At 68.0% G+C, this 82,320-nt stretch carries 64 protein-coding genes, 1 other RNA gene and 1 pseudogene (1 of these 66 running past the window's edge); 22 read left to right on the top strand and 44 right to left on the bottom strand.

Annotated features, from left to right (window positions below; translation table 11 throughout):
* Positions 1 to 103: 103 nt before the first annotated feature.
* The 18 genes from AC0IZJ_RS22140 to gspG form a co-directional block, all read right to left on the bottom strand.
* Positions 104 to 517 carry an ExbD/TolR family protein gene (locus tag AC0IZJ_RS22140; RefSeq protein WP_471853726.1) on the bottom strand — a complete coding sequence of 138 codons (414 nt, stop codon included), beginning with the start codon at positions 515 to 517 and terminating at the stop codon, positions 104 to 106.
* Positions 518 to 520: 3 nt separating this feature from the next.
* On the bottom strand, positions 521 to 2,209 hold the full coding sequence (locus AC0IZJ_RS22135; RefSeq protein WP_471853725.1) for a DUF2341 domain-containing protein: 1,689 nt from the start codon (positions 2,207 to 2,209) through the stop codon (positions 521 to 523).
* An 18-nt stretch (positions 2,210 to 2,227) separates the two neighbouring features.
* Positions 2,228 to 14,056 (bottom strand): filamentous haemagglutinin family protein, encoded by an 11,829-nt coding sequence (locus AC0IZJ_RS22130; RefSeq protein ID WP_471853724.1) that lies wholly within the window; start codon positions 14,054 to 14,056, stop codon positions 2,228 to 2,230.
* Positions 14,057 to 14,064: 8 nt separating this feature from the next.
* Complete coding sequence (locus AC0IZJ_RS22125; protein WP_471853723.1) at positions 14,065 to 15,726, bottom strand: ShlB/FhaC/HecB family hemolysin secretion/activation protein; 1,662 nt, start codon at positions 15,724 to 15,726, stop codon at positions 14,065 to 14,067.
* Between the two features lie 63 nt (positions 15,727 to 15,789).
* Positions 15,790 to 16,875 carry a PEP-CTERM sorting domain-containing protein gene (locus AC0IZJ_RS22120; protein ID WP_471853722.1) on the bottom strand — a complete coding sequence of 362 codons (1,086 nt, stop codon included), beginning with the start codon at positions 16,873 to 16,875 and terminating at the stop codon, positions 15,790 to 15,792.
* Between the two features lie 178 nt (positions 16,876 to 17,053).
* Positions 17,054 to 18,547, bottom strand: coding sequence for a hypothetical protein (locus AC0IZJ_RS22115; RefSeq protein ID WP_471853721.1), 1,494 nt, complete (start codon positions 18,545 to 18,547; stop codon positions 17,054 to 17,056).
* Positions 18,548 to 18,642: 95 nt separating this feature from the next.
* On the bottom strand, positions 18,643 to 19,425 hold the full coding sequence (locus AC0IZJ_RS22110) for a PEP-CTERM sorting domain-containing protein (RefSeq protein ID WP_471853720.1): 783 nt from the start codon (positions 19,423 to 19,425) through the stop codon (positions 18,643 to 18,645).
* A gap of 275 nt (positions 19,426 to 19,700) precedes the next feature.
* Positions 19,701 to 20,543: a helix-turn-helix transcriptional regulator gene (locus tag AC0IZJ_RS22105; protein WP_471853719.1), complete on the bottom strand. Its 843-nt coding sequence runs from the start codon at positions 20,541 to 20,543 to the stop codon at positions 19,701 to 19,703.
* Positions 20,544 to 20,673: 130 nt separating this feature from the next.
* A complete protein-coding gene (locus AC0IZJ_RS22100; RefSeq protein ID WP_471853718.1) occupies positions 20,674 to 21,189 on the bottom strand; it encodes a type II secretion system protein in 516 nt (171 codons plus the stop codon).
* The gene (locus AC0IZJ_RS22095; RefSeq protein WP_471853717.1) at positions 21,176 to 21,553 is read right to left on the bottom strand and encodes a type II secretion system protein; all 378 of its coding nucleotides are present in this window, start codon (positions 21,551 to 21,553) and stop codon (positions 21,176 to 21,178) included. The genes AC0IZJ_RS22100 and AC0IZJ_RS22095 overlap by 14 nt, the downstream gene beginning before the upstream one ends.
* Complete coding sequence (locus AC0IZJ_RS22090) at positions 21,553 to 22,032, bottom strand: type II secretion system protein (RefSeq protein WP_471853716.1); 480 nt, start codon at positions 22,030 to 22,032, stop codon at positions 21,553 to 21,555. Before AC0IZJ_RS22090 ends, AC0IZJ_RS22095 begins: the two co-directional genes overlap by 1 nt.
* A complete protein-coding gene (locus AC0IZJ_RS22085; RefSeq protein ID WP_471853715.1) occupies positions 22,016 to 24,163 on the bottom strand; it encodes a secretin and TonB N-terminal domain-containing protein in 2,148 nt (715 codons plus the stop codon). Before AC0IZJ_RS22085 ends, AC0IZJ_RS22090 begins: the two co-directional genes overlap by 17 nt.
* Entirely contained in the window at positions 24,160 to 24,687 is a 528-nt protein-coding gene (locus AC0IZJ_RS22080) for a hypothetical protein (protein ID WP_471853714.1), read from the bottom strand. The genes AC0IZJ_RS22085 and AC0IZJ_RS22080 overlap by 4 nt, the downstream gene beginning before the upstream one ends.
* Positions 24,684 to 25,199 carry a hypothetical protein gene (locus AC0IZJ_RS22075; RefSeq protein ID WP_471853713.1) on the bottom strand — a complete coding sequence of 172 codons (516 nt, stop codon included), beginning with the start codon at positions 25,197 to 25,199 and terminating at the stop codon, positions 24,684 to 24,686. Before AC0IZJ_RS22075 ends, AC0IZJ_RS22080 begins: the two co-directional genes overlap by 4 nt.
* A complete protein-coding gene (locus AC0IZJ_RS22070) occupies positions 25,196 to 26,263 on the bottom strand; it encodes a PilN domain-containing protein (RefSeq protein WP_471853712.1) in 1,068 nt (355 codons plus the stop codon). Before AC0IZJ_RS22070 ends, AC0IZJ_RS22075 begins: the two co-directional genes overlap by 4 nt.
* Positions 26,244 to 27,782, bottom strand: a complete 1,539-nt coding sequence (locus AC0IZJ_RS22065) for a GspE/PulE family protein (RefSeq protein ID WP_471853711.1) — start codon at positions 27,780 to 27,782, stop codon at positions 26,244 to 26,246. The genes AC0IZJ_RS22070 and AC0IZJ_RS22065 overlap by 20 nt, the downstream gene beginning before the upstream one ends.
* Positions 27,779 to 28,963, bottom strand: a complete 1,185-nt coding sequence (locus AC0IZJ_RS22060) for a type II secretion system F family protein (RefSeq protein ID WP_471853710.1) — start codon at positions 28,961 to 28,963, stop codon at positions 27,779 to 27,781. Before AC0IZJ_RS22060 ends, AC0IZJ_RS22065 begins: the two co-directional genes overlap by 4 nt.
* An 8-nt stretch (positions 28,964 to 28,971) precedes the next feature.
* On the bottom strand, positions 28,972 to 29,397 hold the full coding sequence (gspG, locus tag AC0IZJ_RS22055) for a type II secretion system major pseudopilin GspG (protein WP_471853709.1): 426 nt from the start codon (positions 29,395 to 29,397) through the stop codon (positions 28,972 to 28,974).
* A 122-nt stretch (positions 29,398 to 29,519) separates the two neighbouring features.
* Here gspG and AC0IZJ_RS22050 point away from each other — a divergent pair, with 122 nt between their 5' ends.
* On the top strand, positions 29,520 to 31,427 hold the full coding sequence (locus AC0IZJ_RS22050) for a S8 family serine peptidase (RefSeq protein ID WP_471853708.1): 1,908 nt from the start codon (positions 29,520 to 29,522) through the stop codon (positions 31,425 to 31,427).
* A gap of 83 nt (positions 31,428 to 31,510) precedes the next feature.
* Complete coding sequence (locus tag AC0IZJ_RS22045) at positions 31,511 to 31,993, top strand: hypothetical protein (RefSeq protein ID WP_471853707.1); 483 nt, start codon at positions 31,511 to 31,513, stop codon at positions 31,991 to 31,993.
* A 30-nt stretch (positions 31,994 to 32,023) separates the two neighbouring features.
* Here the strand turns inward: AC0IZJ_RS22045 and AC0IZJ_RS22040 are convergent, their stop codons facing one another.
* From AC0IZJ_RS22040 to AC0IZJ_RS22030, 3 genes are read right to left on the bottom strand one after another with little or no spacing between them, the layout of a single operon-like run.
* Positions 32,024 to 32,257, bottom strand: a complete 234-nt coding sequence (locus AC0IZJ_RS22040; RefSeq protein ID WP_471853706.1) for a hypothetical protein — start codon at positions 32,255 to 32,257, stop codon at positions 32,024 to 32,026.
* A gap of 11 nt (positions 32,258 to 32,268) precedes the next feature.
* The gene (locus AC0IZJ_RS22035; protein ID WP_471853704.1) at positions 32,269 to 32,895 is read right to left on the bottom strand and encodes an integron integrase; all 627 of its coding nucleotides are present in this window, start codon (positions 32,893 to 32,895) and stop codon (positions 32,269 to 32,271) included.
* Complete coding sequence (locus tag AC0IZJ_RS22030; RefSeq protein WP_471853730.1) at positions 32,784 to 33,113, bottom strand: phage integrase N-terminal SAM-like domain-containing protein; 330 nt, start codon at positions 33,111 to 33,113, stop codon at positions 32,784 to 32,786. Before AC0IZJ_RS22030 ends, AC0IZJ_RS22035 begins: the two co-directional genes overlap by 112 nt.
* A 259-nt stretch (positions 33,114 to 33,372) precedes the next feature.
* Here AC0IZJ_RS22030 and AC0IZJ_RS22025 point away from each other — a divergent pair, with 259 nt between their 5' ends.
* Positions 33,373 to 33,969 (top strand): DMP19 family protein, encoded by a 597-nt coding sequence (locus AC0IZJ_RS22025; RefSeq protein ID WP_471853703.1) that lies wholly within the window; start codon positions 33,373 to 33,375, stop codon positions 33,967 to 33,969.
* A 541-nt stretch (positions 33,970 to 34,510) separates the two neighbouring features.
* On the top strand, positions 34,511 to 34,750 hold the full coding sequence (locus tag AC0IZJ_RS22020) for a hypothetical protein (RefSeq protein WP_471853702.1): 240 nt from the start codon (positions 34,511 to 34,513) through the stop codon (positions 34,748 to 34,750).
* A gap of 133 nt (positions 34,751 to 34,883) precedes the next feature.
* On the opposite strand, the gene AC0IZJ_RS22015 is transcribed toward AC0IZJ_RS22020, so the two are convergent.
* Positions 34,884 to 35,048, bottom strand: a complete 165-nt coding sequence (locus tag AC0IZJ_RS22015; RefSeq protein WP_471853701.1) for a hypothetical protein — start codon at positions 35,046 to 35,048, stop codon at positions 34,884 to 34,886.
* 105 nt (positions 35,049 to 35,153) lie between these two features.
* On the opposite strand from AC0IZJ_RS22015, the pseudogene AC0IZJ_RS22010 reads away from it, so the two are divergent.
* Positions 35,154 to 35,345, top strand: a pseudogene (locus AC0IZJ_RS22010) (DnaB-like helicase C-terminal domain-containing protein); the annotation flags it as partial.
* Positions 35,346 to 35,357: 12 nt separating this feature from the next.
* Here the strand turns inward: AC0IZJ_RS22010 and AC0IZJ_RS22005 are convergent.
* The gene (locus AC0IZJ_RS22005; protein WP_471853700.1) at positions 35,358 to 35,729 is read right to left on the bottom strand and encodes a response regulator; all 372 of its coding nucleotides are present in this window, start codon (positions 35,727 to 35,729) and stop codon (positions 35,358 to 35,360) included.
* Positions 35,730 to 35,885: 156 nt separating this feature from the next.
* Between AC0IZJ_RS22005 and AC0IZJ_RS22000 the strand changes: the two genes are divergently transcribed.
* Entirely contained in the window at positions 35,886 to 37,010 is a 1,125-nt protein-coding gene (locus AC0IZJ_RS22000) for a PA0069 family radical SAM protein (protein ID WP_471853698.1), read from the top strand.
* Between the two features lie 112 nt (positions 37,011 to 37,122).
* Here the strand turns inward: AC0IZJ_RS22000 and AC0IZJ_RS21995 are convergent, their stop codons facing one another.
* From AC0IZJ_RS21995 to argA, 14 genes are all read right to left on the bottom strand, one after another.
* Complete coding sequence (locus tag AC0IZJ_RS21995; protein WP_471853697.1) at positions 37,123 to 38,787, bottom strand: phosphoethanolamine transferase; 1,665 nt, start codon at positions 38,785 to 38,787, stop codon at positions 37,123 to 37,125.
* A gap of 82 nt (positions 38,788 to 38,869) precedes the next feature.
* Complete coding sequence (locus tag AC0IZJ_RS21990) at positions 38,870 to 40,513, bottom strand: response regulator (protein WP_471853696.1); 1,644 nt, start codon at positions 40,511 to 40,513, stop codon at positions 38,870 to 38,872.
* A gap of 255 nt (positions 40,514 to 40,768) precedes the next feature.
* A complete protein-coding gene (dnaJ, locus tag AC0IZJ_RS21985) occupies positions 40,769 to 41,929 on the bottom strand; it encodes a molecular chaperone DnaJ (protein ID WP_471853695.1) in 1,161 nt (386 codons plus the stop codon).
* A 64-nt stretch (positions 41,930 to 41,993) separates the two neighbouring features.
* Positions 41,994 to 43,955: a molecular chaperone DnaK gene (gene dnaK, locus AC0IZJ_RS21980; RefSeq protein WP_471853693.1), complete on the bottom strand. Its 1,962-nt coding sequence runs from the start codon at positions 43,953 to 43,955 to the stop codon at positions 41,994 to 41,996.
* A 77-nt stretch (positions 43,956 to 44,032) separates the two neighbouring features.
* Complete coding sequence (grpE, locus tag AC0IZJ_RS21975) at positions 44,033 to 44,557, bottom strand: nucleotide exchange factor GrpE (protein ID WP_471853692.1); 525 nt, start codon at positions 44,555 to 44,557, stop codon at positions 44,033 to 44,035.
* Between the two features lie 81 nt (positions 44,558 to 44,638).
* Positions 44,639 to 45,073, bottom strand: coding sequence for an RNA-binding S4 domain-containing protein (locus tag AC0IZJ_RS21970; protein ID WP_471853691.1), 435 nt, complete (start codon positions 45,071 to 45,073; stop codon positions 44,639 to 44,641).
* On the bottom strand, positions 45,070 to 46,167 hold the full coding sequence (gene hemH / locus AC0IZJ_RS21965; RefSeq protein WP_471853690.1) for a ferrochelatase: 1,098 nt from the start codon (positions 46,165 to 46,167) through the stop codon (positions 45,070 to 45,072). Before hemH ends, AC0IZJ_RS21970 begins: the two co-directional genes overlap by 4 nt.
* Positions 46,167 to 47,135 (bottom strand): adenylate/guanylate cyclase domain-containing protein, encoded by a 969-nt coding sequence (locus AC0IZJ_RS21960; protein ID WP_471853689.1) that lies wholly within the window; start codon positions 47,133 to 47,135, stop codon positions 46,167 to 46,169. Before AC0IZJ_RS21960 ends, hemH begins: the two co-directional genes overlap by 1 nt.
* 146 nt (positions 47,136 to 47,281) lie before the next feature.
* Positions 47,282 to 49,537, bottom strand: a complete 2,256-nt coding sequence (gene rpoD, locus AC0IZJ_RS21955) for an RNA polymerase sigma factor RpoD (protein WP_471853688.1) — start codon at positions 49,535 to 49,537, stop codon at positions 47,282 to 47,284.
* Between the two features lie 335 nt (positions 49,538 to 49,872).
* Positions 49,873 to 51,750 carry a DNA primase gene (gene dnaG / locus AC0IZJ_RS21950; RefSeq protein WP_471853687.1) on the bottom strand — a complete coding sequence of 626 codons (1,878 nt, stop codon included), beginning with the start codon at positions 51,748 to 51,750 and terminating at the stop codon, positions 49,873 to 49,875.
* 9 nt (positions 51,751 to 51,759) lie between these two features.
* Complete coding sequence (locus AC0IZJ_RS21945; protein WP_471853686.1) at positions 51,760 to 54,918, bottom strand: putative bifunctional diguanylate cyclase/phosphodiesterase; 3,159 nt, start codon at positions 54,916 to 54,918, stop codon at positions 51,760 to 51,762.
* A 277-nt stretch (positions 54,919 to 55,195) separates the two neighbouring features.
* Positions 55,196 to 55,492, bottom strand: coding sequence for an H-NS histone family protein (locus tag AC0IZJ_RS21940; RefSeq protein WP_457421596.1), 297 nt, complete (start codon positions 55,490 to 55,492; stop codon positions 55,196 to 55,198).
* A 565-nt stretch (positions 55,493 to 56,057) separates the two neighbouring features.
* Complete coding sequence (locus tag AC0IZJ_RS21935) at positions 56,058 to 56,336, bottom strand: oxidative damage protection protein (RefSeq protein ID WP_471853684.1); 279 nt, start codon at positions 56,334 to 56,336, stop codon at positions 56,058 to 56,060.
* A gap of 79 nt (positions 56,337 to 56,415) precedes the next feature.
* The gene (gene argA / locus AC0IZJ_RS21930) at positions 56,416 to 57,759 is read right to left on the bottom strand and encodes an amino-acid N-acetyltransferase (RefSeq protein WP_471853683.1); all 1,344 of its coding nucleotides are present in this window, start codon (positions 57,757 to 57,759) and stop codon (positions 56,416 to 56,418) included.
* A gap of 40 nt (positions 57,760 to 57,799) precedes the next feature.
* Here argA and hrpA point away from each other — a divergent pair, with 40 nt between their 5' ends.
* From hrpA to AC0IZJ_RS21900, 6 genes are all read left to right on the top strand, one after another.
* Positions 57,800 to 61,645, top strand: coding sequence for an ATP-dependent RNA helicase HrpA (gene hrpA, locus AC0IZJ_RS21925; RefSeq protein ID WP_471853681.1), 3,846 nt, complete (start codon positions 57,800 to 57,802; stop codon positions 61,643 to 61,645).
* Positions 61,646 to 61,797: 152 nt separating this feature from the next.
* A complete protein-coding gene (locus AC0IZJ_RS21920; RefSeq protein ID WP_471853679.1) occupies positions 61,798 to 63,573 on the top strand; it encodes an HDOD domain-containing protein in 1,776 nt (591 codons plus the stop codon).
* 12 nt (positions 63,574 to 63,585) lie between these two features.
* Entirely contained in the window at positions 63,586 to 65,973 is a 2,388-nt protein-coding gene (locus AC0IZJ_RS21915; protein WP_471853677.1) for a protein kinase domain-containing protein, read from the top strand.
* 440 nt (positions 65,974 to 66,413) lie between these two features.
* Positions 66,414 to 66,674, top strand: coding sequence for a DUF4398 domain-containing protein (locus AC0IZJ_RS21910; RefSeq protein WP_471853675.1), 261 nt, complete (start codon positions 66,414 to 66,416; stop codon positions 66,672 to 66,674).
* A 17-nt stretch (positions 66,675 to 66,691) separates the two neighbouring features.
* Positions 66,692 to 67,606, top strand: coding sequence for an OmpA family protein (locus tag AC0IZJ_RS21905; protein ID WP_471853673.1), 915 nt, complete (start codon positions 66,692 to 66,694; stop codon positions 67,604 to 67,606).
* Between the two features lie 26 nt (positions 67,607 to 67,632).
* On the top strand, positions 67,633 to 68,052 hold the full coding sequence (locus AC0IZJ_RS21900) for a hypothetical protein (RefSeq protein WP_471853671.1): 420 nt from the start codon (positions 67,633 to 67,635) through the stop codon (positions 68,050 to 68,052).
* Between the two features lie 93 nt (positions 68,053 to 68,145).
* On the opposite strand, the gene ffs is transcribed toward AC0IZJ_RS21900, so the two are convergent.
* The 3 genes from ffs to AC0IZJ_RS21885 form a co-directional block, all read right to left on the bottom strand.
* Positions 68,146 to 68,242, bottom strand: an RNA gene (ffs, locus tag AC0IZJ_RS21895) — signal recognition particle sRNA small type.
* Between the two features lie 10 nt (positions 68,243 to 68,252).
* Positions 68,253 to 68,639 (bottom strand): SirB2 family protein, encoded by a 387-nt coding sequence (locus AC0IZJ_RS21890; RefSeq protein WP_471853669.1) that lies wholly within the window; start codon positions 68,637 to 68,639, stop codon positions 68,253 to 68,255.
* Between the two features lie 4 nt (positions 68,640 to 68,643).
* Positions 68,644 to 69,756 (bottom strand): AIR synthase-related protein, encoded by a 1,113-nt coding sequence (locus tag AC0IZJ_RS21885; protein WP_471853668.1) that lies wholly within the window; start codon positions 69,754 to 69,756, stop codon positions 68,644 to 68,646.
* A 41-nt stretch (positions 69,757 to 69,797) separates the two neighbouring features.
* Here AC0IZJ_RS21885 and dnaX point away from each other — a divergent pair, with 41 nt between their 5' ends.
* The 4 genes from dnaX to AC0IZJ_RS21865 are packed head-to-tail and all read left to right on the top strand — an operon-like array spanning position 69,798 to position 72,994.
* Complete coding sequence (dnaX, locus tag AC0IZJ_RS21880; protein WP_471853667.1) at positions 69,798 to 71,675, top strand: DNA polymerase III subunit gamma/tau; 1,878 nt, start codon at positions 69,798 to 69,800, stop codon at positions 71,673 to 71,675.
* A 10-nt stretch (positions 71,676 to 71,685) separates the two neighbouring features.
* The gene (locus AC0IZJ_RS21875) at positions 71,686 to 72,012 is read left to right on the top strand and encodes a YbaB/EbfC family nucleoid-associated protein (protein ID WP_471853666.1); all 327 of its coding nucleotides are present in this window, start codon (positions 71,686 to 71,688) and stop codon (positions 72,010 to 72,012) included.
* Positions 72,000 to 72,590 (top strand): recombination mediator RecR, encoded by a 591-nt coding sequence (recR, locus tag AC0IZJ_RS21870; RefSeq protein ID WP_471853729.1) that lies wholly within the window; start codon positions 72,000 to 72,002, stop codon positions 72,588 to 72,590. The genes AC0IZJ_RS21875 and recR overlap by 13 nt, the downstream gene beginning before the upstream one ends.
* Before the next feature lie 11 nt (positions 72,591 to 72,601).
* Positions 72,602 to 72,994 (top strand): MAPEG family protein, encoded by a 393-nt coding sequence (locus tag AC0IZJ_RS21865; RefSeq protein ID WP_471853665.1) that lies wholly within the window; start codon positions 72,602 to 72,604, stop codon positions 72,992 to 72,994.
* On the opposite strand, the gene AC0IZJ_RS21860 is transcribed toward AC0IZJ_RS21865, so the two are convergent.
* Together AC0IZJ_RS21860 and gloB are read right to left on the bottom strand one after the other, a co-directional pair.
* Positions 72,991 to 74,598, bottom strand: a complete 1,608-nt coding sequence (locus tag AC0IZJ_RS21860) for a transglycosylase SLT domain-containing protein (protein WP_471853664.1) — start codon at positions 74,596 to 74,598, stop codon at positions 72,991 to 72,993. The two genes, AC0IZJ_RS21865 and AC0IZJ_RS21860, sit on opposite strands and share 4 nt — an antisense overlap.
* The gene (gloB, locus tag AC0IZJ_RS21855; RefSeq protein WP_471853728.1) at positions 74,595 to 75,392 is read right to left on the bottom strand and encodes a hydroxyacylglutathione hydrolase; all 798 of its coding nucleotides are present in this window, start codon (positions 75,390 to 75,392) and stop codon (positions 74,595 to 74,597) included. The genes AC0IZJ_RS21860 and gloB overlap by 4 nt, the downstream gene beginning before the upstream one ends.
* 34 nt (positions 75,393 to 75,426) lie before the next feature.
* Here gloB and AC0IZJ_RS21850 point away from each other — a divergent pair, with 34 nt between their 5' ends.
* The 5 genes from AC0IZJ_RS21850 to dcd all read left to right on the top strand — a co-directional run bounded on the left by AC0IZJ_RS21850 (position 75,427) and on the right by dcd (position 80,961).
* Positions 75,427 to 76,140, top strand: a complete 714-nt coding sequence (locus AC0IZJ_RS21850) for a class I SAM-dependent methyltransferase (RefSeq protein WP_471853663.1) — start codon at positions 75,427 to 75,429, stop codon at positions 76,138 to 76,140.
* Entirely contained in the window at positions 76,137 to 76,616 is a 480-nt protein-coding gene (gene rnhA, locus AC0IZJ_RS21845) for a ribonuclease HI (protein WP_471853661.1), read from the top strand. Before AC0IZJ_RS21850 ends, rnhA begins: the two co-directional genes overlap by 4 nt.
* A gap of 74 nt (positions 76,617 to 76,690) precedes the next feature.
* Positions 76,691 to 78,724, top strand: coding sequence for an amidohydrolase family protein (locus AC0IZJ_RS21840; RefSeq protein ID WP_471853660.1), 2,034 nt, complete (start codon positions 76,691 to 76,693; stop codon positions 78,722 to 78,724).
* Entirely contained in the window at positions 78,721 to 80,280 is a 1,560-nt protein-coding gene (locus AC0IZJ_RS21835) for an ABC transporter substrate-binding protein (RefSeq protein WP_471853659.1), read from the top strand. The genes AC0IZJ_RS21840 and AC0IZJ_RS21835 overlap by 4 nt, the downstream gene beginning before the upstream one ends.
* A gap of 114 nt (positions 80,281 to 80,394) precedes the next feature.
* The gene (gene dcd / locus AC0IZJ_RS21830; protein WP_457421636.1) at positions 80,395 to 80,961 is read left to right on the top strand and encodes a dCTP deaminase; all 567 of its coding nucleotides are present in this window, start codon (positions 80,395 to 80,397) and stop codon (positions 80,959 to 80,961) included.
* 14 nt (positions 80,962 to 80,975) lie between these two features.
* Here dcd and AC0IZJ_RS21825 read toward each other — a convergent pair whose 3' ends face one another.
* Together AC0IZJ_RS21825 and AC0IZJ_RS21820 are read right to left on the bottom strand one after the other, a co-directional pair.
* Positions 80,976 to 81,377, bottom strand: coding sequence for a GFA family protein (locus tag AC0IZJ_RS21825; protein WP_471853657.1), 402 nt, complete (start codon positions 81,375 to 81,377; stop codon positions 80,976 to 80,978).
* A 54-nt stretch (positions 81,378 to 81,431) separates the two neighbouring features.
* A complete protein-coding gene (locus AC0IZJ_RS21820; RefSeq protein ID WP_471853655.1) occupies positions 81,432 to 81,917 on the bottom strand; it encodes an SRPBCC family protein in 486 nt (161 codons plus the stop codon).
* A gap of 132 nt (positions 81,918 to 82,049) precedes the next feature.
* Here AC0IZJ_RS21820 and AC0IZJ_RS21815 point away from each other — a divergent pair, with 132 nt between their 5' ends.
* A protein-coding gene (locus AC0IZJ_RS21815) for a cupin domain-containing protein (protein ID WP_471853653.1) crosses the window boundary here: on the top strand, positions 82,050 to 82,320 show its 5' portion. It continues 98 nt past the right edge of the window; the window shows 271 of its 369 coding nt (coding positions 1–271); it begins with the start codon at positions 82,050 to 82,052; its stop codon lies off the right edge, out of view.

Genomic DNA, 82,320 nt, shown 5'->3' with positions numbered 1-82,320 from the left:
AGAGCTTTTTGCCTACTTTTTGGCGGCGCAAAAAGTAGGTCGCCCGCGGGGGCGAAATCCCCGCTGGGCCTGGCCAAAAAGCGAAAGCAACGCACAAGCATCCTCACTCCGCAGCCGCCCGCTTGGTGACCAACCCGATCTCCGTGATGTCCAACTTCTTGGCCACCTCCAACACCTGCATCACCTTCTCGTACTGCGCCGCCGCGTCCGCCTTCAGCACCACCGGCAACGCCGGATTCGCCGCCTTGTATTGAGCCAACGACACCCGAAGCTGCTCCATGTCTACCGGATAGGCGTCCAGGTACACCGCCCCATCCGCCGTGATCGTGATGGCGCGCGTCTGCGGCTTGGCGAGGTTGTTGGCCGCCTGCGTCTCGGGCGACTTCACCTTCACGCCCTGCACCGACGCGGTCGTCAGGATGATGAAGACGACCAGCAGCACGTAGGCGAGGTCCAGCATCGGCGTGACGTTGATGTCGTCGTAGAGCTGGTTGTCGCCCTTGATGTCGGCGGACATGGCTCAGGGCGCCCCGTACAACTCGGCCACGCGAGTGATGAACTCGTCGATGAAGATCTGCATGTCCGACGTCGCGTTCTTGATCTGCGCGGCCAGATAGTTGTAGCCAAACAGCGCGGGGATCGCGACGCCCAGCCCCGCCACCGTTGCGAGCAGCGCCGCGGCGATGCCCGGTGCGATCGCGTTGACGTTCACGTCGCCCGCCGCTGCGATGGCCGCAAAGGTGATCATCACGCCCACCACCGTGCCAAGAAGACCGAGGAACGGCCCGCCCGAGATGGCGATCGTCAGCAGCACCATGCCCGAGTTGAGCTGTGCGTTCTCGCGCACGTAGTCGGCGTCCACCGAGGCCTTCACTGCATCCAGCGACGCGCCCGACAGCGGCTTGGCGCCGGCCTCGCCCACCTTGCGCTTGGCCAGTTCACGAATGCCAGCCTGGTAAAGCCGGTAGATCGGCGACTGCGGATGCGGCGCGTGCGTCTCCAGCTTCAGCAGCTCCTCGTTGGCTTCGCGGAACTTCAGCACGAAGCTGCGGTTGGCGCGTGCGACCTTGGTGACCAGCAGGCCCTTGGTGACCATCACCCAGCAGGCAATAGCGAACATGACGCCGAGGATGCCGATGACGACCCAGGCGTCCACGGTGAGGTTCTTGACCAGCACGCCCATGTAACCGTGGCTCTCACCCTCGGCCTCGGCGGCGTCCCTGGCTTCGCGGGTGGAAGCCACCAGCTTGCTCTCTGCGCCCTGTGCGCCGGCCGCCACGGCGAGCCAGTCTGCGCTTCGGGGCGTGGCCGCCACCTGCACCTCGTCCATAAGCCCTCGTGCGCCTTCGCCCAGGCGCAGGTTGCTGCCGAGAGCTGGCGTGGCGAGGTCGCCCTGCGCGACCTGCGCGCCGTTGACGAACAAGGTCGCCTTGCCCAGGCCGATGCGCAGCGCGACCTGCGTCCAGCGCGCCACCGGCATCTCGCCGCCGCTGACTTCGCCCTTGTCCGCCCGTGCAACAACCTTGCCGCCATTCACACTCAACGTCAGCCCACCCCAGTTCAGCAACGTCGCGCGCTGTACATCGTCGAGCTTGACCCAGAGGCTCACCGTCAGCTGGTTGCCAGCGTCGACGACCGGCTTGTCGGACAGCGCATAGACGACTGCCTCGCCGTTCAACCTGGCGCTCGCCGCCAGCAGGCCATTCGGCTCGGTGATGAGAGTGCCTTGCGGCTTGACGGCGCCGAGCTGGTCCGCGCCGGCCGGCTTGTCGCTGAAGTGCAGCGCGATGACGGTGGCCGGGTCGAACCCGCTTGCGTCGCTTTCTTCAGCGGCGGCCTTGGGGTTGGCGCCGTAGACGTAGAAAACGTTCTTGTCGCTGCCCGGCAGGACGCTCGGCACCTGCACCCACAGCACGGCCAGCTCGTTGACGCTGTCGAAGCGCTCGATGCTGAACTTCAACGGCGTCTTGTCGTCGCCGGCGACCACGCGCAGGTCGCTGCCGTCTTCCTTGGCCGCGGTGAAGTCGAAATTGCCGGAGTGCAGGCGCACCGCGACGGCCACGCCGCTGGCGGCTTCCTTCGTCTCCAGCCCCTGGCTCGACGTGTTCAGCGTGATCTTGGCTCGCTCGTTCCAGTCGGCGTTCCACCAGGCATGGGCGGTGGCCGGCAGTAGGGCAGCGAGGATGAGTGCGGTGAGTGCTTTGGGCATGGCTTGTGTTTTCTTGAATCAGGAAGAGCCGAAGCCCAGGAACTCCAGCAGCAGGTTGCGGCGCCGGCGGCGGCGCTCGTCCTTGTCTTTGTCGGTGTCCGCCGCGGCAGCGGCCTGGGCGGCGCCGGTGGGCGTCGTCGGCACGGCGATAGGTACGGCGAGGGCCACGTCCGCCGTCGCGCCGGCACGCGTGCCGGACACCTGGATGTCGTTTGCGTTGACGAGGCGATCCGCACCCAGGAAGGCGTTGCCCTTGGAGCGGATGCCCGCCTCGCCGGCATTGATCTCGCCGGTGGGCGCGTAGAGGTCCAGGTCATTGCCGGCAGACAGCACGGCAATGCCTGAGCCACTGAACGAGCCCGAGGTGTCAAAGACGAGGTTGCCGTTGCTGTCCAGCCGCAGCACCGGTGCCGGCGCGCCGGTCACGGTCTTGGCGCCGCGACCGGCGTCGATGTTGCCGGCGGACGACCACATCAGCAGGTTGCCCTGGCCGAGGGTGAAGACACGCGACTGGTTGACGTCGAAGTTCTGCGCCACGACGGCTGACACGTCGCCGCCGTTGACGGTGACGATGCCCAGCTCGGTGGCCGACTTGGCACCCGCCGTCACCTCGCCGGCATTCACACCGCCGCCCGGGTTGAGCACGGTGATGTCGGCGTTCTGCAGCGTCTTGATTTGGCTGGTGGGCATGCGCACCTGGGCCGCCGGCCGGCCGCTCTGGCCCAGCGGGAATAGCAGGTTCACCGCCTGGTAGCCACGGGCATATGCAGCCCAGCGCTCGTCACCTTCCAGCACCGAAGCGGCTCGACCGGCGCTGCGCAGTTCGCCCACCAGCACGCGGTTCAGCCACGGGATCTGCCGCTCCAGCGGCAGGGCCTCGAAGCGGCGCAGCGTGTCCGCCGCGTCGGCGCCGCGCTGGCCCCCCATCAGTTCGACGTAGTCGGACAGCTTGGCCAGGTCCGCCGTGGCAGCAAGCTGCGCCAGCGCCGAAGTGCGTGTCACCGTGGTCTGTGCGGCCAGACCGTTCATCAGCACGCGGCTGACGAGCAGGGATTGCTGGACATTGCTCAGCTTGTCCAGCTGCCTGAGGGCTGCCTCATCGCTGAGCGCCGACCACGCCGGCTGCAGCAGGCCGGACTGCTTCGCGACTTCGTCGGTCACGGCGGGGTGGTCGATCGGCTTGCCGAGCAGAGCGGCCACGCGGGCGCGTTGGTCGCCTCCTTCAGCGCGTGCCGGTTGACTCTTGACCTGCTCGGCCACGAGGCGGTCTACCGCCGCGGCGCCGAAGTGATGGCGCAGCAGGTCGAGCTGCTGCGCAGGCGTTGCGGCGTTGAAAGCGGCAGCCGTGCCGGTGCCGCCAAGCAGCATCCAGGCCTCGCCCAGCTTGCCTGTCAGCCCGGAGGCACCCAGCACCTGGAAGCCGGCGGCGCTGGCATATGCATAGTCGTCACGCTCGGCGCCGATGCTTGCGTGCATGCCGGCGACGACGGTCAGCCGCGCGCCGCCCTCGGGCAGCAGCGCGCTGTTGGACAGGTTGCCGCGCGCGACGATGCCGGTGCTGCTGGACAGGTCCACGTCGCGGCCGGCCAGCACGAGCAGATCGCCGGGGCCAGCGATCTCCAGGCCGAGGCCGGTGCCCAGGCGGACGTCGCGGCCGGCCTGCAGCTGGCTCAGCTCGCTGGGGGTGCCGGCACCGGCGGGCTGGTGCTGCACCGACACATCATTCAGGCGAATGTCCCGGCCGGCTTTCGCCGCTATCGGGCGTACCGAGCTCATCGCGTTCAACGTGAGGTCGCCGCGCTCTGCGACAAGGCGCGCAGGCGAGCGCGTGCCCGCGTCCAGTTCGGCACGGCCCTGCGCGTCGCGGGCGAAGAGAAGCGCTTGTGCCAGTTTCGTGGTCAGTTCGACGTTGGACTGACCCGCAGACGGTTGAGGCGCCGCCAGCGCCAGCACCGACAGGCTGCCGAGGCTGACGTTGTCGCGAGCGCCTATCCAGGTGCGCGCCTCGGCGGGGTTTCCGCTCATCGTCCACTGCTGAAGGTTGTTGGCCGTGACGGAACCCTGGGGTGCCAACAGGCGCAGGTCGATGGGCACCACTCGCGCGCCCGCAAACGCCTCCACCGATTGCAGCGATTGGCCAGCGCCCTCGTAGCCGATCGAGCCTCCCGAGCTCTGCAGCAGCAGGCTGCTCCAGCTGTCCAGCAGGGGGGCGACGAGATCCGCGGCCAAAGCCGCACTGTTGTCGTAGGAGGGGTTGGCCAAAGAGAAGTTGCGCACACTCGCAACGCTCAGGTCGCCACCGGCCTGCACGCGGATGGCGCCGTCCTGATAGATGATTTGCAGGCCGTTCACGGCCCCGGGCGTCGTCAAGTCGGCATTGCGCACGGCGCCGGCTGCGCGCACGTCCAGGCCACGCGAGCCCATCAACTGGCCACTGACGATGTCTGCGCCGGCCTGCACGGACAGTGTGCCGCCGCCGAAGCGTGTCAGTCCTGCTGGCAAGCCTGCAGCGGCGGCATCTGTGCCATCGAGCACCAGTCCTGAGCCAACAGCAGCGGCCTGCAACTGGGTAATGTTGCCGCCAGCCTTGACCTGGATGGACCCTCCGCCGAGCGTAGCCAGGCCCTGCGCGAAGCGGTCTTCGCGGGCGAACCAGGCTGTCGTGCCCTCGGCCTTGGCGCGCCAATACCAATCGGTGATGTAACGCTGATCCTGGCTCAGCGGCTGGCCGCTCACGTCGCCGCCCGCTTGCACCCGGATGGCACCCCCATGGGCCCTGAAAGGCGCCAGGCCCGAGGTGTCGAGCGCCTGGCTCAGCGAATCCATCACGGTGACGAACGGCGTCGATGGCAACGGGTCGCCCTCGGCGGGCGAGGGCGTCGGCGCGGGCGATGGTGACGGTGCCGGCGTTGGAGATGGCGACGGAGACGGCGATAGGGATGGTGATGGTGATGGCGTCGGCGCTTCGCCCGGTGCCACGGGAGGTCGGGGCGGCTGCACCTCACCGGTCGTCGGCCCGTTGCCAGACGGGGCGTTATTGCCCGTCGTCATGGACACGTCCAGCCGGCCGGACAGCGAGCCAGCCGATGGCGCCGGTGCCGGCGCTTCAGCCGTGACCGTGGCGACCGGCACGCCCAGCGTGGCTACCGTTGCCGCGCTATTCAACAGCTTCACGTCCTTGCCGGCGGCGATGTCGATACGACCCGTCGTGCTGCGCACGCGCACGGCCGTCACCGTGTCGCCCACGCTGCCGATTTCCACCGAGCCGCTGCTCGGGCGCGCAGCCAGCAGGCTCGCCGCTGAGAGGTCGGCGCCGGCCACGACGCGAACATCGCCGGCCAGGGCCGACGTGCCGATCCATTCAGCCGCCGTCGTGGGTGACTCGCGCAGGCCAGTGCTGAGGTTGGCGTGGAGCTTCACGTCGCCAGCGGCGCGCAACGTCAGCGCTGCCTCGGCGGCGTTCGGCGCAACGGCCTGCTGCGAGGCGCTCAACGTGGGCAGGCGCCAGTCGGCGCTCAGCAGCAGGTCGCCCGCCGTCCGCACCTCAACGCCGGCGCGCACGCGCACCGCTGGCAGCAGGCTCGGCTGGGCCGCGCTCAGCCGGCTCGCGATGGCCTGGGCCGTCTGCTGGCTCTCGCCCATGAAGGCCGCGTTGTCGGCGACAACGCGGGCCAGGCCAAGCTGGCTTGCGGGCGTTGATGCGGGCGGCGGCGGGGGAGGCGGCGTAGGCGTACTGGGTGCAGGAGCGGGCGACGGCGTGCTGCCCGGCGGTGCCGGCGGCTGCGTGCTGCCGGTCGTGGGTCCATTGCCCGCCGAGGGCGTCACTGCGTTTGGCACGGTAATGGCCAGCGCCAGTGCGCGGGTGCCGCTGAGAGGGGCTGGCGGGGGCGTCAACGGCGGGGTAGGCGGTTGCACCGGGCCTGTCGTAGCGCCATCGCCGGTTGAGGGCGTGGTGGGTGGCGCGGGCAGTGGTGGCGCTGGCGGCAGGGTTGCGCCCGTGGTCGGGCCGTTGCCTTGCGGGGGCTGAGGCGCCGGCGGCTGCGGTGCGGGTGGCTGAGGAGCCGGAGGCGCGGGCGGTTGCGGGGCTGGCGGTTCAGGCGCGGGCGGCTGAGGCGCAGGGGGCTGCGGCGCCGGCGGCTGCGGTGCAGGGGGCTGAGGAGCCGGAGGCGCGGGCGGTTGCGGGGCCGGCGGTTCAGGCGCGGGAGGCTGTGGCGCCGGCGGTTGGGGTGCAGTTGGCTGAGGAGCCGGCGGCGCGGGTGGCTGGGGCGATGGCGTCGGTAGCGGTGGAGCGGGCGGCAGGGTTGTGCCCGTCGTCGGGCCGTTGCCTTCCGATGGCTGAGGTCCGGTTGGCGCGGGCGGTTGAGGCGCAGGAGGCTGCGGTGCCGGCGGTTGCGGCGCCGGTGGCGCAGGCGGGGGCGGCTGAGGAGCCGGTGGTTCCGGCGCAGGCGGCTGCGGTGCGGGGGGCTGCGGTGCCGGCGGCTGCGGCGCGGGTGGCCCCTGCGGCGGCATTGGCGGCTGAGTTCCGCCGGTGGTGGGGCCGTTGCCTGGCGAGGGCTGTGTTCCAGGTTGCGGCGCGGGCGTCAGGGGTGGGAGCGGCGGCTGGCTGCCCCCCGTGCTGGGGCCATTGCCCGGTGAAGGTTGGGATGGGCCGGGTGCAGGCGGCTGCGGCGCCGGCGGCTGCGGCGCAGGGGGTTGAGGGGCCGGTGGCTGCGGCGCGGGTGGTTGGGGCGCGGGAGGCTGCGGCGCGGGCGGTTCGGGTGCTGGAGGCTGCGGCGCTGGCGGTGCCGGCACGAGCCCGCCCACCAGTTCACCCACGTCGTCATAGACCTTGGCTGCTTCGATGTCGATGCTGCCGGCCTTGAGGATGCGGGTCAGCAGGGGCTCGATGCGCACATCCTGCGCGTCGGTGCGCAATGCGCGCAACATCAGCGCACCGCCTTCGAGGTCGATGCTGCCACCGCCCAGCCTGAGCCAGCCGGCGCTGCTGTTCAGCGCGACGCGAGGGGCGTCGACATCTGTCCCCGTGCCAGCGCTGTGCGCCGTCAGTTGAGCGCCGTCGGCGATGACCAGGTCGCTGCCTGCATTGAGCGCCATCTGGCCGCCGCTGCCCGGCGCGGCCAGTGCAGTCAGTCGGCCGGCTACGGTCAGCGAGCCGCCGTCGGCGCTGATCTCAAATGCCCGCGCGCGCAGCTCGGTGCCGGCGCTCAGTTCGAGGTTGCCGGTGCGCTGGCGCAGCGTGATCTGTTGTTCAAAGGCGTGCGGGCCGGCCGCTGCAATCACGCGGCCGATCTCGCCGGAGGCGGGCAGCTGCCGCGCGTCCAGGCTGAGGCTGGCGGGCGTAGCGCTATCGGCTGCGTTGGCGACCAGCGTGCCTGCGAGCTTGAGCTCGCCCAGGGGAGCGGCCAGGCTGAGCTGGCCGGCGTCGCCAGCGCCCGTACCAGACACGTCCAGCCGCGCGTTTGAGGCCAGTTCCAGGTCGCCCTGGCTGCTGCTGAGGCTGAGGCTGCCGGCCGCCAGGTCGACGGCCACGGCGGTCGCGCCGCTGCCCAGGGTCTGGTGGGGGCCGGCAACGCTGAGCTCGCCGCCCAGCAGGCGCAGGTCACCGAGGCTGGTCAGCGCGAGTTGTCCGGCCGGGAGCCGCAGCGTGGTTGCGACGTCAATTTGCCGCGCGGACAGCGACAGGCGCGCCGCAGTGTCTGCCGCGATGCCCGCGCTGCTGGCGCCCTGGGCATCCAGCGTCAGCAGGCCCTGCACGTCCCAACTGCTGTTGGCGGGGGGATTGCCGCCGTTGCTGGCAACGATGGCGGGGGTATGGGCGGTGAGTGAACCCTTGACCGTGAGTACGCTGGTGCCGGTGATGGCCACACCTAGAGGCGCAGTCAGCGTGGTGCCGGCCGCGTGCCAAGCTTGCGCGCCTTCTGCAAGGCGAAGCTGGCCAGCGGCCGTGAAGTCCAGGTGGCCCAGGGCGGGTGTGGTGATTACGGGCGAGTTGCCGCTGCTGTTCGTCAACACCAGCGTGCCGGCGCTGAGCGTGGCGGAATCGCTGAGGGCCGCCGCACGCAGTTCCGGCGCGTCGAGGGTGAGGCGGCTCAGGCCAGGGCTTCCCAGCCTGGCGTCACCGACGAAATCGATCACCGAATAGCTGCGCAGGAGCAGGTCCTGGGCCTGCGCCAATTGCTTCAGCAGGTCTTCCGTCAGCAGCAGGCTGCCGGCCACAGCCGTTCCGCCGAGCTGCAGGCTGGGCACGCCCAGCCCCAGGCTGCTGGCGCCCAGACTGGCGCTGTTGTCGACAGTAGCACTGCCGGCGGCGTCGAGCTGAACGCGGCCTGTACCGGCCTGCAGGCTGGCGCCACTGCCGACCTTGAGCGCGCCGCCCGCCACGGCGGCGTTCTGGCGTGTCAGCGTCGAGCCGGTCTGGCTGCTGAGCAGCACGGCGGCGCCGTCGCCCTGCAGCGTCCAGGCGGTCCTGGGGGGCTTGCCGCCACTGGCGCTGAGCTGGCTGCCGGATGTGATGTCGAGTTGCTGGCGTGCGGTCAGCAGCAGCGTGGGGGCGCTGAGTGTGTTGCCCGGCTTGACGGTCAGCGTCTGCGCCGTCGTGTCGAGCCGACCGGCTTGCTGCAGGTTCGTCGGCACCGCGCCGAGGACGACGTGATCCACGCCAAGCTGGTTGAGTTGCGTCGCACTCAGGTGCAGGGCGTCACCGGCCGGCGTGCCGTCGTCGACGACGATGTGCTCGGCACCGAAATAGGCGCTGCCACCCAGGCCGCCAACGCCCGCCGCAACGCGCAGGGCGCCACGCAGGTCGGCCCGCTGGGCGGCCACGACCAGCGCGCCGGCATCGCGGTTGAGGGCCGGCGCGAGCATGTCGTTGCGCGTGGCCAGATCGGTGAAGAAGCCGTCCGCCGTGGCCAGTCGGACCTCGCTGAAGCGGCGTGCCTGCTTGCTTGTGAGCAACTGCCAGGTCGAGGTCAGCGCATCGGCGAAGGGCGTCCCGGCCGTGTCCAGCCGCGCACCGATGACGACGCTGCCATCGTCCCGCAGCATGCTCTGGCCTTGCGCCAGCACCAGCGCGCTGCCGTCGTTGCGCTTCATCGCGGCGGGGCGCACGAGCAGGGCGCCGTCCAGCGCCGCATAGCGTGCCGGCAGCAGCGTGTAGCTGCCTTTGAGCTGGGTGCCATCGGCCAGCTTGATGCCGTCGCTGCCGAAGTCGATGCGGCGGCCCAGGCCGGGCTGGTTGGGCAGGCTGGCGTCAGCCGCGCCGGTGCTGCGGATGCTGGGCACCAGCGCGTAGCTGCCGTTGGCGGCGCTGAAGATGTCGGTCGATCCGCCCGGCCCGGCGACGAACTGCCAACCTAGCAGGTGGCCGCCGCCGCTGAGGTCGATGCTCGCCCCGGCGGCGGTGCTGACCTTGGGCGCCTGCAGCATGACGGCCTTGGCCGGAGCCGCGCTGAGGGTCTCGCCCGACTTGCTACCCGGGCCGAACCAGCGTTCGCCGTTCCAGGTGCCGAACAGCAGGCTGCGGCCGCTGGCACTGACCGAGGTCTCGCTGCCGTCAAGCAGGTTGAGGCTGTCGCTGGCCGTCAGCGTGAGACTGCCTTCGGGGGCGCGCAGCCGGCCGCCCTGGTTGATGGTTTGGGCCAGCAGGCTCAGGCGGCCACCGGCGCTGAAGGGCACGTCGGGGGCTGCGCCGGCGGGGCTGTCGATGTCGATGCGGCGGCCGGTGGCGTCGATGACGAAGCCGGTGTCGCTCGCGGGGAAGATCTGCGCTGCCGTCAGGCGCAGGTCCGCCCCTGTGGAGAGGCGGCCGTCGCCAGCAAAATTGGCGCTCGGCTTTTGCAGCAGCAGGTCGGCGGCGCTGGCGAGGTTGAGCTGACTCACACCTTGGCTGACGACCTGGCCGCTCACGTCCAGACGCTGGCCGGCGCGAAGGTTCAGCGTGGCCGCCGAGCCGGCCGTCGCGACAAAGGCGTCGCGCGTGAAGGTGCCGACGTTGACAGCCCCCTTGGTGTTCGCCCAACTCACGTAGGGGCCGGACAGCGTGGCTGCCGTCGCGCCGCCTTGGCTCACGAAGCCCAGCGCCTGCGCGTCGAGGCGAAGCCCGCCGGCCAGGTTCAGGTTGACGCCGGCCTCGATCTGCAATCGCTCTCGGGAAGACAACGTGAGGTCGCTGATGCCGGAGCGGGCGACCCAGGGGGCGTCGATGCGGGCGCGTCCCGTCAGCGTCCGGGCTGGTCCAAGATCCTCGGGGTTCAGCGCTTCGCTGGCATCGCCGTCGGTGGCACTCAGCACCAGATCGCGCACGGGCGGGAGCTGGACCGCGCTGTTGAGGCCGGCTTCAAGTTCGATGCCCAGCTTGCCGCCTGCGGCGGTCGCATTGCCGCCGGCGGCCAGCAGTGCACCTTCGAGCACGAGGTCACCGCTGGCGCGAACGCTCAAGGCGCCGCCACTGCTGGCGATGTGCTGGCGCGTGATGCGGTCGCCAGCGGCGGTCGCTTCGCGCACGTCGAACGTACCGGCGCCGCCGCGGATGTCGATCTCCGCGCCGCTCTGCACGACGAGGCTGGTGGCGTAGCTTTGCGCCGAAGCGCCCGCGTTCAGGCTGACACTGCCGCCGGCCAACGCGCGGCCGATCCGCAGGCCGTCATTGCTCGGCAGAACCTGGGCGATGCCGGCGACGTCGATGCGGCTGGTAGCGCCCAGCCAAAGGTAGCGGCTGCGGTCGAAGTAGCGCGCGTCTTCCCCGTTGGCCAGGCTCAGGCTGACTTGACCGCCGGGTGCCGCGATGCGGCCGTCAAAGCGCAGCTGCTGGCGCGCCGACAGCTGCACCTTAGCGCCGGCGTCCAGTGACAGCAGAGCGCCGGCTCCGAAGGTCAGCCGCCCTGCAGGCAGGCCGGCATCGATGCCGCTCGAATTGAGCGTGACGTCGACCGGAAGCGCATAACCCAGTGTCTGCGGGGCGCGCGAGAACGCCACGTCCATGGTCGTGAGGAGGCCCCGCTGCGAGCGAGTGCTGCCGTTGGCCTGCCACAGCATCAGCCGGGGCGCGATCTGCGCGCCGGCCTCGACGCTCAGTGCGTCGCGGCCGTCCAGCGTGTAACCCTGGAAGCCGCCCCGGTTGAAGAAGCCGCTGTCCAGCGACAGCACAGCGGCGTCGGTGCCCATGGCGGCCGACGCGCCGAGGCGAATCTCGGGCGCGCTGAGGCTCAGCTTGCCGCCCTGCGTGACGCCAAACCCCCTCAGGCTGGCGTTGGCCAGCGCGACAGCCGAGCCGCCGCGCAGCGTCAGTGAGCCGGCACCGCCGCCGCAAAGCGTGTTCGCCTTGCAATTGCCCAAAGTCTGGGCGCCGGTCAGCAGCGCGCCGCTGGACACGTCAACCACGCTGCCCTGGCCCAGGAGCAGGCTTGCGCCGGCCAGGAGGCTGATGCTGCCGCCGGTGATGGCTGCGGGCTGTGCAGCGTCGCTCAGCTCGCGATCCAGCGCCGCATTGACCCAGCGTCCCGAGGCGTCCAGGTGGACGCCAGCAGCCACCTTGACGTCGCCGCCGCTGCTGCGCAGTGTGATGCGGCCAGCGGTGGCGTGGATGTCTCGCAACACCGACACAGTGCCGCTGGCGGATTGCAACTGCACCGAGCCCAGGCTGTTCAAACGCAGCTGGTCTTCCAGCACCACATCCTTCACGGCGGTAACCGTGAGGTCGTTGAAACCGGAGGCCGAGAAACGCGACACGCTGAGGCCCGACTCGATGCCGTCCAGCGTGGTGGCGCTGTCGGCCCGCAGCAGCGACCAGCGGCTGTCGCCCAGCGCGGTGCCGGAGCCGCTGCGCAGCCTGAAGTCCCGCAGCACGGGGCCGGCGTAGGTGGAGTTGCCGAAGGTGCCGACGTGCACCGCCGCACCGATGACGAGCTGCGACGCCACGGCCGCGGCATCCCTGCCGGCGAACTGGCGCCAGCCCTGCGTGACGCTCCCGGCCAGCCCACCGTCAAGCACCACCTTGGGCGCGACGATGGTCAGGTTGCCCCCGGCCTGACCGTCGACATAGCCCTGCTCCAGTCGCGACGGGCCTGTCAGGCCAAAGGTCGGCTTGACGCCCCAGCGGTCGTAAGTGGGTTTCGTCGCACCGGCGTTGACGATGCCGGTATAGAGCAGGTCCTTGGGCGCGTCGTTAAGGGTGTAGGCCGTGCCGTTGCTTGCGTAGAGCTGGGTCGGCGCGACCTGGGCCGCGCTGTAGGTCACCTGGCCGCCGGACACGTCCAAGCGAGACGAAGCGTGGGTGAGCACTGCCTCGCCCGCGACCAGGCGCAGCGTGCCGCCGCTGGCGAGCCGTTCGCCGGCCGTGCGCTGCTGCGCGGCGCGGTAGCTCGCCAGGTCACCGAGGATGGCGGAGGACTGGCGGATGTCCAGCGTGACCTTGTTGCGATAGAGCAGGCCGTCCTTCTGCAGCGGCGCATCCTTCAGGTCGTTGCTGCCCAGCAGCTCGGTCGTGACGAACTCGCGCGCCACGCTGACGGAGGTATCCGTCGTGCCGGACACGTCGATGCTCGCGCCGGCGTCGATGACGATGCGGCCACCGGACGCCGTCAGCGGGTTCGTCGTGACCAGGCCGCCGAAAGGCGAGGGGGTGTCCAGCGCGCGCAGCTCGGCCAACGCGCCGGGCGCGATGACCGCGGCGCCCTGGGCCAGCGTGATGCTGCCGCCCGCCAGATCCAGCCGCGAGCGCGTGAAGCTGCCGTTGTCATCGCTGGTCAGCAGCTTGCCGTCGGCGCCGGTGTTCTGCGGCGTGATCTCGGTGACGCTGCCGGCCGCCAGCGTCAGCGTGCCGCTGCGGGCGGCACGCTTGTAGAGGGGGTCGCTCGTGGTCTTGCCGGTTGCCTCGGCATCCCCCTGCGCCAGCAGCAGGATGGAACCGTTCTGGGACACGCTGGTGGTCGCGCTGATGCGGCCAGCCTGGTTGACGGCCAGGCCCACCAGGGTGGCGTTGCCTCGCGGCACGCTGATGCTGCCTGTGTTGTCCACCGAGCCTGCGCCGGTGGCCAGGTCGCCCCGGCCCACTTCCACCAGCAGGCCGCGCAGCGCCGGCACATTGGGGTTGGCCTCGGACGCGTAGAGCGGCTCGGCCGTGGGCAGCTTGTAGAAGACCTCGGCGCCCGCGCCCAGCACGACCTGGCCACCGGGTGCCGTGAGCGTGCCGGCGTTCTCCACGCGCTTGGCGTAGAGCTGGATGCGGCCGCCCTCGCCGGTCCTGATCTCGGCGCCGGGCTCGACGCGGACGAAGTTCTTCGCGTCGACATAGTCGACCGCCGCGCCGTCGTAGCGCAGCGCGGAGGCCGCGCCGGTGATATTGGTGACGAAGCCGTTGGCGTAGTCGGCATCCCTGGGCGCCAGTGTTGTCGCCAGCAGTGCGCCCACGTCCACGCGGGCGTCCTTGCCGAACAGGATGCCGTTGCGGTTGTAGAGCAGGATCTCGCCGCCGTTGGTGGCCTTGAGCTGGCCAAAGATCAGGCTGGGGCTGACGCTGCCGATGCGGTTCAGCGCACTCGACCCGGCCAGCGCCATGTCGAAGGTGACCGAGCTGTCGGCAGCGATGTCAAAGCTCTGCCAGTTGTAGATGGCGCGCTGGCTGGTCTGGCCAATCGTCATGTCCACGCCGCCGCGGGCGTTGCCGGTGTTGACGGGAGCGGCCGTGCCGCTGCCGTAGACGCGCCAGCCGGCGGCCGGCACCGGCACCGTCTTGGCCGGCGGCGGGGGCGGCGCGGTCACGCGCGATTGCGCCAGCGCGTACAGCGGCAGCGAGGCGGCGAGCGCCGCCACGAGAGGGCGGAGCATCCAGCGTTGGGCGGCGGTGGTCATGGTCGGGCTCAGAAGCGCAGCGCGGCGCGCACATGCACGCGCTCGGTGGGCAGGCTGCGGCCTGCGACGTCACGGTGGCGGCGCGCCCAGTCCAGCGCCAGGCTCAGGCCGGGCTGCAGGCCCAGGCGCATGCCCAGCCCCGTGCCCAGCAGCGTGCTGCGATGCGGTTGGCCAGGCTCGGGCTCGATGAGTGAGACGCGGGCGACGTCGCCAAAACCGAACAACACCAGCTCGCTGAAGGCCGGCAGGTTGGCGCCCTTGAAGGCGTCCAGCAGGGCTGGCGCGAGATTGCGGCTGCGCAACTCGAAGGAGGCCAGCGCGCCGTAGTCGGCCGATACCGAACCCTCGGCGTAGCCCCGCACTGAATCCGCACCGCCCACGGAGAACTGCTCGGCGCTGACCAGCGGCTGACTTGCGATCTGTCCGGCAATGCGCAGTGCCCATTCGGTGGGGCCGACGCGGCGGCTGCCGCGCCAGTCCAGCTTTATTGTCGTGAAGCCGCCGTCCGCGCCGCGGCGCTTGCAGGCGAACTGGTCGGCCACGCCGAAGCTTCCGTCGGCGAGCTGGCAGTCTGCGCGCGTCTGCCGCCACACGGGGCGCAGGCCGAAGGTGGCGCTGGCGCTCACCTGCTGCTGGCCCCAGTCGCCCCACCAGCTGCCGTTGTAGGCGGCTTGCAGCGGTGCATAGCGCAGCGGCGAGCCGAGGGTGCCGGCGCTGGTCTGAACGTCTTCCTTCAGGTCCTTGATGTCGAAGCCCAGCGACAGGCCATGCGATGCGTGGGTGTCCAGGCGGTTCATGCCATAGCGCAAGCCGAGGGTCGTGCCCTTGCCCAGCACGCGCGTGCCACCCAGACTGTCGATGTCGCTGCTGGAATTGACGGCGCTGAAATTGAGCGAATCGCCATCGCCGAGTGGCACAAGGTAGTTCAGCACCAGCACCCGCGACTGGCTGGGTCGCATCGGCGCGGTGAGTGCCGTCAGCGACAGCGAGTGATCGCGCTGGAAGAGGTTGTCGTAGTGCAGATGGACGGCGGCGCGCAGCGCTTCGGTGCCCGCAGCTGCGGCGTTATTGACCTCGACGCTGCCGCCCAGTGGCAGCTTGTCGCTGACTTTCAATTCAGCCTCCACCGTGCCCGGCTCGCGCCCCGGCCGCAGCACCGGCTGCACGCGGCGCTCGGCGGTCTGGGACAGTGCAGCGACCTGCTGCTGCACGACGTTGAAGTTGGGCACACTGCCTTCGGCAAGTTCAGTGGCAACGTTGCGGATGCGGCCCTGGTCGAAGTAGCGCGAGCCGGTCACGTAGAGCTTGTCGACGCGGCCTTCCAGCACAGCGAGGCGCACCACGCCGCCGTCGATGCGCTGCTCGGGCACGTCGACGAAGACGGTCAGATAGCCGGCGCTTTGATAGGCCTTCTCCAGCGCAGCGCGTGCGCTCTCGATGGCGGCCATGTCACGGCCTTCACCCATGAAGGGCATGACGGCCGCCTCCACCTGCATGGCGCTCAGGCGCGTGTTGCCTTCGATCTCGAACTCGAGAATGTCGAACCGAAGCGCGGCTTGTGATGTTGTCTGGGCGTGCGCCGGCACGCCAAAGGCGCTGAGCGCCAGGGCAATTGCAAACAAGAAAAAGCAGCGCGCCCACCAGGGGGCGCGCATCGATCCGGCGTCCATGAAGTCAGTGTCCCGAGGGCGGGTGAAACGGTCGTGAAAATGCGGCGCGCGGCCGCATTGCGTTCAGGCGTTTCGGCGGCGCGCGCGGACGGCCAACATGCCCAGGCCCAGGCCCATCAGGCCCCAGGTCGACGGCTCCGGGACGGCGCTGACGTTGCCGAGATTCAGCGTGTCCCCGGCAGGCGCGCCGATCAGGCGGGTGGCGCCGTAGCTGGCTGCGAAGTCGGTGCGCAGGCGCAGCATGTTGCCCAGCGCGGTGGTGGTCGGGGTCAGGACGGCCGGCAGGGTGTAGCTGAGGATGTAGTTGCCGCTGCCGTCAATGCCCAAGCCCCAGTAGGCGTCGTGCCCCGTGTTGTCGAATTCATCAATGGCTGCCAGTTGGTCGCCCACATCGCTGGAGATGGTCGCGTGATAGAACCAGGATGACTTGCCCACTGCATTGAAGAAGGGCGGTGTCTTGTCGTTGAATCCCGAGCCTGCTCCACCGATAAATGTTGATCCGACATAGCCGGGCTGTGGGTCGGTGTCATAGGCTGAACCGTTTGGCTCGGTGTCGTGGGTGTTGAAAGCCTGGTTTGGACCGGTCGCGTTGTTCACGTCGCCAAAGAAGATACCGACTTGAGTGACGTCCTCGACGCTGACGTTTTGCATTGCCGTCGTCAGCTTCACATAGTCCGGATCGAGTGTGTCGGTCGGGGCATCGTGCCGCACGGTCGTGAATATCGAGCAGGTGCCAGGAACAAAGCAGCCGTCATTGCTTTTCGAGTAGCCGAAGATCGCCCAGATCTGATTGGCGGCGTTCGTGGACTTTTCCAGGAACTTCGCAAAATTGGCGTCTGTGTTCAGCGGTGAGAAGAGCTTCTGATATCCGGCATCTTGCTGGCCATAGACGAACAGGTTCTTGGTCGGGTCGCCCACGTCGAGAAAGTCACTGTAGACAGAAATGCCCAGGTCCTTGGTGTACGACACCGATTTGACTGGATCCCACACCATGAGCACGAGTTCCGCGCGTGTCTCGGGGGCTGTCGAAGATGAGTTTCCACCAATGATGGCGGCGTGGGCAGAGCCGACAGCCAGGCAGAGCGTCAAAGCCGCGGCCGCGGTGCGCCAAGGGAACTGGCGCGCCAGCGTAGGAGAGTTCTGGACCATGAGGACAACCTAGTCTTGGGGTGACATTGCGCCCGGCGGCCGGGCGGCAGAGGTGGAAAAAGACCGATGGCTGAAGCCTCGAAAAAGCCCTTCAGCCATCAGCCCTCCTTGGAGGGACGGTGTACGGCCATGGGCCGTACACCGGTTCACAGCGATTCGGTCGCTGCGTTGGTACCGATTACTTCGTGACGCGAACCACCGAGCAGCTGTTGGCCGACTTGCGGTTGGTGTGCGAGGTGAAGCTCTTCAGAACCGGGTCGAGGTCAGACCAGGCGCCGGTGAAGCTGCTCGGCAGGGCAGCCAGGCCATTGGCCAGGTCCTTGTCGAGATCCTTCAGGATGGCGGCCTTGCCCATCTCGCCGCGCATCTTGCTCACCAGGGTGGCCTGGGGGCCGGTCGGCACGTTGGCGCCGGTGTTGGACCACTGGAACGAAGCTTCGACGACGAAGTCGTAGTCGCCGTTCAGCACGCTGGCGCGTGTCGGAGCCACATTGCTCAGCTTGACAAAGCGATAGCCCTTGTCGACCGGGTTGCCTTGCGGGTCCAGCAGGCGATTGCCTTGGGCATCGGTGGGCACGGGGTTGTTCTCGGCACCCAGCACGCCCAGGGCGTAGGCGTCGCCGGCCAGGCCTTCGACAGTCAAGCCGAGGATGTTCTCGACCGCCTGGCTCGAGCCGCCTTGGGTGATTGTGGCCGTGCCGGTGGCTTGCGTCGGCAGGGCGGTGCTGCCCAGGGTGACGGGCGTTTGATTGGCCGTCGGCCCGCAGGCGGCGCCGGCGAAGAACAGGTTGGAAGCGGCCTGCGTGCCCGAGCCTTGGTTGCGGCGGGCAACGATGACGCGCTTGGCATTGACATTGGCGTCCACCGAGGTGGGGATCACCAGGTTCCAGCCATTCTTGCCGGAGAGGTTGCCGACGACGGAACCGGTCAGCGCGCCAGCAACGAAGGCCTTGGGAAGGCTGGGCTGCTTGGCGGGCGACTCGTCGATGGCGCCGGCGTTGTCCAGGAGCTGGGCCTTTTGCAGGGCCAGGTAGGCCTTCTTGTTGACGGCCACGCCAAAGATGTTCTGCACGAAGCCGGCGGCGTTCAGGCTGCTGACGTCCAGGCCGGTGCCACCGTTGACGGTGCTTTGCAGCAGTGCGGGTTCCACGTCGGAGATGCCGGCGTGGGCCAGGCCCGTGGTGACGGCCGTGCAGATGTAGGTGGGCTTGGTGACGTCGGTGGCCGGACGGGGATTGCCGGAGGGCGTGCAGCTCGCGACTTCGTCAACCAGCATGTGCTCTTGCGTGGCAACGCCGCCGTTGAGCAGCGGGGTCACGCCTTGCGTCGAGCCGCCAGCATCACGCTTGGTGATCAGCATCGGGGTGTCGGCCGGGATGGCAACCGAACCCGTCAGGGGGCCGGCAGGAATCGCCACCTTGGTCTTGAACGAGTAAGCGCGGTGGTTGGCACCGGTGGCCGAGTCGAAGAAGACGTCGAAGCTGGCCGGAGTGGCCAGGTCAGCCTGGACGTAGGAGCCGAGCAGCAGACGCAGGGCAGAAGCACCGGTCACGCGGAGTTCGACCAGGCTGCCGTTGTCGCGGGCAATCTTGATCTCGGCCGGGGTCAACGCGCTGGCGGAACCAACGGCGGCCAGGCAGGCGGCGGCGATGAGGGAGTTGCGGATCTTCATGATGAGGGTGTTCCGTTCAGAATTCAGGCAAGGCTCCGCCCGGCAGGTGCATGACTGCACCCTGAGGCCGGGCGGAGCGGGGCGCGTGGTAGGGCTTAGCGGGCGCGGCGGCGAGCGACGAAACCGACAGCCAGCAGGCCGGCAGCCAACATGGCGTAGGTGGACGGCTCGGGCACCGAGGTCACGGCAGCCGTGAAGCTGACGTTCGTGCCGTCAAAGTTCACGCTGTAAAGGCTGTTGGACGTGTTCTTCAGGATCTCGTAGGAAGCCGGCTGGTCGCCGACGTCGCCAGAGATGCCCATGTAGACGAACGTGCTCGTCTGGCCGATGGCGTTCGACGTGCGGAAGCCGTTGCCATTCAGGCTGATGATGACGTTGTCTGTGTAGGCTTGGTTGCCATTGGGCGACGCCACGCGGTTGTCGGCCTGACCGATGCCGGTGTTGACGGCGCGGTTGTCGACGTCAGCGAAGTGGAACGACAGGGCGCTGGCCGTGTCGGTCACTTGCACGTTCTGGAACAGGCCCAGGTTCTGGCCCGCGGCAACCGTCGTCCAGACATTGCTGTCGCCGATGGCGTAGCCATCGCCCAGGGGCTGCACCGAGATGATGGCCCACTTGCTGTCGGCGCCGTTGAAGTTCTGGAAGGCGCTGTATTGCGTGCCGAGCACCGATTGCGTGAAGCTGCCGGTGGTGTTGAGCAGGCCGGCCAATTGGTTGACCGAGGTGCCCAGATCCTGAGCGTAGGAGCCGGCAGCGTTCGTGACCAGCAGGACGAGTTCGCCGGCACCGATGTCGGGGCCGTCGGTCTTGACCTTGGCGAAGGCAGGCGCGGCAGCAATGGCCAGAGCGGCCAGGGCGAGGGTGGACTTGAACTTCATGGGAATACTCCGTTGTCAGTAGTGATGGGACGCTCGGCCGACATGGCCGCAGTCCGTCACGCCTGGCTGCCTCCCCTGGATCGCGTCGTGCAATCGGCGGTGGCCTTGGGCGCCTGGGTCAAGGTGACCCGCGTTCAAAGAGCAGTGATCCAAAGATCGTTTCAACCGGCATTCTTGTGGGCTCAGGTGACAGGGGCATCAGGGCCTGATTTCGTTCGCAGTCCGAACGGACTACGCGCAAACCCGTGAGCCGTTTGGCGTTGCCGCTTCGCGTCTCACGGCAGCGGCCGCAGCCGCGAGACCGGCGGCGTCGCCACCCGCTCCAGCAATTGCAGCGACATTGCCTGCGCCACGGCCTGCGCGCGGTTGGCCGCGTTGAGCTTGCGCAGGATCTTCTGCACGTGGTTCTTCACGGTCAACGCGCTGATGCCGAGCTCATCGGCAATCTGCTGGTTGCTCTTGCCCTCACGCAGCCAGCTGAGGATCTCGCGCTCACGTTGCGTCACGCCGCCCACGCGGATGGCGGGTGGCTGCGGCGTACCGATGCCGGCCACGTCGCGCTCCACGGCCTGCACGCGCTGCCAAGCGCCGTGGATGTGGGGCAGCAGAAGCTCCAGCCGATCCGCCAGAGCGGCCAGGGCCATGCCGTCCTGAGCGGCAAAGATGAAGAAGCTCTCGATCTCATGCGGCCGCTGCGGGCGCGACACGCCGTGCACGAGGACGGCGTGGAACTGGGCTGCCAGCAGCGCGTCGCGCACGGTGCCGAGCGACGCGAAGGGGAGGTCGTCCGTGTTGATGACGGCGGGCTTGCCGCGCTCCTCAAGCCAGCCGGCCTGCCAATGCTGCATCAGCAGGCTGCGCGCGTCACCGAGGGCGTCCATCAGCGCGGGCGCCAGGGTGACGCTGTTGAAGACATCGAAGAGCAGTTCGCGCGAGGCCCGGTCATAGCTGCCGCAAACGGCGAGCTGGTGCGGGATGAGGCGGCTGAGGTAGCTCTGGGTCCAGACGAAAAACTGGTAGCGACGGCGCACTGTCAGCGCGGACTCTGCCGCGCGGACGATGGCTTCGACAGGGTCGTGGTTGGGGGAGGGTGCGGCCTTGTTGTCGTTTGTAGTCATGGGCAGCGTTCAGCGTCGCGGGAACGGAAGGGCGCGTCACAAAACTTCGCGACGAACTCACAGAATGGAAACTTTAGAAACGCGACGTGACGGTGCGTTGAAGGCTTGACCAAGAGATGAGCCGATCGGCTCATTCGGCAGGTGTCAAAACCGTCATGGCCTGTGCTGCGAATACCCAGTCGTGTGCGGTCGCACCACCGCGTGCCGTGGCGAACAGGCGGCGGTTCGAGCGGCTGCGCACGCCGACGATGCCCGTGGCTGCGGCCATCGGAGCGCTGGCGGCGCCTTCGCTGCCGCCAGCCACGGCCGCCTGGCCCAGCACCGGCTCCCAGTCGGGTCGGCCTGTAAAGGGGTCGGCATAGAGCTGGCGCAGGTGGCGTAGCGGCTTGGGAAAGCGGTGGTCGGCAAGCAGGTCGTCCAGGCCATGCGGCAGTGGCAGGTGCCCCGCCGGCGTGGCCTCGGCATAGCGGCCCAGCGCCGCCGCAATGGCCTCGCCGCGAAAGCGCAGCTCGGCCTCCCGCTCGCGTTGCTGTCGGGTCTGCTCGCGCTCGCCCAGGGCCGCCAGGCCGACGCCACCCAGGGTCAGTACAAAAAGCAGCAGGAGGTAGGTAAACCCGCGCTGGCGCAAGACGTCACCAGTCCGCATAAAGCCTCCCGTCCGGCGCGCGGCCGGCCGCGCCACTGCGTACGTCGGCGACCTGCCCGGGCAGATCGGCGTTGGCAGGCGGCGGCAGCGTGACCCAGCTTTGCGTGCTGCCGGTCAGCGGGTCCTCGGGCACCTGGCGCAGGTAGCGGTCCTGGGCGAGCTGCTCCAGCGAGTCGGGGTAGCGGCCCTTGTCGGCGGCGTACTTGTCCAGCGCGTCGCGCATGACGGCCAGCGACGAGCGCAGCGTGTTGGCCTTGGCGCGGTCCACCGAGGCGAAGTAACGTGGCGCAGCGATGCCGGCGAGCAGCGCCACGATGGCCATGACCACGATCAGCTCGATGAGCGTGAAGCCTTGCGTCTTCATCACCAAGTGCTGTACCTCGTGCCGTCGATGGCGATGCCGTCCGATCTTGAATGCACATCGAAGACATCCCGTCCCGCCGCCGGTGCCTCGGGCGGGCTGTCGTAGCTGCGCAAGGCCCAGGTCTCGGATGCGGCCAGGCTCGCGTCGGCCAGCGGGTCGCGCGGCAGGCTGCGCAAGAAGTAGATGCGGCGCTTGCCTGAGGGGTCCCGGGCGTCGGGCACGCCCTGCACGAGTCGGTCAAGGTCGGGTGGGTAGCCGCTGTCGTCTGCCTTCAGCGTGATGCGGCCTTCGCGGGCGGCATGCCAGTAAGCGTCGATCCCGCCGCGCAGCGTGCGCAGCGCCTGACGCAGTTCGCTCTCTCGCTGGCGCTTTTGCACCCACACCGCCAGGGGCTGCGCGGCCGCTGCGAGGACGCCGACGATGGTGACCACCGCCAGCATCTCGATCAGGGTGAAGCCCCGATCAGCGGACTTCGACATGGGATTCGCCCTCCACGCGCACGGCCAGCGCCTCGCCCTTGGGTCCAATCGCCTTCGTGTTGACGAACTCGATGACGCCCGACTGTCCCGACGCTCCCGGTCTCGCGCGCAGCACCACCACCTTCTGAGCCTGCGGCGCCAGCTCGATGTCGATGCTGCCGCTGCTGGCTTCCGCGCCGCTGGCATCGGCGCGCATGAACAGCGAGACGTCGTAGATCAGCGTGCCGGACACTGATACGGGCGCCATATTCGTCAGGCCGACGGACAGCGTCTCGCCGACGGCGGCGTTGCCGCTGGTCTGCAGATCGACGACAGCTTCGCCCTCGCGTGGGGCCGGTGCGGTCGAGAGGGCGGCCGGTGCCTCGCCCGCCATCGGCGCCGCCACGCTGCCCCGCGAACGCAGCCGCACGCCCTCCGCGCCCGGGTTGGCATCAAAGCCGGAGGCAAGGATGGTCTGGCTCGCGTCCGGCAGGCTGAGGTTGCGCAGCACATGCGGTGTGATGAGCAGCACGATCTCCGTCTTCTTGCGGCTGTCGGTGTGCACGCCGAACAAGCGGCCCAGCAGCGGCGCCTCCGATGCATAGGGCACGCCGCTGATGTTCTTGCGGTCCTCGTCGTTGATGAGGCCGGCCAGCACCTGCGTCTCGCCGTCGCGCAGCCGCAGGGACGTGCTGGCCGTGCGCGAGCCGATGCGGTAGGCGCTGGTCGGCTGCGGCCCGCCGGAGCTTTCCTTCAGCCCCAGGCTGCTCACTTCGAGGCTGACCTTCATGATGACCTCGTTGTCCAGCTGCACGGTGGGCTCCACCTCCAGCTTCAGGCCCACGTCGATGTAGGTGACGGCCGTGGACACGCCCACGTTCGCCGTCGAGGTGCTCGTGAACACCGGCACCTTGTCGCCGATCTGGATCTTGGCTTTTTCCTTGTTGCGCGCGCGCAGCTTGGGGTTGGCCAGCAGGTTGCTGCCACCCGTCGTGGCCTTGAGGCGTGCAGCAACCACCGGGTTGGCTACCAGTGTGCGAAAGCTGCCGCGCGTGGCCCAGGGCACCATGTTCGCCAGGTCGGCGCTGCCGTAGGTGGCCTCGGTCGCCCAGTTCAGCCCGGCCTCGGTGGTGCGGTCGGTGGCCAGCTCCAGCACCTCCACGTCGAGCATCACCTCGGGCTCGGGCAGGTCCAGGCCGGCGACGAGCTGCTCGATCATCGCGATGACTTCGGGCGTGTCGCGCGCGACCAGCAGGTTCAGCCGTTCGTCAATGAACAGGTCGCGCGTCTTGGCCATCATGCGCACCAGCGCCTGGGCCTGCTTCACGTCGGCGTTGTTCAGGTAGAAGCTGCGCGTGACCAGCTCCTGGTGCTCGCGTTGCTTTTGCTGCGTGTTGGGGTAGATCAACACCGAGTTGTCGTTTAGCAGCTTGCGCTCCAGTTGCTGCGTGCTGAGCACGATGCGCATGGCCTCGTCAACGCTGACATCCTTCAGGTAGAGGCTGACGCGCGCATCGCCCTTGACGTCCTTGTCGAACACGAAGTTGACGCCCGCGCCTCGGCCCAGAGCTTCAAACACCGTGCGCAGCGGCGCGTCGCGAAACTCCAGGCTGACCGGCTTCTGGTAGGCCGCAGCCAGCGTCGACGGCACCGGCGGCGGCGCATAGCGCTGGCGCAGTTTTTGTTGCAGGGCCAGCGCGGTGGGCTGGCCGGGGTCTTCGGCCAGCACGTGGTTGACCGCCTCGCGAGCCGCGTCCAGCTGGCCGGCTTGCAACTGGCGCGAGGCCTGCGCAATGCGGGCCTGGTGGTCACGCGCGCGGCGCAGCGCGGCCTGCAGCGACCGGGTGCGCGGGGCCTGCGCGTCGATGGCCTGCATGCCCTGAAGCAATTCGGCCGCAGCGTCCAGCTGACCGGTGGCGCGGGCGTTCTCGGCCTGGGTGGCCAGCGCCAGCAGGCTCAGCTCGCGCTGGCGTTGAAGCGCAATGCGCAGCTCGGTGTCCTGCGGCGCAGACGCAGCCGCATCGCGCAGCAGCCGCCAGGCGCCGTCGTACTCGCCCCGGCGGGCCAGCGTGTCGGCGTCGCGCAGGGCCGGATGCCCCGCGCAGGCGGCCAGCAGCAGGAGGACAAGGGCGGTGGCGGCGGGTCGGATCATGCGGCGGCGAACGAGATGAACTGGGAGATACCCAAGGGCAGGAACGTCAGGCGCAGGCCCCCGGCCTCGACAGCGTCCACGCGCCATTGGCCGTCGATGACCTCGCCCACGCCGACGACGGCGCTGCGCTGGGCGTTGTTGAGGATGGCGCGCGAGGCGCCGTCGGTCAGGCGGCCGACAAGCTGGTAGGGAAAGGCCGGTGCTGTCAGGGCTGGTGGCGCTTGTGCTTCGGTCGGCTCGATGACTGGCGGTGCGGGCACGGCGGCCACGGGCGGCGCCTCGCCCCATGCACTGCGGGCCCTGGAGTCGGCGGTCGGCCACTCGGTGCGCACACTGGCGGCGGGGCCCGGCCAGTCGGCCTGTGTGCCGGTGCCGGTGGCAGCGGCGGCCGCGGTGGTGGCGGCGCGACGTGGCGCAGCGGTGACCGGTTCTGGCGTGTCCTCCTGCGACACCCAGGCCGTCGCCACCAGGCTCAGGCCCAGCGCGGCGAACAGGGCGAGCTGTCGCGGTGCGGGCTTGTTCATGGCGCCATCCGCATGTGCAGCACCCAGGCCAGTTCCGCCTTCAGCTGGCCGTTGGGGTCGCGACGCAGACGCAGGCCGTCCAGCGACAGCGCCGGGTCGCGCTTCAAGGCTTCGGCGACAAAGTCGCGCAGCGCGCCGTAGCGGCCATTGAGCTGCATGGCCACGCGGTATTGCGCCAGGCCCAGCTCGCGGTCCGCCTGGTAGCGGAACTCGCTGCGCGGCCAGGGCAGGCCCAATTCGGCCGCCAACGCCAGCAACGCGGCGGTGCGGGCCTGGCGCTCGCTGTCGGGCGGCAGGCTGGCCGCAAATGCGGCGCTGTCGTCTGCCGGGGTGGAGCCTGGCGCGCGCGGCTGCAAGGCGGCGCGGCGGGCAATGAGGGACTGGCGCTGTGCGTCCAGCAGCGCCTGTTCGCGCGGCAGCCACGCCGCGCCGATGACAGCGGCAAGCGTCAACACGGCCGCCAGCGCGGCGGGCCAGCCCAGGCGACGGGCTTGGATGATCCAGCGCCTCATCGTGCGGCGCCCGTGCGGCGTGTGACCTCGAAGCGCAGCCCGCCTGAATCTGCCGGCGGCTCGGGGCGCTGCAGGCGCGTCAGCACCACCTCTTCGCCCGGGGCTGCATGCACGGAAAGGCGATCGACGAGGCGGGTGACCGCGTCGGCGTCAGTGGCCTGGCCCTCCAGGCGCAGGGCCAGACGGTCCAGGTCCAGCGCCTCGAGTTGCACGCCCGGGGGCACGGCACGTTCAACGTTGCCCCACAGCGCGGCCCAGTCGGTATCGAGTTGGCGGGCCGCCGCCCAGGACCGGCCGCGGGCTGCCGGATTGGTTGGCCTGGCCTTGGTGACCCTGGCCGGCTGCGCCATGCGATCGAGCACGGCGGCCTGTTCGGCCAGGCGTCGGCCTTCGTCGTGCTGGCCTTGGGCCTGCAGGGCTACGAGCACGCAGGCCGCAGCAGCCATGGCGGCCCAGGCCCAGATCAGCGGCCGGGCGCGCGAAGGTTGGGTGATGAAGTCGGGTTCGGCCTGGCCGCCGGCCGCAGCGAGCAGGTCCCTGGCATGCACGACCTGTGCGCCGTGCAGCTCGCTTAGCAACTCGTCGTCGACATGGCGCTGATGCAGCTCGACGAGGCTGCCGTTGCGCCGGCGCAGCCAGGTCAGCATGCCGCCGTCGATGACTGCCGTGTCGCCGTCTGCGGAGGCTGCCGCAGCCCAGCTCGGTCGCAGCGAGACGATGCGCACGCGCTGTGTGGCGGCCGTTGCGTGCAGGGCGGCCATGTCGCCAGCCGCCCAGGCGCAGGCGCCACGTGGCCAGGCGGCCAGCGGCCACTGCTGCGCCACCGGGCCGAAGTAGTGCGTGAACTGCAGCCGCGCATAGCCGAGCAACGCGGCCTCATCGGCCACGGGCAGATCTGCGGGCACGAGCAGGCTGTGCATCCGGTCTGGCCCGGCCAACAGCGCGACGCGGGCACCGGCGTGCGCCGCGCACCAGGCCGCGAAGTCGGGCCAGGTCTGGCTTTGGGCGTCGACCACCGCGCCTTCGGCCGCAAGCAGCAGCCGCTCAGTCCGCGAGCGTGACACGTTCGAGTTCCTCAAGCGTCGAATCGCCACGCAGCACCAGTGCCACGGCCGCATCGCGCAGCGAGCGCATGCCACGCCCGCGCGCGGCTTCCTTGATGCGACTCAGCGGCGCCCGACTGGCGATCAGGTCGCGCAGCTCGTCGTCCAGCCATAACAGCTCGCTGACGGCGCGGCGGCCCTTGTAGCCGGTGCCTCGGCAATGCGTGCAACCCTTGCCGTGCAGCAATGCAGCGTTCGCCGGCAGGCCGTGGTCGCGCAACTGTTCGTGCGTCGCCGGCAGCGGTCGCCGGCAGTGTGTGCAGTTGATGCGCATCAGCCGTTGCGCGAGCACGCCGTTCAACGCCGACACGACGTTGTACAGGTCCAGCCCCATGTGCATGAAGCGGCCCACCACGTCGAAGGCGTTGTTGGCGTGTACCGTGCTGAAGACCAGATGGCCGGTCAGCGCCGCCTGCACGGCGATCTGCGCCGTCTCCGGGTCACGGATCTCGCCCACCATGACGCGGTCGGGGTCGTGGCGCAGCACCGAACGCAGGCCGCGCGCGAACGTCAGCCCCTTCTTCTCGTTGACGGGGATCTGCACGACACCGGGCAGCTGGTACTCAACGGGGTCCTCGATGGTGATGATCTTGTCGCGGCCGGTGTTGACCTCGCTGATCGCCGCGTAGAGCGTCGTCGTCTTGCCCGAGCCGGTCGGGCCGGTGACAAGCAGCATGCCGTGGGGTTGGCGGGCCAGCGCGCGGATCTGCGCTCGTGCCTCGGGCTCGAAGCCGAGCGCGTCCAGCGTCAGCGCGCCCTGCGCCTCGATCTGGGCGCGGTCCAGCACGCGGATGACCGCGTCCTCGCCAAACACGCTGGGCATGATGGACAGTCGGAAGTCCACCTCGCGGCCCTGCATGCGCAGCTTGAAACGGCCGTCCTGAGGGAGGCGACGCTCACCGATGTCGAGTTCAGCCATGACCTTCAGGCGCGAGACCAACTGTTCCGCGGCCTGTACGTCGGCGATCTGCTTGACGTCAAGCATGACGCCGTCGATGCGGCTGCGTATCTTCATGCCGCGCATCTGGCACTCGAAGTGGATGTCGCTGGCGCCGTCTTGCAGCGCGTCGTAGAGGGTGGCATCGAGAAGGCGGACGACGGGGCTGGCCTGCTCCGACAGATTGAGGGCGGACAGCTCCTGAGCGGTTTCTGTGTGAGCCGCATCGCCGAAGCTCTCTGCCATCGACCCCAGAGCCCGGTAGTCGGCCTCGCCGGCCTCCAGCAGCGCATCCACCTCGGCGGCCTCGCAAGGCCACCACAGCACCGGCTTCTTCAGCCGCGACTCGATGCGCAGTCGCAGCAGTGCCTCCAGTGGTCGGTCGGCCAGCAAGGCCAACCGCCCTCGGGTCGAAGTGGCCATGACTGCGCGCCAGCGCTGCGCGTCGGCGTGGGGCCAGGGCTCGAAGGTCAGCGTCCACGGTGCGTCCGACGCGGGCAGGCGTTCCAGCACTTCGGGCGAGATGTTGACGTGGGCGTTCATTGAACCTGGTCCACCAGTTGAAAGATCGGCAGATACATCAGGACGACAACGGTGCCGATGACCAAGCCCATGATCAGCATCAGCGCCGGGTTGACGAGGCGGGTGACGAGGTCGGACAGGCGGCTCAACTCCTCGTCGTAGAAGCCCGCAGCCTGGGCCAGCATCGAGCCCAACTGGCCGCTGTGCTCACCCACGCGCAGCATCCGTAGCGATACCGGCGTCGTCAGCCCCTCGCGCTCCAACGACAGCGACAGGCGCTCGCCCAGCCGCACGGCGTCCGTCGCGCGGTCCAGCGCCGCACGCAGATGTGAAGCGGCCACCCCTCGCGCGTTGACGAGAGCCGGCACGATGGGCACGCCCGCCAGCAGCAGCATGGCCAGGCAGCGGTAGAGCTGCGCGAGCGCCAGCAGATGCAGCTTGGGCCCGACCAGTGGCAGTTGCCACAGCCGCGCCTGCGCCGCTTCCCGCAGCCCGCGCCGCCAGGCCAGGACGGGCAGGGCGATGACGCCAGCCGCGATCAGCAGCAGTGCCAGCGGATGCGCACCGCTGAAGGCGCCGACGGCGATCAACACCCTCGAAGCGAATGGCAGCTCACCACCCACGCCATCCAGCAAACCGGCGAAACGTGGCACGACGAAGACGAGCAGGAACAGCACGACGACGGTGCCAGCCGTGATCAGCATGGTGGGATAGATGGCCGCGGCGACCAGCTTGCCGCGCAGCTGCTCCACCCAGGCGAGGTAACTGGCCTGCTCGAACAAGGCCTGTTCCACCTGGCCGCTTCGCTCGCTGGCTTCGACCACGGCAACGAAGAGTCCGTCAAATGCCTGCGGCTGGGAAGCGAGTGCGGCAGAGAAGGATTCGCCCAACTGGATGCGCGCGATGACGCCCGCCAGCGCGGCGCTGACCGCAGACGCGTTGTCCTGCGATTGCAGCGTCTGCAGGGCTTCCAGCAGCGGGATGCCGGCGCGGAGCAGCACCGCGAGCTGCTGCGCGAACTGCCGGCGCGGAAAGCCGCCGGCGCGCGCCTTTGACACGGCGCCCTTGACGGGTTCGACCGCCAGCAGTGCAGCCGGCGACAAGCCCAGCGCCGCCGCAACGCCGCCCGCGTCTGCCGCCTCTACGCGCGCCTGCACCGGCTGGCGCTGAGCGTCGAGGTAGCGGACGTCGAACTCGGCCATGTCAGCCCTCACCAGGATGTCAGGTCCGCGTCTTCACCTTCGCCACCCGGGCGGCCATCCTTGCCGAAGGACAGCAGGTCGTACTCGCCGTGCTCGCCCGGCGAGCGGTACTGGTAATCGTTGCCCCAGGGGTCTTTCGGCAAGGCCTTGCTCAGGTAGGGGCCGGCCCACTTCGGTTCATCCGCCGGCTTGGACGCCAGCACGGCCAGGCCCTGTTCGGTGCTCGGGTAGCGGCCTACATCCAGCCGGTACTGATCCAACGACTTCTGCAGTGCATCGATCTGCGCCTTGGTCGCCTTGACCTCGCTCTTGCCGATCTGGCCGAAGAACTTCGGGCCGACATAGCCCGCCAGCAGGCCGATGATGACCATGACGACGAGCAATTCCAGCAGCGTGAAACCGCGACGGCGTGTGGTGTGTGGGGGCTTGGTCATGGGCCGTGCAGCTTAGGAAGCGGCAGTGACCGCGTCATGAATGACGAATGCGTGACGGCGGTTGTAGTCCGTTGGGTCTATGTCATGGCCCCTTCACCGCAGGCCCCTAAGGTTGCGGTGCGATGAAGACCCTGCCTGCACTCACCCCTGCTCCCCGCCCCGCCTCGCGGGCCTTTCGTTTCAACCAGCTCGTGGCCGCCGCGACGGTTGCTGGTGTCGCCGTGACGGCCATCGGCGTGGCCACGCGGGTGGGGCCGGTTTTTGCCGCGTCGCACTTGACGACAACGCTGATCATCAAGCTCGCCGACGGGAACCAGGACAGCGCCGCTCAGCAGGCCGAGATCAGCCGCGTGCTAGCCGATGCCCGCCTGCCGCTGAAAGTTGACAGGCCGCTGGGCTCGGGTTGGTGGCGCGTGCAGGCGCCGGCCGACGCTGCGCAGCAAACCGCCTGGTTGGCTACGCTGCGCGCCGACCGCCGCCTGGCTCATGCGATGAAGGACCTGCACGAGCAGCGCGCCGCCGTGCCCACCGATACGCTGTTCCGCGCCACCGACCCCGCCAATGCCCAGTGGTGGCTGGACGACCAGAGCGACACGACCAACGCCGGTGCCGCCAACTTCAGCAAGGCCTGGGACACGACCAAGGGCTCGGCCGCGCCTGTCGTCGCGGTGCTCGACTCGGGCGTCACCTCGCATCCCGACCTGAACGCCAACCTGCTGACGGGCTACAACTTCGTCAGCAAACCCGAGTACGCCAACAACGGCGGCACAGGTCGCAGCGCGGGCGCCAACGACCCCGGCGATGCACTGACCCAGAGCGAATTCAACGGCAACACGGCCTTGTGGGACGGCTGCATCGTCAACCCGAAAAGCAGCTGGCATGGCACCCTGGTGGCGGGCCAACTGGGCGCCGTGACAAACAACGCGAATGGCGTGGCAGGGATCAACTGGAATGCGCGCATCCTTCCGGTGCGGGTGTCGGGCAAATGCGGCGCATCCGTCGCCGACATGGTGGACGGCATGCGCTGGGCGGCTGGCCTGTCGGTGGCCGGAGCGCCGACCAACCCCACGCCGGCCAAGGTCCTCGTCATCGGCTTTGCTGGCGTGACGGGCGCGTCCTGCAGCGTGACCGATGCCGATGCCAACATCGCCGCCGCAGCCAGGCTCTATACGGACGCGATCACCGAGCTTCGTAACCTCGGCGTGCTGGTCGTCGCTGCGGCGGGCAACCAGCGCGGCGCTGTGGGCCGGCCTGCGAACTGCGCCGGCGTATTTGCCGTCACGGCCGCCAATCGCCAGGGCTTCAAGGCGATCTACTCGAACTTCGGCACCGAGGTGCAACTCGCCGTGCCGGGCGGCGACACCAACAACGCCGGCACGTGCGACACCGACCTGGCCGACACCGGCATCGTTTCGACGACCAACACAGGCACGAACGGTCCGTCCACGGCCGGATATGGCGCCGTCAGCGGCACAAGCTTTGCCGCGCCCCAGGTGGCCGGCGCGGCGGCGCTGATGTGGGCCGCCAACCCGGCGCTGACGCTGGCGCAGATTGAGGCCGGCCTCAAGGCCAGCGCGCGCCCGCATGTGACGGCCTATGCGTTGGGCTACTGCACGGCACTCAACAAGAACCGGTGCACGCTGAACGGTATGACCGGCGGCGTCGGCCTGCTGGACGGGGCTGAAGCCGTGAAATACGCGTTGACGCCTTCGGCCTACACCACACCGACGCGCAGCTCGCTGGGCCTGCAGAGCACCGCACTGAGCCGCTGCGGCACGCTGCAAGGCAGCACGGCGATCCCCGTTCCCGCGCCTTCACCGGCGCCGACGCCGGGCCCAGCGCCCGCGCCCGCGCCAACTCCATCGCCAGCCCCAGCGCCAGCCCCAGCGCCCAGTCCGGCCCCCGGGCCCGCTCCGGCGGCATCCGGCGGCGGAGGAACATCGTCGCCAGTCTGGTTGATCGGTCTGCTCGGAGCGGCAGTTGGTTTGCGTCGGCGAGATGGAAATCCAGGTGATTCAGGAAGCATCTGAATGGCTTTCTAGATCGCAGCCGCCGGTGACGACGAACCGCTCGGTTGATTAACCTCCGCGTGCCTTCACCTATGCGCTGCCAGATGATCAAACCGAACGCAGCACTTATTGCGGCCTCGTTCCTTGCCTGTTCATGTCTGGCTGCACCTACGACGGATCAGCAAGCAGCCAGAGTGATGTTCTATCGATTCGGCGAGGGGTACACCCAAGCTGCCATCGACCTCGCCACACCGTCAAAAGTCAAATCGTCGAGGGCGGAAGGCGACTTGGTCATCAAGGAATTCCAGGGCCGAGATGTGCGAGTCTCTTGGCTGGAGTCGCCGCATATGCCCGGAAAGCAAGTTTTGATGAGCTTGCAAGTCAGCCGCAAAGGGCATCTCGTCAACGACATACATGTCGGCGCCTCGAGGTCGACTGATGTGCAAAAACAGCTTGGCGCTCCGGACGAAAGCGGCAGCAACTGGATTTCCTATCGTGGCCTTGCCGAGATCTGCACCGATAAATTCACTTTCCGGTTTGCTGACGGCAAGCTGAGCGTCGTGGAGTGGAGGTGGTGCGCGGACTGAGCTTGTGTCGGTGCTGGGCGTCGGGGGCCGTTACTCGAGGGCGTCGAACGTCAGCTCTTCAACGGAATAGCTCGTGAAGCAAGAACCCGCCCTGGCGCAGGCGCCCGAGAGCGAAACCTGCGCGCTGTTGAGCAGGCGGTCCAAGCTCGCGCGCACTGAATCCGCTGCTCTTGCACTGGCGCGTCCGATGACGGCTTCAGGATGGCTGCTGTCGTTGAGAGTTGGTGTCTGAGGGTCAGCAACGTGCCCGAAGCGGAAGCTCACCAATGACCGCTTCAGAGCGCTCCGGGGACTGGCAGTGTGTCCAGCGGACTTCGCACTCCACCGCCGCCAACCTTGAGCACATGGGTGTAAATCATGGTCGTCGCTACGTCGGCGTGGCCAAGCAAGTCCTGCACGGTCCGAATATCGCTGCCCGCTTGGAGGAGATGGGTCGCGAAGCAGTGACGCAGCGTGTGAGGCGTGGCCGGTTTGTCGATCTGCGCGGCCCGGACTGCGCGTTTGAAGGCGCGCTGGAAGGTCTGGTCGTACAGATGGTGCCGACGTTCAACGCCGCTGCGCGGGTCAGTCGAGTGGTGGTCTTGAGGGAACAACCAGAACCAGGCCCACGACGCGCCGGCTTGCGGGTACTTGCGCTCCAAGGCGTGTGGCATCTCGACCCCTGCCGTCCCCGCAGCCACGTCCTCCGCCCAGACTTTGCGAGAGCGTGCGAGCTGCTCTCGTAGCGGCTGAGCCAGGGCCTGGGGCAGCATCAGGACGCGATCCTTACCGCCCTTGCCAGCGCGCACGATCACCGCCTGATGGGCGAAGTCCACATCCTTGACCCGCAGCTGCAAGGCTTCATTGATGCGCATTCCCGTCCCGTAGAGGAGCCGCGCCAGCAGGCCCAGCTCGCCGGCCATGCGCCCAGCACCGCCGACACCTCGTCGCGACTCAGTACCACTGGCAGCCTCCGGCGCACGCGTGGGCGTTCGATCTGATTGATCCACGGCAGGTTGAGCTCCAGCACCTTCGTGTACAGAAACAGCAGTGCCGACAAGGCCTGCTTGTGCGTCGCGCTGGCAACTTGCCGCTCGTCCGCCAACCAGGTCAGGAACGCCTCAACCTCGGTACCTCCCATCTCGCGCGGATGCCGCAACCCATGGAACCGGATGAACGCCCGGCAAACGGCAATATGAATGTCAAAGTGACCGGGGAACGTACTTTCAAGAAGTTTATGTATGCGTGAAAGGTTGCAGGCCGTCAGTGCCGCACGAATTGGAAGTTCACCCCGATCGAGAAGGGCCGTGCGCATAGATGTGCCTCCTAACCATTCGCTCGAGCCGACTCCCGTCGGCAGGCCGCTGCTCGCGGCTCAACTTCATACGTTAGCCATCTGAATGAGCAATCGTCTTCCTTGCAACATCTGCGGTGAGTCAATTCATCCGGACACCGCAGTGAAAAACAATGGCCTTTGCATGCCCTGCAAGGGCGGATATCGCGACCGAATCGAAGCCGGGAAGCGTCAACGCGAAGAGGATCGCGCTTACGAGCAGAGCGCCGAACGAAAATACTGGCGCAACCTTGTTGGTCGTGTTCACGACACTTCAGCAGGCTTCAATGGCCTCAGGTCAGAGGAGAAGACCTATTTCGCGGTGTCCTGCCTCATTGGCGAGGTTTACAACGGTGGGTTCGATCAGTTTTTCTCGAACAGTTCTGGCGAGATGTATGGGGTTGCTTTGGCGGGACTGTGGGAGCTGGAGGCCAATGTATCTGCGGGCCTACTTCTCCGGGCGAAGGAAGTTTTGTTCGGAGGCAGGCTCGTCCCTATGAATCAAGGCGAGCGGTGCAATCAAATGCCAACAGTTGGCAATGATGCGGCGCCGGAGCACAAGTTACTCGATGACTTGGACAAGTTGTTCTATGAGGATCCGGACAAACTGGGTGATCGCTGCAAGCTCTTCGCCACCAGCAACGGACTGTACGCAGATGGCTAACCGGTCGCTCAATCCGACCCGCGCCAGCATGCCGCTGCAGGCCGTCATTTCATTCTCGGCCTTCCGCGTCTTGCCATCGCGGTCGGCTCGGGGCCTTTCCGTTCGGCGAACCCAGCACCGCACAGTGGGAACAAGCGGTTTACGAATGGCTGTTCGGCCTTGCGCAGCACTTATTCGTCGACATCCCGTTTGAACGGGCAGTCGTCGGCTGGCTTACCACCATGGAAGTCGAAGAACTCGCCCGGGCGGCGGTTCCCGAACAGCGCGGCCATGGCTACATCGTCGCGAGGAATGGGCGTCTTGAGTACCATGCGCCAAACCTCAAGGGCGCGTTGCTCACATGACGGCCAACCCTTCCATCGAGGGGACGTCCACAAGCGGGCTTTGTCCACTTGCGGCCGCCCCTCATGTCAAACGTTGAGCCGCCGGTGCAACTATGAGCGCAGGATTCATCGTGGCTTTCTTGGTGGCAGCGGTCGTTGTCGTAGCGCCATCGGTCGTGCTAATGCGGTCCGCGTGGCGGACCGGTACGGTTGGTCGAATGCTTGCAGTTTTGGCGCTTGCACTCCTGGTCGCGCTGGCCATGATGGTCTCGTCGTTGGGCTCTAAGCTAGACGAAGAAGCTGCACTAACCTTCCTCGCGATGTGGGGCTTGCTGCTGATGGTCGTCGGTTCAGTCGGCGCATTGGTTTGTGCGTTCCAACGCCTGATGCGGGCGGCGGTGCGGCGTAGCAGTTCGATCCAGCCGACGCCTGGCGGCCCGGCTCATATCAACCGTTGAAAGGCAGCTTTCTGGAGGCCTGGCAGGCCGGTGCCGACGTCCGCTTCGGGCACATTGCTGACTCACGCATGCCGACTGCGAGCGGCGGCGGCCAGCCTCACGCTGACATGGCGTTAGCGAGAGGCAGCTGAGGTCACGCATCGAGGGGATTCTGTTGCGCATCGCTTTGCGCGTCAGTGACGTCGGCGATCAGGGCTACCTGCGAAAGCTGGCTTGCCGAAAACCGACGACCCTCGGCTTGGTTTTCCACAAGTAAAACTTTCAACGACAGCCCGAATTCAAGCTGAAGTTCTGCCAAGCGTTTTCTGCATCCCAACCGCAGAAATCGGCGCTCGACCGCTTTTGGCCTGTTCTGACGCCAAAGCGTCAAAACTTCGCTTCAGGTTGGGATTTCTTTACTAATTTCATCATGTTCATCTACCGCGACGAGTACTACACCAAGGACGAGTGCAAAGAACCGGGTGTGGCGGAGATCATCATTGCGAAACAGCGTAACGGCCCGGTGGGCACCGTGAAGCTGATGTTCCAGCGGATGCACACCAAGTTCGAGAACCTCGCGCCGGGCTATGTTGGTGTGGAGCGGGACGAGTATTAGTAGCGCTGCAGCTCAGACGCCGCCGTGGCGTTGCTTCAGCAGCGCATCCAGCTGGTTGAAATTGATCGGCTTCATCAGATGGGCGTCGAAGGCGTCCAGCTCGACGCTCTTGAGCGCGCCGGTAATGGCGACCACGACGATGCTGGTACCGAAGCGCTTGCGCAACTCGGCCGCCAACGCGTGGCCATCGACCTCGGGCATGAAAACGTCGATCAAGGCGACGTCGGGCGCGAAGGTCTCGGCAAGTTTGAGGGCGTCTTCCCCGCAGGTGGCGTACTGGACGCTCCGGCCTTCGAGCTGAAGGCAGAACGCCAGGGATTCGGCCGAGTCCAGGTCGTCGTCGACGACGAGCAACTTGAGTTCGGGCAGGGCTTCCTCGGTCATGGGTTGGGACTGTCCCCTGAACTTCTGCGGAACGGCCTGCTGATTACTACCTAGCTTCCACCATGAATCGGGCTCAGGCAAACACCTGGTTGCAGGCCGGCCGTCGCGCCTTCGCTGTTGCTTTGAAAACCGCAGAATACTGTATATATTTACAGTATGTCGCCCGCTCCCACCCGCATTGCCTCCGCCCAACCCGGCCTTGTTCACGTCGACTCCATCAAGGGCCGTGGCACGGCGACGTCCATGCCGCATCGCTTCGAGCAACGCGAGCGTGAGCAGTATGACGACGGCTGGGGTTCGCTGGATCAGGACGCCGCCGAGGAGCACCTGCCGTTGGCTACCGAGGTCATCGAGGAACATGCCAAGAAGATCGTCACCAGCAACCAGTCGCCCGACATCTCCTTCGACTACTCCATCAACCCGTACCGCGGCTGCGAGCACGGCTGCGTTTACTGTTTTGCCCGGCCCACCCACAGCTACCTGAACCTGTCCCCGGGGCTTGACTTCGAGACGCGCATCGTCGCCAAGGTCAACGCGGCGGAGCGCCTGCGCGAGACGTTGGCTTCGCCGCGCTATGAGCCGCGCTCGCTGGTGCTGGGTACTGCGACGGATGCCTATCAACCGGTCGAGCGCCGGCTGGGCATCACACGCCGCATCGTCGAGGTGCTGGCCGAATGCAGCCATCCTTTTTCGGTCGTCACCAAGAGCAGCGGCATCGAGCGTGAGCTGGACCTGATCGCGCCGATGGCCGCGCAGGGCCTGGTGTCGGTCTACCTGTCCATCACGACGCTGGACAACGATCTCGCCCGCATACTGGAGCCGCGCGCCGCCGCACCGGCACGCCGGCTGCGCACGGTTCAGGCGTTGGCCGAGGCCGGCGTGCCGGTGGGCGTCAGCGTGTCGCCCATCATCCCCTTCATCAACGAGCCGGAGCTGGAGCGCATCCTGGAGGCCGCTGCGGCGGCCGGCGCCAGCAGCGCCTTCAGCATCCCGGTGCGGCTGCCCTGGGAGGTGAACCCGTTGTTCCACGACTGGCTGCAACGCCACTTTCCCGACCGTGCCGACCGCGTGATGGCGCGCATCCGAGACATGCGTGGCGGCAAGGACAACGACGCCCGCTTCGGCACGCGCTTCACCGGCGAGGGTGTCTGGGCCCAGTTGCTCCAGGCACGGTTCCAGCGGGCGGTCACCAAGCTGGGGTTGCGCAACAAGCGGCGGCAGGTGCAACTGGGGCTGTTCACACGGCCACGCAAATCTTCGGCGCAGGGCGACCTGTTCTAGCCAGTTGGGGACAGAGCTATTCGCTGCGCTCGGTCGGTCGGTCCCACCAGGCCTTCAGCTCAGTTGGGCACGAGGTACTCACTGCGCCCGGACGGTCTGTCTCACAAGGTCTTCAGTTTCGGCAGCCGGCCAGCAAGTCCCACCCCGCCTTGTAGACATCCGCCCGGGCGCCCACCCAGCCCATGGCGGTGTGGAAGAGGTTGTCATGCGACGCAGGTTTGTCGCGCAGCGCGGCCAAGCAGCCCGGCTTCAGTGAAGCGGCTAGGCCGCCGCCCTCGGGCACCCACAGCACCATCGGCACATGCGTCTGCTCGGCGGGCGCCATTGCGTAGGGCATGCCGTGCAGGTAGAGGCCGTTCTCGCCGAGCGACTCGCCGTGGTCGGACACGTAGAGCATGCCCGCGTCGAAGCGGCTGCTTTGCGTCTGCAGCCAGGCGATGGACCGGGCCAGCAGGCGGTCGGTCGTCGCGATAGTGTTGTCGTAGCCGTTGACGACCTGCTCGCGTGGGCACTGCTGCAGCGCGTTGCTCCTGCACTCGGGCTGGAAGGGCTTGAGGTCGGGCGGCGAGCGCTTGAAGTAGGCCGGGCCATGGCTGCCCATCTGGTGCATGACGAGGACGAGGCCGCGCTTGACGCGCTCCGGGTCGAGCGCGGCGATGCGCTTGTCCAGTTCATGCAGCAGGGACTCGTCGAAGCATTCGTCGCCATCGCACAGGCCAGCCGGCAGCGGCGCGGCGCCGTCGGGCAGCTTGGCCGTGAAGCTGTTGGGCACGCGGTCGCAGAGGCCCTTGCAGCCGCTCTGGTTATCCAGCCACAGCACGGCCAGGCCGGCCCGTTGCAACACGTCGAGCAGGTTTTCCTGCGTGCCACGCGCGTCGCCAAAGGCGTCACGGCCCAGCGGCGAGAACATGCAGGGCAGGGATGCCGCCGTGCTCGTGCCGCAGGAGGTGACGTTGCGCAGGCTTAACACGGGCAGCCTGGCCAGCTCCGGGTTGGTCGGCCGCGTGTAGCCGTTGAGGCTGAAGTTCATGGCCCGCGCCGTCTCGCCGACCACGAGCAGCAGCAGCGGCGGTTTGGTGCCATCGGCACGCGGCAGCAGGCGGGCGTCCGCGCCGATGACGGCGGGCGGGCCGCTCGGCGCGGCCTGGCGGCGCAGTGCGGCGCTGCTGATCGAATAGACCGCATTCAGCGGCGTGACCATGTAGCGGATGGTCTTGTAGTTGCGCATCGTCGACGACAGGTCGGCGAACACGCTCAGCGCCAGCAGCACCATCGCGCCAATGCCCAGGGCAAAGGCCGCGACGTTGCCGCCCAGGCGTTTGACCAGCGCCTGCCTGGGCGCCGCCGGCCTCCGCAACAGCCACCAGGCGGGCAGGGCACCGAGCAGCGCGATGCTGAGCAGCAAGCGCCAGCTCAGCAGGTCGCGCGTCTCCCGCGCATCGGTCTGCGCCATGTTCACGACCATGGTGGGATCGAAGACGATGCCGTAGCTGCCGATGAAGTAGGCCAGCGCACCGGCGCTCAGCAGCAGCACGACGAGCGCACCCTTGATGAGGCGCGGCCAAGCCAGCAGGCTCAGCAGCGCACCGGTGGCGGCGGTGATCATCCCGGCGAATGCCAGCGTGAAGACGGGCCTCACATCGGTCATGCCGTGCAGCTGCTGCCACAGCGGCCAGTTGGCCAGGAGGCCCATCCATAACGCGGCCAGCCAAGCCTGGGTCAGGGGACGGGAGGTGTCGGGGTGAAACCAGGCCAGCAGGCGCTTGAACAGGGACATCGGAGAGGGAACGGGAAGCAGCTTCGGCGCGCATTCTCGCGGCCCCGCTCACTGGCGGCCCTCGGGTGATACGCGGGCTGGTTCAGGCTGCGGATTCAGCCACGGCTGCGGTGCGCAGTGCCATGCCGCCCGCTGCGCGAGTCTTGGAGGAGCCGGCGGCCATGGGCTTCACGAAGCGCATGTACAGGTCGTCGATCCGCACGGCCAGTTGATCGGCATCTTCGATCTTGTCGGCATGGCGCTTGAGCACCAGGGCGGCCATGTCGATCAGCTTGGCATTGCGCGTCGACTCGCCCTGCTGGAGCAGCAGCTCCACGGCGACCTTGGCACTGCCGCGCATCGAATGGCGCATCGCCGTCTCGGCGACGTTGAAGATCTTCTGGTGGCAGTCGCGAAACTGCTCGGCCGCACCCTGGTGGACCTCGACGATGGCCAGCAGGATCTCGGTGCTCGCCTTGGACGCGCAATGCCGCATGCCCAGACCTTGCAGGATGGGCATCATCTCCTCCAGCTCGACCTCCTGGCTGGACAGGCGTATCCACAGCGCCGTCAGCAGCGAGGCGGCTTCGAGGTCGAAGTCGCCAGCGTCGGCATGGCCAGTGAACTCGCGCGCGACGACGAGAGCCTGGCCCACGCGCCGCTCCAGCAGGAAGGCCAGGCCGCGGAACACCAGGTCAAAGCGCTGCAAGCGGATGGAGCCGGGCGCGCGCTCCAGCGCCGCAGCCAGGGAGTCGTGGGCGTACTTGAATCCCTTGTGGTCCTTGTTGTCGAAGCGCATCAGGCCGATGAGCACGAGGCTGAGCATGTCGAAGAGCTTGGAGCGCAGGCCTTGCGACATGGCGCGCTCCAGCATCTTCAGCGCCTCGGCACGCTGGCCGGCGTAAAAGCCCAGCGAGCCGCAGCGTTGCAGGCGCAGCAGGCAGCCGGGGGTCAGCGTCGCCGCCGTCTGGTAGGTCTTGAGCGCCTCGCGCAGGTCGCCTTGTTCCATTTGCACATGACCCATCAGGTCGTGCGAGTCGGCGTAGTCGGGCAGGTCGCCGATGAGGTTTTCCAGCGTGCGCCGCGCGGCCTGCAGATTGCCGCCGGCCACCTCGGTGCGCGCCACGCCCAGCCGCGCCCAGGGCACGGTTTTGGCGGCGATAATGGCTTCGTAGAGGACCTTGGCTTCCGGGAAGCGCTTCAGGCGCAGCAGCAGTTCTGCACCGATGCGCGCAGCGTAGAGCCAGTACCTTTCCTTGGCCTCGAAGCGTGCCAAGCAGAGGTTGGCGGCGGTCTCGAAGTCCTGGTTCTCGATGGCCTCGAAGATGTCCTTCATCAGGCGCTTGCGCTGGCGGGCGCTGGCCAGCCGCTCGGCGAGGTTGGCGCTGGTGTAGGGCTTGATGAGGTAGGCGTCGAGGGCAGCTTCAGCGGCCTCGGCCACCTTGGCGTAGGTCGCCTCGGCGGTCACCATGACAAAGACGGTGGAGTAGGGCAGCAGGCCTTCCCGGCGCAGTTCGTCCAGCAGGTCCTGCCCCGACGTGTCGCTGCTGTCGAAGTGGTAGTCGCACAAGACGATGTCGAAGGTCTGGTGCTCCAGCATCACGCGAGCGTCCTTCACGCGTGGCGTCTGACGCACGGTGCCCACGCCGAGGTCCCGCAACTGGGCCGACATCAGGCTTCGCGAGCTGGAGTTGCTGTCGATGATCAGCGCCGACGCGGCCTGTATGGTCTGGTCCATCAGGAACATGCAACGTCCTTCCCCGGCACCGAGCCGTGGGTTTTGATCGGAAATCGCGTACGCAGCATCACTTATGAGTCATCGGTATGACAGTCGGCGGACTTTAGGCGGCGCCAGTCAAGACTGGTGAGCTGGTTAACACGCGCTATTGGGGCAATCCGTGATATCCGACGCGCGGTCATTTCTCATTGCGCCATGCCGAAGGGCAGGAAAAAGCCGCAGGACCCTTGCAGGTGCTGCGGCTGATGCGTGAAGTGACGCGGCTTACTTGAACAGGTCCTTGACCCGGTCCGTCCAGCTCTTGGCGTTCGGCGAATGCCGCTCGCCGCCCTTCTTGAGCGATTCGTCCAGCTCCTTGAGCAGCTTCTTCTGATGCTCGGTCAGCTTGACGGGCGTCTCGATGGCGATGTGGCAATAAAGGTCGCCCGGGTAGCTGGAGCGCACGCCCTTGATGCCCTTGCCGCGCAGGCGAAAGGTCTTGCCGTGCTGGGTCCCCTCGGGCAGCTCGATCTCGGCCTTGCCGCCGAGCGTGGGCACCTCGATGCTGCCGCCCAGCGTGGCGGTGACCATCGAGACCGGCATCGTGCAATGCAGGTCGTCGCCATCCCGCTCGAAGAGGTCGTGCTGCTTGATGCGGATCTCGATGTAGAGGTCACCCGCCGGGCCGCCATTCACGCCGGGCTCGCCATTGCCCGCCGAGCGGATGCGCATGCCCTCGTTGATGCCGGACGGGATCTTGACCTCCAGCGTCTTCTGCTTCTTGACCTTGCCCTGGCCGTTGCAGGTGGTGCAGGGGTCGGGAATGATCTTGCCGCTGCCGTGGCAATGCGGGCAGGTCTGCTGGATGCTGAAGAAGCCCTGGCGCATGTGCACCGTGCCCGAGCCCTGGCAGGAGCCGCAGGTCTTGGCCGACGTGCCGGGCTTGGCACCCGTGCCGCCGCAGGTCTCGCAGCCTTCCCAGCTCGGGATGCGGATCTGCGTTTCCTTGCCGCGGGCGGCTTCTTCGAGGGTGATCTCCATCGCGTAGCTGAGGTCGCTGCCGCGGTAGACCTGCTGGCCTCCTGCACCCGGGCGACGGCCGCCACCGCCCTGGCCGCCGAAGATGTCGCCAAAGATGTCGCCGAACGCCTCGGCAAAGCCGCCGAAACCTTCCGCACCCGGGCCGCCGCGCCCGCCGCCCATGTTGGGGTCCACGCCGGCGTGGCCGTACTGGTCATAGGCCGCGCGCTTCTGCGGGTCCGACAGCATCTCGTAGGCCTCCTTGGCCTCCTTGAACTGCTCCTCGGACTTCTTCGCCCCGTCGCCCTGGTTGCGGTCGGGGTGATGCTTCATGGCCAGCTTGCGGTAGGCCTTCTTGATGTCCTCTTCGGTCGCGTTCTTGGCGACGCCGAGGGTTTCGTAGTAATCGCGCTTCGTCGAAGCCATGCTCGTCTTTCAAGGGCAAAGGCCCGGGCCGCGTGAGCGGTCCCGGGCCGGGGTCATGCGGGACTTACTTGCCGTCCTTGACTTCCTTGAACTCGGCATCCACGACGTTGTCGTCGGCCGGGCGCTTGGCTTCGCCTTGCGCAGCAGCTTGCGGCTGCTCGGCGGCGCCGGCACCTGCGGCTGCCGCTGCGGCCTGTGCGCCCTGCTGGTCGGCGTAGATCTTTTCGCCGAGCTTCTGGCTCGCGGTCATCAGCGCTTCGGTCTTGGCCTCGATGACGGCCTGGTCGTCGCTCTTGATCGCTTCTTCCACGTCCTTGGCAGCGGCTTCGATGGCGTCCTTCTCGGCCGCTTCGAGCTTGTCGCCATGCTCGGCCAGCGACTTGCGCACGCTGTGCACCAGACCGTCGGCCTGGTTGCGGGCCTGCACCAGCTCGACCTTCTTCTTGTCGTCGGCCGCGTTGGCTTCGGCGTCCTTCACCATCTTCTCGATCTCGGCCTCGGAAAGGCCGGAGTTCGCCTTGATGGTGATCTTGTTTTCCTTGCCGGTGCCCTTGTCCTTGGCGCCGACGTGCAGGATGCCGTTGGCGTCGATGTCAAAGGACACCTCGATCTGCGGTGTGCCGCGCGGCGACGGCGGAATGCCTTCCAGGTTGAACTCGCCCAGCGACTTGTTGGCCTGGGCCAGCTCGCGCTCACCCTGGTAGACCTTGATGGTCACGGCCGGCTGGTTGTCGTCAGCGGTCGAGAAGGTCTGCGAGAACTTCGTCGGGATGGTCGTGTTCTTCTTGATCATCTTCGTCATCACGCCGCCGAGCGTCTCGATGCCGAGCGACAGCGGGGTGACGTCGAGCAGCAGCACGTCCTTGCGCTCGCCGCCCAGGACCTGGCCCTGGATGGCGGCACCGACGGCCACGGCCTCGTCGGGGTTGACGTCCTTGCGCGGCTCCTTGCCGAAGAACTCCTTGACCTTCTCCTGCACCTTGGGCATGCGGCTCATGCCGCCGACCAGGATGATGTCGTCGATGTCGCTGACCGACACACCGGCATCCTTGATGGCCATGCGGCAGGGCGCCATCGTGCGCTCGATCAGTTCGTCAACGAGGGACTCCAGCTTGGCGCGGGTCAGCTTGACGTTGAGGTGCTTCGGGCCGGTTGCGTCTGCCGTGATGTAGGGCAGGTTGACGTCGGTCTGCGACGAGTTCGACAGCTCGATCTTGGCCTTCTCGGCGGCTTCCTTCAGGCGCTGCAGGGCCAGCACGTCCTTGGTCAGGTCGACGCCTTGTTCCTTTTTGAACTCGGTGACGATGTAGTCAATGATGCGTTGGTCGAAGTCTTCGCCGCCCAGGAAGGTGTCGCCGTTGGTCGACAGCACTTCGAACTGCTTTTCGCCGTCGACGTCGGCGATCTCGATGATGGACACGTCGAACGTGCCGCCACCCAGGTCATAGACGGCGATCTTGCGGTCGCCCTTGCCGTGCTTGTCCAGGCCGAAGGCCAGCGCCGCGGCGGTGGGCTCGTTGATGATGCGCTTGACGTCCAGACCGGCGATGCGGCCGGCGTCCTTGGTCGCCTGGCGCTGCGCGTCATTGAAGTAGGCCGGCACCGTGATGACGGCTTCGGTCACTTCCTCGCCAAGGTAGTCCTCGGCCGTCTTCTTCATCTTGCGCAGCACTTCGGCCGAGACCTGAGGAGGCGCGAACTTCTTGCCGCGCACTTCCACCCAGGCGTCGCCGTTGTCGGCAGCGGCGATGGTGTAGGGCATCAGATCGATGTCCTTCTGCACTTCCTTCTCGGCGAACTTGCGCCCGATCAGTCGCTTGACGGCGTACAGCGTGTTCTTGGGGTTGGTCACCGATTGGCGCTTTGCCGAGGCGCCGACGAGGATCTCGCCGTCTTCCTGATAGGCAATGATGGACGGCGTGGTGCGGGCGCCTTCGGCGTTCTCGATGACGCGCGTGGTGTTGCCTTCCATGACGGCCACGCACGAATTCGTGGTGCCCAAGTCAATGCCGATGATCTTTCCCATTTGGAACTCCTGAAGATTTGTTGGATGTATTCGAGTTGTGGATAACTAGCGCCGATTCAAGGGCCGGCGCCCGTGTATTACTTGGGCGCTGAGACCGTCACGAGTGCCGGGCGCAGCACGCGGTCGGCAATCAGGAAACCCTTCTGCAACACGGCGACCACGGTGTTGGCTTCCTGGGTCGGCGCCGGCACCACGGAGATGGCCTGATGCTGATGGGGGTCGAACTTGGTGCCCTGGCCGGGGTTGATCTCGACGACCCGGTTGCGCTCCAGCGCGCTGGACAGCTGGCGGCGCGTGGCGTGCACGCCTTCCAGCACGGTGTCGACACTGGCGCTGGGCGTGGCGATGGCGCCTTCCAGGCTGTCCATCACCGGCAGCATCGCTTCGGCAAAGCTCTCGACGGCAAACTTGCGGGCCTTGGAGATGTCCTCCTCGGCACGCCGGCGCACGTTCTCGGCCTCGGCCTTGGCGCGCAGGTAGGCGTCGCTCATCTCGGCGAGGCGGCCTTCCAGCTCGGCGATCTTGATTTCAGGGTTCAGCTCGGCGGCCGTGGGATCGGCAGCGCCGGCGGCGTCTTCGGGCAGGGGATGTTCGGTCGTCATGGCAGAAAAAGGGGTAACCGCATCGACATGAGGCGGGATGCCCTGGTTTCAAGAGGGGGAATTCGAAACGAATTATCCGGGTCAACCCGGATCTGGCGTGTCGTCCAGGTCGTCCACCGAGACCGACCACCGGTCCCAGTCCGCCAGGCGGCGGCGGTCCTGCTTGGTCGGCCGGCCTTGGCTGATGCTGTCGGCCGGCTCCGGCGCCAACCGGCGCGCCTCGGCAGCAGCCTCGCGGGCGGTGATGCTGGCGGCGGTCTCCGCGTACAGGGCCTGCGCCTGCGGTGCCGGGCCGCGCTGGCTGGACAGGCCTTTCACTTCCACCTCGCGGGCCAGCGTGCCGATGCGGATGCTGAGCACATCGCCCACCTTCACGTCCCGAGCCGGCTTGACCGGCACGCCACCCACGCGCACACGGCCGAGATTGATCTCGTCCACGGCCAGCGCTCGCGTCTTGTAAAAACGCGCGGCCCAGAGCCATTTGTCCAGCCGCATGCTGGTCGGCGCGGCACTCATTCACGCGCTCCGGCGGCGAGCGCCCGCTGACGTTGCAGGGCCAGCGTGTCGGGGTGGGGTGTCTCGGTCGGCCAGCCTTGCAGATGGCGCTCGGCCAGCTTGGCGAGCGCGCGCATGCCGGCCGGGTGGTCGTTGAGGCAGGGGATGTAGCCAAAGCGCTGGCCGCCAGCGGCGAGGAAGGCGGCGCGTGCCTCCTGGGCGATTTCTTCCAGCGTCTCCAAGCAGTCCACTGCAAAGCCGGGGCAGATGACGTCCACGGACTTGAGGCCACCCTTGGCCAGCTTGACGAGGCTCGGCTCGGTGTAGGGCTCCAGCCACTTGGCCTTGCCGAAGCGGCTCTGGAAGGTCACCAGCCATTCGCCGTCCTTCAGCCCCAATGCTTCAGCGAGCAGGCGTCCGGTTTTCAGGCATTCGCAGTGGTAAGGATCGCCCAGGTGCAGCGTGCGCTCCGGCATGCCGTGGAAGCTCATGACGAGCTTGTCGGCGCGGCCGCCGCGCTGCCAGTGCTCGCGCACGGTCTGCGCCAGCGCCGCGATGTAGGCGGGGTCGTCGTGATAGTGGTTGACGAAGCGCAGCTCGGGCAGGTGGCGGGTCTGCAACGCCCAGCGGGCGACGTCGTCGATGACGCTGGCTGTCGTCGCCCCCGAGTACTGGGGGTAGGCCGGCAGCACCAGCACGCGTTTGACGCCCTCGCGCTTCAACACGTCCAGCGTGGCGGCAATCGCCGGCTGGCCGTAGCGCATCGCATAGGCCACGCGCACGCGCAGCCCGTGTTCGCCCAGCGAGCCCTGCAGCAGCTTGGCCTGCCGGTCGGTCCAGACCTTGAGCGGCGAGCCGTCGGGCGTCCAGACGGTGGCGTACTTGGCCGCCGACTTGGCCGGCCGCACGCGCAGGATGATGCCGTGCAGGATGGCCAGCCAGATCAGGCGCGGGATCTCGACGACGCGTGGGTCGGCGAGGAACTGGGCGAGATAGCGGCGCAAGGCGGACGCAGTCGGCGCCTCGGGCGTGCCGAGGTTGCAAAGCAGCACGGCGGTGTCGGGGCCCGTCGGAGCAGCGCCGTGTCGATGCGGCGGTTCAGAAAGAAAAGCCATCAGCGCCTTGAACGAGGACCGCCGAAGGCCTGTGGCTCGGTATCGGCAAAATGCAGCACCTCGAAGCGCACGGTCGGCGACTGCTCGTCGCCCGGCAGGCCGCCCAGGCCGATGACGCCGCTGCCGTGCAGCGTGCAGCTGCCGCGCTTGAGGCTCAGCAGTTCGCCCGACTCGCCGAAGCGCACATAGGTGCCGTTGTAGGAGAGGTCGGTCAGCTCGAAGCTGCTGCCGTGCCAGTCGATGCGGGCATGCGAGCGAGATACGCGCGCGTCGGTGATGCAGTAGGTCGCCTGAACGCTACGGCCGAGCACGATGGGCATCGCGCCGATGTCGAAGACGCGGTCCAGGTCCTGCCAGACGAGGCGCATGCCGTCGGGGTCGATCGAGCGCATCGGCTCGCCGAACTGGGTCGCCGTGTCGTCGGCACCGAGCGGCACGGCAGCGTCCATGCGATAGACGTGCACGGGCTCGATGCGGCCGCGCACCGAGATGCGGTCCAGACTGCGAAAGCGCCCCTTGGACGCGTGATGCAGGCCGGCTAGTACCTCGGTGGTGATGAGGATTTCGCCGTCGCCGGCGTGGTCGATGAGGCGGGCCGCGACATTGACGGCGTCGCCGAAGCAGTCGCCGTTCAGCTCCACCACCTCGCCGCGCGCCAGCGCCACCTGCAGGCGCAGCGACAGCATGGCCGGGTTGTTCAGGCGGCGCGCGCGTTGCACGGTGCGATCCAGCATCTCCTGCATGCGCTGGGCCGCGCGCACGCCGTCGCGCGGCGTCTCGAACGCGGCCATCAGGCCGTCGCCCAGCGTCTTGATGAGGTGACCGCCGCTCTCCAGCACGGCCTCGCTGATCTGGTTGACCGTCTGTGTGACGAGGCCGCTGGCCTCGGCGTTGCCGAGGGATTCGTAGAGCCCGGTGCTGCCACGCAGGTCGGCGAAGAGGACGGTGCGCTCTCTGATCGCGGTCATGGGTTCAGTGTAGGACGCAAAAAAGGCCGGGCGATGCCGGCCTGCGGGGCGCGCAGCTGGTGCCCCGCCTCGCTGCACGAGTCGGGGCGCAAGTCGCGTTGCCGCTGCGGCAGTTCGCTGGCGCGAACCACGTCTCCAGCCAACCTTTACAGGTTGTCCAGATAGGTGCGCAACTTGTCCGAGCGGCTCGGGTGCTTCAGCTTGCGGATTGCCTTGGCCTCGATTTGGCGAATCCGCTCACGCGTCACGTCGAACTGCTTGCCGACTTCTTCCAGCGTGTGGTCGCTCTGCATCTCGATGCCGAAGCGCATGCGCAGCACCTTGGCTTCGCGCGGCGTCAGCGAGTCGAGGATGTCCTTCACCACGTCGCGCAGGCCGGCCTGCATCGCGGCCTCGATGGGCGCTGTGTTGTTGGTGTCCTCGATGAAGTCGCCCAGGTGGCTGTCGTCGTCGTCGCCGATCGGCGTCTCCATGGAGATCGGCTCCTTGGCGATCTTCATGATCTTGCGGATCTTGTCTTCCGGGATCTCCATCTTCTCGGCCAGCGTCGGCGCGTCCGGCTCGAAGCCGAACTCCTGCAAGTGCTGGCGCGAGATGCGGTTCATCTTGTTGATCGTCTCGATCATGTGAACCGGGATGCGGATGGTGCGGGCCTGGTCGGCAATGCTCCTCGTGATGGCCTGGCGGATCCACCACGTCGCATAGGTCGAGAACTTGTAGCCGCGGCGATATTCGAACTTGTCCACCGCCTTCATCAGGCCGATGTTGCCTTCCTGGATCAGGTCCAGGAACTGCAGGCCGCGGTTGGTGTACTTCTTGGCGATGGAGATCACGAGGCGCAGGTTGGCCTCGATCATTTCCTTCTTCGCGTCACGAGAGGCCTTCTCGCCCTCGTTCATCTTCTTGTTGATGTCCTTCAGGTCGTCCAGCGGCACCACGGCCTTGGCCTGGATGTCGGTCAGCTTCTGCTGCAGCTCTTGCACGGGCGGCAGGTTGCGCGCCAGGATCACCGCGTAGGGCTTGCCGCTGGCAACTTCCTTCTCGGCCCACTTCAGGTTCAGCGCGTTGGGCGGGAAGGTCTTGATGAAGTGCTCTTGCGGCATGCCGCACTTGTCCACCACGATCTTGCGCAGTTCGCGCTCGTAGCGGCGCACGTCGTCGACCTGGCTGCGCAGGATGTCGCACAGCTTCTCGATGGTCTTGACCGTGAAGCGGATGGTCATCAGCTCGCCGCTGATGGCCTGTTGGGCCTTGTTGTACGGGGCCGACTTGTAGCCGTCCTTCTCGAAGGCCTTGCGCATCTTGTCGAAGGCAGCGGACATGGTGTCCAGCTTCACCAGCGCCGCGTTCTTCAGCTCTTCGAGCTTCTTGGTCAGTGCCTTGGAGCCGCCGTTGCCGTCGTCGTCGTCTTCCTCGTCGAACTCGTCGAAGTCTTCCTCGGCGACATAGTCGTCGGCTTCGTCGGCGGCGACGAAGCCGTCCACGACTTCGGAGATCTGCATCTCGCCGGCGCGGATCTTGGTCGCGAACTCGAGGATGTGGGCGATGGTCGTCGGCGAAGCCGAGATCGCCAGCATCATGGCCTGAAGGCCGCCTTCGATGCGCTTGGCGATTTCGATTTCACCTTCGCGCGTCAGCAGCTCGACCGTGCCCATTTCGCGCATATACATGCGCACCGGGTCGGTCGTGCGGCCGAACTCGGAGTCCACCGTCGACAGCGCAGCTTCCGCGGCTTCTTCGGCTTCCTCTTCGGTCGACGTGGCCGTGGTGTTGCCCTGAATCAGCAGCGTGGCGGCGTCGGGCGCCTGCTCGTACACGGCGATGCCCATGTCGTTGAGCATCGACACGATGGCTTCGAGGATTTCCTCGCTGACCAGCTTCTCGGGCAGGTGGTCGTTGATTTCCTGATGCGTCAGGAAACCACGCGTCTTGCCCATCTTGATGAGGGTCTTCAGCTCGCTGCGGCGCTTGAGGGCTTCCTCTTCGGTCAGCGCAGTTTCTTCCAGGCCGAACTCGCGCATCAGCGCGCGCTCCTTGGCGCGGCTGACCTTCATGCGCAGCGGCTTGGCCTTGGGCGTGTCTTCCGCCACGGCGGTGACTTCCCCGGTTTCAGTCTCGGCTTCCACCTCGCCCTCGAGTTCGGCATCGACGTCGGACAGGTCCACGTCTTCCTCGAGTTCCTTCTTGCCGCCGGCCTTCTTCGACTCGGTCTCCGCCTTGGGCTTGCGGCCGCGCTTGGGCTTGTCGTCGTCGGTCGCGGCCGCGGCTTTGCCGGCCGGCTTGGCGGCGGCCTTGGTCGCCTTGGCAGGTGCCTCGGCAGCGGCCGTTTTGGCAGCGGGCTTCTTCTTCAGCTCTTCGGGAGCGGGGCTGGCCTTGGTCGCGGCGGTCTTCTTGGCGGTCATGCAGGTCCTTCGGCGGGTGGCGCGGGCGTTCTAGATTCAGTTTCGGAAATGCAGCAGCCACCGCGGCCAGCCCGGGCTCGGCGTCAAAACCGGCGGGGCAGGGGCGGTGGCTTTCGTCACCGAGGTATCAACCGGAATTCGGCCGAGGGACCCTGGCGTGCCGCGAACAAGCTGGCGTGATCGTTTGGAGTGCAGAGCTGGCGGATATTTTGGCCATCAAAACTCTTTGATGAGTTGCCCAGTGTCGCTGGGTGGCCGGGTCCGGCATCTCTCTGCCGTCACTCTTGTTGACGCGCGCGGAAAACACGAGATTATCTGCGAAATTCGTCGGGAGTTCAAAACTCGGGTGGTTTTGCCGGCGCAATGCCGTGGCGCTCGCGTGTCCGGGCCAGGGCTTCCAGTGCGCGCCGGCGCTCGTCGTCCGTCGCGCCGCCGCCCGCTGGCAGCGGAGTCGACGCCTGGGCGCGCAGGCCGGTAATGGCGCGTGCCAGGTCGCCTGCCGCGTCCAGCTCGTCGATGCCGAGGGCCTGAAGCGGGCTCACCAGGCGCTTGAGTGCGTCGCCAAAGCCGTCGGCTGCCAAACCGGCCTGTATCGCCGCCCAGGGGCTGCTGCCGTGATGGGTCAAATGGCGCTCCAGCCAATGAATGAGGTCGCCGTGGACGCCCTGCAGGTCGTGCAGCAGCATGCGATCTTCATCGGCAAGCGCCTCCCAGAGTTCGCTGTGCTGGAGCAGCAGGCGTACGGCGTTGTCCGTGGGCGTCGATGGCGTTGCGCGCGGGCCAGCTGGGCGTGGCTCTTCGTCGCGCCGCTTGCCCTTCCAGTTGCCCTTGCCGGCCGCCCATTCGGCTTTCGGCTGCCAGCGCGGGCGTTCGGCGGGCGCGGGGGCTGCGGCCGGCGCGGCCGCCGGTTCGCCCAGCCAGAGCGATTGCAGCTCCGCCTCGGGCAGCTGACCCTGGCGGGCCAGTTCACCCGCCAGCTGGCGGCGCAGCAGGCCGTCGGGCAGCAGGTTCCACAGCGGATGGGCCTGCTTGAGCATGCGAGCGCGGCCCTCGGGCGTGCCGAGGTCGCAGCCGTCGGCGGCGACCGTGGAGAGCTGGCGTGACAGCGGCACGGCCGTCTCGACGCAGCGCTCGAAAGCCTCGGCGCCGAGTTCGCGCACATAGGAGTCGGGGTCGTGCTCAGTCGGCAGGAAGAGGAATTTGACGGTGCGCGTCTCGGTCGCGTGGGGCAGGGCGGCCTCCAGCGCCCTCACCGCAGCGCGGCGGCCGGCGGCGTCGCCATCGAAGCTGAAGACGACCGATTCAGTGAAGCGGAAAAGCTTGTGGACATGCTCGGCCGTGCAGGCGGTGCCCAGCGTCGCGACCGCATTGCCGAAGTCGTGCTGGGCGAGTGCGACGACGTCCATATAGCCTTCGACAACCAGGGCATAACCGCGTTGGCGCATCGCCTGGCGGCCTTCGAAGAGCCCGTAGAGCTCGCGGCCCTTGCTGAAGACGGGCGTTTCCGGCGAGTTCAGGTATTTGGGTTCGCCCTTGTCCAGCACGCGGCCGCCGAAGCCGATGACTTCGCCCTGCACGTTGCGGATGGGGAACATGATGCGATCGCGGAAGCGGTCGTAGCGCTTGGCTTCTTCACCGGGTTCGACGTCCGGGCTGATGACCAGGCCGGACTCGACGAGCTGTGGGTCGTCGTAGGCCGGGAAGCCGCTGGCCAGCGAGCGCCAGCCTTCGGGCGAGTAGCCGAGGCCGAAGCGGGCGGCGATCTGGCCGGTCAGGCCGCGGCCCTTCAGGTATTCGACGGCACGCGGCGACTTGCGCAACTGGGCCTTGTAGAAGTCCGCGGCACGGGCCAGCACGTCGGTGAGGCTGTTCTGCTTGTCCTTCTCGGCCTTGGCGCGCTCGCGCTGCTCGGGCGAGCGCTCGTCCTGCGGCACCTGCATGCCGACCTGCTGGGCCAGGTCCTCCACGGCTTCGACGAAGGTCGCGGCGGTGTGTTCCATCAGGAAGCCGATGGCATTGCCGTGCACGCCGCAGCCGAAGCAGTGATAGGTCTGGCGGCTGGGGCTGACGATGAAACTGGGCGACTTCTCGCCGTGGAAGGGGCACAGCCCCTTGTGGTTGATGCCGGCCTTCTTCAGTTCGACATGGCGGCCCACCACCTCGACGACGTCGACGCGGGCGAGCAGGTCATGGATAAAGCCAGGTGGGATCACCCCGGCAGTTTAAGGATGCGCCTGAGACGGCAGCTTCAATTGACCCGCCACCCAGTTGCCGTTGGCGAAACTGTCCATCCAGGCCGGCAGGCTGCCGGGGGGCATGGCCGCTGCGATGCCGTTGCCCTGGCCAAGGCGGCAGCCCAGGCGCAGCAGCTCACGGGAATGCGCGCGGCTCTCTATGCCCTTGGCCAGCACCGCGCAGCCGATGTTGCGCGCCAGGCCGATGACGCTCTCCACCAGCGACAGGTCCTGGGCGTCGCCCAGCATGCCCTGCACATAGCTGCGGTCCAGCTTGAGCGTGTCCACCGTCAGGCGCTTCAGCGAGGCCAGGTGCGAGTAACCGGCGCCGAAGTCGTCCAGCGCGATGCCCACGCCCAGGGCCATGCAGCGCTGGATAAGGGCCTGGGTGGCCGGCGTTTCGGCCAGCGCGTCGGATTCGAGCACGTCCAGATGCAGCAGCACGGCGACGTCGGGCGGCTGGCGCTGCAGCAGCTCCTGCAGGCGCTGCGGGAAGTCCGGATGGCTCAGCTGCCGGGCGCCGACATTGACGCTGACCGGCAGGCCCCGGCCGCCATTGATGCCCTCCTGCCGCCAGGCCGCAGCCTGCGCCAGCGCGTGTTCGATGACCCACTCGCCGACCTGCACGGCCAGGCCGGAGGTTTCCAGCAGCGGCAGGAAATGGGCCGGCGTGAGCAGGCCGCGCTCGGGGTGCTGCCAACGGAGCAGGGCCTCGACGCCCATGACCTGGCCGTTGCGCAGGTCGATCTGCGGTTGGTAGTGCAGCAGCAGCTCGCCGCCGTCTAGCGCACGCTGCAAGCGGGCCAGGGCGATCAGGCCGGCTTCGTCGCGCTGGTCCAGCGTCGGGTCGTGGAACTGCACGACGCTGCGGCCGGCATGCTTGGCGCGGTAGAGAGCGTGGCCGGCGTGGCGCAGCAGCGTTTCCGGGTCGGCATCGTCCAGGGGATAGAGCGTTGCGCCCATGCTGGCGCCGATCTCCAGCGCCAGGCCGTCGCCGATGCGGCTTTCGCGGATGGCGACCGGCGTGGACAGCAGGCCCAGCAGACGGTCGACGGCGCGCTGGGCCTCCTCCGGCGTCTGCACGCGCAGCAGCACGGCGAACTCGTCGCCATGCAGGCGGGCGAGCTGGTCGGCGGTGTCGGGCCAGGCGCCGCGCGCGCCGCGCAGCGTGGCCTGCAGCCGGCCGCTGAGCTGGAGCAGCACGGCATCGGCCACCAACTGGCCATGCACGGCGTTGACGCGGGCGAAGTCGTCCAGGTCGATGACGGCGATGACCAGCTTGAAGTTGTCGCGGTTGGCCGCTGACATGGCCTGGTGCATCAGCCGCATGAACTCGTCGCGGTTGGGCAGGCCGGTGGCGACGTCGTAGCGCAGGCTGCGGCGCAGCAGCTCCTGCTGGCGCAAGCTCTCGCCAAGGTCGGTCAGGCTGAGCAGCCGCCAGCGTGGGTTGGCGCCGGCAGGCTCGGGCACGGGGCTGAGGCGGGCGGCAAAGACGTGGCGGCCGCCGTCATCCAGCTCGGCCTGCAGTTGGCCGCTCCAGCTCTGGCCAGCGTTCAACTGGCGCTGCAGTTCGGCCGGCTCCTGCCCGCTGCGCTGGAGGTTGGCCGTGTTCAGCGGTGTGGCCAGTCGGCCCACCAGGGCCTCGCGTGGCGCATGCAGGATGTCGCAATAGGCCGGGTTGACCTCGACGATGCGCCACTGCATGTCGACAACGGCCAGGCCTTCGGTGGCGTGCTGGAAGAGGGTCGCCGACATGCGTTCGCGCTCCTCGGCAGCATGGCGCCAGCTCATGTCGGCCAGCATCAGGATGAGATTGCGGGCGCGGCCCTTGCGGTCGCGATGGGGCACATGGGCCTGCAGCTCATGCCAGCGCCAGTCGCCGCCGTCGGCCGCCAGGCGCAGCGACAGGCCGAGCCGCTGCTCGCCGGGCGCGGCGAGCAGCTCACGCAGCGCACGGCGTACCGGCTCGCGGTCGCGGGGGTGGGCGGCGCGCACCCAGTCCAGCGGTGCGCTGCCGGCTGCGGTGGGATTGACCGGCGTGGTCAGCGCCAGCCAGCGCGCCGACGCATGCCGGCGACCCTCAGGGAAGCGCCATTCAGCCAGTGCCAGACCCTGTGCATCCAGGGCGCTGCGCCAGCCGTCGCGGTCGCGGACCTGGTGCTGGCTGAGCGTGATGATGGCCAGCGGCAACAGGGCCAGCAGCGCTCCCGCCGCGTAGGCGACGGACGTGGCCGGCGCGCCCAGGGCCCACAACGCCAGCAGCACGAAGCCGAGGCGGGCGTTGTGGCGTGGCGAGACCTGCAGCGCATGCAGGCACAGCAACAGATGCGGCGTCAGCAGCAGGGCGCCGGCCTGCGGCAGCCAGCCAACGGCGGCCTGGGCGGCAACGGCGGCGATGCCGATGAAGGGCCCCGTCCAGCGGCCGATGCGCCGTGGCCGCTGGATACCGGCCTGCAGGGCAGTGCCGGCGCTCAGCAGCGCAAGCGCCCAGGGGCCGGCCAGTGCCAGCGTGGCGAGGAGGGCGCTCGCGCGCGTCATGCCCGTGATGAGCAGGAAGGCCCAGCAGGCCAGGCCGGCCAGCAGCGGTGCGGCGACGCCGGCAAGCAGGCCGAAGCGGAGCATTTCGCGCCGGGTGACCAGGCGGCCGGTCAGGCCCAGGCGGCGCAGCCTTGTGCGGTTCAGCAGCAAGGCGAGCGGCAGCAGGGCCAGCACGCTCAGCAGGGGCCTGGAGGTCAGAAGTGCCAGCGGGTCGGTGGCGGGCTCCAGCAACAGCGGCAGGCCGCAACCGAGCAGCAGCCCTGACATGACCAGTGGCAACACCCAGGCGCCGAGCCGCCACAGGGCCGTGAGGCCAAGCGTGGTCAGCATCACAGGAATGAAAAGGTCGGCCGCAGGGATGGCGGATGCGGGTTGGGGCAGACGCAGCAGCGGAACCAGCAGGGGCGCTGCCAGCACCCACGCAACGATCAAGCCGCCTGCGAGGCCGCTCAGCGCGGCCAGGCCGACGCGGCGCAGCCGGCGCCAGCCCCGGCGGTCATGGATGCGCCGAGGGCCAAGGGGTGGTGTCGTCGCAGGCGGCGGCTCGGCCAGTGACCCGCTGGAACTGTGGGTCTCGAGTGCATCGCCAACGCTTGAGTGCAGGTCCATGACTCAACGTCGCACCGGCATGCGCGCCTTCAGGCGGCGCTGGAGGCTTTCACAGCACGAGTGCGAGACCCGGGCGGGGGGCATGGCGCGAATCCCGTCCCACGCCAGACCGGCTCGGCCTGGGATAAACCCGGCACTTGAAGCTGCGGACGGCGTGACGAAAGACATGCGCGCCAGTTTAGGGCGCGAGCTCGCCGCAAATGAAAAGGGCCATCCCGTAGATGGCCCTTGATTCGTGGGGGCGGCTGATGAACCGGCGCCTACCCCGACGGAAGGATTAAACCGAGAAATCCGTCAGCTTGGCGCCGCCGGCTACTGCCGCTTTCAGCCATTTGGGCTGAAGGCCGCGGCCGCTCCAGGTTTCTCCGGTGGCTTGATTGCGATACTTTGCGGCGACCTTGGAGACCTTGACTGGCTTGGGGGTGCGTACACTGAGATCGGCCACCGACAGACCATATTCGCTCATCAGGGTTTTCACCTTGGAGATCGCTTCGCTGCGCTCGCGATCCTTGGTTTGGCTGATCTGTTCATCCAGCGCGGCGCGTTGGGCCAGGAGATCTTTGAGACTGGACATGCTGCTATTCCTCTTGCGATTTGAGCGTTGAGACGCGCGACGTCACCGCTGCGGCCTCGGAGCCTTGGGGCTTGGCGCCCATGAGTATCTCCGTGATCAGATTAAATCGCGGGAAAGGGGTTAAGCGCAAGAGTTTTCGTTGGGGGGCAGCGACGAGTTTTGATTTGACCGCATTAATTGCCATTCGGTGCCGTGCAATGCCCTGGAACAGTGAGTGGGGTTGATGTCGATGCTGAAACTGCAAGGGCCGGCGACTACCGTCCCGGCCCTTGGATATTCTTACGAGGGGCGTCCCCGGCAATTCAACCGGGCGCTACCCGGCGGCCGGCAAGACATAGTCCGCCACGGTTTCGGCACTTGTGCCGAAGAAAAATGTTGTGATCGCATCCCTTGCGCTGCGCGCAAATGAGCGCTCCCCCCAGTTTTTCCGCTGAGCTGCGCTCAGTTCGCCAGCGGGACGTAGCCCGCCACCGCTTCGGCACCGGTGCCGAAGAAAAATGTTGTGATCGCATCACTTGCGCTGCGCGCAAATGAGCGCTCCCCGAGTTTTTCCGCTGAGCTGCGCTCAGTTCGTCGGCGGGACGTAGCCCGCCACCGCTTCGGCACCGGTGCCGAAGAAAAACTGTTCTGCCTGGCGCATCAGGTATTGGCGGGCACGCAGGTCCGCGAGGTTGAGGCGGTTTTCATTGACGAGCATGGTCTGGTGCTTCATCCAGGCCGCCCAGGCTTCCTTGCTGACGGATTCCCAGACCTTTTTGCCGAGTTCGGTGTGGGCGGGATAAGGCGGGAAGTCCAGCCCTTCGGCTTCCTTCTTCAGATAGGCACATTGAACGGTGCGGGGCATGGCGGGACTCCTGGGAACGCGAGAAAGGATGATGGCCGGCACTTTAGCGCGCAGCCTTATTGGCGGCCGCGTCGAGGGCTTAGTTGAATCGTTTGACCAGCACCAGCGAGCGCCGGTCCCAGTTGTATTTGCGCTTGCGTTCTTCAGGCAGCCATTCCGGGTCGACCTGCTGGAAACCGCGTTTGATGAACCAGTGCATGGTGCGGGTGGTCAGCACGAAGATGCTGTCCAGGCCCGAAGCTTTGGCGCGCTGCTCGATTCTTTTCAGCAATCGGTCGCCATCACCCTGGCCCTGTACTTCGGCAGATACGGTCAACGCTGCCATTTCAGCGGTGCGCGCTTCGACATAAGGGTAGAGAGCGGCGCAACCGAAGATGACGCCGTCGTGCTCGATGACGGTGTAAAGCTCGGCGTCGCGTTCGATTTCGGTGCGGCTGCGCTTGACCAGCGTGCCGTCGCGCTCGAAGGGCTCGATGAGCTGGATGATGCCGGCCACGTCGTCGGAACTGGCCTCGCGAAGGCTTTCCAGCTTCTCGTCGACCACCATGGTGCCAATACCGTCATGGGTATAGACCTCCTGCAGCAGCGCGCCGTCGACCGCGAACGGGATGATGTGCGAGCGCTCCACGCCGGCGCGGCAGGCTTCGGCGCAGTGGCGCAGGTAGAAGGCGACGTCGGTGGGCTCGGGCGCCGGGTCGGCCTTGGCCAGCATGCGGTCGGCGTCGGCGACGGCCAGTTCGGTGTCGATGGGACTTTCCGGGTCGCTCGGGTCCTCCGGCACGCCGTCGACCTCGCAGACGAACAGCAGCTTGTCGGCCTGCAAGGCGATGGCTGCAGACGTGGCGACGTCCTCCATCGACAGGTTGAAGGCCTCGCCGGTGGGCGAGAAGCCGAAGGGCGACAGCAGCACGATGGCGCCGATGTCGATGGCGCGCTGGATGGCGGCGCCGTCGACCTTGCGCACAAGTCCCGAGTGCTGAAAGTCCACGCCGTCGACGATGCCGACCGGGCGGGCGGTCAGGAAGTTGCCGGAGACGACGCGCACGGTTGCGTTGGCCATCGGCGTGTTGGGCAGGCCCTGGCTGAACGCGGCCTCAATCTCGAAGCGCAGCTGGCCGGCGGCCTCCTGGGCGCAGTCGAGCGCGACGGCGTCGGTGATGCGCCGGCCGTGGCTGTAGCGCGGCGTCTGCCCCTTGGCGAGCAGCTGTTCGTTGACCTGCGGCCGAAAGCCGTGGACGAGCACGATCTTGATGCCCATGGCGTGCAGGATGGACAGGTCCTGCACGAAGGCATTCAGCTTGCCGGCCGCCACCAGCTCGCCCGGCATGCCGACGACGAAGGTCTCGCCACGGTAGGCATGGATGTAGGGCGCCACGGCGCGGAACCAGGGCACGAAGGTGTGAGGGAAGACAAGACCGGTCATGGGGCGGGATTCTCCATGGCTGCGGGACAATAGCGACTCAATGAGTTCAGAACATACAGAGAGCCGGCCGGTTCAGCCGGCTCTTTCCATTTCCTTTCCTGAATCGCTGCCTGTCTCTGCTCGCCGTGACGAGATTGCCGCCGCGATGGCCGAGCACCAGGTTGTCATCGTCTGTGGCGAGACCGGCTCCGGCAAGACGACCCAGCTGCCCAAGATCGCGCTGGCGATGGGCCGCGGGCGCCTGAACGGCGGCGGCCTCATCGGCCACACGCAGCCGCGCCGGATTGCGGCCAGCAGCGTGGCCAAGCGCATTGCCGAGGAGTTGAAGACGCCGCTGGGCGAGGTGGTCGGCTTCAAGGTGCGCTTCCAGGACCGGCTGTCGAAGAACGCGTCGGTCAAGCTGATGACGGACGGCATCCTGCTGGCCGAGACGCAGAGTGACCCGCTGTTGAAGGCCTACGACACCATCATCATCGACGAGGCGCACGAGCGCAGCCTCAACATCGATTTCCTGCTGGGCTACCTGCGCGAGCTGCTGCCACGTCGGCCGGACCTGAAGATTGTCGTCACGTCGGCCACCATCGATGCGGACCGCTTCGCGCAGCACTTTGCGTCAAGCAAGGGCCCGGCGCCAGTGCTGACGGTGTCGGGCCGGCTGTACCCGGTCGAGCAGCGCTACCGGCCGTTCGAGGAAAGCCGCGAGTACGACGTCAACAACGCGATCACCGATGCGGTGGACGAGCTGTGGCGCGAAGGCGGCGGCGACGTGCTCGTCTTCCTGCCTGGCGAACGTGAAATCCGCGAGGCGGCCGAGGCGCTGCGCAAGCGTCACCCACCGGGCGTCGATGTGCTGCCGCTGTTCGCGCGGCTGTCGCCGGCCGAGCAGGACAAGGTGTTCGAACCGCACGGCCAACGCCGCATCGTGCTGGCCACCAACGTCGCCGAGACCTCGCTGACGGTGCCCGGTATCCGCTACGTCATCGACCCCGGCCTGGCGCGAGTGAAGCGCTACAGCTACCGCAACAAGGTCGAGCAGCTGCTGATCGAGCCGATCAGCCAGGCGGCCTCGAACCAGCGCGCCGGCCGCTGCGGGCGCGTGGCCAACGGCATCTGCATCCGCCTGTACAGCGAGAAGGAATTCAACGAGCGGCCCAAGTTCACCGACCCGGAAATCCTGCGTAGCAGCCTGGCCGGCGTCATCCTGCGCATGAAGGCGCTGCACCTGGGCGAGGTCGAGCGCTTCCCCTTCCTGGAGGCGCCGCGGCCCAAGGCAATTGCGGACGGCTACCAACTGCTCGCCGAACTGGGCGCCACCGATGACGACAACGAGCTGACGCCGCTGGGCAAGGAGCTGTCGCGCCTGCCGCTGGACCCGCGCGTGGGCCGCATGATCCTGGAGGCCAAGAACCGCGAGGCGCTGACCGAGGTGCTGATCATTGCGTCGGCATTGACCGGCCAGGACGTGCGCGACCGGCCGATGGAAGCGGCGCAGGCAGCCGACGAGAAGCACAAGAAGTTCGACGACGAGAAGAGCGAGTTCGTCGGCTACCTGAAGCTGTGGAGGTGGCTGGAAGAGAGCAAGGGCGGTGGCACCGAGCACAAGCTCAGCAACCGCCGCCACGAGCAACTGCTGCGCGAGAACTTCGTCAGCATCCGCCGCGTGCGCGAGTGGCGTGACGTGCATTCGCAGCTGCACACCGTCGTCGCCGAACACGGCTGGCGGCTGAACCAGAGCCCCGCCACCTACGAGCAGCTGCACCTGTCCATGCTCGCCGGCCTGCTCGGCAACATCGGCCAGAAGAGCGACGACGAGGACTGGTATCTCGGCGCGCGCGGCATCAAGTTCTACCGCCACCCCGGCGCCCACCTGAGCAAGAAGCCGGGCCGCTGGATCGTCGCCGCCGAACTGGTCGACACCTCGCGCCTTTACGGCCGCGGCATCGCCAATATCGAACCGCAGTGGCTGCCGTCCATCGCCGGCCATCTGATCAAGACCCAACTGCTGGAGCCGCACTGGGAGAAGAAGGCGGCCGAGGTCGTGGCGCTGGAGCGGGCAACGCTCTACGGCATCGTCATCTACAGCAACAGAAAGGTGAACTTCGGCCGCGTCGACCCCAAGGCCGCGCGCGAAATCTTCATCCGCGAAGGGTTGGTGAACGACGACCTGCCGGACGACCTCGTGCGGCAGCTGCCCTTCCTGGCCCACAACCGCCGCCAGATCGCCAAGGTCGAGGCGCTGGAGCACAAGTCGCGCCGGCAGGACGTGCTGGTGGACGATGAGCTGATCTACGCCTACTACGACGACAAGCTGCCGGCGGGCGTGTTCTCCGGCGCCACGCTGCTGAAATGGTGGCGCGAGGCCAGCAAGGCCGACAACAAGCTGCTTCAGCTCAGCCAGGACGAGCTGATGCGCCACGAGGCGGCGGGCGTCACCAGCGAGGCCTTCCCCAAGGTCATCCGCCTGGGCGGGGTCGACTGCGTGGCGACCTATCTGCACCAGCCCGGCGACGCGCGGGACGGGATCACCGTCGACGTACCCATTTTTGCGCTCAACCAGGTCAGCGAGGAGCGCGCAGAGTGGCTGGTGCCCGGCATGCTGGCGCAGAAGGTGACGGCGCTGCTGAAGAGCCTGCACCAGAAGCCGCGTGCGCGCCTGACGCCGCTGCCGGACTTCGTCGCCGAGTTCATCGAGCTGAATCCCTTCGGCCAGGGTGGCCTCGTGGACGTGCTGCTGAAGGCCGTCAGGGAGCGCAGCCAGATCGCCGTGCAGCGCAACGACTTCAAGCTGGAGCTGTTGCAGCCGCACCTTTTCATGAACTTCCGTGTCGTCGACGAGCACGGCCGCCAGCTCGGCCAGGGGCGGCAGCTGGCCGCGCTGAAGGCAGACCTGGGCGGGCAGGCACGGTCGGCGTTCCAGGCGTTGGCGGCATTGAAGCTGCCGGCCTCTGAACCGGCTCCCAAGCCGCAGCTCGAACGCGGTATCCGCGCCGAGATCGTCAAGCCGGCAACACCAGCACGTGACGCCAGTCAGGCCCAAGATGCCAGATACGTGGACTGGACCTTTGGCGAGCTGCCCGAACTGCTCGAAGTGAAGAAGGGCGGCCAGACGCTGATCGGCTTCCCGGCGCTGATCGACAAGGGCGCGCATGTCGAGATCGAGGTCTTCGACGAGCCCGAGGTGGCCGCCGCCAAGCACCGTGCCGGCCTGCGCCGGCTGATCGCGTTGCAGCTCAAGGAGCCGCTGAAGTTCCTGGAGAAAAACATTCCCGACCTGCAGCGCATGTCCGTGCTCTACATGGGCCTGGGCACGGCCGAGGACCTGCGCGACCAGGTCATCGCCGTCGCGCTGGACCGCGCCTTCCTGGCCGACCCGCTGCCCACCGACCCGATCAGCTTCAGGAAGCGCATCGACGAGGGCCGCAGCCGCCTGAACCTGATCGCCCAGGAAGTGGCGCGCGCCGTGCACGCGGTATTGCAGGAGCTGGCCAACGCGACGCGCAAGCTGAAGGACTCGCGCCCGGCCAAGGAGGTCGGTGACGACATCACCGCGCAGCTGCAGCGCCTGGCGCCCAAGCGCTTCGCCCTCGAGACGCCCTGGGCGCAGCTTCAGCACCTGCCGCGCTACCTCAAGGCCATCACGACGCGCCTGGACAAGCTGCGCGCCGACCCGGCCCGCGACACCAAGCTGATGAGCGAGGTCAAGCCGCTGGAGCAGCGCTACGCGCGCCGCGTGGCCGAGCTCAAGGGTGTGCGCGATGGGCGGCTGGACGACTTCCGCTGGCAGCTGGAGGAGTTGCGTGTCAGCCTGTTCGCGCAGGAGTTGCGGACGCCGCAGCCGGTGAGCGTGAAGCGTTTAGACAAAGTTTGGAGTCAGCTGACCGGCTGAGGCTCACTTCGTGAGCTGATGCACACAAGCCAGGGATTGCAGGATGACGCGGTTGAAATCCATCCCTTTTCGGCGCTTCTCTCAGCTTCCAGCCAGCTGGCGTGGAGTCCAATGCAGCGGCAACAATTGCTATCACCCCGCTCATATCTGTCGTGTCTGAAACCAGTCCTGCCGCCACGCCGCTGAGAAGCTTCGGTCGTTTCGAGCTGCGCGCCCTGCTGTCCAAGAGCGCGCGCAGCCTGATCTGGCGCGTCTTCGATGCGCGCCATGGCCAGGAGCTGATGTTGTGCATGCCACGCGAGAAGCCCAACAGCGTGCCGGCGCTGGAGCACTGGCTGCGCATGGCCCAGGCGGGGGAGCGCGTGCACCACCCCAACCTGGCGCCGGTGTTCGAGATCGGCCAGGTCGAGAGCTGGCCCTATGTGGCCTACGACCGCGCCCTGGGTGAGACGCTGGATGAACGCCTGGCCCGTCAGAACGCACCCTTGCCGCTGGACGCCGCCGGCTGGGTGGCGCAGCTGCTGGAGGGCCTGGCCTTCGCCCACGAAGCCGGCCACGCCCACCGCGACCTGCAGACGGCCAGCCTCGTCATCGACGCCAACGACAAGGTGCGCATCGTCGGCCTGGAGGTGGCGCAGGAGGTCTTCCCCGCCACGGTCGACTTCAACGCCGTGACTCGCCGCGCGGTGCGGGAGTCCGCCGAGGAAGACGTGCTCTGCGTCGGCCTCATCCTCAACCGCATCCTCAGCGGCAAGCCGGTGCTGGAGGAGAACGATCTGCAGCACGTCGTGCAGCAGATGCAGCCCATCGGCCGCGAGATGGTGCGGCTGGGCTGGGAGACGCCTCACCCCATCCCCGACCCGCTGCGCGCCATCTGCAACCGCGCCACCGACCGGCAGTTGCGCCAGCGCTATCACCTGGCGCGCAGCTTCTGGCGCGCGCTGGACGGCTGGCGCCAAGCCGCCGCCTACGACGACGGTGGCCCCGTCGTGCTGCTGCTGGACAAGCTGCAACGCCAGGGCCACCTGCCGACGACGACCACGGGCATGCATCGCTTCACGGGCGGCTCGGGCATGGAAGGCCAGCACGCGAGCGCGTTGGCCGAGCTGGTGCTCAAGGACATGGCCCTCAGCCTGGAGCTGGTGCGGCGCGTCAACAACGCGTTGAAGCAGAGCGGTCACCAGGGCGAGACCGTGCTGAACATGCAGCGCGCCATCCAGATGCTTGGGCTGGAGGGGTTGCAGCTGGCCGCCAACGCCCTCAAGCCCTGGCCGGGCCCGCTGGCGCCGGTGGCGGCCGAGATGCTGCGCCAGGTGATGGCCCGCGTCACCAAGGCTGCCCAGGTGGCCCAGGCGCTGCGCCCGGCGGGCTATGACGCCGAGGTGGTCTACCTCATCACCGTCATGCAGAACCTCGGCCGGCTGCTGCTGCAATATCACTTCCCGGACGACGCCCAGCAGATCCGCCAGCTGATGGTGCCGCCGGAGCCGACCGAGGAGCAGCCCAACCCGCCGTCACTGAGCGAGCAGGCCGCGGCCTACGCAGTGCTCGGCTGCGACCTCGACGCGCTGGGCACCGCCGTGGCCCGTCACTGGGGGCTGGGGGATGAGCTGCTGCTGATGATCCGCCGCCCGCCGCTGGACGCGCCGGTGCACCCGCCGCGCAGCGATGCCGACACGCTGCGCCTGACCTGCGGCCTGGCCAATGAACTGATCGACGGGCTGGCCCTGCCCGAAGCCAAGCGCCGCCCGGCCGTCGACGCCGCGACGCGGCGCTATGCCAAGCCGCTGGGCCTCGGCCTGCGCGAGGTCATGGAGGCGCTCAACCCCGGCGCGCACAAGCCGGGTCAGCCTTCGCCGACACCGGCTGCTGCGCCGGCCACTGAGCCAGGATCCCTGCGCAGCCGCCTGGCAGGCCGCAGCTCCTAAGGCAACTCAAACATGGCCGACGACCTGCCCCCCCAGCTCGGCCGCTTCCGGCTGCTGAGCCGCCTGGGCGAAGGTGCGCAGGCCACCGTCTGGCTGGCGCATGACCCGCTGCTGGACCGCGAGGTTGCCGTCAAGCTGCTCAAGCCGCAGGGCGTGGAGGCCAGCGAGCCTGGCAGCGTGGACGAATGGCTGCACGAGGCGCGCGCCGTCAGCCGGCTCACGCATCCCAACATCGTGCCGGTCTTTGAGGCCGACACCCAGGGTGGCCACTCCTACCTCGTGTTCGAGTACGTCAACGGCGGCACGCTCACCGAGCGCCTGCGCGCGGGCCCAAAGCTGACGGCGGCCGAGGCCGTTGCGCTGCTGCTGGGCGTGCTGGATGGCCTGACCGCTGCCCACGCCGCCGGGCTGGTGCACCGCGACCTCAAGCCCAGCAACATCCTCATCGACGCCCGAGGCCGCGCGCGCGTGATGGATTTCGGCATTGCCGCCCGCGTATCGCCGGCCACGAACGCGCCGACCCGCATCGTCGGCACGCCCGGCTACATCTCGCCGGAGGCCGCTGCGGGGGCGCCGCCGCATCCGCAGATGGACGTGTTCGCCGCCGGCGTCATGCTGGCCGAGATGCTCAGCGGCCAGCGCCTGAACCATGACAGCGACCCCTGGCGTGCCGTTCAGCGTGTGCAGACCGTCGACCTGGTGCTGCCCTCGGGCCTCACGAGCGATGTGGACGACGCACTGCGCGCCATCGTGCAGCGCGGCCTGGCGCGCAGCCCCACAGCGCGCTGGCCCAGTGCCGCGCAACTGCACGCCGCGCTGAGTGGCTGGCTGCGCCCCGTGGCCGAGCCCGATGCCGAAGCGCAGGACGCGCCCGTGCTGGACTTCCTGCTGCGCCGCATGCGCCACAAAAGCGACTTCCCGGCGCTGTCGGACGCCATCACGCGCATCCAGCGCCTGACGCAGTCCGAGAACGAGAGCCTGGCCAGCCTGTCCAACGAGATTCTGAAGGATGTGGCGCTGACGCAGAAGCTGCTGCGCATTGTCAACACGGCGGCCTACCGGCACACGGGCGGTGGCGGCATCAGCACCATCTCGCGCGCGGTCGCGCTGATCGGCTTTGCCGGCATTCGCAACCTGGCGCTCAGCCTCGTGCTGCTGGAGCGCATGGAGAACAAGGGCCATGCCCAGCGCCTGCGCGAGGACTTCCTGCGCTCGCTGATGGCCGCATCGGTCGCGCGCGAACTCTGCCTGAGCGAGCGCGAGGCCGAGGAGGCCTTTCTCGGCGCCATGCTGCACCACCTCGGCCGCACGCTGACCGAGTTCTATTTCCCGGAAGAAGCCGAGACCGTGCGCCGCCTCGTGAGCCCTGCAGGTGACGGCGTCGCGATCACGGAGGCAGCCGCCTCGGCCCAGGTGCTGGGCATGAGCTACGAGGCCCTGGGTCTGGGCGTGGCACGGCAGTGGGGCCTGCCCGACAGCCTGCAACGCGCCATGCGCCGGCCCGGCGGCGAGGCGCCGACCAAGCTGATCGAGGATGCCGGCGATCGCCAGCGCTGGCTGGCCCGTGCCTCCAATGACATGGCCGACCTCATCCTGCACACGCCGCCGGAGCAGGCGCATGCCAAGGTCAAGGCCCTGGCGCAGCGGCATGCGCGTGCGCTGGGCATCAGCGCGGAATCCTTCGAGAAGGCCGCCGACACGGCGCGCCAGCGCCTCACGCAGATGACCGAGGCGCTGGACATGCGCCTGCCGCAGAACTCCAAGGCCCAGCGTCTGCTGGCGCCGCTGACGCCGTCGGTGCACGACTCGCTGACCGCTCATGAGCTCACGTCGACGCTGGTGCTGGAGCGCACCGAGGTCCTCGGCGCGCCGCGCGATGCCCACCAGGCCAGCGAACTGCTGGCCGCGGGCATCCAGGAGATCACCGACGCGATGGTCAACAGCTTCCAGCTCAACGCCGTGCTGCGCATGATCCTGGAGACCATCTACCGCGCCCTGGGCCTGCGCCGCGTCATCTTCTGCCTGCGCGATGCGCGCGGCCAGACGCTGACCGGCCGCCTCGGCGTGGGCATGGACGTCGAGCGCCTGGCGCCGCTGCTGCGCGTGGACCTGACCCACCAGCCGCCCGACCTGCTCGCGGCGGTCTGCCTGAAGGGCGCCGACACGCTGATCCAGGACGCGCGCGCCGCCAACATCACCGCGCGGCTGCCGGGCTGGTTCAAGGGTGAGATGCAGGCACAGAGCTTCCTGCTGCTGCCCCTGATGCTCAAGGGCGCGCCCCTTGGCCTCATCTACGCCGACCACGCCCAGGCCGGCGCCGTGCAGCTGGGCGACAAGGAGCTCTCCTTGCTCCGCACGCTGCGCAACCAGGCCGTGATGGCCTTCAGGCAAGTCAAATAGCGAGCCCCTCGGCCGGCCGCGCCTGCTGAACGCGGCGCGTCCAGTCGGTCCCCCGAGGGGACGGCGATGCTCGCGGGGGAGCCCCGCTCGCACATCGCCCGCGGGCCGGCTTGGGGGCGGCCCGGCGCTGGGCCCACGCATTGGTGCCCTACTGGGGCGTAGGGGCTGTCCCACAGCGTGTGGGGCCAGGCGCCGACCATGCACGCGGCGGTCTCCGACTGGGGACGCGAACGACAACGCGAATACTGGTCTGGCAGCCTGCAGATCCAAACCGGCGCGGTGAACAAGCTTCACCGACCGGTCACAACACACAACACAACCAGGAGTCACTCATGAATCCGCATTCGATAACAAGGAATTGCCGGGCAGGTCTTGTTGCCTGTGCCGCCCTCGCACTGGTGGCCTGTGCGTCGACCCCCGAGCCCAAGGAGCAATTGGCTGTGGCCAACGCCTCCGTCGAGAACGCCGCCGGCAACGCCGCCGAGGCACCTGCTGAGTTGTCCACCGCCCGCGACAAGCTGGCGCGCGCCAACGCCGCCGCTGCCCGCAAGGACTACGTGGCCGCCCGCCAGCTGGCCGACGAGGCCGCAGCCGACGCGGCACTCGCCCAGGCCACGGCGCGCACCGCCCGCTCCAGCCGCGCTCTCGCCGAAGTGCGCGAAAGCATCCAGCAGCTGCAAGCGCAGCTGAATCGTTCCTGATTTCGGAGACAAACACCATGAAAACCATTGCCCGCCTGACCGCCCTGGCCGCTGCTGCCACCCTGTTCGCCGGCTGCGCCAGCGCCCCCACCGTCACCCCCGCGCTGCAGCAGGCACGTGCCACGGTGCGCAGCGCCGAGTCGGACCCGGCCGCGCTGAAGTACGCCTCGCTGGATGTGAAGAAGGCCGGCGACTCGCTGCGCCGTGCCGAGCAGCTGAGCGCCAGTCGCGAGTCGCCCGCCGACATTGACTCCGCCGCCTACATCGCCTCCACCCAGGCTCGCACCGCTCTGGCCCTGGCCAAGGCAGCGACCGAGGAAGAGGCCATCAAGGCAGCAGAAGCTGACCGTGAGCGCGCCCGCGCCGACGCCAACGCGCGCCGCGCCAACATGGCGCAGAACCAGGCCGCCAACGCGCAGATCGCCGCGGCCAACGCCAATGCCGATGCCAGCGCTGCCCGCCAGCAGGCCACCGCTGCCCAGGCCGATGCGGCCCAGGCCCAGGCGCAGGCTGCCGCGCTCGCCCGTGAACTGGCCGATCTGCAGGCCCAGCAGACCGACCGCGGCATGCTGGTGACGCTGGGCGATGTGCTGTTCGAGACCGGCCGTGCCGAGATCAAGCCCGCCGCACAGAACGCCATCGGCAAGCTCGCCAACTACCTGAAGGAGCATGCGGACCGCCGCGTGCTGATCGAGGGCTTCACCGACAGCACCGGCAGCGATGCGACCAACCTGACCTTGTCGCAGCGCCGCTCGCAGGCCGTCGCCGACGCACTGCGTGCCCAGGGCGTCGACCCGGCTCGCGTGGCCACACGTGGATACGGCGAGCAGTACCCGGTGGCCAGCAATGCCAGCACATCGGACCGCGCGATGAACCGCCGTGTCGAGGTCTACATCTCGAATGACAACCAACCGGTTCGCGCCCGCGGCTGAATGCCGCATCCTTGAAGGAGATTGCGATGAACACCCACCGATGTCACTCCGCCGCCACCTGGCTTGGCGCTGCGCTGCTCGCGCTGAGCGGCGCCGCCCAGGCGGCACCAGCGGCCAAGAACGTCGACCCCCTGCGCTTGCAGTACGAGCGTGAACGGGCCGACTGCATCACCGGCAAGACCAGCCAGCCGCGCAACGTCTGCCTGCGTGAAGCCGGGGCCGCCTATGCCCAGGCCCGCCAGGGCAAGCTGATCTCGCCGACGGATCGCTCCGATCAATGGGCCGCCAACGCGCTCAAGCGCTGCCAGGCCCAGCCGTTGGAAGACCGCGAACTGTGCGAACGCCGCGTGCGTGAAGGGCAGGTGGTGGGCAGCGTCGAGGGCGGCGGCCAGATCAAGTCGCTGACCGTGCGCTCGACGGACATCCCGAAGTCGCCTGGCGGCTGAGCGGATGTGAAATGGGGGAGGGTTTGATCCCTGCCCTGATCGGCTGGAGCCCGGCATTCATGCTGGCTCCGGCCGATTGCTTTTGAGAGGGAGGGTGACGAGCCTGACCCCGGCACTGGTTGCAACGCTTAGGGCTGCTTGGTTCCCCACCTGACCCGGTTGGGCGCGCTTCCATGCGGGGAGGCCCGTCGAACGAGATTCTAACCGGGTAGCAAGGCGCGGTTGATCGACAGGTCCATTGCCAGCGCGAGCAGCGCGAGTGCCGTGAGATACCCGAGCAGATGCAGGTTCGCGCGGCTCATCGCCCAATGGCCGCAGAACACGTAGCCGATGAGGGCGAGGAGCTTGACGCCCAGCCACCAGTCACGCACCGGGTGGTAGCCGATGGCGCCCCACAGGCTCAAACCCGTGACGACGAGGCAAGCGTTGACGCCGAAGACGAGTACCAGCAGGCGCGCGTCCTTGGCAATCTCCTGCGCGCGTGGCGAGCCGAACTGGAAGATCGCACCCCGTATGAAGAACAGGCCTACGCTGCACCAGGCCAGCAGCACATGCCACTGGACCATCTGCGTGTAGAACCATGTCACGGGTTTAGCGCAGCGCCAGATCGTCTTCGCTGAAGCGGATGCCCAGCGGTTCGATCAGCAACTGCTTCTCGCCCGCCTCGACGGTGCCGGCCACCCAGGCCTCGATGCCGCAGTCGCGCGCCACCTGCGCCGTGCGCTCGCCGTCTTCCGCCTTGACGAAGATGGCAAAGCCGGCGCCCATGTTGAGCGTCGAATAGGCCTCGCGGTCGTCCTGGCCCGCCTGCTTCTGGATGAACTCCAGAACCGCGGTCTTCGGGGGCACGGTGTGGATGCGGTAGGTCAGCTGGCTGGGGTGGCGCAGCAGCTTGCGCCAGCCGTGGCCGGTGATGTTGGCGCAGTAGTGGGGCGCAATGCCCGCTTTCCACAGGGCCTCGGTCACCGGCGAATACAACGCCGTCGGTGCCAGCAATGCCTCGCCATAGCTCAAGCCCGGCTCGATCTCGGTCAGATAGCCATTGGGCAGGCGCTCTGCCAGCTTGCGGGCCAGGCTCAGGCCGTTGGCGTGGATGCCGCTGGAGGCCAGCAGCACGATGGCGTCGCCTGCACCCAGCTTGTCGCCAACGGACAGGCGCTCCTTGGGGTTGATGAGGCCGGTGCAAGAGGCGGCCAGGTCGATGCGGCCGTCTTCGACGATGCCGGCCAGCGCCGGCGTCTCGCCACCGCCCCAGGCGACCTGGCAGGTGTCGCAGGCGGCCTTCCAGCCGGCCACGAGAGCCTGCGCGCGCTGGGCGTCGCCGAACCAGTCGCTGCCACCCGCGGCCCAGTAGGCCTGCACGACCAGTGGCGTGGCGCCGACGGTGATCAGGTCGTTGACCGCCATCGCGATGGTGTCCTGGGCGATGCCGGCAAAGAAGCTCTTGCCCGTCAGCTTGGCCATCTCGTCGGCCACGAGCGTCTTGGTGCCCAGGCATTCGACGATGGAGGCCAGGTAGAACGGCCCGACGTCCACGACATAGGCCGACTCACCGCGCGAGGCCTTCACCTCAGTGAAGCCGTGGCCGGCGAGATGGGCCGCGGTGGCGGCGGCGGCGCGCTGGGCGGTGATCTTCAGCGGGTCGATCAGGTCGTAGTTGACGCCGGCTTGGTCGTAGGTGAGGGGGGCTGCGGTACTGGTCATCCGCCAATTATCGACGGAGGCCCCACCTAGAATCGCCGGCTATGAGTTATCAGGTCCTGGCCCGCAAATACCGTCCGCAGAGTTTCGAGCAGCTCGTCGGCCAGGAGCACGTCGTGCAGGCCCTCGCCAATGCGCTGACGCAAGGCCGCCTGCACCACGCCTACCTGTTCACCGGCACCCGCGGCGTCGGCAAGACGACGGTGTCACGCATCCTGGCCAAGAGCCTCAATTGCGTCGGCGTTGATGGCACCGGCGGCATCACGGCCCAGCCCTGCGGCGCTTGCCACGCCTGCCGCGACATCGACGCCGGCCGCTTCGTCGACTACGTGGAGCTGGACGCGGCCTCCAACCGCGGCGTCGAGGAGATCTCGCAGCTGCTGGACCAGGCCGTCTACAAGCCGGTCGTTGGCCGCTTCAAGGTCTACATGATCGACGAAGTGCACATGCTGTCGAACACCGCCTTCAACGCGATGCTGAAGACGCTGGAGGAGCCGCCCGACTACCTGAAGTTCGTGCTCGCCACGACCGACCCGCAGAAGGTGCCCGTCACCGTGTTGTCGCGCTGCCTGCAGTTCAACCTGCGGCCGATGGCGGCGGCGGATGTGCAGATGCACCTGGGCAATGTGCTGGGCGCCGAGAGCGTGCCGGCCGAGCCGGGCGCGCTGCGGCTGCTGTCGCGGGCGGCGCGCGGCTCGATGCGCGACGGGCTGTCGCTGACCGACCAGGCGATTGCCTTCGGTGCCGGCTCGCTGACCGAAGCCGGCGTGCGCCAGATGCTGGGCAGCGTGGACCGAGGCCATGTCGTGGCCATCGTCGACGCGCTGGCGGCGGCCAGCGGCGAGGCTGTCGTCGCTCAGGCGGATGCGCTGCGCGGCGCGGGGCTGTCGGCCGCCGGCACGCTGGAGGACCTGGCCACGCTGTTCCAGCAGATGGCGCTGGCGCAGGCGGCGCCCACGGCACTGGACGATGCCGACAACGAGACGGCCGAGATTCGCCGCCTGGCCGCTGCGCTGCCTGCAGACGAGATCCAGCTGATGTACAGCATGGCCCTGCATGGCCGGGCTGAGCTGCATCTGGCGCCGGACGAATATGCCGGCCTGCTGATGGTGCTGCTGCGCATGCTCGCGTTTCGCCCGCCCGGCACGCAACCCAAGCCGGTGAAAGCCGCGGCGCTGGTGCGGCCGCAGGCCGTGGCCAAGGCCGTCGTCGCGGTGCCGCTGCCTAAGATCGCGCCGCCAGCGCCGGTTGTCGCTGCTCCGCTTGCTGCGCCCGTTGCGCCCGTTGCGCCCCCGGCCGTTACAGCGCAGGTCGCCGCGCCGGTCCTCCGGGTGCCTGAGCCGGCGGCGCCCAGTTTTGGCGCCCGCTTGCGCCCGCGTCCGGTGGAACATGCCGCTGCGCCTGAAGACGACGAGATGGGCCTTGACGGCGCGCCGCCCGACGACGCGCCGCCGCCCTGGATGGACGCCGATGACGCGCCCGCTGCTGCTGTGTCCGCCGCGCGCGAGCCCGACGAGCCGCGCCGTGCCGAGCTGCGCGAGACGCCTGAAGGCGCACTCTGGGCCGAGCGCATTGCCGCCCTCAACCTGCCCGGCATGACCGGCGAGCTGGCCCGCCAGGCGCAGGCCCTCGCTTGCACGACCGCAGACGGCCGCGAGGTCTGGACGCTGCGCGTCGAGCGCGAATCGCTGCGCCAGCCGGGTCTCGTCGTCAAGCTGGAAGCGGCACTGGACGCCCGACTCGACATCCAGGCCGGCGTGGCCGAAGACTCCATTGCGCTGCGCACCGTCGCGCGTGCCGAGGCGCAGCAGCGCGCGGCGGAAGACCTCGCCGTGCAGCACCCGATGACGCGCACCCTGCTGGCCCAGTTCCCCTCGGCACGCATCCTGCCCGGCTCGGTCCAACCCCTGATCACCACCTAAGGAACACACCATGATGAAAGGCCAACTCGCCGGTCTGATGAAGCAGGCCCAGGCGATGCAGGACAACTTGAAGAAGGCGCAGGAAGAGCTTGCGAACATCGAGGTCGAGGGCCAGAGCGGCGCCGGCCTCGTCAAGGTCGTCATGACCTGCAAGAACGAAGTCCGCCGCGTGACCATCGACCCCAGCCTGCTCGCGGACGACAAGGACATGCTGGAGGACCTCGTCGCCGCCGCCTTCAACGACGCGGCCCGCCGCGCCGAGGCGACCAGCTCCGAGAAGATGGGCAAGCTGACGCAGGGCATGCCCATGCCTCCGGGGATGAAATTCCCGTTTTGAACTCGCTGGATGCGCTGATTGAGGCGCTCAAGCGCCTGCCCGGCGTGGGCCAGAAGTCGGCCCAGCGCATGGCCTACCACCTGCTGCAGCATGACCGGCTGGCCATGCCGCGCCTGGCCGACGCGCTGACGGCGGCCGGCGAGAACATCAAGCATTGCCAGCGCTGCCACACCTTCAGCGAGGCGCCGATCTGCGGCGTCTGTGCCGACGTTGAGCGTGATGCGCGGCTGCTCTGCGTTGTCGAAACGCCGGCCGATCAGGCCGCGCTGGAGCGCACTGCCTCCTACCGCGGCTACTACTTCGTGCTGCTGGGCCGGCTCTCGCCGCTGGACGGCATAGGCACGCGCCAGATCGGCGCGGCCGAGTTGCTGGCGCGCGCGGCGGAAGAGGGCGTCGAGGAAGTGATCCTTGCCACCAGCTTCACCGCAGAGGGCGAGGCCACGGCCCATGTGCTGGCCGAGGCGCTCAAGGCGCGCGGCATCAGGTCAACACGGCTCGCGCGCGGCGTGCCGGTGGGCAGTGAGCTTGAATACGTGGACCTGGGCACCATCGCCCACGCCCTGACTGACAGACGCTGAAAGCAACCTCGATGACCATCGCCCAACTCTGCCTGCTCGTCGCCTGTGCCCTGCCGCTGGGCTGCTCCTGGCTGGCGAAGTCCAAGGGTTTCGGCAAACGTCGCCGCGATGGCGGCTTCGACAACCACCAGCCGCGCGAATGGCTGGCCAGGCTGAACGGCTGGCAGGCGCGTGCCAACGCTGCCCAGGCCAACAGCTGGGAAGCCTTGCCGCTCTTCATCGCGGGGCTGTTCGTCGCTCACCAGCACCAGGCCGCCCAGGCCACGATCGATGCGCTGGCGCTGGGCTTCATTGCCGCGCGGCTGGCCTACATCGCGCTTTACCTGGCGGACCAGGCTTCGCTGCGTTCGCTGCTGTGGTGTGCGGGCGTGGCGGCCTGCGTCGCGCTCTTCTTCGTCGGTTAAGGCGCAGCAGAGGCCACGACGTTGTTGCGTCCCTTGCCGCCACGGTCCTTGGCGACGGTGCGCGGCGCGGCTGGCTTGGCGGCGCGCGCGGTCACGCTCTTCGTCGCCTTGTTGGTCTTGCCCTTGGCAACCGTGCGGGCTGCCACCGTGGCCTTGCCGGCCGACGGCTGGAAGGCCGTGTAGACGATGACCGCCTGGCCCGGCTTGAAGCGGGCCGAGCTGCCGACCTTGTTCCACTGCGCCACCTGCTCCGTGCGGACCTTGTAGCGCGCCGCGATCGCGGCCACGGTGTCGGCCTTGCCGGCCTTGTGCGTCACGCGCCTCAGCGGCGGCGCGTCGGGCGCGAGGTTCAGGCTGGCGTTGTCGGCCAGGCGCTCTGAGACGTCGTCGTGCACATGCGCGGCGCGCGGCACCAGCAGCGTGGAGCCGGCCTTGACGATCATCTTGGGGGGGATGCGGTTGATCTCGCGCAGCGCCGACTCGGCCATGCCGGTGCGCCTGGCGGCCTCCGACGGGCTCATGGTCTTGGGCACGACCCAGGCGGTCCAGGTGGCCAGCGGGCCGCCATGGCGGGCCAGGTTCTCGGCAAAGTTGCTCGCCTGCTCATAGGGCAGCAACACCTGCGACGTGGCGGCGGCCAGGATGACCGGCTTGTTCATCTGCGGGTTGAACTGCTGGAAGGTCTCCAGCGTGATGCCGGCGAGTTCGGCGGCCAGCGCCACGTCGATGTCGCGCTCGATCTTGACGCTCAGGAAATAGGGGTGGTTGGCCACCTTCGGCAGAGCCAGCGCGTAGCGGTCGGGGTGGAGGACGATGTTCTTCACGGCCTGCAGTTTGGGCACGTAGTAGCGCGTCTCGTCCGGCATCTTCAGGCTGGCGTAGTCGGTCGGCAGGCCGAGCTTCTGATTGCGCGCGATGGCCTTGCTCACATTGCCCTGGCCCCAGTTGTAGGCGGCAAGTGCCAGGTGCCAGTCGCCGAACATCTTGTGCAGCCGGCCGAGGTAGTCGAGCGCGGCGCGGGTGGAGGCCAGCACGTCGCGGCGGTCGTCGCGGAAGATGTTCTGCTTCAGGTCGAAGTCGCGGCCGGTGGCGGGCATGAACTGCCACATGCCGGTGGCCTTCGCCGTGGACACGGCGTGCGTGACGAAGGCGCTTTCGATGAAGGGCAGCAGCGCCAGCTCGGCGGGCATGCCGCGCTTCTCGACCTCGTCGACGATGTGGAAGAGGTAGCGGCTGCCGCGCGTCGTCATGCGCTCGACGTAGTCGGGCCGGGCGCTGTACCAGGCCTCGGCCTTGCGCACCCAGTCGTCGTCCAGGTCCTGCAGCTGGAAGCCCGTGCGCAGGCGGGCCCAGAGGTCGGCACTGGCATCGGGCGCGTCGAGGTCGATCTTCTCGCCGGGGCGGAGGTTGTCTTCCAGCAGTTCGGCGGCCATGGTGCGCACGGCGACCGGCGCTGCGGCTTGAGGCGCCGGGGCGGCCTGGAGGGGAGTGGGAGGGGGGAGGGGCGCCGGAGCCGGTGCTTCGGCCAGTGGCGGTGCGGTGGTGGCACAGGCGGCGAGCAGGAGGGAGATCGCCAGGGGAGTGAGTCGGTGAATCAGCGTCATCGGAATCCGTTCTTCCATTCGCGCAGCGTGGCGAAGACGTCGACCGGGCTGGGCGCGGTCGGAAGTTTCAGCGGCGCATGGCGCCGCGCGGCCTCGCGCAGCGCGGGATCGGCGCAGCGCAGGAAGGGGTTGATCTGTCGTTCGGTGCCGACGCGGCCGGGCAGCGTCGGCCGGCTGGCGGCGCGCTCTGCCTCGCACCAGGCGGCGTAGGCGGCCAGTGCCGGGTTGGCGGGGTCCACCTCGCGCGCAAAGCGCAGGTTGGACAGCGTGTATTCATGGGCGCAGCAGACGCGCGTCTGCGCCGGCAGCGCGGCCAGGGACTGCAACGAAGCGTGCATCTGCGCAGGCGTGCCTTCAAAGAGGCGGCCGCAGCCGGCGCTGAAGAGGGTGTCACCGCAGAAGAGCAGGGGGTCGGCGCCCGGGACGTCCGCCGCGAAGTAGGCGATGTGGCCCGCCGTGTGGCCGGGCACGTCCATGACCGCAAAGCGCAGGCCCAGCAGCTCGACCGTGTCGCCGCCCTGAATCCGAGTTGCAGCGCGGGTCACGGGCTCGGGCATCTTCTCGTGAGCCGGCGCGTAGATGGGGCCCTGCAGGCGCGGGCGCAACGCATCGACGCCGCCGACGTGGTCGGCGTGGTGGTGGGTCAATAGAATGCCGGCGAGCGTCAGGCGGCGGGCGTCCAGGGCTGCGGCCACCGGAAGCGCGTCGCCGGGATCGACGACCAGGGCCTCACGGCCGTTGTCCAGCAGCCAGAGGTAGTTGTCGTCGAAAGCGGGGAGAGGCGTGAGCGTCAACGTGAGCGTCACCAGTAAAGGGTCGAGTATAGATTTGGCAGCCTGGCTGCAGACCCCGCCGGGCCGTTACCTGCTGGGCTGGGAGCAGGCCCAGGTCGACATGGCCGTGGCCGACCTGTTCGGCTTCCACGCGCTGCAGCTCGGCATGCCCGAACTGAACGGTCTGCAGACCAACCGCATGCCGCACCGCTGGCTCGCGGGCGTGGACCTGCATTGCGACTACGAGGCGCTGCCCTTCGACAGCGCCAGCCTCGACCTCGTGCTGCTGCCGCACTCGCTGGAACTGGCCTGCGACGCGCATGCGCTGCTGCGCGAGGTGGAGCGCGTGCTGCGGCCCGAGGGGCGGCTGATCGTCTTCGGCCTGAACCCGGCCAGCCTGTGGGGCCTGCGCCAGAACCTGGGCCGGTTCAGGCGGCGCGGTGAGCCCTATCTGCCCGACCTGGGGCCGGAAGGCGAGTTCATCGGCTACTGGCGGCTGCGCGACTGGCTCAAGCTGCTGAGCTTCGACGTCGAGGCGGCGCGCTTCGGCGTCTACCGCCCACCGCTGCGCAGCGAGGCCTGGCTGGACCGCTGGCAGTGGACCGAGGGCGTGGGCTCGCGCTGGTGGCCGGTGCTGGGCGCCGTGTATTTCATCCAGGCGGTCAAGCGCGTGCATGGCATGCGCATGATCGGCCTGGCCAAGACTTCGCGCGCGGCGGCCAAGAAGGCGCCTGCCGTCGCGCTGAACAACCATCACAAAAAAGAATGACCGATACCGATACCGATACCGCCACCAAGCAGGCGCTGCCCATCAAGAAGCCCCAGGTCACCATCTATACCGACGGCGCCTGCAAGGGCAACCCGGGCCCCGGCGGCTGGGGCGCGTGGCTGTCCAGCGGCGGCCACGACAAGGAACTCTTCGGCGGCGAACGCGAGACGACCAACAACCGCATGGAGCTGATGGCGCCCATCGAGGCGCTGGCTTCGCTCAAGCGCAGCTGCGATGTCGTCGTCTATCTGGACAGCGAATACGTGCGCAAGGGCATCACCGAATGGATCATCAACTGGCAGCGCCGTGGCTGGAAGACGGCCGACGGCAAGCCGGTGAAGAACGCCGACCTGTGGCAGCGGCTGGACGCGCTGCGCAAGCTGCACACGGTGCAATGGCGCTGGGTCAAGGGCCACGCGGGCGACCCAGGCAACGAGCGCGCGGACATGCTGGCCAACAAGGGTGTGCCGCGCTGAGCGGGCGCCGAAAGCCTTCAGCGCTTCCGTCAGTACAGTGCGCGCCACCTAGACCATCTCCCCGGGGATCGCCCATGAAGCTGTTGCCCACCCTGTTCGCCACGCTGCTGATGACGGCCGGCGCCACCCAAGCGCAGACACAGACCTACACCGTCGTCTGCGTGAAGACGCCCTGCGGCCATCTGAAAGTTACCGAGAGCGCCGGCAAGCTGGAGACGGACTACAGCTACCGCAACAACGGCCGCGGCCCCGACCAGAAGGAAGTGCTGGAGTTCGCGCCCGACGGCGCGTGGCTGGCCTACCGCACCGAGGGCGTGGCCACCTATGGCGCGCGTATCGACGAGAGCTTCGAGCGCAAGGCCGATGGCAAGGCGGTCTGGCGCTCGCCGGTGGACCGCGGCGAGCGGCCCGGCCTGGCTCGCGATGCCGTCTACCTGCCCGTGCAGGGCAGCCCGGCCTGGGCCGCGCGGCTGGCGCAGAGCCTGCTCGCCGCCAAGACGCCGCGCATCGAGGTGCTGCCCGCAGGGCGCCTGTCCATCGAGCGCGTGCAGCGTCTGCCCGTGCCGGGGCAGTCCTACGAAATCGGCCTCTACGCCATCACCGGCATGGAGCTGGAGCCCAGCTATCTCTGGTTGCGCGAGGACAACCGCGCGCTGTTCGCCCAGGTCTACCCGGGCTGGGGCGGCACGGTCGTGCAGGACTTCGAGACCGAGATCGACCGCCTCAGCGAAGCGCAGAACGCCGCGCAGATGACCCACCTGCGACGCCTGGCCAAGGAGCTGCCACAGCCGCTGCCTGGGTTGACGGTCATCGAGGGCGTGCGCTGGTTCGACTCGCAAGCCGCTCAGCTGCGCGGGCCGTCCGACGTTTATCTGCAGGATGGCCGCATCGCCTTCATCGCCAAGCCCGGCAGCCTGAAGACCGCTGCGCCGGCCCAGCGCATCAGTGGCAAGGGCCGCACGCTGCTGCCCGGTTTCGTCGACATGCATGCCCATGTGACACCGGCCGACCTCCTGTTGAACCTGGCCGCCGGCGTGACGGCGGTGCGCGACGTGGGCAACAACAACGCCGAGCTGGTCGAGCTGCGCGGCCGCATCGAACGCGGCGAGGTGCTGGGCACGCGCATCTCGGCCAACGGCTTCATCGAGGGCAAGAGCCCGTTCTCGTCGCAGGCCGACTTTGTGCCCGACAACCTGGCCGATGCACTCGCCGCCATCGACTGGTATGCCGCCCACGGCTACCGCCAGCTCAAGCTCTACAACTCCATCCGCCCGGAGTGGGTGAAGCCCATGTTGGCCCGCGCGCGGGAGCTGGGCCTGCGCACCGGCGGCCATGTGCCGGCCTTCATGACGGCGCGCCAGGCCGTCGAGGCGGGCTACGACGAGCTGCACCACATCAACCAGGTGACGCTGAACTTCCTCGTCGGCAAGGGCGACGACACGCGCACGCTGCTGCGCTTCAACCTCGTCGGCGACAAGGCGGCCGACCTCAGGCTCAACGACCGCCGCACGCAGGACTTCATCGCACTGCTGAAGAAGAAGGGCACCGTCGTAGACGCGACGATGACCGCCTTCGAGGGCACCTACACCCAGCGCCAGGGCCAACCCAGCGCCAGCTATGCGATGGTGGCGGCCAATCTGCCGGCCGTCGTGCAGCGCAGCTATCTGTCGGCCGAGGTCGACATGGACGACGCCAAGGCCAAGCGCTGGGGCGCCAGCTGGAAGGTCATGATGGACCTGCTGCGCCGCATGCACGCCGCCGGCATCCCGCTGGTGGCCGGCACCGATGCGACGGCCGGCTTCGCCTTCCAGCGCGAGCTGGAGTTGTATGTACAAGCGGGCATCCCGGCCGCGCAGGCGCTGAAGATTGCGACCTGGAACGGCGCGAAGTACAGCGACCGGCTTCATGAGATCGGCAGCATCGAGCGCGGCAAGCGGGCCGACCTGCTGCTGGTGGACGGCGATCCGGTGGCCGATATCCGCGCCATTCGCCGTGCGGTGCTGGTCATCCAGGGCATGAACAACGAGACGCGGGCACTGTCGCCTGCGGCCCTGTACCAGGCCGTGGGCATCCTGCCCTTCGTGCCCGCCGCGGAGATTGCGCGATGAAACGTCTCGCCGCTCTGCTGCTGATGCTGCCATTGCTGGCCAGCGCGGACACGACGCTGCGCTTTTGTTCCGCCGGCAGCCCCAAGACCTTCGACCCGTCCATGACGGACAGCGGCATCGACCACATCGCCCACCTGCCCATCTTCGGCACGCTCGTCGAACTCCGGCGTGGCACGGACGAGTTCATTCCCGGCCTGGCCACGAGCTGGAGCATCAGCCCCGACGGCCTGGCCTACACCTTCGAGCTGCGCCGCGGCGCGAACTGGCATGCCAGCGCGGACTTCAAGCCGACGCGCCCGTTCAACGCCGATGACGTCATCTTCACCTTCGGCCGGCTGCTCAACCGCGACAGCGACTTTGCCAAGGCACTGCCCGGCGTGTGCCCCTACGTCGTGTCGTTCGGCTGGGAGAAGCTGATCCGCCGGGTCGAGAAGCTGGGCGAGCACCAGGTGCGCATCACGCTGGCCGAGCGCGATGCGTCCTTCCTGCATGCGCTGACGCAGGCCTTCGTCCTCATGCAGTCGGCTGAGCTTGGAGCCCAGCTGCTCAAGGCCGGCACGCCGCAGCGCATCGCGCAGATGCCGGTCGGCACCGGGCCATTCCAGTTGAAGAGCTTCCGCGCCGACAGCGTCATCCGCTACGTGAAGCACCCGGGCTGGTGGCGCAAGGACGAGACGCCGCGCGTCGACCAGCTTGTCTACGCGATCACGCCGGACGCGACGGTGCGCGCGCAGCGCCTGAAGCGCAACGAATGCGACATCGCCGACCCGGTGGGCCCCGCCGAGCTGGCCGACCTGGCCAAGGATCCGGCGATCAAGCTGGCCACCGCGCCGGGCATGAATGTCGGTCTGCTGGCCTACAACACGAAGCGCCCAGCCCTCGCCAAGCTGGAGGTGCGCCAGGCGCTGGACATGGCCATCGACAAGGCCGCCCTCGTGCGCACCATCTACGGTGACGCCGGCACCTTGGCCACCAGCCCCATCCCGGCGGCCAACTGGGCGCACGACGCGACGCTCAAGCCCGTGCCGCACGACCCGGCCAAGGCGCGTGCGCTGCTGCAAAAGGCCGGCGTGCTGCCGCTGAACCTCACGCTGTGGGCCATGCCCGTCGTGCGCAACTACAACCCCAACGGCCAGCGCATGGCGCAGATGATCCAGGCGGACTGGGCCAAGGTCGGCGTGGCGGCGCGCATCGTCACCTACGAATGGGGCGAGTACCTGCGCCGCATCGACGCCGGCGATCACGACGCGGCGCTTTCCGGCTGGAACGGTGACCCGGAGCCCGCCGGCACTGCGGGCCAGCTCGCCTGCGGCGCGGCCAGCGGCACCTTCTGGTGCAATCCGGCCTACGACAAGCTGCTGGCCGAGGCGCGCCAGGCGCTGAACCCCGCCGAGCGCAAGCCGCTCTACGCGAAGGCCCAGCGCCTGGCGATGGAGCAGTTGCCGTGGACGCCCATCGCCTATGGCCGCATCGCCGTGCCGATGCGCGCGGCCGTCAAGGGCTTCGTGCTGGACCTGGACGGCAGCCGGTATTTCGACGGGACCTTGCCGAAATGAAACCAACCCGTACCGGCTTCGCCGGTGTCCGCAAGGGGCGCTGCCGGTGGCCCGGCAAAGCCGGCTCCATGGCAGCCGCCTGGGAACGCACCACGGATTTCTAAGAGGATCAATATGAGTATCAAGAGCGACAAATGGATCCGCCGCATGTGCGCGGAGCACGGCATGATCGAGCCCTTCGAGCCCGGCCAGGTGCGCGAGCAGGACGGCCGCAAGATCGTCAGCTACGGCACCAGCAGTTACGGCTACGACATCCGCTGCGCGCCCGAGTTCAAGGTCTTCACCAACATCCACAGCACCGTGGTGGACCCGAAGAACTTCGACGAGAACAGCTTCGTCGACATCAACAAGGACGTCTGCATCATCCCGCCCAACAGCTTTGCGTTGGCGCGCACGATGGAGTACTTCCGCATCCCGCGCAACGTGCTGACGGTGTGCCTGGGCAAGAGCACCTATGCGCGCTGCGGGATCATCGTCAACGTCACGCCCTTCGAGCCCGAGTGGGAAGGCTATGTGACGCTGGAGTTCAGCAACACCACGCCGCTGCCGGCCAAGATCTACGCGGGTGAGGGCTGCGCGCAGGTGCTGTTCTTCGAGAGCGACGAGGTCTGCGAGGTCAGCTACAAGGACCGCAAGGGCAAGTACCAGGGGCAGGTCGGGGTGACGCTGCCCAAGGCCTGATCGCGAGTCCGCAGTTATTGCTGAGGCGAACCCGGCACATCGCTCAGTTCACCCACCCACGGCTGCTCCGAGTGCTGCCAGATCTGGAAGCCCGGCTTCAACTGCGCGCGCTGCTCGACGCAGCCCAGCCGTATCGCCACAGCCGTCGGGTTCTCGGGCGCCGTGCCCCACAGCGCCGTGCCGCAGTCCGCGCAGAACACCTGCGCGCGCCGGTTGCCGCTCTGCGCGACCTTGATGTAGCTCTTGGGCGAGCCCTTGAGCAGCGAGAAATTGTCGATGGGCGTCGGGATGACCGCCCGGAACGGCGCGCCGGACATCACCTGGCAGTCATTGCAGTGGCAAACCACGACGCGCGACGGGTCGATCTCGGCCTCGAAAGCGATGGCGCCGCAGTGGCAGGCTCCGTTGATCTTCATGGCTTGGCTCCAAATGCGGCTGTCCGAACGCCGCGAAGCATGCCACCAACGGGCTCAGCCCACCATCAACGCCAGATACTGGATCAAGCCCATCCGGCCCGCCCGCATCACCCGCTTGTGATTCCAGCGGAACAGCGGCCCCAGCAGCGGCGCTGTCCAGCGCAGGATGCCCGGCGGCAGCGTGACGCGCCACACAAAGGTCACGTCGGTATGCCCACCCACCTCAGGGGTGGCCTGCTTCATCAGCCAGATGCCTTCGCCCGCCAGCGTACCGGCGGCCTTGGCGCGCAGGCGTTCTTCCTTCAGTACGTCGGTCACCTCGAGCTGCAGGTGGAGCCGGTAGCCCAGGCCAGTGCGGAAGGTGATTTCCTGGAGCAGCCCCACGCCGGTGCCGTCGCCACTGCGCAGCTTCCTCACGCCCACCACGCCCGGCCACCAGCGGGGCCAGTGCTCGGTTTCAGTGATGGCCCGCCAGACGTGCGATACCGGCGCATCCAGGCGCCAATGGCTGACGAGGTCGAAATAGGCGATCTGGGACATGTGAAAGTTGTACGACCGGCGTCGTGGCGTGGATGCTAGCCACAGCGAAGGAGTACGCTGCATCCGGAATCAAATCCGCTGCGTACACCCGTGATGAACTCGTCCTCCGCCACCCCAACCCAGGCCCGCGCCATGCGCCGTCGCCTGCTGGAGCGTGTGGCCGACACCGAAGACCGTCACCTGACCGTGCCCCCCGGCGCGGCGGGCTGGCAGCCCTTCGTGGACGGCGTGCAGATCAAGGTACTGCATGAGAACGAGGGGATTTTGAGCTATCTGCTGCGTTTTTCGCCCGGCGCGCGCCTGGAGGCGCACCGCCATGCCGTTGACGAGGAATGCGTCGTGCTGGACGGCGTGCTGAAGGTGGGCAGCCGCTTGGAGGTGGCCGCTGGCGGCTATCACCTGG

This window comes from Roseateles sp. AC306, from assembly GCF_979253795.1.
The sequence above is the reverse complement of the archived record's forward strand: the minus strand, read 5'-3'. Positions and strand labels throughout refer to the sequence as shown.

Excerpts from the sequence above, each read along its gene's own strand:
- AC0IZJ_RS22140 (WP_471853726.1), bottom strand. The coding sequence starts at position 517 with ATGTCCGCCGACATCAAGGGCGACAACCAGCTCTACGACGACATCAAC.
- AC0IZJ_RS22135 (WP_471853725.1), bottom strand. The coding sequence starts at position 2,209 with ATGCCCAAAGCACTCACCGCACTCATCCTCGCTGCCCTACTGCCGGCC.
- AC0IZJ_RS22130 (WP_471853724.1), bottom strand. The coding sequence starts at position 14,056 with ATGACCACCGCCGCCCAACGCTGGATGCTCCGCCCTCTCGTGGCGGCG.
- AC0IZJ_RS22125 (WP_471853723.1), bottom strand. The coding sequence starts at position 15,726 with ATGGACGCCGGATCGATGCGCGCCCCCTGGTGGGCGCGCTGCTTTTTC.
- AC0IZJ_RS22120 (WP_471853722.1), bottom strand. The coding sequence starts at position 16,875 with ATGGTCCAGAACTCTCCTACGCTGGCGCGCCAGTTCCCTTGGCGCACC.
- AC0IZJ_RS22115 (WP_471853721.1), bottom strand. The coding sequence starts at position 18,547 with ATGAAGATCCGCAACTCCCTCATCGCCGCCGCCTGCCTGGCCGCCGTT.
- AC0IZJ_RS22110 (WP_471853720.1), bottom strand. The coding sequence starts at position 19,425 with ATGAAGTTCAAGTCCACCCTCGCCCTGGCCGCTCTGGCCATTGCTGCC.
- AC0IZJ_RS22105 (WP_471853719.1), bottom strand. The coding sequence starts at position 20,543 with ATGACTACAAACGACAACAAGGCCGCACCCTCCCCCAACCACGACCCT.
- AC0IZJ_RS22100 (WP_471853718.1), bottom strand. The coding sequence starts at position 21,189 with ATGCGGACTGGTGACGTCTTGCGCCAGCGCGGGTTTACCTACCTCCTG.
- AC0IZJ_RS22095 (WP_471853717.1), bottom strand. The coding sequence starts at position 21,553 with ATGAAGACGCAAGGCTTCACGCTCATCGAGCTGATCGTGGTCATGGCC.
- AC0IZJ_RS22090 (WP_471853716.1), bottom strand. The coding sequence starts at position 22,032 with ATGTCGAAGTCCGCTGATCGGGGCTTCACCCTGATCGAGATGCTGGCG.
- AC0IZJ_RS22085 (WP_471853715.1), bottom strand. The coding sequence starts at position 24,163 with ATGATCCGACCCGCCGCCACCGCCCTTGTCCTCCTGCTGCTGGCCGCC.
- AC0IZJ_RS22080 (WP_471853714.1), bottom strand. The coding sequence starts at position 24,687 with ATGAACAAGCCCGCACCGCGACAGCTCGCCCTGTTCGCCGCGCTGGGC.
- AC0IZJ_RS22075 (WP_471853713.1), bottom strand. The coding sequence starts at position 25,199 with ATGAGGCGCTGGATCATCCAAGCCCGTCGCCTGGGCTGGCCCGCCGCG.
- AC0IZJ_RS22065 (WP_471853711.1), bottom strand. The coding sequence starts at position 27,782 with ATGAACGCCCACGTCAACATCTCGCCCGAAGTGCTGGAACGCCTGCCC.
- AC0IZJ_RS22060 (WP_471853710.1), bottom strand. The coding sequence starts at position 28,963 with ATGGCCGAGTTCGACGTCCGCTACCTCGACGCTCAGCGCCAGCCGGTG.
- gspG (WP_471853709.1), bottom strand. The coding sequence starts at position 29,397 with ATGACCAAGCCCCCACACACCACACGCCGTCGCGGTTTCACGCTGCTG.
- AC0IZJ_RS22050 (WP_471853708.1), top strand. The coding sequence starts at position 29,520 with ATGAAGACCCTGCCTGCACTCACCCCTGCTCCCCGCCCCGCCTCGCGG.
- AC0IZJ_RS22045 (WP_471853707.1), top strand. The coding sequence starts at position 31,511 with ATGATCAAACCGAACGCAGCACTTATTGCGGCCTCGTTCCTTGCCTGT.
- AC0IZJ_RS22035 (WP_471853704.1), bottom strand. The coding sequence starts at position 32,895 with ATGGCCGGCGAGCTGGGCCTGCTGGCGCGGCTCCTCTACGGGACGGGA.
- AC0IZJ_RS22030 (WP_471853730.1), bottom strand. The coding sequence starts at position 33,113 with ATGGGAGGTACCGAGGTTGAGGCGTTCCTGACCTGGTTGGCGGACGAG.
- AC0IZJ_RS22025 (WP_471853703.1), top strand. The coding sequence starts at position 33,373 with ATGAGCAATCGTCTTCCTTGCAACATCTGCGGTGAGTCAATTCATCCG.
- AC0IZJ_RS22020 (WP_471853702.1), top strand. The coding sequence starts at position 34,511 with ATGCTTGCAGTTTTGGCGCTTGCACTCCTGGTCGCGCTGGCCATGATG.
- AC0IZJ_RS22005 (WP_471853700.1), bottom strand. The coding sequence starts at position 35,729 with ATGACCGAGGAAGCCCTGCCCGAACTCAAGTTGCTCGTCGTCGACGAC.
- AC0IZJ_RS22000 (WP_471853698.1), top strand. The coding sequence starts at position 35,886 with ATGTCGCCCGCTCCCACCCGCATTGCCTCCGCCCAACCCGGCCTTGTT.
- AC0IZJ_RS21995 (WP_471853697.1), bottom strand. The coding sequence starts at position 38,787 with ATGTCCCTGTTCAAGCGCCTGCTGGCCTGGTTTCACCCCGACACCTCC.
- AC0IZJ_RS21990 (WP_471853696.1), bottom strand. The coding sequence starts at position 40,513 with ATGTTCCTGATGGACCAGACCATACAGGCCGCGTCGGCGCTGATCATC.
- dnaJ (WP_471853695.1), bottom strand. The coding sequence starts at position 41,929 with ATGGCTTCGACGAAGCGCGATTACTACGAAACCCTCGGCGTCGCCAAG.
- dnaK (WP_471853693.1), bottom strand. The coding sequence starts at position 43,955 with ATGGGAAAGATCATCGGCATTGACTTGGGCACCACGAATTCGTGCGTG.
- grpE (WP_471853692.1), bottom strand. The coding sequence starts at position 44,557 with ATGACGACCGAACATCCCCTGCCCGAAGACGCCGCCGGCGCTGCCGAT.
- AC0IZJ_RS21970 (WP_471853691.1), bottom strand. The coding sequence starts at position 45,073 with ATGAGTGCCGCGCCGACCAGCATGCGGCTGGACAAATGGCTCTGGGCC.
- hemH (WP_471853690.1), bottom strand. The coding sequence starts at position 46,167 with ATGGCTTTTCTTTCTGAACCGCCGCATCGACACGGCGCTGCTCCGACG.
- AC0IZJ_RS21960 (WP_471853689.1), bottom strand. The coding sequence starts at position 47,135 with ATGACCGCGATCAGAGAGCGCACCGTCCTCTTCGCCGACCTGCGTGGC.
- rpoD (WP_471853688.1), bottom strand. The coding sequence starts at position 49,537 with ATGACCGCCAAGAAGACCGCCGCGACCAAGGCCAGCCCCGCTCCCGAA.
- AC0IZJ_RS21945 (WP_471853686.1), bottom strand. The coding sequence starts at position 54,918 with ATGGACCTGCACTCAAGCGTTGGCGATGCACTCGAGACCCACAGTTCC.
- AC0IZJ_RS21940 (WP_457421596.1), bottom strand. The coding sequence starts at position 55,492 with ATGTCCAGTCTCAAAGATCTCCTGGCCCAACGCGCCGCGCTGGATGAA.
- AC0IZJ_RS21935 (WP_471853684.1), bottom strand. The coding sequence starts at position 56,336 with ATGCCCCGCACCGTTCAATGTGCCTATCTGAAGAAGGAAGCCGAAGGG.
- argA (WP_471853683.1), bottom strand. The coding sequence starts at position 57,759 with ATGACCGGTCTTGTCTTCCCTCACACCTTCGTGCCCTGGTTCCGCGCC.
- hrpA (WP_471853681.1), top strand. The coding sequence starts at position 57,800 with ATGAGTTCAGAACATACAGAGAGCCGGCCGGTTCAGCCGGCTCTTTCC.
- AC0IZJ_RS21915 (WP_471853677.1), top strand. The coding sequence starts at position 63,586 with ATGGCCGACGACCTGCCCCCCCAGCTCGGCCGCTTCCGGCTGCTGAGC.
- AC0IZJ_RS21905 (WP_471853673.1), top strand. The coding sequence starts at position 66,692 with ATGAAAACCATTGCCCGCCTGACCGCCCTGGCCGCTGCTGCCACCCTG.
- AC0IZJ_RS21900 (WP_471853671.1), top strand. The coding sequence starts at position 67,633 with ATGAACACCCACCGATGTCACTCCGCCGCCACCTGGCTTGGCGCTGCG.
- AC0IZJ_RS21885 (WP_471853668.1), bottom strand. The coding sequence starts at position 69,756 with ATGACCAGTACCGCAGCCCCCCTCACCTACGACCAAGCCGGCGTCAAC.
- dnaX (WP_471853667.1), top strand. The coding sequence starts at position 69,798 with ATGAGTTATCAGGTCCTGGCCCGCAAATACCGTCCGCAGAGTTTCGAG.
- AC0IZJ_RS21875 (WP_471853666.1), top strand. The coding sequence starts at position 71,686 with ATGATGAAAGGCCAACTCGCCGGTCTGATGAAGCAGGCCCAGGCGATG.
- AC0IZJ_RS21865 (WP_471853665.1), top strand. The coding sequence starts at position 72,602 with ATGACCATCGCCCAACTCTGCCTGCTCGTCGCCTGTGCCCTGCCGCTG.
- AC0IZJ_RS21860 (WP_471853664.1), bottom strand. The coding sequence starts at position 74,598 with ATGACGCTGATTCACCGACTCACTCCCCTGGCGATCTCCCTCCTGCTC.
- rnhA (WP_471853661.1), top strand. The coding sequence starts at position 76,137 with ATGACCGATACCGATACCGATACCGCCACCAAGCAGGCGCTGCCCATC.
- AC0IZJ_RS21840 (WP_471853660.1), top strand. The coding sequence starts at position 76,691 with ATGAAGCTGTTGCCCACCCTGTTCGCCACGCTGCTGATGACGGCCGGC.
- AC0IZJ_RS21835 (WP_471853659.1), top strand. The coding sequence starts at position 78,721 with ATGAAACGTCTCGCCGCTCTGCTGCTGATGCTGCCATTGCTGGCCAGC.
- dcd (WP_457421636.1), top strand. The coding sequence starts at position 80,395 with ATGAGTATCAAGAGCGACAAATGGATCCGCCGCATGTGCGCGGAGCAC.
- AC0IZJ_RS21825 (WP_471853657.1), bottom strand. The coding sequence starts at position 81,377 with ATGAAGATCAACGGAGCCTGCCACTGCGGCGCCATCGCTTTCGAGGCC.
- AC0IZJ_RS21820 (WP_471853655.1), bottom strand. The coding sequence starts at position 81,917 with ATGTCCCAGATCGCCTATTTCGACCTCGTCAGCCATTGGCGCCTGGAT.